The sequence below is a fragment of the Ruegeria sp. CDSA221 genome (genome assembly GCF_059611825.1).
This window is the reverse complement of the sequence record NZ_JBXWPK010000012.1, coordinates 1-111,110: the sequence shown is the minus strand read 5'-3', so window position 1 is coordinate 111,110 and position 111,110 is coordinate 1. Positions and strand designations below refer to the sequence as shown.

The window sequence follows — 111,110 nt, the reverse complement described above, 5'->3', positions numbered from 1 at the left end:
TGCGGTCACTCGCCGTTTCGACAAGTGATGCCGCGCGGGACAGCCCCTCTTCGATCCAAGGGGACACCATGGCCGCGTCCGTATCGGTGAACCCCCGCGCAGAAGGCGCTTCGGGCATCACCTCGCCTATTGTCTGAGCCTGCACGACAGCCGACACTAACCCTATATCCATGCAGATCGCAGCCAAGCTGTTGTCAGAGCCTGAAAAGAGCAGCAATATCCAATCCTCATCCAAAGACTGTATCAGCCCACCTGGTGGCCGACAGGATTGTTTGGCGCCGATAACCGACAACGGCATCTGCAAACGATCTTCTGCCGCGCGAGCAAAAGCCAGACGCAGCGCACGTAGGATCGAGCGAGGCTTGTCACCCTTTTCCTCCTGACTGATCGAAAGCTTGCGCGCCAGAGCCGCGCTGACAGATTGCGTCATGCCTAAAACCGCTGATTGTTCCTGCATTCTCTTTCAGGTCTAACCCGGCGATAGTTACCAACCTGTTTATACAGCCGTCACTGCGCAGCCTGTCGGTAGGCCTGTGGCAGCCTGACCCGGAACGCAGCCCCACCATGGCCGGGCAAGTAGCTGATATCGCCCCCCAGTCTTTGCATAATCTCACGGCAGATCGCTAATCCCAGCCCCGCACCACCTGCCTTGTCGCCTCCGACGCGGGCAAATTTCTCAAAAACCATCTGCCGGGCATCTGGAGGAATGCCAGTGCCGTTATCAGCAAAATCAATGACGACCTGCCCCCCGACATCATGCGCGGAAATCGTCAGAACCGGTTCTTTGGCATCACAATATTTCTGAGCGTTCGAAATCAGGTTGATAAACACCTGCCCCAGACGGTCCAAATCCGTATGCAGGAGAACGCGTTCGGAGGTTTTAGACCGCCGAACGGTCAGTCTTTGGCTGTTTCCAGCCAAGGCGCTGGACACGGCACGGTCCAAGACCGACCGCAGGGTGTCACCGCTCTTGTTCAAATTGACTCGTCCACTTTCCAGAACACTCAGGTCCAGCAAGTCATCCAGCAGCCGTGTCAACCGAAGCGCCTCGTCATGGATGATGGCGGCGTAACGCGTTCTCTCTTCGCTGGTCAGACCTTCGGTATCCCGCATGATCTCGGAAAACGCCCGGATCGAGGTCATGGGCGTGCGCAATTCATGGCTGACTTGGCTGAGGAACCCGTCCTTCTGTTCCGAAATTTGCGTCAGCTTGGTGTTCGCCTCGCGCAGTTGGCGCGCCGTACGGCTGAGTTCAGCGGATTTCGCTTCCAGTTGGCTGGAGTATTCCAACATCTGCGCGGATTCGTCGGCCACGGCGAGCAAATCCTCGACCGAAACGGAGGAACCACCAACAATCTGCCCGATCATCGCATGCGCTGTCGCCGCCCCGACCGAGCCGCTGAGTTCACGTTCCAACCGCTCCAAAAACCCAGGCGTAGGTTCGGGCAGGCTGGAACGCCCACCCTGCTGTTCCGCCTGCGCCTGAAAGAACTCTTGCGCCGGACCTGCGCCCAAAATGCGCTGGGTCATGATCATCAGGTCTTCGCTTTGCGCTACCGATCCGGTCCAACCGCGCAGCGCGACCGAATGGTCGAATACGTTGACGAATTGCGCCCCTTGCAAACGTTCGAGCGGGCTTGGAAAACTCAGCAAAGAGGCCGCGCAAAATGCCAATGTGTTCAGAGAAAGCGACCATAACACCGCGTGCACCATCGGGTCCATTCCGTCGATTCCGAACAGGGCCTGCGGGCGCAACCAGCCCCATCCGAACGGCCCGTTCTGCAAGACGCTATCCGACATAATCGCGCTGCCCATTCCCGGCAACAAAAGCGTGTAGATCCACAACAAGAATCCCACAGTCAGTCCGATCAGAGCCCCTGTTCGCGTCGCCCCGCGCCAGAACAGCCCGCCAACCAGCGAAGGCAAAATCTGGGAAATCCCGGCAAAGGCCACCAGACCAATCGAAGCCAGCGCGGCCCCGCCGCCGGAAATGCGGTAATACGAGAACCCAAGCACCATGATCACGGCGATTGAAATCCGCCGGGACAGCAAAACCACATTGCGGACATCACCGGATACGGCGCCAGTGCCCTCCTGCCGGCTAAACCAGATCGGCATCACGACGTGATTTGACACCATGGTCGATAGGGCCATTGCCGTGACAATCACCATCGATGTGGCGGATGAAAAGCCGCCAATAAAGGACAGCATCGCCAGCCATTCATTGCCCTGCGACAGGGGCACCGTCAGCACGAACAGATCCGGATTCGATCCTTCGGGCAAAAGGTCCAATCCTACGACCGCGATTGGCACGACAAAGAGACTCATCAACAGCAGATACAGGGGGAAGGCCCATGCGGCTGTCCTCAGATGCCCTTCATCGGCGTTCTCCACCACCATCACCTGAAACATCCTCGGTAGACACACAAAGGCCGCAGCCGATAGAAAAATAAACGTGGTCCAGCGTCCGGCATTCACATTCCACTGCCCGATCTCAGAGGCATCGATGCGGTCCATCATCGGACTGACTCCTCCGGCTATACCCCAGACAACGAAAATGCCCACGGCCAGCAGCGCAAAAAGTTTAACGACAGATTCCAATGCGATGGCCGTGACAACGCCATGATGGCGTTCGTTGGCATCCAGATTGCGGGTACCGAACAGAATGGCGAACACCGCCAGCCCCGCCGCAACCCAGAACACACTGGACCCTTCGCGGTAAAGACCGCTTGGGTCGGCCTCGGCAAAGATTGAGAATGACAGCGTAATGGATTGAAGTTGCAGCGCAATATAGGGTGTCCCGCCCAACACGGCCAGAATTGTGACGCAAATCGCCAGAGTGTTCGACTTGCCATAGCGAGACGAAATCAGGTCAGCGATTGAGGTCACCCTCTGGCTGCGGCCAACCCGAACCAGCTTGCGCAATCCCCACCACCAACAGATCATGACCAGCGTGGGGCCCAGATAGATCGTTACGAACTCCAGCCCCGACCGGGCGGCGTTCCCTACCGCGCCATAAAAGGTCCAGGCGGTACAATAGATCGACAGCGACAGCGTGTAGATCAACGGAGATCGCAGCCACGCCCCCCTGCCCGCCGCGGCCATTCTGTCGGCGGCGAATGCGACGCTGAACAACAGCACCACATAGCCCAAACAAACCAGGATCAGCACGTTCAGCGTTGCCATCAGTCTTGACCTGGCTCGGAATCATCGCCGGTTGATATGCGTCTTGCGGCGAACCCAAAGAGAACGCTGGCAACGATCAAAACCGCCCAGCATGTGAAGATATAGAGAATCGCAGAAGACAGCGGCACCCCGTCCGCTGCATCTCCCCCACGCGGCCACAGCAACGGAATCGCTATCAGCGCGGCCCCCAATATGGGCAATAAACGGGCGGCGTCGGTCAGCCTGCGTCGGCGGTAACTTTGACGTTCAAGAAACAGCGACGGCCGCGCACCAGATGGTTGGCGGTCGTCCTGCATGCTCATGACCGCGAGGCCTGCGCGTGCAAATCGCGGACGGCGGTCAGAACTTCTGCATTGGAAAACGGCTTTGTCATGAACCGGCTGACCCCGGCATTTTCAGCCATCTCACGATCTTTCGATTGGCCACGAGCCGTTAGCATCAGAACCGGAAGATTTCGCAGTTCTTCGAGTTCGCGCAAGTCGCGCAAAATCTCCATCCCGCTTTTGCCCGGCAGCATCACATCCAGAATCACAAGATCCGGCTTCGCGCCCTGTATCACCAGCAGCGCATCCGTCCCCTCAGCATGCGTTTCAACCTGCCATCCCTCGCGGGTCAGCAAAAACCGAATGGCTTCAGCAATGTTCGGCTCATCCTCGATCAACAGAACCTTTCGGCTCATATATTTCATTCCTCCCCGAGACGGGCTGCACCACTGTCAACCTGTCCGAAACAGCTTATGCGCAGTGTCACGAAGCTGTCAAAAACCTTCGCTCAGAATCGAGGGCTCTCGGCGCGATTCACAGTCCTTATTGGGACATACACGGCAACTTGGGCCAACATGGGCAACCGCCTGACTGCCCTGAGGGCTTTCTTCGACGGATCGAACCAGCATGACCGAACGATAAACCGGCGCATCGTCATAGCCGGAAATGGATTGCGGCCAGGCATAGGCATAACAATCGAATTCCGCAGCCGTTCGCCCCAACTGGACGATCCGTTTTCGGATCGGAACCAGCGGCCGGTTCAGCGCCTGAAACAGCGGCCACAGAGGACACGCCTCGCCGAATCTGGGCATGGCAAAACCGGGCACCGATTTGCTGAACAAAATGCTGCCCGAGGCATCACAAATCACCAGCCCGGTCGGGCGCGACAAATACCCTTTAGGCAAGGCGGCCAGCCGCCTCAGTACGCTGGCAACGTCGACTGAATACTCTGCTGCCAAAAGCAAAGGATCTGTAACTCCCCGATCCAAAGCCCTTTTGAGCGCATCCAGAGGCAAAAGCCGAGCGTCGGATTCGTAAACGTCCAGAATATCCCGCGCCACTTTTCGCGCGGCAGAGGAATCAATCTCATTCAGATTAACATCTGCGCTTCCGCCTCCGGATTCGATTTCCGGGAAATGGTGATCATGCCTGTCAAAAAATGCTTCGACATCTTCCAGAGGGACCCCGCGACGATCCTCGGCCCCCTCGGAATCATCCAGATAGGCCACCAGCGATTTGGAGCTATCGGCCAGGCGTTCGGCATCCTGGTGCAGGTTCCGGTGGAATCGGTCTTGCCACTCGGGTTCAATCTCTTGCGTTTCAGCAAGAATGGCAGCGGTGGAACGAATCGCGGCGGCTGTCGAAAGGACCTCGTGCATGGATGCCGCCAGATGCGGATCGTGGGTCAAACGATCCGACAGGGTTTCAATCGTTCGCTCTAACGACACCACTCGGCTGTGCATTTGCGCCAAAACGCCCGCCCACCCTGGAAACCTACTTGCGAATTCCTCAAGCCCGTCCACTTCGGCTTTCTGGCCAACTGCATCTGCCGCAGCCTCGCGCAGCGCAGAAATCAGCGTCGCCTCGATCCCCTGGGTTAGCACCGAAGGCTCAACGGTCAGAGCCGCAGCGATATCCACCAGCAGCTTTCCTCCGATCCTGCGGCGGTTATGCTCGATCAGGTTCAGATAGGATGCCGAGATTCCAACCTGCCGTGCAAGCTGGGCCTGACGCAATCCTGCGATCTGCCGCCTTTCGCGAATACGGCTGCCTGTTAACGTGTCCCGCAAAATTTCCTCTTTTTCCGCTGGCTCCTTTGGTCAACCTCAGAAGCATTTTCAAAACTATTATTTAAATATAAGTCTTTAGCAATTAATTTTCTTGAGCAATTTACTTTCTTCACAAACGCATCCCGCAATTCCAAACACCCGGTCCGCGGTATAACCCATTTGCATATTTCGAAAATCACAGGCCTTCCCCTTCTATTTTCGGAAAAACACCTGCACCATGGACATATGAGCGACCCAGCCTTTGAATATGCGCCGATCGGATTGGTCGAGTTGGAGAACCGCGTGATCCGCCGGTGCAATCTGCAGTTCGCACGCACTTTCGGCGGTGAAGAGGCCGATTACCGCAACATGCCCCTGCTACACCTCTACCCTTCTGTCGCAGACTGGGAACGTATCGGCGCACGGAGCCTGCAAATCATGCGCGACACCGGATATTACACGGATGAGAGGGTCATGCGTCGCCGCGATAGCGACTTATTCTGGTGCCGCGCGCGTGGACGTTCGCTAACGCCTGAAGATCCATTCCGCCATGGCATCTGGAGTTTTTCGGATATTTCAGAGGAACGCCCTCTGGTCGAGCTAACCAGCCGTGAGCGCGAGGTTGCCATTCTGTCCTGCAAGGGCTTGTCGGCCAAGGAAATCGGTGCGGAACTGAACCTGAGCTATCGTACAATCGAAGCCTACCGTGCGCGGCTGCTTGAAAAATTCGGGGCACGTAAACTGCCTGAACTGGTTGCGAAACTCTCCGGAATGCCGCTGTAACGCTGTTTACCACTGGTAATCTTCAGCAAAACCCCCATCTGACAGGCCGAGACTGTGCTTTTCATGGCCGTACGCTTAGCTTATAACGCTGCGTAATCAGACCAAAGCCCGCGCGAAACAGACGGGCCAAAGGGGAACCGTCGAGGACACTCATGACAGATACCAAACACGAAGCGGATGTGGCGTTTATCAAGGCACTGGCCGAACTGCTGCGGGAAAACGACCTGACCGAGTTGCAGGTAAAGCGTGATTATGGCGAAGATGACAGCTTGAACGTACGCGTTAGCCGCATGTCACCCGTCGCCGCTCCGGTCCAGGTTGCGGTCCCGGCGGCCGCGCCAGCCGCAGCCCCGGCAGCCGCACCTGCAGCAGCTGAAGCACCCGCAGCAAGTGACGATCCAGCCAGCCATCCGGGCGCTGTGACTTCGCCCATGGTCGGCACCGTGTACATGCAGCCTGAGCCGGGTGCGCCGTCCTTCATCTCCGTCGGTGCCAGTGTTTCCGAAGGCGACACGCTGCTGATCGTCGAAGCGATGAAAACCATGAACCACATTCACGCGCCCAAATCCGGCACTATCAAGCGTATTTTGGTGGGTGATGGCGATGCTGTGGAATTCGGCACTCCTCTGGTCATTGTTGAGTAAGGCGGCCCCATGTTCGACAAGATCCTGATTGCCAACCGAGGCGAGATCGCCCTGCGCGTCATCCGCGCCGCACGCGAGATGGGGATTAAGACAGTCGCCGTCCATTCAACCGCAGACAGTGACGCGATGCATGTACGCATGGCGGACGAATCGGTCTGTATCGGCCCCCCGCCCAGCCCTCAAAGCTATCTGTCGGTGCCTGCGATCATCTCAGCCTGCGAGATCACTGGCGCTCAGGCGATCCACCCGGGCTACGGCTTTTTGTCTGAAAATGCCGAGTTTGTGCAGATCGTCGAAGATCACGACATCACCTTCATTGGCCCCACCGCTGAACATATCCGCGTGATGGGGGACAAGATCACCGCCAAGGACACGATGAAGGCCTTGGGCGTTCCCTGTGTGCCTGGTTCAGATGGTGGCGTGCCGGATCTGGCCGCAGCCAAGCGGATCGGTGAAGAATTCGGCTATCCTGTCATCATCAAGGCCACCGCCGGTGGCGGCGGACGCGGCATGAAAGTCGCGATGAGTGCGGATGAGATGGAAAGCGCCTTTATGACCGCGCGCGCCGAAGGCAAAGCCGCATTTGGTAATGACGAGGTCTATATAGAGAAATACCTGACCACACCGCGCCACATCGAGATTCAGGTCTTTGGCGATGGCAAGGGCCAAGCGGTTCATCTGGGCGAGCGCGACTGTTCCCTGCAGCGCCGCCACCAAAAGGTATTCGAAGAGGCACCCGGCCCCTGCATCACCCCCGAAGAACGCGCAAGGATCGGTAAGGTCTGTGCCGATGCGGTTGCCAAGATCAACTATATCGGTGCAGGTACGATCGAATTTCTGTACGAAAATGGCGACTTCTATTTCATCGAGATGAACACCCGCCTACAGGTCGAGCACCCGGTCACTGAGGGCATCTTTGGCGTAGATCTGGTGCGCGAACAAATCCGCGTTGCCGCTGGTCAGCCAATGTCATTCGGTCAGGATGATCTGAAAATCAATGGTCACGCCATCGAGGTTCGGATCAACGCCGAGAAATTGCCAAACTTCTCACCCTGCCCCGGAAAAATCTCGGCCTACCATGCGCCGGGCGGTCTGGGTGTGCGGATGGATTCAGCGTTGTATGACGGGTACACGATCCCGCCCTACTACGACTCACTGATCGCCAAACTGATCGTGCAGGGCCGCGACCGACCCGAAGCACTGGCCCGTCTCGAACGCGCATTGGGTGAGTTGATCGTGGACGGAATCGACACGACGGTTCCCTTGTTCCACGCGCTTCTGCAAGAAAGTGACGTCCAAAGCGGTGATTATAACATCCACTGGCTGGAGCACTGGCTTGCGGAGAATATGGCCGACTAACTCTGCTGGGTCGGAAGGTTGCCGCTTTCCGACCCTGAGGCGCCTGGCATGAGCCTTTCCCCGGAATTACTGCTCCATGGATATTCCATCGGTATCTTCCCGATGGCTGAACATCGCGATGATCCGGACCTGTTCTGGGTTGATCCTAAGTTTCGCGGCATCTTCCCTCTGGACGGATTTCACATCTCACGCAGCTTGGCCCGCAGGATTCGGAATTGTGGGTACACGGTGTCAATCAACAGGGATTTTGCCGGCGTTGTTGATGGCTGCGCTGATCGCACGGATACCTGGATCAATCAGGAACTTCGCACCCTTTACCAAAAGCTGAACCAATCCGGTCACGCCCATTCGCTGGAAATCTGGGACGGCCCGAATTTGGTTGGGGGCGTTTATGGCGTTACTCTTGGCGCTGCCTTCTTTGGCGAAAGCATGTTTTCCCGACGCAAGGATGCCTCAAAAATTGCGCTTGCTTATCTGGTCGACCGGTTGCGGTCCTGCGGGTTCAAACTGTTCGATACACAGTTTTTAACCGCGCATCTCGCCTCGCTCGGCGCGATTGAGGTGCCGCGGGCACAGTATCGGAACGCGCTGGAAGAGGCAGTGACTATTGCAGCAGATTTCTCTGCTGATCTCGATCAATCGCCGGATGGCGTGATACAGCGGATCACCCAGACGTCATAGCGCGAATGATCAAGCGCATTCAGGGCTGGCGAGGTGGCAATCATCCACCCGTCAAACAGCTGATCCGTTCCGCCTTGTTCCCAAATGGTCAGGTAGGCAAACGCGTCCCCTGTTGGGTTATCTGCAGGATAGCGGCAATCACCCAGTGCGACATCCAGCCCAAAGACTGTCTTGGATTGGCCGTTTTGCAGTTCGACATCAACGGTCTGGCCATTGACCTTATCCAGCCCTCTGAGCATTGCACCCGGTCCAGATTGAACCTTTTGCTGTGCCGCTACCCCAGAGGCTGCCAGTATTGCCGCGATCAGAGCATATCGCTTCATTCGCCGCCATCTCCGGCGACGAACTTAACCAAAAGCGAAATCAGGCTGACTGCGCCCTGTGTATCCTCGACCTGATCGCCCGGTTCAAAGTTAAAGAGCGATCCGCCTGGCATGACTTCTACAAAGTTACCACCCAGCAACCCTTCGGATGAGATCACGATAGCACTGTCATCGGGGACTAAAATTCCATCAGAAATCGCAAAAGTCGTGTCCGCCCGGTAGGTTTCCGGGTTCAGGGCCACTCCTGTCACGGTGCCGATTTTGACCCCGGCAAGCCGCACGTCCGTTCCGACGCCGACGCCTTCGAGCGAGCGGAAAGAGGCGTTAAGCTCATAACCAGAACCGCCCTGGGACAGGCCTGTCGACTGGCTCGCATAGACGCCAAACGCTATTGCCCCGGCCAGGACGGCGCCTCCGACCAAAACTTCTGAAACTTTGTAAGATGACATTGCTCGCCTCGTCTTATTCCGGGTTCCAGGCCTCATAATCCGAACGCTCGACCGGATCCGGGCGGCGCAAAGACCCCGCCGGTGCATAAGCAAGCGCGGTTCCTGTCAGGTTTTCCTGATGCGGTTTTTCCCAGGATTTATGTGCCAGAGGTTTATCGGTTGGCGGTTCGTCCCAGGTGCGGTGCAACCAACCGTGCCAATCGGGATCAACCCTGCTGGCCTCGGCCTCGCCGTTGAAGATCACCCAACGCCTGCTGTCATCCGCGGTACGATAAAATATATTGCCTTCATTATCTTCACCGACTTTCACGCCTTTGCGCGCGGTGTAAATCTGGGTGTTCAGGGTGGCCCCGTTCCACCAGGTCACGGCGCGCAAAAGACTGTTCAGGATTCCCATCGGCTGCCTCCGGCATTTTTGTCTCTGCAGATATGGACCAAAGGTCCGCCAAGGTCCAGTGCTAGGGTAACGTTGCGCATCAATCCGGCAAAACTGCGGTCACTTCAATCTCGATGCGGTCCTCTGGCGTGATCAGGTTGCATTCGGTCACTGTCGCCGCCGGCGGGTTTTCACCAAATGCCTCAACCAGCAAGGGCCAGCACAGTTCAAATTCCGACATGTCCGGAAGGTAGTAGTTTACCCGAACCACATGCGCCAAATTTGATCCAGCCTCATCCAAGGCCTTTTCAATCGCCTGCAGCGCGGATTTGCACTGTCCGATGATATCTTTGGGAATGATTTCGCCTTGTGCGCAGGTTCCGGCAACAAAGACAAAACCGTTTGCAACCACTGCCCGGCAATAGCCGACTTTGGCCTCATATTGGCCGCCCGAGGAAATTCGCCTTATCGTCATCCTGCCCTCCCAAACACAAAATGGCGCGGGATCACCGCGCCATCTGTTGCAATTCAAATTCAGTGATTACCCGGCCGAAGCCGATTCCGCCGCATCCGCATAGATGATCAGCGGCTGCTTGTCCGAGGATACAGCCTCTTCATTGACGACAACTTCGGTCACGTTCTTCATTCCAGGCAATTCGAACATTGTGTCCAGAAGGATGTCTTCAAGGATCGAGCGCAGCCCACGAGCACCGGTCTTGCGTTCAATGGCGCGTTTGGCGATTGCCTTGAGCGCATCGTCGGTAAAGCCCAACTCGGCATCTTCCAGTTCGAACAGACGCTGATACTGTTTGACCAGCGCGTTCTTGGGTTTTGTCAGAATGGTGACCAGCGCATCCTCGTCGAGATCCTCAAGCGTGGCCAGAACTGGCAGACGTCCGACAAATTCCGGGATCAGACCGAATTTCAGCAGGTCTTCAGGCTCCAGCTCTTTGAAAATCTCACCCACGCCGCGGTCATCATTGTCCCGCACATCGGCACCAAAGCCCATGGCCGAGCCTTTGCCGCGCTGTGCGATAATTCTATCCAGACCCGCAAAGGCACCACCGCAGATGAACAGGATATTCGTCGTGTCCACTTGCAGGAATTCCTGCTGCGGATGCTTGCGTCCACCTTGCGGCGGAACACTGGCGACGGTGCCTTCCATCAGCTTCAGCAGCGCTTGCTGCACGCCCTCGCCCGACACGTCGCGCGTGATCGAGGGATTCTCGGATTTGCGCGTGATCTTGTCGACCTCATCGATGTAAACGATGCCGCGCTGCGCGCGTTCGACATTGTATTCGCTGGCCTGCAACAGTTTGAGGATGATATTTTCGACATCCTCGCCCACATAACCGGCTTCGGTCAGCGTGGTCGCATCGGCCATGGTAAAGGGCACATCCAGAATGCGCGCCAGAGTTTGCGCCAACAACGTCTTGCCGCAGCCTGTCGGGCCGATCAACAGGATGTTGGATTTGGCCAGCTCGATATCGCTGCCGGCCTTCTGAGCGTGATTCAATCGTTTATAGTGGTTGTGAACCGCCACTGACAGAACCCGCTTGGCCGTAGCCTGACCGATCACATAATCGTCCAGAACTTCGCAGATGTCTTTCGGCGTCGGCACTCCGTCAGAAGATTTCAGCCCGTTGGCTTTCGTCTCTTCGCGGATGATGTCCATACACAGCTCGACGCATTCATCACAGATGAACACGGTCGGACCTGCAATCAGCTTACGCACCTCATGCTGGCTTTTGCCACAGAAGCTGCAGTAGAGCGTGTTTTTGCCGTCACCGCCTGAATTCGTCGCCATGATCTACCTTTCGGGCTCCATCCTATGCCCCTTGCGGGGCCGCGCTTGCGCCTGTTCGTGCAGCTTAGGCCAGCACTGTGGCGGCTACAATCTCAAAATACCCCCCGTATCGGCGACACGAGGGGTCTGGGCTTAGCTCTCTTCGCCGCTCATCTTGGCGCGGTTTTCAACGATCTCGTCGATGTGACCCCATTCCTTAGCCTCTTCCGGGCTCATGAAGTTGTCACGGTCCAGCGCCTTTTCAACGGCCTTTTTGGTCTGTCCAGTATGGCGTACATAGATATCATACAGGCGATCCTTCAGCTTTTGCGTCTCAGCTGCGTGGATCATGATATCACTTGCCTGACCCTGATATCCGCCACTGGGCTGGTGCACCATGATGCGGCTGTTCGGCAGGGAAAAGCGCATACCCTTCTCACCACCGGCCAGCAGAACCGACCCCATCGAGGCCGCTTGACCGATCACCAATGTGGAACATTTCGGTTTGATATACTGCATTGTGTCGTAAATCGACAAACCGCTGGTGACCACGCCACCCGGCGAGTTGATGTAGATCGAGATTTCCTTGTTCGGGTTTTCTGCCTCAAGGTGCAGCAGCTGAGCAACCACAAGATGGCTCATCCCGTCGTGGATCGGGCCGTTGATAAAGATGATCCGCTCTTTCAGAAGGCGCGAGAAGATATCATATGCGCGCTCACCCCTGCTGGTCTGCTCAACGACCATTGGGACAAGCGTGTTCATGTATGTGTCAACGGGATCGAACATAAGAAACCTGCCTGCTTTGCTATGGATCGGGACACTACCCGAAAATCTGTTACCTGAGTCTTAGTATCGCCACAGTGGGGCTGCAAGGGGTGCAGGAAACTTCATGCCCTGCAAATGCAAATAGATATTCAGCGGTGACTAAAGCGATACGCTCTTCAAAGTCGAAATCTGCGTCGAACTCTCACAAGTTCCCCTTTTCCCCTCACCTCATTTTGATTCATGCATATGAGAGTAAATGTTCATAACTAGCTGACTTGCGACCTTCTCCAGGCAGCAACACAAACAGGCGCCCAAAGTGTGGGCTGGTAAGGAAACAGAGGATGGCCCTTCCACAACTTTCACAGGAAACATCTCCGGAAAATTTCGACAAAATGGTTGAGAACGCAACGCATGCTGCAAATTTTCTCAAGGCCATCAGCCACGAAGGGCGTCTCATGATCCTATGCCACCTGGTATCGGGAGAAAAGTCAGTAACAGAACTGGAAGAGCTGCTTTCGGCGCGGCAAGCGGCTGTTTCGCAACAACTGTCGCGGTTGCGACTTGAAGGGTTGGTGACGCCTCGCCGCGAAGGCAAGGCGATCTTTTATAGACTTGCCGATGAACGGCCACGCCGGATGTTAGAGGTTGTCTACGAACTCTTTTGCAACGAAGAATAAGAGCAATCCGCTGTCCCGGCTACTTACGACTTACTTTTGGAACAGTCTTGATAGCCGGCGGACATGGCCATTAACAAACTATCATAGTGCGAAATTCCCGTGTCAAAACTCACGCCTACGGGATCCAATTCAAAGATCGTGGCCCCGGTTCCTTCGATCGCTGTCCGTACCAGCCTTGTGTCAAATTGCGGCTCGGAAAAGGCACAAACAATTCCTTCATGCTCAACTTTTTCACGCAAAGCCGCCAATCGCGCCGGCCCGGGAGAGGACGCATCGCCAAGACTGACTGCGCCGGATGACTCCAGCCCAAATCGCTTTTCGAAATACTGATAGGCATCATGAAACGTTATGAATGACAGCGTCTGCATATCTGTCAGATCTGTCATAATTTTTTCTTTCAGCTCAACCAGTTCCCGATCTGCGGTTGCAGCGTTCTGCTGATAAGTTTCGGCGTTTGAGGGGTCCGCCTGTGAGAGTGTTGCAGCAATCACTTGAACCCAGATACGCGCATTCTCGGGATCCAGCCAGGCATGAGGATCGATCCCTTTGTGATCATGGTCATGTTCGTCGTCATGATCTGCGTGGTCCGCATGGTCGTCATGATCTGCGTGGTCCGCATGGTCGTCGTGATCTGCATGGTCATCATGATCCGCACCATCGGTCGCATCGCGAAAATCATAGAGTATCGTTCCATCGGCATCCAACAAAGAGACATGCAGTGCATCCGGCGACAGCGCACCCAAGGGTTTAGCCAGCCAAGGGGTCAGCTCTTCTCCAGTCCAGAATACGATCTCGGCGGACTGCAAAGACCGCGCCTCAGAAGGCCGCATCGCGTGATCATGCGGAGACGCGCCGGGTGGAATGATCAAGCTGGGCTCACCCACGCCGTCCATCACCCGGGCGACCAGCGAATGGACAGGCGCAATATCGACGGCCACGCTTGGCGCCTCGGCGATTGCCTGGCCCGCAAACGCAAGTGAGCACGCATATAGTGTAGATCGGAACATTTTCCCTCCAAATTGATATGTTATTACATTCGTTGAGCGCTTGTTAATCCGGACGTTATTACATATCAAGTTCAAAATAATTGGAGCCCCGTCATGAGCACCGTTGGATTCAGACAACACGATCACGCCCACTGCGTTCACACTGCGCTGTCTCAGGCCGAAAACAAGTGCAGAACAAAGCGCCTGCAGTTCACCACTGTCCGACGCCGTGTTCTTGAGATCCTGTTGGAAAAGCACCGAGCAATGGGCGCATATGATATCCTGGCTGTGCTAGCTGCAGAAGGGCTCGGGTCGCAACCTCCGGTCGCGTATCGTGCACTGGATTTCCTTGTGCAAAACGGGTTCGTGCATCGTATCGAGCAACTGAATGCCTATACAGCCTGCGCCCACCCGACCCATGACCATGTCCCCGCGTTTCTGATCTGCAGGTCCTGCAAAGCAGTGGCTGAAACGGAAACCGAGCTGACACAGGGTCGATTGGGCGCTGCGGCGAACACCTCGGGGTTTCAAATCGAACGAGTAGTGGTCGAGGCCGAGGGCCTATGTCCCGAATGCGTAGGGTCGGCGGCATGAATACCCCCCTTATTTCATTGAAAAACATGTCCATTCGGATCGACGGCCGCACGATCCTTGAACATGTGAATGCGGCAGTTTCCGAAGCAGAGATCGTAACCATTGTGGGGCCCAACGGATCTGGTAAGTCGACTCTTTTACGGGCGATCATTGGGGCCATTACCCCATCAGAAGGCCAGGTAAGCCGCGCACCCGGCCTGCGCATCGGTTATGTCCCGCAAAAACTGGCTTTGGACGCCGCTTTACCGATGACCGTGCAACGTTTCCTGGGCTTACCCAAACGGATCTCGGCCCGCAAAGCGCTGGATGCACTAGAACGAGCGGGCGTCCCGGATCTGCGCAACCGGCAAATGACCCAACTTTCGGGCGGTCAATTTCAACGAGTTCTGCTGGCGCGCGCACTCCTTGATGATCCTCAGGTCTTGCTTTTGGATGAAGCGACGCAAGGCCTGGATCAACCGGGTGCAGCTGCCTTTTATCAACGCATTGAGCAGGTCAGACGCGACCTTGGTTGCGCGATCGTGATGGTCAGTCACGATCTGCACGTTGTCATGGCGGCCTCAGACCGTGTGCTATGTCTGAACGGACATATATGCTGCGAGGGGTCGCCTCATACCGTCGCGGACGCACCCGAATACCGGGCCCTATTTGGCAGCGGAACCAAGGGCATGATGGCCCTTTACCAACATCAACACAGCCATTCGCACGACCATGACCACCACCACGACCAGGAAACAACCAACTGATGTTAGACGATTTTATGGTTCGTGCGGCGCTGGCGGGTATTGGCGTTGCACTCGCGGCGGCCCCTTTGGGGTGCTTTGTGGTATGGCGCCGGATGGCCTATCTGGGCGAGGCCACAGCGCACGCGGCTGTTCTGGGTGTGGCACTGTCTCTGGCGTTTTCGCTTCCGATGCTGCCGTCGATTGTGGCGTCAGCGCTTGCCATGGGGCTTACCGTCACGCTTTTGCGTGGCAAGGGGTTGGCGATGGACACATTACTAGGCGTAATAGCGCATACAGCCCTGGCCGCAGGACTAGTCACCGTCGCCTTGTTGTCCGACGTCCGGCTGGACTTAAATGCCTTTCTGTTTGGTGATATCCTGGCTGTCACCAAAGGCGATTTGGCAACCATTTGGGGCGGCGGCGCGTTGATCCTGGCAGTCATGATCTGGCGCTGGTCAGCCCTACTTGTCGCCACGCTGAACCCGGACATGGCCTATGCATCCGGCATTGACCCAAAGCGCGAGGAGGTGTGGTTGACGCTGACCATGGCGCTGGCCGTTGCCGTGGCAATCAAAGTGGTAGGGGTTCTGTTGATTGCCGCCCTGCTCGTCATCCCGGCAGCTGGCGCGCGGTCTTTAGTGAGAACCCCTGAAAATATGGCGTTCGGGGCCGCCATCATCGGATCAGCTGCCGCCCTTGTCGGGCTGTGCGGTGCGTATCTTGCCGACACTCCGGCAGGGCCCAGCATCGTCTGCGCCGCAGCTGTGATCTTTCTGGTGACAGCAGCCATCGGGCCACTTTTTCGCAAAGAATAGAATGCCGGTTCAAAACTCTGGTTCACCATTAGCAAAACTGCTACGAAAATCGGGACTTATACAAAAGGAGAGACCTATGATCCGAGCCGCACTTATTGGACTGGCCCTTTGCACACTCGCCGCATGTGAAACTGCGAAAGGCGCCGGTAAAGATATTGAAAAAGCAGGTGACGCAATTCAGGGCGCAGCCACCGAGGTTCAGGAAAACATCTGATTCCATTCGGAATGTAGCGATCAAGATCGGGCGACATACAAGATATGGTTGCCCTCTGCACCCACACCCGCTATCCTTGCGGACACAGGTGCATAGACGCGGCATTGCATTTCTGACACGATCACGGGGTTCTTGCTTAAACGCTAGAACCCCGTTCCCGTTTTAGGGGGAATTAAATCGCTGCCTGTATGAATCCGGGGCCCGGAAAAAGGAAAAGGCGTCAGGTGCGCAGACGCGGTCTTTGCACGTGCCCAAAGGACACCCCTGACGCCTTACCGGTTCGACACGCCCGAGGGACGTCTCGATCCAGTTGCTTTGTCCCCCTAAGGGGCCACAGCCGCTGAACAGAGCCCGAGGGCCCCGCACAGCACGCATTAACCTTCTGAGAGCTTGATCACCTGTTTCAAACTTGACGCCCAAATCAGCGGATCACGCACCGGTAAGTCTTTGCAGTAGAACAAAATCCTAAGATTTCCCTTCACCGCAGCGACCCCCTTGGCCTTTGCGTCCCACCCAGGATCCTAAGAACCTCTGCGGTAACCTGACTGTTACATCGCGGTCATAAACGGGCAAGAAAATAGCACTGCAGCATAAAAAATAGTCGGGGATAAACTGTTGATATCTCGCTGGAGAGTGATGTGGATAACTCTAGATTTTACGTTCCTGCGCAGAGTTGCCATTGGACAAGTGAAATTACGTGCTCGGCCCGGGATTTTGGACTCTTTCTGCAGGCGCAAACGGGCTGCACGACCCTTCTGGGGGTTTTGGTGAGCGATTGCGCCGATCCGATCCCTGATATTTCGAATCAAACCCGCCTTGAACGGGTCGCTCTTTGGCCACGGCCTCCGAGGACCGAGGCATTTTCTGACCAATCAGGGCCACCTGCCCGCATTTTGCGCTGAAAGCCTGTTCTGAATTTGAGAAGCGCTCCGACCCGGTTGGGTTACCTACTAAGCGCTGCGGCAATTCGCAGCCAGTACCCCCTAAATTCCAACCGGACCAGAGACGCTTCAGTTCACCTGGAGACCAGAGACGAGCCCGGAACTCGTTCGATCGCGCAGGCTACGCAAATTCAAGATTACATACAGCCCAAGGATCTTGCGCCAGCCCACGCAGCCAACCTAAATGAAGGGGCATTTACCGCTTCGATAGTTGAATTTGCTGTCACTGGCTCACCTCCTGCACTGGGCCTTTCGCTGGCCTTTTATACAGATTGGGTGGCTGAGGGCCGGTTGCAACTTACCTAAAGGAAGCTTCATGAAGGCTTTAAAAAAGCCTAACCAGTTTGTCGCGCTTAGGCCCAGGCCAGCGCGGTGCCGATCACGACCAGGGAAATGCCAAACACTTCGCGATGCGAGAAGTTTTCGCCAAACAGAAAGAATGAGGCGATGGCGATCAGAACGACCTCGGCCCCCAGAATGCCAGTATAGATTATGCCCAACCGTTCGTCGCGCAGCGCGGCGAGTTCGAGCGTCGCCCCGGCCAACAGGGTCGCGACGATCAGCAGGCCAAGCCCCAGGCCGGGGATTTTCCACCAGAACTTCATCGCGACCATGGCAACGGAATAGAGACCCGCTGACCCGAGGGCAATGAAGGGGATCATGGATGTGGACATCTGCGCCTCCTGCTAGGGTTTCGCAACGTAAACTCTAGCAGGCCAGCCGGGATGCGGCTGTGAGGTTGGTCACAATGGGCCGAACAGGCCTTATCCCGCGATCTTTCGGGTCACCAGATACGAAACCGGAAACGCCGCAATAAAGCCAGCTCCGGCAGCGATCAGGATAGGGTATAGCGTCGTATACCCCATCGACAGAACCGCAATGACAGCGGACCCGGCAAAGGTGGATCCTAGGAAGATATGTACGATCAGCATCAGGGGAAGCATGGGGGCCTCATTTCAGGGATTCAACTTTCGCGGATCCTAGGAGTGAGAGCGCATGCGGTCTTTGATCTGGGTCAGAGTGAGGCCCGTCTTGGAAACGGTCTGGTGGAGTGAGAAAGCAGCCCGGAAACCATCCGGGGGATGGTTTCGCTTTCGAACGGGCGGAGCCCTTAGGGCCGAACGGGCGGAGCCCTGGGGCGCAAACGCGCTTGCGACGGTCGATCAGCAGAACGGAGGGCAGCGCCGGCCCCATGGGGGCGGATCGGCGCGCCCGGCGGTGCCGCCGGAGGTGTGTATGTCGAAATACTGTTTAGAAAGGCACCGGCTTAGATAACCAATCTTGTGCTTACTTCCACGCAAACCGCGGGAAAACGACAATAAAACTTGTAATGCAGAAGCAATTTTGATTTTTCTTACCATATTCTCAACACATTTATGTTACAGTTAGGGGGATTGGAATTTGACGAGCGATCTTGACTTGAGCTTTGGAGTGGTACGGCAACCATATAAGGTAGATCACTGGGAGGTTAATCGAGAACCGATGTCAAAGTGTTCTCTGTCCACAAGTTTCGGCAAGAAGCTAGTCGATTTTAGACAGGCCAGCGAACCTGGCTTATTCCGCCATTCGGCCAAGACAATTACATATATATGGGCAATGGATTCTGGCGGCTGTATTCACGTTTCTGTGGAAGAGCTTGCCGAAATGCCCGACGGAACCGAGATTATGGGTTACCCCCGGCGTAGAGACTTTCCAAGGCATCCGTCAGAGGAGAAGAAGCTGGGCCATCCCACCCTTCTTCAAGGCGGCTCAGCTCGAATTGGAGGAGAATTGTTCTTAGACGAAAATGGTGGAAAGCTTTGCTGGTATGTGAACGTGAACTCTGGTAGGTACTGCAGATTCGCCCCGCCATCCGAGGAACAAGTAGAGAACATCTTGGTGGAATTCAGACAGCTAATCGAAAAGGAGTTGGAGCTAGACGATCTTAAAGCGGCCTGATCCAAGGATAATCATGAAACCTGAGAGACTCACATATCATTTTCATAATTTCAGACCAAGCGATCGTGCTGCTCTTCGAAATGCTGCGCAACAATTGAATGGCTATCAAATTTATGAAGCCGCGCTTCTGATATACTTGGAAAAATGGGCGAAGGCGAATTGGTTGACCGAATATGATCTTGAACGGATCGCGGTTTGGACGGCCATGCACTTAGATCAACGAGTGGTAGAAGCCATTGAGAGAATGGCTCGGCGCGAACTCTCTTCCGCTCAAACGGATCAGGCCAAAAAAACTTTCAGCGTATTTGCTGATGCACTAGCAAAAGAACGCTGCCAGTCATCGAATACCAGTCAGACGTCCCCCGTGCAGACTTCTGCTTGACGCAGCTTGATTGGCTGGGCGATTGAAACTGGGATAACTTAGCCTACGAACACAACGTTCTGTAGCGGTTGCACGCTCTGCATTCAAAACGACCAGCTTTTAACTATCCATCTTAAGCGCAGAAATAAACGCCTCCTGCGGGATATCCACTTTCCCGAACTGGCGCATCTTCTTCTTACCCGCCTTCTGCTTGTCCAGCAGTTTGCGTTTCCGCGTGGCGTCGCCTCCGTAGCACTTCGCGGTCACGTCCTTGCGCAGCGCCGAGAGGGTCTCGCGGGCGATGACCTTGCCTCCGATGGCGGCCTGGATCGGGATTTTGAACATGTGGCGCGGGATCAGGTCCTTGAGCTTTTCGCACATCGCCCGGCCCCGCATCTCGGCCCGGTCACGGTGAACCATGGTCGACAGCGCATCAACGGGCTCGTCATTCACCAGCACCGACATCTTGACCAGCGCGTCCTCGGTATAGCCGGTCATCTGATAGTCAAACGAGGCATAGCCCTTGGTCACCGATTTCAGGCGGTCGTAGAAGTCAAAGACGACCTCGTTCAGCGGCAGGTCATAGACGACCATGGCGCGGCTGCCCGCATAGGTCAGGTCCATCTGGATGCCGCGGCGGTCCTGGCACAGTTTCAGTACGTCGCCCAGGAATTCATCCGGCACAAGGATGGTCGCCTTGATGCGCGGCTCTTCGATATGGTCGACCTTTGAGGGGTCGGGCATGTCGGCGGGGTTGTGCAGCTCGATCATTTCGCCGTCTTTCATGAAGACGTGATAGATCACCGAGGGCGCAGTCGTGATCAGCTCGATATCATATTCGCGCTCAATCCGGTCGCGAATGACCTCAAGGTGCAGCAGGCCAAGGAAGCCGCAGCGGAAGCCAAAGCCCAGCGCGGCCGAGGTTTCCATCTCAAAGCTGAAGCTGGCGTCGTTCAGCGCCAGTTTGTCAATCGCATCGCGCAGGTCCTCGAATTCGGAACTGTCGACGGGGAAGAGGCCACAGAACACCACCGGTTGCGCGGGTTTAAAGCCGTCCAGCGCGATTTCTGCGCCATTGCGGTCATTGGTGATCGTGTCACCAACGCGCGTGTCGCGGACCTGTTTGATCGAGGCGGTGAGAAAGCCGATTTCGCCGGGACCGAGGCTGTCGACCATCTCCATCTCAGGCCGGAAGACGCCGACGCGGTCGACATGGTGCAGGGTGTTGTTCGACATGAACTTGACCCGCATGCCCTTTTTCAGGGTGCCGTCCATGATGCGGACCAGAACGATGACGCCGAGATAGGCGTCGTACCAGCTATCGACCAGCATCGCCTTGAGCGGTGCATCCAGATTACCCTTGGGGGCCGGCAGATGGGTGACGATGGCCTCCAACGTCTCATGGATGCCCTGCCCGGTCTTGGCGCTGACCTGAATCGCGTCGGACGCGTCGATGCCGATCACATCCTCGATCTGTTCGGCCACGCGGTCACAATCGGACGCAGGCAGGTCGATCTTGTTCAACACCGGCACGATGTCATGATCGGCGTCGATGGCCTGATACACGTTGGCCAGCGTCTGCGCCTCGACCCCTTGGGTCGAGTCCACAACCAGCAGAGAGCCTTCGACCGCACGCATCGACCGCGAAACCTCATAGGCAAAGTCCACGTGGCCGGGGGTGTCGATCAGGTTCAGCACGTATTTCTCGCCATTGTCGGCGGTATAGTCGATGCGGACCGTGTTGGCCTTGATGGTGATGCCACGCTCCCGCTCGATATCCATGCTGTCGAGCAGCTGTTCCTTCATGTCACGATCCTTGACTGTCCCGGTCTCTTGGATGAGCCGGTCAGCAAGGGTGGATTTGCCATGGTCGATATGCGCGACGATGGAGAAATTGCGGATGTGAGCGAGGTCTGTCATGGGTTGGGGATATGCGTCGGAAATGGGCTGCGGTCAAGGTAGGACGAGACCCGACGAAACCCTTTAGTTGCTAGGCTTCGATTCGATCAGACCAGCCCATTTCTAACCAGTTCAGCATTCATCCAATGCGTCTCACTTTGCACATGACCTTCACGTACGTACTTCACGAGATGAGTGGGCATGTTTTCTTCCTCGAATGCTGCTGTTTTGCGAACGACAAACCCCTCTTGTGTGTCTAGATCTAGGGCTGCAATTACATCAGCGACGACCTGAGCTGAGAACCGTCCCCGATACAGTTCGGAAACAGGGCTGATTCCAAGTTTTGTAAAGCGTGACAGCGTCGCATCCCATGGCTGAACGATTCCAGCTTTGATCCGCGCGAATCCCAAAAAATAAGTCGGCAATTCCAAATACACGATGGAATGACGTGCGAATAGATATTCGCCAACAATGCGCTCATCCTTAGTAAGTTGCGGTGCGATACCAGCTGCGAAAGCCTTCATCCAGTCTCGCGACGGGTGATATCCGGCGTCGATACTGCGAGGGTGACAGCCTTGACTGTGGATGGTCGTATTCTCACCGTCCATCTTTTCGGTAAAGACGACTTCGTCCGCTGATGCCAACTCATCAACACTCGACATGATCTTGTCATCACTCGTAGCACCGGGAGATTGCGGCAAGTGGAATGTACGCCCGTATTTCTTCAGCATTTTGGTCTCACGATAGAGTTCTAAGCGAAGTCAGGCCAGAAAACGCGACATCAATTATGTGCGCAATCACTTTTTCGCAGCACATGATTGATCCGAAATCCACTTTGATTCATACTCCGCCGCAGACCGAGAGGGGCATCAGACCCGTCCGGGCAGGCAAAAACGAGGCAAGAGCATGAAACAGTTCCTCTTAATCGCATTCTGCGTGGCATCGCTGACGGCGTTGGCTCCGGCACCGAGCGAGGCTGCGCAGATCAAACGAGCGTGTCTGGCGTCGGACCGGTCGGCGGCGACGCGGGCGCGGTGCAGTTGCATTCAGCGCGTCGCAGATCAGGCGTTGACGCGGGGCGATCAGAAGACCGTCGCCAAGTGGTTCACCGACCCCCATCAGGCGCAGGAGTTGAAGATGTCGCAGACTTCGCGCGATGATGCGCTGTGGGATCGGTATAAGAACTTTGGCCAGATGGCGCAGGCAATCTGCAACTAAGCCGGTCACGCTGCTTGACCTGATGCGCACTGCACCTCAGAAATGGCGCAGCGAAAGGTGTATCAGATGGTAATGAAAGGGCTGACCCTGCGGGGCCTTGAGGTGTTCGAGGCTTTGGCGCGGACAGGATCGGTGGCACAGGCCGCCGAGATCACGGGGCTCAGCCAGCCTTCGGTTTCTCAGCAGTTGCGCAATCTGGAAAAGGCATTGGGCACTGATCTGGTCGATCACGGGCGACGACCAATGCGTTTAACGCAAGCCGGCCGCAGCTTTCTGGCGCGGGCCGAGGTCGTGCTGGCCGAACTGCAAATGGCCCAAAGCGAACTGACCGTGATGGATCTGGGGCATCTGACCACCCTCTCCATCGGTTTGATTGACGATTTCGACAACGATCTGACCCCGCGGCTGGCGACTTTGCTGGCCGACAGCCTGACCCGGTCGAAATTCAAACTGATCACGTTGCCCAGTCTAAACCTGTTCGCCGAGCTAGAGGCCCAAAGGCTGCATATGGCTGTATCCGCGCATTCCGGAGAGGTCCTGAAGGGTGTGATTGAATACCCTCTGGTTCAGGACCCATTCATTCTGGTGACCCCAAAGGGTGTGGGAAATTCAATACAGGACCTGCCCTTTCTGCGATACGCCCGAGATCAGCTGATCAGCCGCCAGATCGAGGCGCATCTGGCGCGCCAGCAAATGGAGTTCGAGGAACGGTTTGAAATCGGCTCGCACCTGGCGCTGATGGCAATGGTCGCTCAGGGGCTTGGCTGGGCGATCACCACACCACTGGGATATATGCGTGCGACGCGGTTTCATGACGGGATGGAGGCGCATCCGGTCCCGTTCGGTGACTTCGCCCGCACAATTTCGCTTTTCACCCGCTCTGACTGGTCAGACCAAGTACCCAAAGAGGTTGCAGACATGATCCGACGGCTGATGCGGACCCAGATTGTTGATCCGGCAGTCGCGCAGGTGCCGTGGCTGGGCGGGCAGTTGAAGGTGATGAGTTAGTGTAGGGCACCGCAGATATTGGAAGCATATTTACCAACGCGCCGTGTGTTTCTGCCACCAACTTCATACAGAACTGAACCAGGGTTAGCTTTGCAAACCAAAGCAACCGCTCGACGAATCTCTGCTACAGCAGTCGCAAACCTGTGATAGCAAAATGGAATGGCAACGATATCAACACAGACGAGACCAACTATTCCCTATCCGATTGCGGTTGCCGGCGTTCTTTTCGCCTCAATTTGTTTCGGGTTGGTTCCTTATTTTAGCCGAGGGCTGACCGAGCAAGGCGTCGCGCCTTATGCAGTCGCGTTCTATCGCTACATCGTTACGGCAATTCTGCTGCTGCCTGTTCTTTTTATACACCGAAACGCTTGGCGCGAGATTGTTTGGGGGCTTTCGGCAGGCGCGGTAATGGGCCTTGGATGGATTGGATATGTGACGGCGCTGGAGACATTACCCGCATCGACTGTGGGCGTTCTCTATATGACCTATCCGGTTTTCACGCTGATCATTGCCTGGGCTTTGTTCGCCGATACACCCACAAGGCGCGCATTGTTCGCCTCGGGCCTCATTACGTTGGCGGCACTCATTGCAGGATCGCCCGCATCTGTTCCGATACAGCACATACCAACGCTTCTGATGTCGCTGGCAGCCCCAATCGGGTTCGGCTTCGGCATATGTGTCTTGGTTCACAGGTTGTCCCGCATCGCACCGCTTGCGCGCATTGCTTCGGTTTCCTTGGGATCGGTTCTCGGGCTGTTGCCGCTGATGTTGAACGCCGATGTTGCCAAGTTGCTCCCGCAAGGGCAATCCGACTGGATTTTGATCGTCGGAATTGGCCTGGTCACAGCGCTTGTGCCACAGCTCATTTATACGATCTGCTCGCCGTTGATCGGCGCTTCTCAAACTGCGGTCGTCGGCAGCATTGAATTGCCGACAATGTTTGCTGTGGGCTTTCTTGCCTTTGGCGAAGCAATCACAACACCACAGGCCGTAGCCTGCGCTTTGGTTTTGGGTGCGATTGCGATCACCAGAAGCCGGACGACACGCACCTTATCCACTGTGATTGCGAAAGAACCAAACAGGTGAGCTTGGCCCCGATGCAGGCGTCGATTGATTTTACACCTGAATGTCGAAGACATCAGAGCATTTACAACTAAGCCCTCAGATGTGCGTCAAGACCTGCGACGGCCTTTTCGATCAAATCCAGCGTGCCCTCGAAATCACGGGTGTAATACGGATCGGGCACATGATCCGCGCCTGTCTCAGTAGCGAAATCAGTCAGCAAGCGAACCGGAGTTTTGTTGCCACGGGGACGCAAGTTTTCAATATTGGTAAGGTTCTCTGCATCCATTCCGATGATCAGGTCAAAGCGGTCAAAATCTTCGGCCACGAATTTGCGCGCGCGCAGATCGCTGATGTCGATACTACGGTCATGAGCAGCCTGCTGCATTGGGCCATAAGGCGGGTCTCCGATGTGCCAGCCAGAGGTTCCGGCGCTGTCGGTGGCATGATGCGGCGCACGGGCGCGAAAGGCACCTTCGGCGGCCGGAGACCGGCAGATATTGCCCAAACAGACGAAAAGGATACGGTGTGTCATACAACCGGGTGTAACGCGTGAGGCGGAAATGGAAAAGATCGTCATTCTGACCGGTGCCGGGATTTCCGCCGAAAGCGGGCTGGGCACATTCCGCGACGAAGGAGGTCTGTGGGCGCAGCACAGGATCGAGGATGTCGCCACGCCCGATGGCTTTGCCCGCAATCCGGCGGTGGTGCAAAAGTTCTACAACGCGCGCCGTGTGCAGGCTGCACAGGCGCAACCCAATCCGGCCCATACCGCGCTGACCCATCTGCAACGCAACTGGCCCGGCGAGGTTATCATCGTGACCCAGAATGTCGACGGCCTCCACGAAGCCGCAGGATCCGAGAATGTGATCCATATGCACGGCACCCTCGCTGGGGCCTTATGCACCACCTGCGATCACCGCTGGGTCGCCCCGCCCGAGATGTCGGTGGGTGAACCCTGCCCCGCCTGCGGTGGCCCAACCGCCCGACCCGATGTTGTATGGTTCGGTGAGATGCCCTATTTTATGGACCTGATCTACGATCACCTGGCCAATGCTGCAATCTTCGCTTCAATCGGCACCTCGGGTCAGGTCTACCCCGCCGCAGCATTTGTGCACGAGGCGACAATGTCAGGCGCACGAACCGTCGAGTTGAACCTAGATCCGTCATCCGGCGCCTCGAGTTTCGATCAGGTGATACTTGGCCCTGCATCCGAAACCGTGCCACGCTGGGTTCAAAAGCTGCTGCGCGAATCTTAGCCCGCCAGACCGGCACCAAAATTATTGATACGACAATCGAAATAAGAGGCTCCCATGACCGACCCCCACCACACGCGCGAAGAAATCCTGGACGATTCCAGTATGGAGGGCCGCGATACATTTGGCGACCAACTGGCAAATCTGTGGTGGACCTTCCTGTTGCGCGGATGTCTGGCCGGAGCATTGGGGATCGCCGCGCTGTTTTGGCCAACGGGCAGTATCTCATTGCTGTTGCGACTGGTCGGCCTGCTTTTGGTTCTAGATGGCGGCCTGACCCTACTAGGCTTTGGACGGCGCGGATTGATCGGCGGCGTCGGCATCGGGGCACTGTTGATCGGTCTTGTCCTGCTGATCTGGCCCGAGGGTGTTGCGCGGCTGACATTTTTCCTGCTGGGTGCTTGGGCGCTGATCGTCGGCATCGGTTCGTTGCTGGCATGGCGGCAGATACCCAGCAACAACCCGGATGCCGTGATGGTGCGAAACTCGGGGATCATTGCGCTGATCATTGGGTTGGTGCTGTTGTTCTGGCCCGGCAGTGGCATGGTCGCACTGGGGTGGGCCATTGCCTTTTCCGCTCTGGCTTTCGCCGCCGTGATGTTCTTTCTGGCAGCGCGCTTCAAACGGGCGCATGACCGCGTTTCGATGCGGGTTGTTAACCGTTGAAGCGATAGGCAAACAGGCCGGGCAAAGCCCGGCCTGACGCGTGGATGACGGCCGCATAGCGGCTTGAAGGATGACGTGACCTTAGTTCGAGTGGGCGCTCATGTCTTTTCGTTCCAGATCAACCGGCACGTCGATCTCAACCTCACCGGCTTTTTCAAAAACCAGCGTTACAGGCACAGTTGCACCATGTTCAAACGGAGCAACCAATCCCATGAACATCACGTGATCGCCCCCGCGCTTGAGCGCATGCGCACCACCGGCTGGGATGACGAATCCCTCTTCGACATGGGTCATCTGCGCCACGCCGTTGGCATCGATCAGATGCGTGTGCAGCTCAACCCGTGCAGCCGCCTCCGATTCCGCGCGAACAAGACGGTCATCCGCCTCGCCCGTGTTCTGAATCACCATAAAGGCCGCGCCCGCTTTCGCCGTTTTGCCGGCGGAGCGCGCATAGGCATCTTCTAGTGTGATGGTTTCCTGCGCCATTGCAGTGGTGGCAAATGCGGCCGCAGCCAGGGTTGCCAAAAGTTTGGAAGTGAGGGACATTGCGCCTCTCCTATGTCAAGTGTCTGAAAAAGTTAAATTTAATCAGGCTCTTGCAGGTGGCGCGCGGGCGGGCTGAAACGGAACGGGCGCTGCTATTAGGCTCCTGTCGCCGCGCTCTAAAAATGGCCCGGCATAACTTGGTGCATCGGGCAGCACATGTGAAACGACAGCAATAGCACCCAGCAACGTCAGCGCATAGTCGGGGCAGAAATGCGGGGGCTTTGCCGGTTGCCCCTCGGCATCCATATAGATCACAACAGGACCAACACCAGTACACAGCACCATCTGCCCGACTGCGGTATCAACGCCACGCGACGCAGCCACCCCTTGACCGGTCAGAATGACCAGCAGAGACAGGGCAAATGATAGAAATCTGTTCCGAAAGTGTTTCATCCTGCCTTCGGTATACGCCCGAGACAAAAAGGGCTTCAAGCACAATCGAATGCGCCAGAAGCCCTCGGGTCATTTTGGTCAGTACGAGGTCAGTTGTCCAATCCAGGACGTTTGACAGACCCTTTGGTCAGGCTGGTATGCAACCTGTTCACCTGACGCTGCATCCGCACACATGTCCCAAACGTCTTGCCAAAAAAGGCCGCCAACAGGGAGAGGGAATCAAAGGATTTGAAAGACATGAGATCGAACTCCGCCAATAGAATATGAACAAACATATTCAAACATCAGAACACTGTATGTGAACAAGATCACGCTCTGACGGCGAAATCGTCTAAACTCAATCAGACAAAAGAAAAGACCCTGCACCGTTCGGGTACAGGGTCGAAATCTTTGATGAAAAAGAACGTTTAGACCGCAGCTTGAGCCTTGGCGATTTCTTTTTTCACTTTCAGTGCGTTGGTGGACAGCTCGTCATCCTTGGCTTTGGCCAGGAACGCATCCAGACCACCACGGTGGTCAACTGAACGCAGGGCAGCGGCCGAGATACGCAGCTTGACGCCACGACCCAGAGTTTCCGACTGCAGGGTTACGTCGTTCAGGTTGGGCAGAAAACGACGACGAGTTCTGTTTTTGGCGTGGCTGACATTGTTGCCAGTCATCGGGCCTTTTCCGGTCAGTTCGCAACGGCGCGACATGGTTTCTTCCTTTGTATCTGCGGGCTGGGTACAGGACCCGTGGCCAAATCACAAGGGGCGCAACCCGAAGTCGCGCCCGAAAACTGGTTGGATGCGTTTAGTGGGAATCACAGGAAGGGTCAAGACGGGCCGTGCGAAATCTTTGCACCCATCTTAAACTCTATAAGACCTAGGCGCCATTGCGTTGAAGCAAGGGTTTGTTGTTCTTCAAATGCCGCTGGATCAGGTGGGACTGTTGGCGTCCACATGGTATGAACCGGGCCGGGTTTTCACCATGATTTTCGATCAGTTCCGGAAAGATCTCGAAAATTTCTTGCCGCGCCTCCGATCCGAGGGATTTCAGGGCCTCGACTCCGGTGAACAGGCTTTCGGTTGGGGCATCTTCGGCAAAGATGACATGATGGCGATCAAATAGCAGGTGAAAATACTCAACCGATTGCACGGCCTCATCGATATAGATTCCCGGCAGTGCGGTCAGTTTGATCGCCGGAATCAGAACTTCGGTGGTGCCGAACATGCGTTCCGCGATTCTGGACTGCACCAGCATCCTGTGCTGGCGTGAGACCAGAAGATCGCGATGCGGCAAACCCTCGCCCAGCGCACCTGCAAGGATTCGTACCGGCAAGAGCCTGGGATTTACCAGCAAGGCGGCGCGGTCAAACTGTCGACGACCGATCCAGCGTATAGGCTGAGGGTCGCACCCCATGGTCGGGACCATGTCCCCGATCCGCAGCGCTTGGATTGCTTTCATGCCGTCATGCGTCAGGATGTGCGTGTCACGGGTAAAACAAGGAACGCCACTTCCGTTCTCAAAGGCAGAATATGTGACCGTGATACCGGATGGTAGGGTGAACGTCCCGCTGGACAGGGTATAGCCTACGCCATCTACGACATTAATGACGCCAAAATTGGTATCGGTGATGACGGTACCCACCGGCAAGTTCAACGTGTCGGTCCCGCCACCACCCCGCAAATCGCCACTAACGCTGGTGCTGGTGAAATTCAGGGTATCGTTGCCGCTCCCCAGCCGGATGTTTCCAATACTCGAGCCACTGATATCGACAGTGTCGTCATCCGACCCGCTGGCAATCCTGCCACCAATGGTGCTGCTGGTGACGGTGATCGTGTCGGAGCCGGCATTGCCGATGACATTCCCGGTAATCGTGCTGTTATTGATATCGACGTCGTCGTCGCCACCCCGGCCGCGGATATTATCAATCGGAGTTCCAGCCGGTGAACCGTTCAGGGTCCCCGTGTCATTGTTAACGTCGATATCGTCGTTGCCGTTGGTCCCAGTAATATCGGGCATAGCTGACGGTTCCCGCATATCCGGCCTGGCGACTGATGCGCGGCCTTAACCTGAGTTTGCATCAAGTTTGGGTCAACTTGCAACCTATGGGCGATAACCCACCGATCCGAAATCAGAAAGAGAATGAGATCAAAGGCTTGAATAAGGCCTTAGCCAGCGACTAAAGCAGACAACATATGTTCCGCCGCAACCGACGGACTGAGCTGACCAGTGCTGACCTGCGAGCCCAGACGCTCCATTTCCGAGCGCGCTTGTGGAGTCGTCAGACGTGCCAGAAGGGCAGACCGAACCTCTTGTTCGAACCAATATTGTGCTTGCGTGGCGCGGTTGACCTCCCAGTGGCCATTTTCACGGCGCCATTTACTGAGGGACTGCATCTCCTCCCAGGCTTGAGCCAGCCCATGTTCCTCGACCGCTGAGACAGTCATCGCCTTGGGAAATCCTTCCGGGTCCTGGGGTCGTTTACGCAAAAGACGCAGCGCCCCGGAATAGTCGGCGCAGGTGCGAGTGGCGGCAGATTTCAAGTCACCATCCGCCTTGTTGACCAAGATCATGTCGGCCATTTCCATGATACCGCGCTTGACGCCCTGCAGTTCGTCACCGCCCGCCGGGGCAAGCAACAGCATAAACAGATCCGACAACTCGGAGACAACCGTCTCCGATTGCCCGACACCAACCGTTTCGATCAAAACAACATCGAACCCAGCGGCCTCACATAAAGCGATGGCCTCACGTGTGCGGCGGGCAACGCCGCCCAGGTGCGACTGGCTGGGTGATGGACGGATAAAGGCGTTTTTCTCGCGGCTCAGGCGTTCCATCCGGGTCTTGTCCCCCAGAATGGACCCGCCCGACCGAGTTGAGCTGGGATCTACTGCAAGAACTGCAACACGCAGCCCCTGCCCTGTCAGCATCATACCAAAGCTTTCGATGAACGTGGACTTGCCGACGCCGGGCGTTCCTGACAATCCGATCCGCAGGGCCTGGCGGCCCTCTTTGGTCAATCTGGTCAGCAGTTCCGTCGCCTGCGCACGATGATCGGCGCGACCGCTTTCCACCAGCGTGATACCACGGGCCAGCGCGCGCCGGTCTCCGTTCAAAATCCTGTCACTCAGGCTGTCCAGTTCCATTTCGCCCCCAATCAGTTGCGGCAGTTCTAGTTGCCGTCCCAATGAGGGGTTTGTCCAGACCAGAGCGCACAAGAATTTACCTCTGGGATATGCGCTCTCCGGGCATAAGAGACGGAACTGGACCTTGTCGTACCGTTGGCGGATAAAGCCCGCATGATACGCCTGCCCATCGACGACGCCATTCCTGACCTTCTTGCCGCCCTAAAGGCTTCGGGCCGCGCAGTGCTGCAGGCACCTCCGGGCGCGGGGAAAACAACACGAGTGCCGCTGGCGATATTCGAGGCGGGGCTATGCGATGGCAAGATCGTGATGCTGGAACCCCGCCGCTTGGCGGCCCGGGCTGCTGCTGAGCGCATGGCCGATACGCTGGGACAGCGCGTGGGCGACACAGTTGGTTATCGCGTGCGGGGCGAGGCGAAGGTATCGAAATCGACCCGGATCGAGGTCGTCACCGAAGGTATCCTGACCCGGATGCTGCAAGTCAAACCCGATCTGCCCGGCATTAGTGCGGTGATTTTCGATGAATTCCATGAACGGTCTCTGAACGCGGATCTCGGCCTGGCCTTGTGCCTTGAGGTCGCCGGGGCATTGCGGGACGATCTGATCCTGCTGGCAATGTCGGCAACGCTAGACGCTGAGCCTGTGGGACGGTTGATGGAGGCTCCCGTTGTTACGTCCCAAGGGCGCAGTTACCCGGTCGAAACACGTTGGCTGGACCGACCGCTAGGACAACAGGCGCGAAAGCTGGACGCATTGGTCGATCTTGTAGTTCAGGCCGAGCGCGAAACAGAAGGTGGGATGTTGGTGTTCCTGCCCGGAGAAGGCGAAATCCGCCGGGCAGAGGCCGCCTTGGCTGGCCGGCTATCCAGCAAAGCTACGGTGCGACCACTATTCGGCGCGATGCCTTTTGCTGCCCAGCGCCAAGCGATTGCACCGGTCGAAACCGGTCGCAAAGTGGTTTTGGCTACGTCCATTGCCGAAACCTCGTTGACCATTCCAGACATTCGCGTGGTCTTGGACATGGGACAGGCTCGGCGGGCGCGTTTCGATCCGGGTTCGGGTATGTCCAGACTAGTGACCGAGCGGGTGACGCGCGCCGAGGCAACGCAGCGCGCTGGCCGCGCTGGTCGTGTCGCCGAAGGCAAGTGCTATCGCTTATGGTCGAAGGGCGAAGAAGGCGCGCTGGCCGCCTATCCCCCGGCCGAGATCGAGGCAACCGACCTGACCGGGCTGGCGCTGGAACTGGCACTTTGGGGGGCGGACCCCGAAGAACTGTCTTTCCTGACCCCTCCACCCGAGGGCACGATGACAGAGGCACGCACGTTGCTGATGATGCTGGACGCGCTGGATGGGAAGGGACGGATCACCGACCACGGGCGGTCACTAGCGGCGCTACCTCTGCACCCGCGATTGGGACATATGCTGGAACAGGTCGGCCCCGCCGCCGCACCTTTGGCCGCTCTCATGGCCGAGCGCGATCCCTTACGGGGTGCTCCGGTGGATATGTTGCTTAGGCTCGAAGCCATGCGAGATATGCGCGCCTTTCAACGCAACCGTGTCTGGCAGGTCAACATTGGTGCGTTAGAACGGATAAAAACCGAGACCAAGCGGCTGCAAACCAAAGGCAACCTGTCCGACTTCAGCCCAGCGGCAACAGCCGCACTCGCCTATCCCGATCGCATTGGACAACGGCGCAAAGGGGATGAGCCGCGTTATGTGTTGTCAGGAGGGAAGGGTGTTGTGCTGGATGGCAGCGATACGCTGGCTGCCGCGCCTTATCTGGTTGTGACCGATACCGATGGCAACCCCCGCGAAGCAAAGGTGCGCATGGCCGCACAGATCTCGGAAAAGGAAATTCGTGACTTGTTCGAGGATCAGATCACCTGGATCGAGGTCTGCGACTGGTCAAAACGTGACCGCCGTGTCGTTGCGCGCAAACAAGAACGGCTAGGCGCAATCACGTTGAGTGATCGTGTTTGGAAAGAGGTTCCGGACGAAGCAGTTGCATTGGCGATGCTGGATGGCGTCCGTGATCTTGGCCTGCGACTGAACGGGGCCGCTGCGCGATTGGCGGCACGGGTGGAACTGGTCCGGACCGAAGGCGCAGAGCTGCCTGATTTCTCGATCGAGGGGTTGACCGACACGCTGCAAGACTGGCTGTTGCCGATGCTTTCCGGCGTCCACAATGCTGAAGACTGGAAACGGTTCGACCTGTTGCCAGCGTTGCGCGCCCGACTGGACTGGGCCCAGACGCAGGAACTGGACCGGCGCGTTCCAGGGTCGTTTGAAACTCCTCTCGGGCGAAAGGTGCCGATAGACTATGGCGGTGCAGTACCGGAAATCTCGGTGCGGCTGCAGGAACTGTTTGGCGTAACGCGCCATCCGGTCATTGGCGGTGAGGCCCTCAAGATCACGCTTCTTTCACCGGCCCAACGACCCATCCAGATCACGCGCGACCTGCCCGGTTTCTGGGCTGGGTCATACGCGGATGTGCGCAAAGATATGCGCGCGCAATATCCCAGACACCCTTGGCCCGAAGATCCGACCAAGGCCGACCCCACCCTGCGCGCAAAACGTCGAAATTAGGCGGGCGTCGGGAATTTTCGTCGAAAATTCTTGGCGTGAAGATGCGGAAAGCATGGCGATTCCGGGCGTTCATTGAAGATTATCTGTTTCATTGCTATGTGGGCTGCTCAGGTAAAACCCGGGTTCGCGAACGACAAACATGACAAAATGGCTGCGAAATATTTGGGAAGAGGTCGCCCGGCCTCTGTTCCTGCGCCCCCATCGGGTGCAGTTTGGCGCCTTGTGCACCCGCGAAACACAGGATGGGCTGCAGGTTCTTTTGATCACCAGCCGGGACACCGGACGCTGGATCATCCCCAAAGGTTGGCCGATTGATGGCCTGGATGGCGCCGAGGCTGCCCGGCAAGAGGCCTGGGAAGAAGCCGGCGTGCGCGCCCAATCCCTATCCAAAGACCCAGTTGGGCAATATACTTATGACAAGATCCTGAAAGACGGGGCCAGCCAGACTGTGGTGACCAATGTCTATCGGATCGAAGTGCAGGAACTGGCCGATATCTACCCCGAGGCCGAGGAAAGGACCCGCGAGTGGGTTTCGCCCGTGATAGCGGCCGAACGTGTTCAGGAACCCGAACTGCGCGCTTTGCTGCTGCAGCTGTGACACCTCCACAAAAAGTGATGACGCCACGGTTGCTCGTCTGAGCGAAACCGTATAGCCGCGGGTGTTCTTTTGGAAACCGCCCGCAATAGCCTGATGTCGAACCCAAGCTCCAAACTCCGTTGGCAATCGCTGGACAGCGATCTGGCGCGCATCTCGCGCGTTGAGTATGCCAATGCCCATGTGGCACGCCCCATGCTGGCGCCGGGTATCGCCTTCGCCTTTATTGCGCTGGCCGGGCTGACGGCCGCAGTGGTTTTTGGGCGGGCTGATGGCGGGTTGATCGTTGTCGCGGCAGCGGGTTTTGGGGCCTATATGGCCATCAATATCGGCGCAAATGACGTTGCCAATAACATGGGCCCCGCTGTCGGGGCCAACGCGCTGACCATGACCGGCGCAATCGTCATCGCCGCCATCGCAGAAAGCGCGGGGGCCTTGCTGGCAGGTGGGGATGTCGTGTCGACGATTTCGAAAGGGATTATAGACCCGGCATCGGTTCACGACAGCACCGTCTTTATCTGGGCGATGATGGCGGCTCTGATATCTTCAGCCATGTGGGTCAACTTGGCCACTTGGGTCGGCGCACCGGTGTCGACCACACACTCTGTCGTGGGGGGCGTCATGGGGGCGGGCATCGCAGCAGCTGGCCTAAGCGCGGTCAGTTGGACCACGATGAGCGCCATTGCCGCCAGTTGGATCATCTCTCCTGTGCTAGGTGGAACTATTGCCGCTGGCTTTCTGGCTTTGATCAATGCCAAAATTCAGTATCAGGACGACAAGATCGCCGCTGCCCGCCGTTGGGTGCCGATACTCGTTGCTGTCATGGCTGGTGCCTTTACCACCTATTTGGCCGTCAAAGGCCTGAACAAGCTGGTCAAAGTTGAGCTTGAAGTCGCTTTGCTGTTCGGTCTGGCCACCGGATTTCTGACATGGCTGGTGACAGTCCCTTGGGTGCATCGCAGATCAGAAGGACTAGAAAACAGAACGAAGTCTCTGAAAACGCTGTTTGGGCTACCACTTATTATTTCAGCAACATTTCTTAGCTTTGCCCACGGCGCCAACGACGTGGCAAATGCGGTTGGTCCGTTGGCGGCAATCGTGCATACGGCGCAGTTCGGGGATTTCGCTGCACAAGTCGCAATTCCAACCTGGGTGATGGTGATCGGAGCGCTGGGAATTTCCTTTGGGCTGTTCCTGTTTGGCCCAAAATTGATCAGGATGGTCGGCAGTCAGATCACCAAGCTCAACCCAATGCGTGCATTCTGTGTCGCCCTTTCTGCGGCGATCACTGTGATCCTGGCCAGTTGGCTGGGCCTGCCCGTCAGTTCCACCCATATCGCAGTGGGCGCGGTCTTCGGAGTGGGCTTCTATCGCGAATGGCATGCCGAGCGGCGCAGAAAGAACGCGAACCACCAACGACTGCCCGAGCGGCGCCAAGCACAGGAAGAGAAAAAACGCCGGAAACTCGTCCGTCGCTCGCATTTCATGACGATCGTGGCTGCCTGGATCATAACGGTCCCCGCTACCGCAGTGTTATCAGCCGCTATCTTCTGGACACTGACGGCTTTTCTCTAACCCATCAGCTTCGGATTTGCTCGGGAGTAAGCGGGGATTTTGGGTTCTGTGCAATCTTTTCGCGAACCTGCGCGCAGATTGGGGTCGCAATGCCTTGCTGCTCGCCCAAACGGATGATCTCGCCTTGCAGACTGTCGATTTCCGTTGGGCGCCCTGCCATCAGGTCATAGGCCATAGAGGTGCGCGCCGAGGGGTCAATGCTCAGCATCCGGGAGGCAACCCGCAAAAACAAGGGCGTCGGCAGGCGCAGGATATACGGTGTCATCCATGCGGGCAGCGGCGTCATTGACACAATCGGTTGACCGGCGGAGTGTAGCACGGTCAGAGCCTCGGACATCTGATCTGCCATCAGTTGGCGCCAGTTGCGGTCCAGCAACTGCTGTTTCAACGTCAACCCGGACAGCGCATTCAGCGCGTTATTGAGATTGATCACCAGCTTGCCCCATTGGACGGCTTCGATCTGGTCACTCTCTGACACCGGTAGGTCGGGGCCAGTCAGCTTTGCTCCCAAATCGCCGAGGCCGGATTGGATAACGATTTCACCAGAAGTCGCGCGATGAAATCCGCCGGTATCTGTCGGTACGACGTTGAACGGCACCATACCGGCGCGGACATCGTGGTGCGGAAGCATCGTACGTAAGGTGCCTGCGTTTTCCAGTCCATTTTGCCAGGAGAGGATCACAGCGTCTGGAGCGTGTTTCCCGATATCCTTCGCCATCTCTTCCGTCGCGCCGGTCTTTACCGTGACAATGACTATTTCAGCATCACTCAGTTCCGCCGGATCTTCGGTCAGGGACAGGTTGGTCACATGACACCGCAGGCCTGAAAAATCTGTGACCATCAGCCCCTTATCCCGGATCGGGTCGAGGATTCGTGCCCGCCCCAACAGGGTGACATCGTGACCGGATCGGGCCAGCAAAGCCCCGCAGTAACATCCAATGCTGCCCGCCCCCGCGATTGCGATCCTCATGACGCCCCTCCCCTTCGGCCAAAGATTGCCGCGATCCGCCTGTCAGACAAGGCCAACTGACGCCAGGTCAGCGCGCGCGCCTCGGACGGGTGCGTTCAAGGTCTTCTGAAATCGGGATGAAGTCTTGATCGTCCCCCGGAGGCAGTTGAAAAGCCCCTTTGGCCCAGTCCGCCGTTTTCCATTCGCGGGTGGCTGCTTCTATCTTTTCCTTTGAGGACGACACGAAGTTCCACCAGATATAACGATCCTCGTTCAACGTCGCACCTCCAAGCAACATTAGCCGCGCACCCTGCGGCCCTGCCTGAACGGAAAGGCGATCCCTTGGCCGAAACACCATCATACGACCTTGGGTGAACTGATCGCCGGCAATCTCAACCGTTCCTTCCGTCACATAAACACCGCGGTCCTCCTGATCATCAGGCAAAGGAAAAGAGGCCCCGGGGGCAAGCTGCACGTCCAGATAGAAGGTTTCAGACAGTGTCGTGACCGGGCTGCTTTCACCATAAGCCGAGCCAAGGATGAGACGAGCGCTGACCCCAGCATCCTGAATATGGGGCAGCGCAGATTGTTTGTGATGTTCGAAGTCCGGTGCAATATCTTCCTGGTCCTCTGGCAGCGCGATCCAGGTCTGAATGCCAAAAAGACTGTGTCTTTTGCTGCGCGTTTCCTTGCTGGTGCGTTCAGAATGGGTCACGCCACGTCCTGCAATCATCCAGTTGACCTCACCGGGATAGATCATCTGATGGGTACCCAAGCTGTCACGATGCTCAAATTCCCCTTTATACAGGTAGGTGACCGTGCCCAACCCGATATGAGGGTGTGGCCGAACGTCTATACCGCCTTCTGTGATGAATTCTGCAGGGCCGACCTGGTCAAAGAAAATGAACGGGCCAACAAGCTGTCGTTTGACCGAGGGTAGCGCACGGCGCACCTCGAACCCACCCAGATCACGTGCGCGAGGAATGATCAGTGCCTCTAAAGACGGGTTCTCAGTCAAACGATCGGGGTTGTGAGACGGGTTCCAGCTCATTCCAGTTTCTCCCTTTTTCGGCAGGTAACGGTTCGCCCCTGCAAGATGCAGGCCGCTGCACCTGAAAGAAACCTCAATAATTGCACAACTCCGGTGGATTTTTGTCCGTTATGACATATCATTAATGTTATTACATAACAATTCTAACAGAAATTCCACCTGAGAAAAGAACCATCCAAACAGCTCGCTACCCGATCACCTGTTTGACAGGGAATGCAGGGCATTTTTGCTGCCCTGCAAAGGAATGTTGCTTACGACTAAAGAAGGTGTCAGTCGCCGTGCTTCAGATAAACAAATTGCCAAACACAATCACGCCAGGCGTTTGGCATAAGACGCACGGTTCAGTTCGACCTCTTGCACCGTGATGCTGCCAACCTCGGGCATGGCAACAGTCAGAACATCCAAAACGGTAGCGTTCAGTTCAGCTCGCGTGGCCTCATCCCGGCCCTGCATCAATAAAAGCGTCGCATGGACAAAGGTCTGCGGTTCGGTCCCGATCCGAAAATAGGTGACCGGATTGGCACGGATCTTAAGGGCCGGTGCATCAAACTCAGCATGTTCAGAAAGCACCGCAAACAACTTCTCGCAGACCGCATGGAAATCATGTTTCTCTTCAAGGCCCTGAGAGAATTCGAGGACTATATGGGGCATTGTGCACTCCGGAAATCATGAGAGAGCACGCGGCTCTCTCTTGCCATTTTCATGTGTTCAGACACCCAGGCACCAACGCATAACGGCCTTCTGGGCGTGCAGTCGGTTTTCGGCCTCGTCAAAAATGACCGAGTTCGGCCCATCCATGACATCGGATGTCGCTTCTTCTTCGCGGTGCGCAGGAAGGCAATGCATGAACAGCGCATCGGGTTTGGCATGGGCCATCAATTCGGCGTTTACCTGATAAGGACGCAGCAGGTTGTGGCGCCGTTCTTTCGCGGATTGAGAGTCGTGCATCGAAACCCAGGTATCGGCGACAACCAGATCGGCCCCATCTACAGCCTTGTAGGGGTCCCGTTCCACAACAATCTTGGACCCTTTTTGACGGGCAAAACCCATGAAATCCTCTTCGGGGTCGAATTGCGCCGGGCCCGTAAAAGTCAGATCAAACCCGAACTGGCCCGCCGCGTGAAGGAACGAGGCACACACATTGTTACCATCGCCAGTCCAAACGACTTTCTTCCCGGCGATCGGGCCACGGTGCTCTTCGAACGTCAGAACATCGGCCATGATTTGACAAGGATGGGTGCGATCGGTCAGGCCGTTGATCACCGGCACGTCCGAGTATTCCGCCATTTCGGTTAGGATGGTTTCGTCAAATGTCCGGATCATGATCATATCGACATAGCGCGACAGCACGCGGGCGGTGTCTGCGATGGTTTCGCCGTGGCCCAACTGCATGTCCTTGCCCGAAAGGACCATCGTCTGACCACCCATCTGGCGCACGCCCACATCAAAAGACACGCGCGTCCGGGTTGACGGTTTTTCAAAGATCAGGGCGACCATGCGGTCTTTGAGTGCCAATTCGTCATCCGGTGCCGCCTTTGGCTGCCCCAGACGCGCCTGCTTCATGGCAGCAGCCTGGTCGATCATGCCCCGCAAAGCGGCGGCATTGGTTTTGTGAATGTCGAGGAAGTGCTTCATGTCGTTTCGCTTTTCTAATCGGGTGGGCTCAGGCAGACGCCAGATTGCTTTCGACCTGCGCGGCCGTTTTCTCCAGACGAATAACCGCCTGTGCAATGTCGTCCTCTGTCAGGGTCAAAGGCGGCAATAGGCGGATCACATTGTCAGCGGCGGGAACGGTGATGAGGCCGTTATCATATCCCGCATTCACCACGTCCAAGTTGGTCGCCTTGCATTTCAGACCCAGCATGAGCCCTGCGCCGCGCACCTCTTCGAACACCTCCGGATGATTTGCAATCAATCCTTCGAGCTTCTGGCGCAACATGCCCGCCTTGCGATTGACCCCGTCCAGAAAGGCGTGGGTTGCAACCTGGTCGATCACCGCGCAGCCCACCGCGCAACCGAGAGGGTTGCCGCCATAGGTCGACCCGTGCGTACCTGCCGTCATGCCGCTGGCCGCGTCTTCGGTGGCCAGCACCGCACCCAGAGGGAACCCTCCACCGATGCCCTTGGCGACCATCATGATGTCAGGCGTGATGCCCGCCCATTCATGGGCAAAAAGTTTACCGGTACGCCCAACGCCGCATTGGACCTCGTCGAGGATCAGCAACAGGCCATTGTCGTCGCAGATCTGACGCAGCGCTTTGAGCTCGGCATCGGGGACGGGGCGAATACCGCCCTCGCCCTGAATGGGTTCGATCAAGATCGCCGCGGTCTTGTCCGAGATCGCATTGGTGACTCCGTCAAGATCACCAAATGTCAGGTGTACAAAGCCGGGCAGCAGCGGGCCAAAGCCTTTGGTCATCTTCTCGGACCCCGCAGCGGCAATGCCTGCCGAGGACCGACCGTGAAACGAACCGTCAAAGGTAATGATGTCGACCCGATCGGGCTGATCTTTATCGTAGAAATATTTGCGTGCCATTTTCACAGCCAGCTCGCAGGCTTCCGTGCCTGAATTGGTAAAGAACACCGTGTCGGCAAAGGTATGTTCAACCAGCTTATCAGCCAGCGCCTGCTGCTGAGGGATGTTATAAAGGTTCGACACATGCCACAGCGCGTGGGCCTGTTCCGTCAGCGCGTTCACCAGCGCAGGATGCGCATGGCCCAGTGCATTCACAGCAATCCCCGCGCCCATATCCAGAAAACGTCGGCCATCCGCCTCGGTCAGCCAAGCGCCTTCGCCCTTCACAAAGGTCAGGGGCGCACGATTATAGGTCGGCAGAACGGACGGGATCATCGGATCATCCTTTTCGATATGTTGAGCCCCGTGAGTGATACACGAGAGCCATGTTCGTCAACTGATTTGGTGGGAGATGCGCCGATTTGGACGGCGCAAAAGGATCAAACGGGCCGGTTACGCGGAAAAGCGTCGGCGTCGAAGTCGCAGGATATCAGCGTGTTTGATCATGGGTGCCGTATAGCGGCGATGCTTTGTGATGAAAAGCGTTTTGTTTCTTTGGTCAGAAGGGCTGGTTTTCAGGCGTCGCTCCACCGGTCCAGCTTGCCCATGCCGCGCGTAAAAGCCCAGGCCAGAATACGGGGCATGCCCTTGTTCACCAGCGCATCCAGACAATGGGACTGAAATTCCTCGAACGAGGCATCGGGATGTCGAAACGCACCGTCCGCATAACAGAGTGAACAATACCGCGTGCTGCGGGTTCCGTCCGCTTCGCTGCCGCCCCCTTCGGTATCCTTGCTAAGAGGCATGCCGCAGCTTTGACATTTGAATCCCATCATCTTTCCCCTTGCAGGCTTTGACCACGAGCCATAAGATCAAAACCATAGAGTATAGTCAATGGTTTTACATATGCGTATCGGAGAACTGTCCCGCCGAAGCGGGCTGCCCCGCGACACATTGCGGTTTTACGAGCGGCACGGATTGATTGCCTCGCGCCCCGGGCCAGAAGCGACAAACAGCTATCGCGACTATCCGGATGACACGCTGATCACGCTGGAACAGATCGGCGATGCACAGGCGGCGGGGATCAGTATCGCGCAACTTGCAACCCTGCTGGGGCAACTTGGTGCGGCTGATCCCGAAACCTTTGACGGCATAGCATTTCTTCAGGAACGGATCGAAGAGGTTGAGGCGCGGATCGAACGCGCAAATCGTTTTCTGGACAGCTTGCGACAGGCCAAACAGGCTCTTGCAACACCGTCGGGACAGCCCTGACCGTTTTACCTCTTGCCTTTCGTCCACCCGTACATCACCGCTTACGCATGTTCGTTCCCAAAGCGCATAACCCGCCCCTTGCGGCACTGTTGATTTTTGTCGCCAGTGCATTCCTTGCGGCAACCACCCTGCTGGCCAAAGCTTTGGGGACAGATACGCTAGGTGCTCCTTTGCATCCAATGCAGATCAGCCACGGGCGGTTTCTATTCGCCTTCCTGGTCATCGTTTCGGCAGTGGGCATCATGCGCCCTACCCTGCGGCGGCCCCATTGGGGGCTGCATATCGGTAGGACAAGCTTTGGCTGGCTGGGAATCACGCTGATGTTTGCATCGGTCGCGTTCATACCGATGGCGGATGCGACGGCGATTTCGTTCTTGAACCCGGTCTTTGCGATGGTTCTGGCCATTCCCTTGCTGAAAGAAGGCGTCGGTCCCTGGCGCTGGCTGGCGGCGGCGGTGGCCCTGATCGGGGCAATGGTTCTGCTGCGCCCGACACCTGCGAGCTTCCAACCTGCGGCGTTACTGGCGCTGGCGGCGGCTGTCGTCATCGGGATGGAGCTGATCTTTATCAAAAAGCTGTCAGGGCGAGAGAGCCCGATCCAAATTCTATTGGTGAACAACGCGATGGGCCTGACCATCGCATCAGTCGCGGTGAGTTTCGTGTTTCAGATGCCCAACCCGGCGCAATGGGCGGCCCTTGCGGGGATCGGCGCATTGATGGCTTGCGCACAGGCCTGTTTCGTTAACGGCATGGCGCGGGCAGATGCGTCTTTCGTAGCGCCGATAAGCTATGCGACACTGCTGTTCGCTGCGCTATATGATTTTGCGATATTCGATGTGGTCCCCGACGCGGTCAGCCTGATTGGATCTGCCATCATCTTGGCCGGAGGGCTGATTCTTGTGTGGCGCGAGGCGCGGCACCGTCAGGCCTTGAGCCGATAGCCCGTTCGCAGCATCTGCCAGGTCAGTGCACCGACCACCAGTGTTGCAGCCGTGCAGATCAACATCCCAAGGTAGGGCGAGCTGTCCGAAACCCCAATCATACCATAGCGCAGCCCGTCGATCAGATAGAAAACCGGGTTGGCGTGGCTTAGCCGGTACAAAACCGGCGGCAATGCCTCGACCGAGTAAAAGGTTCCAGAAAGAAACGCCAAAGGCGTGACGATGAAGTTGGTAATCGCAGCCATCTGGTCGAACTTATTGGCGAATATCCCGGCAAAAAGGCCCAGCGCGCCCATAAAGGCCCCTCCCAGCACTACAAAGATCATGGCGATCAGTGGGTTCTGCGGGACAATACCCAGCACCAGCGCCAGCGCGGTTGCTACGACAACAGCGATCAGAAAGCCACGGGCAATGCCGCCCGCAAGGTATCCCAGCAGAATCTCTAACGGCGAAAGCGGCGGCATAAGGGTATCGACGATGTTGCCCTGTACTTTCGAGATCACCATCGAGGACGAAGTATTGGCAAACGCATTCTGGATCACCGTCATCATCATGATGCCCGGCGCCAGAAAGGTCAAAAATGGCACGCCCATCACATCAGACCGGCTGGGCCCGATAGCGATGTTGAAGATCAGCAGAAACAGCCCCGCAGTCACCAGCGGTGCCAAAAGTGTCTGCGTCCACACCGCCATAAACCGCAAAGTTTCCCGCCGGGCCAGCGTATAGAGACCCATCCAGTTCACCGCACCAAAGCGGCGTGCCTCCTGATCCATGAGATTCTGCATGATCTGCCCTCTACCTGATTCGAAGACCGCTTGTAACTCGGACCGCAGTGTTTAAAATAGGGGGCTGAGACGAATTCCCAAGGCGGCCCGAATCCGGGGCCGCTTTCCGCTTTTGAAAGGCAAATGATGTCCTGGACTGACGAGCGTGTAGAGCTGCTTAAAAAGATGTGGGGCGAGGGCCAGTCGGCCAGCCAGATCGCCAAGGAACTGGGCGGTGTGACCCGCAATGCGGTTATCGGCAAAGTCCACCGGCTGGGCCTGTCGAATCGCGCAACCGGCGCGACCCCCGCCAAGGCTGAGCCAAAGGAAAAACCAGCGCCCGCGCCCAAGGCCGAGGCCAAGCCCAAACCCACGCCCAAGACGGAACCGGCACGTCCAGCCGCAGCCCCTGCAGCCGAGACCAAGCCCGCTGTTCCGGCCCGCCGTCAGATCATCCCGGCCGGTCAACCGCTGCCGCCGCAACCTTCAGCGAACGAGATCAGCCCCGAGGCGCTGGCCAAGGTCAACGAGGTTGAGAAGAAAGCCAAAAAGCTGACGCTGATGGAACTGACCGAGAAGACCTGCAAATGGCCCGTCGGCGACCCCGCGACCGAGGATTTCTGGTTTTGCGGTCTGCCCGTTGAGGCAGGCAAACCTTATTGCGAAGCGCATGTGGGTGTGGCGTTCCAGCCTATGAGCTCACGTCGCGACCGGCGGCGGTAAGGCTTTGACGACGGCAGGCACCTAGCAACAGAACGCGGTGCCCGCAGCAGGCCGGAATGTAGGCAATACACCTGTTTTGGCTCTGCGTCATCTAAGAGCGATCACACTGGAATCGAAGAAGAGTCGTAATCTGCCAAAAGCGGCCGCCGGTTCCGTGCATGCCGAGCGATCAATCGCTTTTGCCGCCCCCCCTCTGGGATTTTGTAGTTGGTCTTTTGCATCGGGGTTTCGACAAGATCGGGGAACAGCGTAAAAAGCTCTTCCATGGCTGCTGCCGGTAGAGATTTCAGTGCTTCATCGCCAAGCAAAAGGCTCTCGGTCGGGGCGCCATCTGCATAAATTACCTCATGTTCAGAAAACACCAGGTGGAAATAAGTAACTTCTGTAATTCTGTCGTCGACGTATATCCCCGGAAGCTCGACCAACTTTATAGCTGAGACCAGAACCTCGGGGCGCTCAAACATGCGCTTAACGATCGCCGAGGATATCAGCATCCGGTGCTGACGGGACACGAGCAGGTCGCGTCTGGGCAGGCCCTGCCCTAGCGCGCCAGCGCAAATGCGTACTGGGTAAAGCTTTGGATTGCGGCGCAAATCCCGCGCGCTGACATGTCGCCGAATGATTTGTGACAAAGGCTGCGTGCAACCATGATCCGTCAAGACACGATCACCTTGCTTCAAACTCTCGATCAGGACAGGGCCCTGATCGGTCGCAATCAACGTTCCTGCCGTAAGGCACGGTATGGTGCCCGGTGTCGGAGTGGTGTTCACCGTATAGGTTCCACCATTGTCGGTGGAAATAAGTGAATCTCCCGCCCCGGCCTCGCCGATAACCGTCGAGCTCATCCCATTGGCGGGGCCAGCTGTCGCCGTTATCGGGCCGGGGCTGGGGGGATCGCTGAAAGAGCTGAACTGATAAACCGTTGACCCGTCGGATAAAGAGATACCATTGGTTTTACCGAGCCCGGTAAAGGTGGCGGAACTGGCTGAGTCAATTACATAGACGTCCCGGCCTGCGACTGTCGTCGGGGTGATCCCATCAAGCGTGTTAGTGCTGCGGATAGATCCGTCAGAGTTGTAGATCGTAACAACAAGCCCAGAAACATCCGCACCCGCGTCAACAGCGACCTCGATAAAGTCCTGTGGTGGACCTCCTAGGTACTTGAGTTCGGAAAAATATGGGTCTGCCATATGTCAATTCGCCTTTGTGTTCGGCGTGAGTATGATGATCCGATACTTGTTTCAATATATGAGTATTAGGGTCTCACTAACCAGTAAATGTTCCCAGTGATTTTTGTTCGCAGCTGGAACCGAATTACTGCGCTGGATGCGATGGCAAATCCAGCATCGGCACCCAACCGGGCAGTTCGTTTGGCGAAACCGAGACATGCAGCCGCTCGGATCGGTCGCGGCCTACTTTGCGGTGCTTGCGCAGTAGGAAAATCTTACCCCAACCGCGCCATGTGCCGACCGAACGCGCATGAGGGTCGATCACAAAGCGGTCTCTCCATCCCTCCGGCAATGGCAGGCCGTGCAGCTCTGCCTTGTCCAGCATCCAAACCAGCGAGATGTTGCTAAGAGGACGGGCTTCTTCAAACCCGTTCAACTGGCCACCCACATCGCCATGGGTGCCTCGGAACCAGACTTGCTCGATATGGCCTTTAAAATCGGGGGTACATTTCCACAGGACCGGCTCGAATACCTCGCGCGTTTCATCCAGCGCCATCGCGTGGTAGCCGTGGCGCGTAGCGGGACCAAGCTGATGGTTGTGGAAGGCGTGGCGATCCTCGGCCCAACGCCAAAGCAGCGGTAGACGCAAGCCCAGCGCTTTTACTGTATCCCACACGCCGATCATTTCGATTGCAACATCTTCATGGCAGAACTGCCGGCGAAACACAGCAGCAGCGCTACCATTGGCATTGCATTCATAGTGGCGGTAGGCCTGTTTGATATTCCTTACGGTCGCATGCTCGGCCTTGAGCAGGCCAATCATATCGATCACACCCGCAAGGCTGCGCACACCGTAGGCCCCACGTGAGTAGCCGATGAAATAGATACGGTCGCCGGGCTTATACCGCGAGGCCAGATAGCCATAGGCCCGGCGTATCTGGCGATTGATCCCCCGCCCCATCATCACATCCAACGAGGACTTCCAGCTTTCCCATTGCACGCCGGCCTCATAGAAGACGGATACCTTGCTTCCCATCTCGCAGCACAGCCGCAGCGCCTGCCCCGCATGAGTTTCATATCCGGGCTCAAGCGTCGACATGGTGCCGTCTAGAATGATGACATGGCTGACAGGTTCACGATGGCGCGTTTCGGCCGAATGCTCGGATCGCAGCGGCCGTCCAAGCCACCCCAGTACCTTTCTACTCAGCCGCGACAGTTGCATCGTTCAGCAGTTCCCATACTTTGTGCGGCGTAAAAGGCATATCGGCCTGCCGCACCCCGTGATCCCAGAGCGCATCCTGAACCGCATTTGCCACTGCAGCCAGCGCGCCCACGGTGCCGGCCTCTCCGCATCCTTTCATTCCCAACGGGTTAGAGGTTGACGGTACCGGCGCCGAGGTAAACTTAATCATGGGTATCTCGGCTGCGCGGGGCAAGGCGTAATCCATCAACGATGCCGTGAGCAGTTGCCCCTGCGCATCATGGACAACATGTTCGGACAGCGCCTGACCGATGCCTTGTGCGACACCACCATGAACTTGCCCCTCGGCCAGCATCGGATTGATAAGATTACCGAAATCATCGACCACAGTATAGCGGTCTACCCATGTTTCGCCGGTACAAGGGTCAATCACGATTTCGGCAACATGTGCCCCGTTGGGATAGCTACGGTCATCCAGCGTGATGCTTGCCTGATGCTGCAACAAATCAACGCGCCCGTCGGCACGGGCCATATCCGCGGCCTCGGTCAAAGTGGGCGTCAGGTTTGATCCCGGCGCGCGGAAGGTTTCAAAATCAAAGCGCACGTCGCTTTCCTCCACCCCCATCTTATCTGCGAGATAGGGCGTGAATGCGGCAACCATGACGTCGATCGTGGCAAGCGTCGCTGTACTTTGCACCGTAACTGATCGCGATCCCCCGGTTCCCCCACCATTCGGAAGCTGGTCGCTGTCACCTTGAACTACGGTGATGCAATCCAGGGGAACCCCGGTTTGGTCAGACAGGAACTGAGCATAGACCGTTTCGTGCCCCTGCCCGTTGGATTGGGTTCCGACAAAAAGTTTCAAGGTGCCATCCTCAACGAACTCGATCTTTGCGTTCTCGGAAGGGTCGCCCAAAATGCTTTCGATATAGTAACAAATCCCCTGCCCCCGGAACAAACCGCGTTCAGCATCGGCGATCTTGCGGGCGGCAAAGCCGCTGGACTGTCTTTGGCTTTGGGACAGAACCATGTCGAAATCGCCGACATCATACGTTTCGCCGGTCGCGGTCTTGTAAGGAAATGCCTCAGGCCGGATGAAATTCTTGCGCCTCAACTCCCAGGGATCCACGCCCAGTTCTCGGGCCGCGCGGTCGATAGCGCGTTCAAGGACATATATGGCCTCGGGTCGCCCTGCGCCGCGATAGGCGTCAACCTGCGTTGTATTGGTAAAGAACCCTTCGACCCGCAGAAAGGTGGTTTGTACATCATAGGCGCCCATCAACACTTTGCTGAAGAGATTGGTTTGTATCGCCTGCCCGAAATGGCTGTTATAAGCGCCGAGATTCACCTTGCTGTGCACCCGATAGGCGATGATCCGGTGATCGCTGTCAAATGCCAGCTCTGCCAGCGAAGACAGGTCGCGGCCATGGTGATCGGACAACATTGCCTCGGACCGGTCAGACATCCAGTGAACCGGCTGGCCCAACTTCATCGCAGCTACGGCCACACAGAAATATTCGGGATAGGGCATGACCTTCATGCCGAACCCGCCACCGACATCCGGGGTCGTGACGCGGATATCTTCGGGGTTGAGTCGCAACTTTTGCGCCAGCTGACCACGCATGGCCCAAACCCCCTGCCCGCCATAGGAAAAGTGCAACCGCCCATCAACCCAATGCGCCTGACAGCCCCGCGGTTCAATCGACGTGATGATCACTCGATTGCCTTCCACATTCAGTGCAACGGTATAGGCCGCCTGCTGAAACGCAGCAATAGTTGCCGCCTCATCGCCCAGCGCCCAGTCGAATGCCCGATTATCCGGAGTTTCCGCGTGCAGCGTTTCTCCGCCCGCACACACGTCCAGTTTTACGGGCAAGTCTGAGGTTTCGACCCAGATCAGCTCGGCCGCATCGCGGGCCTGTAAGGCGGTGTCGGCAATGACTACAGCGACGGGTTCTCCGACAAACCGTATGCGATCCGCGGCCAGCATATGCCGGTCCGGCGCAACGGCTTTCGAACCGTCTCGGTTATTCAGGATGGCCGCATTCATACACGTGTCGATCCCGGCGGCCTTCAGGTCGTCCAGCGTCATGATGAGCCGCACCCCTTCGGCCGCGTGCGCGTCATCCAGATCCAGCGCCCCAATCACCCCATGTGCCACCTGGGATCGCACGAATACCGCATGCAAAGCCCCGTGCGGCAGGACATCGTCCATAAAATGCCCCTGCCCGGTCAGAAACCGCTGGTCCTCGGTCCGTTTGACGGGCTGGCTTTTGCCAAACTTTTCCACCGCGCGCTCCTGTCTCTGCCTCTAGGCGACATTAGGCTGCGATGCATCATTGTCCATAGCCCCGGCGCTTGGCCCTTTCCCTTTTGCTATCCTTTCGATATTGCAAGCGCTAACCCGAATTTGTTGACGCAGGACGCATCCAATGGCGATGGAAAAGACATTCAACGCGGCCGAGGCCGAGGCCCGCATTTACGAGGCCTGGGAACAGGCCGGAGCCTTCAAGGCGGGCGCGAACAGATCGCGCGATGAAAGCTTTACCATCATGATCCCGCCACCCAACGTGACGGGGGCGCTGCATGTGGGACACGCGTTCAATAACACGCTGCAGGATATCCTGACCCGCTGGCACCGGATGCGCGGCTTCGACACGCTTTGGCAACCCGGTCAGGACCACGCAGGCATCGCCACGCAGATGCAGGTTGAAAAGATGCTGGCGGCGCAGGGCAACGAAGGGCGGCGTGAACTCGGGCGCGAGAAGTTCCTTGAGAAAGTCTGGGAATGGAAGGGTGAATACGGCGGCACGATCATTGAACAGCTCAAGCGTCTTGGCGCCAGCTGCGATTGGTCGCGCAACGCGTTTACCATGGCAGGTGCACCGGGTGACCCGCGCACAGGGCATGAGAATTCTGCAAATTTCCACGATGCCGTCATCAAGGTCTTCGTAGAAATGTACGAAAAGGGCCTGATCTATCGCGGCAAGCGTCTGGTCAACTGGGACCCGCATTTTGAGACCGCAATCTCGGATCTTGAGGTCGAGAATATCGAAGTCGCGGGCCATATGTGGCACTTCAAGTACCCGCTGGCGGGTGGTGAGACCTATACGTATGTCGAAAAGGATGAGGACGGGAATATCGTGCTTGAGGAACAGCGCGACTATATCTCAATCGCCACGACACGGCCCGAAACAATGCTGGGCGACGGCGCGGTTGCGGTTCATCCGTCAGATGAGCGCTACGCGCCAATCATCGGCAAACTCTGTGAAATTCCTGTTGGACCAAAGGAACATCGTCGCCAGATTCCGATCATTACTGATGACTATCCCGATCCCGATTTCGGCTCGGGCGCGGTGAAGATCACCGGCGCGCATGATTTCAACGACAACATGGTCGCCAAGCGTGGCGGTATTCCGATGTACCGTCTGATGGACACGCGTGGCGCAATGCGGGCCGATGGAGTGCCTTACGCCGAGGAGGCGGGCAAAGCGCAGGAATACGCACGCGGCAAAGCATTCACCGAGAATGAGATCGACGCGATCAACCTGATCCCCGACCACCTGCGCGGGCTCGACCGGTTCGAGGCGCGCGCCAAGGTTGTCGAAGAGATCACCGCCGACGGTCTGGCCGTCATGACCCGCGCCGATAATCCGATTCTGGGCACAAAGCTGGGTGAGGACGACGACCCGGCTGCACTCGTCCCGCTGGTCGAGAGCAAACCGATCATGCAGCCCTTTGGCGACCGCTCGAAGGTCGTGATCGAACCGATGTTCACTGACCAGTGGTTCGTGGATGCCGAAAAAGTCGTCGGCCCCGCGCTGGACGCGGTCAAGGACGGCACGGTCAAGATCATCCCGGAATCGGGCGAGAAGACCTATTACCACTGGCTGGAAAACATCGAGCCCTGGTGCATCTCGCGCCAGTTGTGGTGGGGGCATCAGATTCCGGTTTGGTATGGTCTCGACCTGTCGGCCGAAAACTTCAAAGATGACGAAAACGACGGCAACCTTGATCTGGTCGAATTGGGTCGTTTGCTGAACGAAGGTGGTATGTTGCATCGTGGCAATGTCATGGAATGCGCGTCGAGTCTGGAGGCAGTGACTGAAAAATTCCTGGACGATAATGCAAACATTCCCAGCCCGCTAAGCCACGCAACTGTAATCGAAGTTGCCGATAAGCAAGAAGCGATCCATCAATTCGCCGAAAGCCTTGCTCAGTATGCAGTTGAACAAGACCCGACGAAGCTGGTTTATCCGGTTTGGCGTGACCCCGACGTTCTCGACACCTGGTTTTCCTCCGGCCTCTGGCCCATCGGCACGCTGGGCTGGCCCGAGCAGACCGAGGAGCTGGAACGCTACTTCCCCACGGACGTTCTGATCACCGGCTTTGACATCCTGTTCTTCTGGGTCGCCCGGATGATGATGATGCAACTGGCGGTGGTCGATCAGATCCCGTTCCACACCGTCTACCTGCACCAGCTCGTCCGCGACGAGAAGGGCAAGAAGATGTCCAAGACCACCGGCAACGTCATCGACCCGCTGGAGATCGTGGACGAATTCGGCGCCGACGCGCTGCGCTTTACCAATGCCTCGATGGCGGCGATTGGCGGCGTGTTGAAACTGTCTCGCGAACGCATCACCGGCTATCGCAACTTTGGTACAAAACTTTGGAACGCTGTTCGCTTTGCCGAGATGAACGAGGTCTTCACCGACGCCGTACCGCAACTAGACGTCGCCGATCTGAAACCCAAGGCCGCCGTAAACCGTTGGATCATAGGCGAAACTGCCCGCGTACGGGCCGAGGTCGACGCCGCACTGGAAAGCTATCGTTTCAACGATGCGGCCAACGGGCTTTACACCTTTGTCTGGGGTAAGGTCTGCGACTGGTACGTTGAACTCTCCAAACCGCTGCTGCAGGGTGACGATGCCGAAGCACAGGCCGAGACCCGCGCTACCATGCGCTGGGTTCTGGACCAGTGCTTGGTCTTACTGCACCCAATCATGCCCTTCGTTACCGAGGAACTGTGGGGCCTGACAGGCACGCGCGCCAAGATGGTCGTGCACGCCGACTGGCCGACTTACGGCACCGAACTGGTCGACCCAGAGGCGGATCGCGAAATGAACTGGGTGATCTCGGTGATCGAGAACACGCGCTCAGCTCGTTCGCAGATGCGGGTGCCAGCGGGGCTGTATGTGCCAATGCTGGTGACAGAGATTGACGCGCATGGCCAAGCTGCATGGGACCGTAACGAGGCATTGATCAAGCGGCTGGCGCGGATCGACAGCCTGACCAAAGTAGACGCATTTCCCAAGGGGACGATCTCGATTGCCGCGCCGGGTGCGACGTTCGGTTTGCCGCTGGCGGATATCATCGATATCGGCGCCGAAAAGGAACGACTGGAGAAAGCCAAGGGCAAACTTGCCAAGGAATTGGGTGGTTTGCGCGGTCGTCTGAACAATCCGAAATTTGTGGCCTCGGCCCCGGAAGAGGTTGTCGCCGAAGCCAAAGCCAACCTCGCCGCCCGTGAAGAGGAAGAGGTGAAACTGAACGAGGCGCTAGCCCGTCTGACCGAAATCGCCTGATCTTCGTCTACTCCAAGCCGTTCTAGATACCAGACCCCGCCACGCCCGCGTTGGCGGGGGTTTCGTTCCCCGGCCCGGATTTAGCCCTGTTCACCTCCGCTTACGATTGCTAGCAAGTGCGGGTTGATAACGCTGAGGGCAGGATGACACGCGCATTTCCACCAATGCAGACCATCTCAACCGGATTGGTTGTGGCCATCGTCGGCTTTTTCAGCTCATTCCCCATTGTACTGCAGGGGCTGGATGCGATGGGTGCGTCACCGGAGGAGGCCGCATCGGGCCTGATGACCGCCGCCATCGCCATGGGGCTGGCCGCCATCGTGCTGAGCTTGCGCTACAAGTTGCCGATCAGTGTCGCCTGGTCCACGCCGGGTGTCGCGCTGTTGGCTGTATCCGCTACACCTGTCGAGGGGTTCTCAGGAGCTATCGGTGCGTTCCTGTGCGCTGGCGCTTTGACGGTTGTGGCTGGGTTGTGGAAACCGCTGGGAAGGTTGGCAGCTGCAATCCCGACCACGTTAGCGCAGGCAATGCTTGCCGGGGTTCTGATGCCGCTATGTATCCTCCCGTTCAAAGCGGCCGTCGAGATTCCGTGGCAGGCGCTACCCGTAATCCTGACATGGTTCATCGCGGGGCGGTTCAACCGGCTGTTTGCGGTTCCCGCGGCAGTGATCGCAGCAGCCGTTGTAGTCATCCTGAACGCCGGGGATACAACGATCATGCCCGAGCGTCTGGTTGCGGCACCGATCTGGGCCATGCCTACATTCTCGCTGGCCTCGGCCATAGGGATCGGAATGCCGCTGTTCATCGTCACTATGGCGACACAGAACATCCCCGGCATCGCGGTGATGCGCAGCTTTGGCTTTGCGCCCGTGCCGGGCAAATTGTTCTCGGCCGTCGGAGGGGCCAGCCTGCTGTCCGCCCCGTTCGGAGCCCCCGCCACCTGCCTTGCCGCCATCACTGCCGCGATGTGTTCAAATCAGGATAGTCATCCCGATCCTGCGCTGCGCTATTGGTCGGCCATCATGGGTGGCGTATTCTATTGCCTGTTTGGTATTTTTGCCGTGGCCATCACCGGATTTGCCGCCCATGCCGATCCGTTGCTGATGGGGACGCTGGCCGGGGTCGCACTGATCGGCGTGCTGGCAAATGCGATCCACGCTGCGCTGGAGGTTGTGGCCGAGCGTGAGGCGGCGATCCTGACTTTTGCTATCACTGCGTCCGGTATCACAGTCTTCGGGCTGGGGGCTGCGGTCTGGGGTTTGCTGGCTGGTGGCATTGCCTATCTGGTGACTAACCGGCTGCGATAGCCGCTTTGCCCTGAGGCCACAGCCAAAGTAAAACCGGCCAAAATTTGGATCATTGGGAACTCTGGTGGTACGCCGGATCAAGAAAGCACAGACCTAGGTCCAACCCAGAGAATTCGTTTCAAGTAACGCTGGATCAGATGCGCAAAGCCTACACCCCACTGCCTGACGCGCAGGTCCGCGATGCGCATCGGGATTCATGTGGTGACTACTTGAACTTGGGCTTACGGCCCTGCATCTGCGCCATGACAACCTCCATCTGATCGGGTTTGCCGATCAGCTCCACCTGTTCGGCAGATTCGGCCAGCAGAACGTCGGCTCGCGTACGGGTTTCGGCCACGTCGATCAGGCGCTTGGCGGCACGGATGGCTGAAGGGCTTTGGCCTGCGATGTCTTCAGCCAGAGCCAGCGCCTCGGTCAGAGGATCGTCCGAGAGTTTCGTGACCAGCCCCCAATCAGCCGCCTGCGGCGCGCCTATTGGACGTGCAGTATACGTCAGCAAGCGCAGCACGTCCGAGCGCACAAGCTCGGGCAGCAGAACCATGCCGCCCATGTCGGGAATGATACCCCATTTCATCTCCATCACCGCCAATTTCGCCTCGGGGTGGGCAATGCGGATATCCGCGCCCAGTGCGATTTGCAGACCACCACCATAGGCCACACCCTGAATGGCACAGATGACTGGAACGGGGACACGGCGCCAGATCAAGGCAAGCTCCTGCATTTCGTTGGCGTCGTCATGGCTGCGGTTCATCAGCCATTCGGTTGGGTCCTTGTGGGCCATGCTGGCGAAACTGGCCATGTCGAGACCGGCGCAGAAGCTTTTACCCTCACCCGACAGCACCACGGCGCGGGCGTCGGAAACCGCCACCTCTTGCCCGGCAGACAGGATCGCCTTGATCATGGCTTCGTCCAGCGCGTTCATCTTGTCGCCACGGGTTAGCGTGACATGGGCGATATGGTCTTTGTATTCGATGGAAACGCGAGACATTGGTCCCTCCGGAAATCAGTGTTGCGTCAACCATGCCAGCAAGATGAGGACAGTGCCACCACGACGTCAGGGCAAATCAGCGACGGGCATTCGGCCATACCACGGCGAATCCAGCGTCATGACATAGAACAGGTCACCAACGACCTGACCCGCCGTGGTGATGCCCAGCCGCCCGCCGGGGTCCTGCAAGGTTTGCAGGATTGTGCCATCCCCGTCGAATTGGACGATCATGCCGCGATGAATCGGGGCCGGTCGCACCAAAGGACCCAGCCGCCAAATCACCTTGCGCAAAAAGGGATAGGGCATCAAAGCTTCACTCGGCACCCGCGGGCTGGCGAAGGCCATCCAATAAGTGCCGTCGCCCTGCGCCGTTAGGTTATCGGGGTATCCCGGCAGGTTTTCCATCAACACCTCGCGCTGCCCAGCACTCGGCCCAGTTAGCCAGAGCTTGTGCACCCGCGCACGGCCAGTTTCGGCGATCAGCAGAAAATCCGTCTGCGGGGAAAGCGCTACACCATTGGTATAGACAAAGCCCTCGGCCACCTTTTTTGTTGTGCCATCAGGGGAATAGCGGGCCACGTATCCCGTATCCGACTGCTCCCAGATGGTCAGGACCGAGGTGGCTTTGGTACCGCCCATGGTTTCGGGATCGAACCGATCAGACGAGTTCGAGAAATAGACCGTACCGTCCGGAGCCACGTCCAACTGATTGGCATAGACCACCGGAGACCCGCCAATCTCGGACACAAGGGATACCAGCGTGCCGGGCCCGGTCCAGCGCATCAGCCCCCGGTAGCTATCTGCGATATATAGCGCGCCGTCCGGCCCAGCTTGCAGACCCAAAGGGCGCCCACCCAGGTCGTCGATCTTGACCGGGCTGTCGCCGTCGATCCGATAAAGCGCGCCGGACATGGATGTCGTGTAGATCGTGCCATCCGGCATGATCGCGATGTCTTCCGGGCCTTCCTCCCCATCCGGCAAAGAGATCAGTTCGAGGCTGTCCAAAGCGTTGTTCTCGGCAAACACGCCGGTAAAGCCCGGAGCTTCGGGCGGCTCCCAGGCCACTGGGTCCACGCCAACAGGCCAAAATATCAAATAGGCAAGCCCCACTAAAGCCAAACCAATCGCGATGCGCATGGACACTCCTTTGTTTTTGTTGATGCCAGACTGTGGGCACTGTGCAGGCAAAGCAAGGTTGCCTGTCGGATGACCTTGCGTTTATCTGTCTGCATGACCAATCCACGCTATACCCCGCTTGCCCAATCTCTTCCTGCTTCTGTGCCTTTTGTCGGCCCTGAAACACAGGAACGACAGCGCGGTGCACCATTTGTGGCCCGTCTGGGTGCGAATGAGAATGTCTTTGGCCCTTCGCCGCGCGCTATTGAGGCCATGCGGCAGGCAACTGGCGATATCTGGATGTATGCTGATCCAGAAAACCACAACCTGCGCCACGCCCTGGCTGAGTACCACTCCGTCTCACCCGAAAATATCGTGGTTGGCGAAGGCATTGATGGGTTGCTGGGCTATCTGGTGCGCCTGCTGGTTGGGCAAGGAGATACGGTTGTGACCTCGGACGGGGCCTATCCGACCTTCAACTATCACGTCGCCGGGTTTGGCGGGGTGATACACACGGTTCCTTATCGCGACGATCACGAAGACCCTCAGGCACTCTTTACCAAGGCCGCAGAGGTCGAGGCTAAGCTGGTCTATCTGGCCAATCCTGACAACCCTATGGGCAGCTGGCATTCGGGCACTGATATCGTGGCTGTATTGGATGCGCTGCCCGATGGCTGTTTGCTGGTTCTGGACGAGGCATATGTGGAATGCGCCCCCGACGGGACTGCAGCGCCGGTTGCCGCAGATGACCCGCGTGTGATCCGGATGCGCACGTTTTCCAAAGTGTACGGAATGGCCGGCGCGCGTGTCGGCTATGCCATTGGGGCGCCAGGCCTGATCTCGGCGTTCAACAAGGTGCGCAACCATTTCGGTATGAACAAGGCTGCACAAGCAGGCGCGTTGGCTGCGCTGCAGGATGAAGTTTGGCTGTTACAAATCCGTGCCCGCATCTCAGATGCGCGCGAGAGGATCAACGCGATAGCGTTGGAGAACGGGCTGCACCCTTTACCCTCAGCCACCAATTTCGTGGCCATTGATTGCGGTCAGGATGGGGTGTTTGCCAAGGCTGTTCTGGAGTCGCTGGTGGCGCAGGGGGTTTTCGTTCGGATGCCCTTTGCCGCGCCTCAGAACAGGTGCATTCGAGTGAGCTGCGGCGATGCCTCCAATCTAGGGGCTTTTGCCGCCTCTTTGCCAAAAGCGCTTGCTGACGCCCGGGCGCTGAACGTCTGAAGCTCTCGCTTATGGCCATCGGGACGGGGGGGCTGTCTGCCCCCATCGCGCCGTTTGCGCGATTCCCCCCGAAAGTATTTTGAGTCAGATGAAGATACAGATTAGCACTGAGATCGGGAGCTGGTCTCAGGTCACAAGCGCGGTGGCGGCGGCTTCTAACGCACCCGTGCCGCGCGGAATATCAAGGGCGGCCATGGCAGTTTCCACGCCGCCAAGCATCGCCATGACCATCTGTGCATTGATGTGTCCCATATGGCCCAGGCGAAAACAGCCGTCCCAATCTTCCATCCCGAGGCCTATTCCCAAAGTCAGGCCCAGCGATTGTTCGGTATAGGACCGCAATGGGGTTCCGAGCCCTCCACTCAGGCGCAGCGCGGTGACCGCATGACTTCGGTCTGCGCGGTCAGCTACGTTCAACGACAGCGCACCGCCCTGTGCCCAGATTTCGCAGGCGGTCCAGATTGCCTGAGCGAGGCGTAGATGGCGCGCCCAGACATTTTCGATCCCTTCCGCGTGGATCAGGTCGAGCGCGGCCCGCAGCCCATAGAGATGATGGGTCGGCGCGGTACCATCGAAGTATTGGTAGAATAGCTCGGGATTGGCTCGTGGCTGCCAGTCCCAATACCGGGAAACGCGCGGCATTGCGGCCCGTTTTGCCTGCGCCTTGTCGTTGAAAAATACAAACCCCACGCCCGGTGGGGTCATCAGCCCTTTTTGACAGGCGGCAACAGTCACATCGATACCCCAGGCATCCATCTCGAATTGCTCACATCCCAGCGAGGCGATGCAGTCCGCCATCACCAGCGCCGGGTGATCCAGATCATCCAGCAACGCGCGCAGCGCCGGGAGGTTGTTGCGAATTGAGCTCGAGGTATCCACGTGAACTGCAAGTATAGCCTTGATATCATGCGATGAATCAGCACGTAGCACCTCGGCAATGCGATCGAAATCCCAGACCGAGCTGGTTCCGAAATCAATCACATCCGCCTTAGCGCCGATCCCTTCGGCCATTTCGGCCCATCCATGGGTAAACCGCCCCGATGCGGGGGCAAGCACTGTCTCACCTGGCGCGATGGTGTTCGACAGTGCCGCCTCCCACGTGCCATGGCCGTTGGCAATGTAGATGGCCACGTTATGGGCCGTGCGGGCAACGCGACGCAGATCGCGGATCAGATCGGGCATCATCTCGATCAATTCGCCGTCGTAGATATTAGGTGACGGTCGGTGCATCGCCTGCAGCACTGCGTCAGGCATGACCGAGGGGCCTGGAATAGCCAGATACTCGCGCCCACGCGCGAGGGAGATTGGATGTGTCATGGGATCAACCTGTTTGAATTGGCCCTACCCTAACGTGGCCAATTTCGGCGTCAATCCATCAGCTTGGCGGCATCCCGGGCAAGCGTTTCGATCCCGGACCAGTTGCCTTCTGCGACCATCTGTTTGGGTGCTACCCAGCTGCCGCCCGCACAGATCACGTTGGACAGAGACAGGTAATCTCGGGCATTTGAAGGCGATACACCGCCCGTTGGACAGAAGGTGATTTGCGGCAAGGGCGCGCCGATAGCCTTGAGCGCAGGCGCCCCGCCCGAGGCCTCAGCCGGGAAGAATTTCAGCATGTCATAGCCTTTTTCCAGCAGGGCCATCGCCTCGGTGGCGGTTGCGGCGCCGGGCAGCAGAGGCAGGTCTTGGGCTTCGCATGCGGCGATCAGGGCGTCAGTGGCACCGGGCGAGACGCCAAACTGCGCACCAGCCTCTTTCGCGGCGCGCACGTCATCAGGCGTGATCAATGTACCCGCCCCGACGACGCCACCGGGAACCTGCGCCATCGCCCGGATCGCATCGAGCGCTGCCGGTGTGCGCAAGGTGACTTCGAGCGCAGGAAGACCGCCCGCGACCAGAGCTTCGGCCAAAGGTCGTGCGCTGGCGGCGTCGTCAATTACAAGAACCGGGACAATCGGGGCAAGGGCACAGATTTCACGGGTGCGTTGTGTCTTGGACATAGGTCTTACACTCCGAAGATGCTGGCGCCGGTATCCGCGGTGCCGACAGCGTTGCGAAACGCGCCGAACAGATCGCGCCCGACACCATGTTGGTTGGCAGAAAGGTCAGCCGTGGCCGGAGTGCGATCTAGCACACCTGGGGTGAGAATTTCGAGCGCGCCGTTTACGGCGTCCACGCGCAGAATGTCGCCATCCTGCAAATAGGCGATCGCGCCGCCATCCAGAGCCTCGGGGCAGATATGAATGGCAGCGGGAACCTTGCCGGATGCGCCGGACATACGGCCATCGGTCACCAGCGCCACCTTTTGCCCCCGGCCCTGAAGGATCGACAGCATCGGCGTCAATGAATGCAATTCGGGCATGCCATTCGCTTTGGGTCCCTGAAAGCGCACAACGACGATGACGTCATCCGTGAACTCTCCGGCTTTGAACGCCGCCTTGACCGCATCCTGAGTTTGGAACACCCGCACCGGGGCCTCGACCACCTGATGCTCGGGGGCAACCGCCGAAACCTTCATCACTCCGGTACCCAGATTGCCGCTGAGCCGCGAGAGACCTCCTGTAGGTTGGAACGGGTCTTTGGCGGGGCGCAATATCTTGTCATTCAGGCTTTGGCCTGCGCCGTCCTCCCAGGTCAGGTCGCCGTCTTTCAGCTTGGGTTCTTTGGTATAATTGTGCAACCCCTGCCCCGCGACGGTCAGCGTGTCGGGGTGCAGCAACCCGTCTTCGAGCAGCGTGCCAATGCAATAGCCCAGCCCGCCCGCGGCGTGGAAATGGTTCACATCGGCCAGTCCGTTGGGATAGACTCGCGCGACCAGTGGCACCACGGCGGAGATTTCGGAAAAATCCTGCCAATCCAGCACGATACCGCCCGCGCGCGCCATCGCGATCAGGTGGATCAGCAGGTTTGTCGACCCGCCAGTGGCCATCAGACCAACGATGCCGTTCACAAAGGCACGTTCGTCAAGTATCTGGCAGACCGGCGCATAGTTGTTGCCCAGCGCACTGAGCGACAGAGCACGGCGCGCACCTTCTTCAGTCAGCGCATCGCGCAGCGGTGTGTTTGGATTGACAAAACTGGATCCCGGAAGGTGCAGGCCCATGAACTCCATCAGCATCTGGTTGGTATTAGCGGTGCCATAAAAGGTGCAGGTGCCGGGGCCATGATAGGCGGCCATCTCGGCGGCCATGAGCTCGGCGCGGTTGATCTCTCCGGCGGCGAATTTCTGGCGGATCTTGGCCTTTTCGTCATTTGGCAAACCGCTGGTCATCGGGCCTGCGGGCAGAAATACAGCTGGCAGATGGCCGAACGCCTGCGCGCCGATCACAAGGCCGGGCACGATCTTGTCGCAGACCCCCAGAAACACGGCAGCGTCATAAGTGTTGTGGCTCAGCGCCACGCCTGTAGCCAATGCGATCACATCGCGCGAGAACAGCGACAGTTCCATCCCCGCCTCGCCCTGCGTGACGCCGTCACACATTGCCGGTACGCCACCTGCCACTTGCGCGGTTCCACCTGCGGTGCGGATCGCATCGCGGATCAGGCCGGGATAGCGCTCGAACGGCTGATGGGCTGACAGCATGTCGTTATAGGCGGTGACGATGCCCAGATTGCCCGCCGTACCAGTGGCCATCGATTGTTGGTCATCGCCTGCGCCGGCATAGGCGTGGGCCTGACCGCTGCAGGACAGATGCGCCCGCGCCGGGCCTTTGGACCGGGCCTGTTCCATCCGCTCAAGATGCGGGCCGCGCAAATCGGCGCTGCGCGCTATAATCCGTTGCGTGACGTCGGTGATAACTAAATTAACCATGTCTAACCTCCGATCTGACGCCAGCGGCGCCCGTCGCGATGCATCAGCATCAGAGCTTCTTCGGGCCCGGAACTGCCCTGATCATATTTCGATGGCCGGTCGCCCCGGTTTTCCCAACCTTGAATAATAGGGTCAACCCAAGCCCAGGCGGCTTCGGCCTCGTCGCCACGCATGAACAGGGTCTGGTCGCCGCGGATCACATCCATCACCAGCCGTTCATAAGCGTCCTGAGCCCGCGCATCTGCGCCCAGCGCCTCGGCAAAACTCATATCCAGCGACACATCCGACAGCCGGAATCCGCCCGGACCGGGATCTTTGATGGTGGTGCGCAGGGTGATCCCTTCGTCCGGTTGCAGACGGATCACCAGCACATTTCCATGCAATGGCCCTACATTGGGGAAGATAGTGTGTGGAGGATCCTTGAAGTAGACGGCGATTTCCGACTCGCGCGCACGCAAACGTTTTCCGGTGCGCAGATAAAAAGGCACCCCAGCCCAACGCCAGTTACCCAAATGAACCTTTAGCGCAATATAGCTTTCTGTCCGGCTTGCAGGGTTGCCGACATGGTCCAGATACCCGTCACCGCCCTCGCCCGTGCGGTATTGACCGCGGGCGATATCCGCAGGCATCACCGGCTCAAGCGCCTCGATCACTTTGACCTTTTCATCGCGAACCGCGTTGGGAGAGAACTTGGACGGCGGCTCCATCGCTGTCAGGCACAGCAGCTGTACCAAGTGGTTCTGGATCATATCCCGCATTGCACCCGACTGATCGTAATAGGCCCCACGCCCCTCGACGCCGACGGTTTCAGCCACGGTGATCTGGACGTGGTCGACATGTGTTGCGTTCCACAACGGCTCGAACAGGGAATTGGCAAAGCGCAGGGCCATCAGGTTCTGCACGGTCTCTTTGCCCAAATAGTGGTCGATCCTATAGATCTGATGTTCTTCGAAACAGGCGCGCAGCCCTTCGTTCAGCGCCTTGGCCGAGGCCAGATCATGACCAAACGGCTTTTCCACAACGATACGACTGTCAGGCGTTGCAAGATCGTGATCGTTCAGCCGTTTCGCAATGCCCGAGAACAAGCTTGGGCCGACAGAAAGGTAAAACGCTCGCACAACGTCTGGGCGCAATGACTTGGCCAGATTGTCCCAGCCCGCATCACCCAAGGCATCAACCTGTACATATTCCACGCGTGACAGAAAGCGGTCCAGAACGTCTTTTTTGAATTCCGGCGCGAACTCTTTCATCGAGGCGCGTATCTGATCCCGAAACGCGTCGCTATCAATGGCGGATCGGGCAGACCCGATAATCCGGGCTTCGTCTGGCATCTGGCCGACTTCGAAACGATGACACAAACCCGGCAGGATTTTTCGCTGCGCCAGATCACCGGTCGCGCCAAACAGCACCAGATCGAACGGGTTAACGGGAATTACGCGTGAAACCATCGTCGGGCTCCTTCAATCCTCTGCTGAACCACAATAGCACTTAAAGCTGACAGCGCCGGTGAATAGAAAATGTTATCGCTAACATTCACCATTTCCTTAGGCAAAGCGAGAAAAGAAAGCAAGGGTGGATTTGACGCACTACCCCTGGCTGCGTAACCATTCCATCACAGCCGGTCGCACGGATTGCTCTCCGCGATGACGAGCGTCCGATATGATCTTGCGCACTGCTAGCAGATCTGCCCGCAACAATACGCTTTTGACCGGCCCAATCGACGCCGGGCGCATCGACAACGTCCGGATTCCCATCGCGGCCAGACACAGTGCCTCGACCGGGCGTCCTGCGTCTTCACCGCAGAAGCTGAGTGGCGTATCCGAGATGTTGCAGCGTTCTACGATCCGTTCGATAAAAGTCAGGAAACTGACATTCAGCGAGTCATAGCGGCGGCGGACCAACTCGTTTTCACGGTCGGCAGCAAAGAAGAACTGTTTCAGATCATTGCCACCAATCGAAATGAAATCGACTTCGTCAAAAAACTTCTGCGGTGCAAAAGCGAGCGAGGGTGTTTCCAACATCGCTCCGACTTCAATACTTTCAGGCAGGGCATGGCCCAGACGTTTCTCGCGGTCGATGGTCTTATTCACTTCCCATCGCGCTTCATAATACTCTTCCGCTTGTGCCACGAATGGGAACATGACCGTCAACGGACGACCATTGGCGGCCCGGATCAGAGCCTGCAGCTGCATCCGCATCACGCCGCGTTTATCCAGGCCAACCCGAATTGCGCGCCAGCCTAAGGCCGGGTTCGGCTCCTCGATATGTTTCATGTAGGGCAGAACTTTGTCGGACCCGATATCCAGCGTGCGAAATACCACACGCTTTTTATCGGCCGCATCCAGAACCCGCTGATATTGCGTCACAAGCTCGGAACGCTTGGGCATCTTATTGCGGATCAGGAACTGCAGCTCGGTACGAAACAGGCCCACGCCTTCGGCACCGGAATTGTTCAGCGAAGGCAGGTCCGCCATCAGACCCGCGTTCATCACCAGATTGATCCGCTCTCCATCCCGCGTCACCGTTGGCGTTTCGCGGATTGAGGCATAGCGTTCCTGCGCCTTGGCCTGCATCGCGACCTTATCGCGGAACGCGCTGACCACGGTATCTTCTGGTCTGAGCTGCACAGTGCCCTGATCGCCATCAACCAGGATATGGTCTCCGTTCAGGGCCTCGGTCGTAATGCGCCCAACATGGACCACCAGTGGTATGGCCAAAGCACGGGCAACAATGGTGGCATGGCTTCCGACCGAGCCCTCTTCGAGCACGATGCCTTTCAAGGACCGGCCATATTCCAGCAGGTCACCTGGACCGATATTCCGGGCAACCAGGATTGGGTCCGGTGGCAGGTCGGCACTGTTTGTCTGCCCTTGCCCGGTCAAAATGCGCAGCAGACGGTTGCTGAGATCGTCCAAATCCGCCAATCGCTCGCGCAGATAGGGGTCGGAGACTTGGCTCATGCGCGCGCGCGCCTGGGATTGTTCCTTTTCCACCGCAGCTTCGGCGCTAAGCCCAAGTGCAATGTCCTCTTCCATTCGGCGCATCCAGCCCTTGGAGTTGGCGAACATGCGATAGGCTTCCAGAACCTGAAGCTGTTCCTTGTCGCCGTTCTTGGATATCTCGAGCATCTTGTCGACACCGACGCGCAATTCTTCGACCGCCTCGGTCAGACGCTCCTGTTCGCGGTGCGGGTCATCGGCAATCGGGTTGGTAACAACAACGCGCGGTTCGTGCAGCCAGACATGGCCTTCGGCCGAGCCCTCTTGTGCAGGGCCGCCTGTAAACTGAACCGGTTGCTGGTGGCGTGGCGACAGGGCCGCGCCCTCGCCAACGAATGCTCCCAGTTCAGCCATTTCGGCCAGAACCATTGCAACCACTTCCAGCGCATAAACTTCATCCGCAGAATATTCGCGCGCGTTGCGGGACTGAACAACCAGAACGCCAAGCTTTTCACCCAGCCGCTGAATCGGCACACCCAGAAAAGACGAGAAACGCTCCTCACCCGTTTCCGGCATATAGCGAAAGCCCTTGGCTGACGGCGCATCGGGCGTATTCACGATTTTGCCGGATTTCGCGACGCGCCCCACCAGTCCTTCGCCCATGCGCATACGGGTCTTATGAACAGCCTCGGGCGACAGCCCTTCGGTCGCACAAAGTTCCAGGGTTTCTTCGTCGCGGAACAGATAGATCGAGCAGACCTCGGCCCGGATACTGTCTGCGATCAGGTGAGTGATCCGGTCAAGACGTTCCTGGCCGGCAGCTTCGCTCGCCATCTCTTCACGCAGCCGCACCAGCAGCTTACGGGATTCTGTTTCAGTGCCGTCTGCCATAGCCCAACCAGTCTAAGGTTTCAGGCGTGACCCTTGGCTGAATTGCTCAGGCCGCCTTGTCCAATTCAAAGGCATCATGCAGTGCCTGAACCGCAAGTTCCATGTATTTCCTGTCCACCAAGACAGAAATTTTTATCTCAGAGGTTGTAATGACCTTGATGTTGATACCCTCATCCGAGAGTATCTTGAACATTTTTGCCGCAACACCCGATTGCGAACGCATTCCAATCCCGACCACAGAAACCTTGCAGACATCATTATCTGCGACGAGGTCGGCATAGTTCAGCTCTCCTCGGTCTTTCACAGCCAACAGCGCCTTTTCGGCGCGCGTCACCTGATCCGTGGGGCAGGAAAAGGTCATATCCGTGCGCCCTTCGTCCGAGATGTTCTGAACGATCATATCCACATTCACGCCCGCGTCGCTAAGCGCCGTGAAGATGATCGAGGCGATACCGGGGCGGTCCGCCACGGAAACGACGGTCATCTTGGCCTCGTCACGAGAATAGGCCACACCGGCCACAACATTGGATTCCATGATATCCTCCTCGTCGCAGACCAGCGTACCGGCCTCGTCGGATTGTTCTTCAAAACTTGAGAGAACGCGCAATTTCACTTTATATCGCATCGCCAGCTCAACCGAGCGGGTTTGCAGCACCTTAGCCCCAAGCGAGGCCAGTTCCAGCATTTCTTCGAATGAGATCCGATCCAGCTTACGCGCTTTTTGGCAGATGCGCGGGTCGGTCGTGTAAACGCCGTCTACATCGGTATAGATGTCGCAGCGCTCGGCCCCGAATGCAGCAGCAAAGGCCACGGCAGTGGTATCCGACCCGCCACGGCCCAGTGTCGTGATACGGCCTTCGGGGCTGAGACCCTGGAAACCCGCGACAACGGCCACTTTCATACCCTCGCCGAATTTCTGGTTCAGGTTGTCGGTCGGGATATCCTCGATCCGGGCCTGGCTGTGGGCGCTGGTGGTCAGCAACGGCACCTGCCAGCCCTGCCAACTGCGGGCTGGTATGTCCATCTCTTGCAATGTCAGCGCCATAAGGCCGGCGGTGACGTTTTCCCCCGAAGACACCACGGCGTCATATTCGCGCGCATCAAACAGTGGCGAGGTTTCGTTGACCCAGCCCACCAGCTCGTTGGTCTTGCCCGACATGGCCGAGACGATGACGATCACGTCATAACCCTTGGCCACCTCAACGCCGATGCGCTTTGCAGCACGGCGGATACGGTCCAGATTTGCGACGGATGTGCCGCCGAATTTCATCACGAGTACGGGCATGGGGGCTGATGTCTCCGCGCCTTGGAATTCAGATCCCGTGCGTCTTATGCGAGGGGGGCCGCAAGAGCAAGAGTGCAATACCGCATCAGTCGGGGCCTAGCATCGCTTTACAACCGCGTATGACGGTGTAAGCCTGACGCATCAAATTCACTACGAGGTATTCAATGCACCGTCTTGCCCTTGTCCTTGCCCTATTTTCCACACCTGCGGCGGCGCAAGTCGCCTCGCTGACCGGCACCGACGGTCAAAACGCCTTGGGGAAGGTGCCCTGTGCGACCAGCCCAGGCGAGGCGATGCGCACTTGCAACGCCGAAATGCGGCGCCGTGACGACGGCAGCTCTACGCTTGCGGTTGCGATGGGAAATGGCGAAGTCCGCAACATCTATTTCACCGATGGCATCCCGGATTCAACAAATTCGGCAGCTAAGATCACCTATGAAAACCGAGGCGATGTTATGGTGATTTTCGTTGATCCCGGTGAGGTATATGAGATCCCTAAAGTCGCTCTTGCCCGTCAGTAAGGGTGCGACTGGCCTTCATAGGTTTCAAAGCACCCAGTACTTTCAAGTGACAGAGTATCGAAACGGTTGATCAGGCCCTGAACAGCCTTATCAACCGTGATATCAGCCCCGGTCCCACCCATATCCGTCTGAACCCAGCCGGGATGGTAAATGCCTACTGAAATGCCGTCGCCGCGCAGGTCCACAGCCAGATTGCGCCCCAGATTCAGAACAGCAGCCTTGGACGAGCGGTAGATATAGCTGCCACCAGGCGCCCGCCTGTGCGAGGCCATCTGCGAGGATAAAATCGCAATCTTGCCCTGCGCTACGCGCAGATTGGGCAACAAGGCCTGAACTGTCAGAAAGACCCCGGTCACATTGGCAGCGAAACTCTGCGCCCACATTTCGGCGGGGTAGCCATCGATGGTTTGGGATTTATCCAGATATACACCGGCATTGCAGACCAGCAGATCAACAGGGCGCATTGCCAGTTTTTCCGCCATCGCTTGATGTTGTTTCGGGTCTGTTACATCCAGCGCCACCTCCGCGCTGCCATCCCGAGCCGTGCCCGTTACGTCGCATCCTTGCGCACGATACCTGTCCGCCAGAACCTTTCCGATCCCCCGCCCAGCACCGGTGATAACAACATGCATCGGCTAGTTCGTCTTGCGCGAAGGTACGAAAGGCAGCGGCGCAACAGGTACGCCGTCATCGATCAATGCCCTGGCTTCTTCTGGCTTGGCCTCGCCATAGATCGCACGTTCCGGCGCGTCGCCCAAATGAATCTTACGGGCCTCTTTGGCAAAATCCTTGCCAACGTAATCCGAGTTGTCCTCGACTTTGCGCCGCAGCTCGGAAAGGGCTTTCTCGACATCAACGCTTGGCGTTGCCATGTTGACGACCTCATCCCGAGATGCCGGGACCGTGGTACGAGATTCGACCGTACGTCCGGGGCGGACACGCGGGGTCATGATTGCTTTTTCAACTTGCGGATCACCGCACACAGCGCATGTCACCATGCCCGCGGCGGCAAGTTTGTCGTAAGCGGCGGCTGATTGAAACCAACTGTCAAAGCTGTGACCGCTATTACATTTCAACGCATATTGAATCATGTTCTGTCCAAATGTCGGATGCCAAATAGATACCAACCACTATTGCAATGGCAAGCCCCTGAGGGGGACATCAGTGATACAAATGCTCTACATTGCGTAACAATGATGCAAGATCGGGCGAATTAACCCGAGAGGCGGCATGTCCCAGCGAAAACCACCTGCGCTTGCGCTCTTGCCATTCAGGGTATCGCGCGGCCAGGGATTTGACCACCAGCGGATAGACATCGACCAGATAAACCGCTGATCCTTTCTTGTGCCGCCGCTTGTAGTGCAGGAACTGCCCAAAGGCATTTGGGGTACATGTACCGGTCACACCAGCCTCTTCCCAGGCCTCTTGACTGGCCGCACCGGAGGGCGAAAGGCCATCAATCAAATTCCCCTTGGGTATGATCCAGCGACCGGAACCACGCGTCGTAATAAGCAACACCTCTGGCGTGCCGCTTTGGACACGATAGCACAGAGCCGCCGATTGCCGTACGACTCGTACAGTGCCCGCTTGATGCAGGTTGAGTTGCCTTTGCTCGATCACGTCCTGCTGCCTCTTCAGGGAACGTTGTATATGCCCGCCCGATGCGCTTTTGCGCTTATTTAGCGGGCCCGCATCTGAAGAATGCCATATGAAGTGTTATTTTTCAATCCCTTGCATCCGCGCCTCAAGTTTGCGGACCAGAACCTCATGCGGGATATCGGCATCTACCGACAGCCGCCTGAGGCCAAAGTGGACGCGGGCAATCTGTTGGTAATAGCGGGTATAGACGTAATTCGTCCCGCCACCGGCAATGGCGCCCAACACAGGCACGGATTGCGCAGCCAGTTTTTGCCCCAAAACCACCGCCAGTTTCGGGGCAACGGCAGATATCAGCTTTTGCAAAGCTGGGCCTGTCAGGGTCAGACGCGCCGAAAAGAAACCCAGATCCGCGCCGTCATCGAAAGACATCGGACCAGCGGCTGACAATACCCGGACACAGTCGAATTTGACACCAACCTCTGAAGGGTCAAACCCTTCGCGCGCCGCAGCGCCCTGAATTGAACGCAGCAGCATGGTCGTGGTTGCCGGTAACTCCATCAATGCGGTCGGAACGCCACCGATACCGCCTGCAGCTCCCATGGCTGTCGTCAGGGCCGTATTGACCCATGGCAACTGATCGGGCACCGCCCTACGCGACCCTTCAGCCGCGTTCATCGCAATCCAAAGCGCCTTTTCTGTCGCCCCGGTTAGGGCTTCGCGCACAGATGGCGGCAGCTGTTCAAGCAATGACTCTGCCGAGCCACCGACACTGTTCAACAACTTGACGCCCGGCCCTCCGGCGGATTGGTAATATCCGGCCAAACGGTCCAGTTCCGCTTCGGCATTGAGTTTTCCGACAAGAACCAAGTCCTGCATAAGTACCCTCCTGCCCCTAGAACATCGGCACTTACCGCAGCGGTTTCAATAGCTCAGCGGCTCCAGCGAGTTACCAGACCAGTTATTCCGTCCCATCCGCCGGGTATCAGGTCTACGCCCAGAACCCGATCCGGGTTGGTTGGCGGGGGCATCTCGACCCCGGTCAGACGGGTGAATCCAAACCGAGCATAATAGGGTGCATCCCCGACCAACATGACCCTGTCCCAACCCTTGGTTCGCCCGGCCCGCAATCCTTCGTGGATCAAAAATCCACCCAGTCCTTCACCTTGATGGGTCGGGTGGACGGCCACAGGGCCCAAAAGCAGCGCGTCCTGATCGCCAACATGCACGGGCCAGAATCTTATTGCACCGGCCAGGATATCCTGCCCGTCCCGCACCACTTGTGACAAGCCTGACATTGGCGGAACATCATCGCGCAGGCGATACGAAGACAGCGCTTCGCGCCCGGGCGCAAAACACAAATCGTACAAAGCCTCGACTTCCCACCAATCGTCCGGCTCCTCCGGCCTGATCACGAATTGCTGCACCCTGCCCTCTTTTCCTAGCTGGAATTCGCCCTAGCACTTCGTTACGCCTTGGGCAAACGCTTGGAGACCTTATGTTCTATCGCCCAGAAGACGGCCACGGCCTGCCACACAATCCGTTCAACGCCATTATCACCCCGCGCCCGATCGGCTGGATATCAACCCGTGGCGCGGATGGGACCAACAACCTCGCGCCCTATTCGTTCTTTAATGGTGTGGCCTACACACCCCCGCAGGTCATGTTTGCCTCGACCGGAACCAAGGCCGATCAGGACGGTGGAAAGGACAGCATCGCCAATATCGAGGCAACAGGCGTATTCTGCGTGAACGTTGTCGCCCACGCCCACCGCGACGCAATGAACGCCAGTTCAGCCGCGCTGCCCAAACATGTCGACGAGTTCAAACACGCCGGCCTTACCGCAATCGAATGCGAGACCATCCCCTGCGCCCGTGTCGAAGGTGCCCCAGCCGCATTGGAATGCAAGCTCACGCAGATCGTGACCCTGCCCGGAAAGGCGAACCGGGTTGTGTTCGGCGAAGTGACAGGAGTGCATCTGCACGACGACCATATGCGGGATGGCAAATTCGATGTGACGTCTTTCAAACCACTGGCACGGCTTGGCTACCGGGATTATTCGGTCGCGTCCGAGCTGTTCAGCCTTTCAAGACCGGATGACTAATGCCTTTACCTGACGCATCGCGCCGATACCCAATCACATTGCCTGACGGCTCGGACCACCCGGGTACGGTCTTCCTGTCTCAGGCTATCGACCACCCCAGAATAGAAGCCGGTGAATATAGCTATGCGTCGGATTTCGACGCACCAGAGGATTGGGCGCAACGCCTTGCCCCTTATCTATTCCCGTTTTCCCGCGAAAAACTTGTCTTGGGTAGATTCTGTCAAATCGCCCACGGCGTCCGGTTCATCACTTCATCGGCCAATCACGCCATGAGCGGGGCGACATGCTATCCTTTTCCCGTTTTCGATCCCGAAAAGCTGTTGGAATATCAACCTGACAGGCGCGATACCGTGATCGGAAATGACGTTTGGATCGCATACGGTGCCTTGATCATGCCTGGCGCTAAAATCGGAGATGGCGCCATTATCGGTGCAGGATCCGTCGTGCGCGGAACAGTACCGCCTTATGCAATCGTGACAGGCAATCCTGCAGAGGTACGACGGTATCGGTTTGAGGCCGGTACAATCGACCGGCTGCTTGCTTTGAAGTGGTGGGATTGGCCAACTGATCTGATTACCGAATCCGAAAGCGCTCTGCTGTCCGGAAACGTCGATATGCTGGAGCGTTTAGCCCCCTAAAAAAGGCAGCCTATTTGGCCGCCTTTCACAATCAGTGCCCACCCAGAATGCCGGTGCGAACAGAATAATCGACCGCCAGCGCGTAATCGGGGTCATCGTCGCTGTCGACCATCAAATGGCCTGCCTTGTTCAGCAGTTTGTGACAGTCACGGCTGAGGTGGCGGAGCATGACGCGCTTTCCTGCGGCTTCATACTTCGAAGCGATGTTCTCGATGGCCTGCAATGCCGACTGATCCACCACACGGCTTTCGGCAAAATCGACAATCACGGTTTCCGGGTCGTTTGAAACGTCGAATATCTCAACAAATCCCTCGGACGAACCAAAGAACAGCGGCCCTTGAATCTCGTAGACCTTTGCGCCTTTTTCCGTCAGTGAATCGCGGGTGATTGCATGGATACGCTTGGCGTTGTTCCAAGCATAAGCCAGGGCCGAGACGATCACACCAACAACAACCGCTACCGCCAGGTCCTCCATCACGGTCACGACAGTCACCAGCACGATGACAAACGCGTCCATCAAGGGCACTTTGCGCATGATCTTGAACGAGTTCCAGGCGAAGGTCCCGATCACCACCATGAACATGACCCCGACCAAAGCGGCCAATGGAATCTGCTCAATCAGCGGGGAGGCGAACAGGATGAATACCAACAGGAACAGCGCCGCTGCGATACCGGCAATGCGCGTGCGCCCACCTGATTTCACGTTGATCATGGACTGACCTATCATGGCACAGCCGCCCATGCCTCCGAAAAAGCCAGTGGCCACATTGGCAAACCCTTGGGCGATACATTCTTGCGAGGCACCACCACGTTTGCCGGTGATTTCGCCAACAAGGTTCAGCGTCAGAAGCGACTCGATCAGGCCGATCGCTGCCAATATGACGGCGTATGGCAGGATGATCTCAAACGTCTCCCAGTTCAGCGGCACCATCGGGATGTGGAACGGCGGCAAGCCACCTTCGATCGAGGCAAGATCGCCCACCCGTGGGACGTCCAGTCCAAAACCAATCACCAATGCTGCGACGACCATGATCCCTGCCAAAGGCGCCGGGACAATGCGTGTAATGCGCGGCACGATAAGGATCACCGCCATAGTCAGGCCGACCAGACCCAACATAGTAAAAAGCTGAATACCGGAAAGCCATTCGCCACCGCTCATGCCATGGCCCGTGTTTTCCATGCTGCCGGGAACTTTGAACTGGCCCATCTGGGCCAGAAAAATCACGATGGCCAATCCGTTCACAAACCCCAGCATCACTGGATGTGGTACCAGCCTGATAAAACGCCCCCAGTGCATCGCCCCTGCGATCAGCTGCAGTATTCCCATCAAAACCACTGTAGCGAAGAGGTATTCGACCCCATGTTCTGCCACCAAGGCAACCATCACCACGGCCAGCGCCCCGGTTGCGCCCGAAATCATACCCGGACGGCCACCAATCAGTGCAGTGATCAGCCCCACCATGAACGCAGCATACAAACCAACCAGAGGATGCACGCCCGCGACAAACGCAAAGGCCACCGCCTCAGGGACCAAAGCAAGTGCAACCGTCAGGCCGGACAGCAGCTCGATCCGAAGGCGCGAGACGGTCAGGCCCTCATCCGGAACCCAACGAAGATCAGGTTTGGCGATACGATTGGCAAAGCTTGCCAGCATAGCTCGGGGCATAGGGCGTCCTGTTGGTTTATGGGTTCGCGCGAAAAAGGGACTTCTATCTGTGAACCGGTTTTTGAGCCACCGCATCAGGCGGGAGGCTGATATGCGCAGCACGCATAGCACATATCTCGCGAATAGGTGAATTGATGTCGGTTCGTTGCCGTCACACCTTGGCTTGATGCTCTGCCTGGCTCGGATAGCAACGACCCGAATCCCTGCGAAAAAAGTGATAGAACCACCGGGCGATCACCCTTGTCAAACCATGCAGCGCAGCGCACAAATCGCTGAACAGGCGCCAAAATCGGAGAAAACCAGTGACCCAGACCAAGATTGCCGTCATCGGCGGATCAGGCATTTACGACATCGACGGATTGGAGAATGCGCAATGGGTCTCGGTTGAAACGCCTTGGGGTAGGCCTTCGGACCAAATACTGACCGGCGCGCTGAACGAGATCGAGATGGCGTTCCTGCCTCGCCACGGGCGTGGCCACATTCATTCGCCGACGGACGTGCCCTATCGCGCCAATATTGACGCGCTGAAACGTCTGGGGATCACGGATGTGATCTCGATCTCGGCCTGCGGATCATTCCGCGAGCATATGGCGCCCGGAGATTTTGTTGTCGTCGACCAGTTCATCGATCGCACCTTTGCGCGGGACAAAAGCTTTTTCAGCTCCGGCTGCGTGGCCCATGTCAGCGTCGCCCACCCGACCTGCCCACGTTTGTCAGATGCTTGCGAGACGGCTGGCAAGGCCGCCGGCATCACCATTCATCGCGGCGGCACCTATCTGGCGATGGAGGGGCCGCAGTTCTCGACACTGGCGGAATCCAAAATGTACCGCGAGCATTGGGGCTGCGATGTGATCGGAATGACCAACATGCCCGAGGCTAAACTCGCCCGAGAAGCCGAGCTTTGTTATGCTTCGATCGCGATGGTCACCGACTATGACAGTTGGCACCCGGACCATGGCGAGGTCGACGTGACCGCCATTATCGCCACCCTGACCGGGAACGCCGAAAAAGGCCGAGCGCTGGTCAAGGGCTTGCCAGAGTTGCTGGGAGCAGCGCGCCTGCCCTGCCCGCACGGGTGTGACCGGGCGCTGGAATACGCGATCCTGACCGCGCCAGAAAAACGTGATCCGGCGCTGCTGGCGAAACTGGACGCAGTCGCGGGGCGGGTGCTCTAGCGATTGGTATCAACCCTATTCCGGTCGGCCGCATCAGTACTTAACCGAAAGGCAGCCTTTTAAGTTCGGTACGGGCGGCAGGGAACGAAGAGGATAGGAATGAAACGGCTCGAGGCCCTGGACGCCGCACGCTTTCTGGCATTTTGCGGCATGGTGCTGGTGAACTTTCGCATCGCGGCGCAGGTCAAACCGACAGATGACTGGGCATCGGCGCTTGTCGATGCACTGGAAGGTCGTGCTGCTGCATTGTATGTCATTCTGGCCGGGATCGGTATTGGCCTGTCCAGCCCTTCTGCTGGAATTCTGTTACGACGGGCTGCATTTCTGTTCGTACTTGGCCTGATCAACATGACCATGTTTGAGGCCGATATCCTGCATTTCTATGCATTGTATTTTGTTGTCGGCGCGGCGTTTCTGTCCTCGTCCATCTTTGGTTTGTGGCTTGGCGCATGCAGTGTCGTTGTCCTGGCCGTTCTCGCCAATCTTATCTTTGACTATGATCAGGGATGGGACTGGGTTTCCCTGACCCATACCGACCTGTGGACGATACCGGGCTTTGTACGAAACTTGCTGTTCAATGGTTGGCACCCCGTTCTACCTTGGGCAGCGTTCTTGCTGATCGGTATAGCGATTGGGCGATCGCAACTGCAGACGGTCTGTGTTCAGCACCGGTTGATCATGTGGGGATTTGGCGCAGCGGTTCTGGCCCTGTTTCCGCAAAAGCTGGCAACCGATCCCGATCTGGTGGCCTATCTGGGCACTCAATCCATCCCTCCCGGGCCGTTTTACATTTTGGCCGGGGCTGGATCCGCCTGCGTGGTGATCGGCCTGTTGCTAAAGCTCTGGCCGCGGATTCAGGAGCTGGGCGTCGCACCGGCACTGACTGCGCCGGGGCGGCAGGCCTTGACGCTGTATCTGGCACATATCGTGATTGGGATGGGCATTCTGGAAGAGGCCGGCCTGCTGGACGGATCGCTCAGCGCGCCACAGATCGTTGGCTACGCCTTGGGTTTCTGCGTGCTGTCCTCAGGATTTGCTCTGCTATGGTTCCTGCGCTTCAGACGCGGACCACTTGAGGCGTTGATGCACCGTGTGACGCGCCCATCGGGGGCTTGACGTTTGCCCGTCACCAAAGCTTGATACCCGCGTATCATAATCGGAGATCACATGCCCTTTGACCTCTGGCTGGCCTTTGTGGCCGCATCCACCGCTTTGCTGCTGATCCCCGGCCCCACTGTGCTGCTGGTGCTCAGCTATGCGCTGTCCAAAGGCCGCAGCGTTGCCGTAGCCTCGGCCACCGGGGTGGCGGTTGGCGATTTGGTGGCCATGACGGCCTCATTGCTGGGATTGGGGGCATTGGTTCTGGCCTCAGCTACGTTGTTTTCCGTATTGAAGTGGATCGGCGCGGCCTATCTGGTGTGGCTGGGTATCAAGTTACTCCGCAGCGCCCCATCGGCGGGGCTGCAAGCGGTTGAACCCGGCGCAGATATCTCTGCGCGAGGCGTCTTTGGTCACGCCGCCGCTGTAACCGCCCTGAACCCCAAATCGATTGCGTTCTTTATCGCCTTCGTGCCGCAATTCCTGCGCCCTACCGAACCTTTAGGCCCTCAATTCGCGATCCTGATAGGCACTTTCGTTGGGCTGGCCTGGTTGAACGCATTGGCCTATGCCCTTTTGGCAGATCGGCTGCGCCATATGATCGGCCGCGCAAGCACCATTCGCGCATTGACGCGTTTCGGGGGGCTGACCCTGATCGGTATGGGGATCGCCACATCAATCCTGCGTCGCCCGGCCTGAGGGCCTATTCTGCAGCGTGATCATTCATAAATCCGCGGATAAACCGCCTGATTTCCCGCGCCGCCGACGTGTCGAGTTCCCTGCACAGCTCTACAAAAGCATCGCGCTCGCCACGATCCAGCCGCAGAACCAACTGGCTGTCCTTTTTGACTGAAACCTTACGATCTGTCCCTGACATGCACTTTGTCTCCAAAAGACTTCAGAAGGAATGAAACGTATATACTAAGTATATAGAAAACATATGATGGGCAGCTAACAACCTTGCGGAATCTTTGCAAGTAGCCTGTGTTCAATTCAGGTAATTCTTTTTCGGAACCAACGCATTGGCTAAAAAAGACGACGTCTTGGGAAACCTATCTGGTTTTTTCGGTGAGATAGGCAATCGCACGTTCTAGGAAGATTGCAAGCCAGCACATTCATTCTGTTCTTGCATGACCGTCCCCGATGGGCCAAACAACCCAGCGTGTTTTGACGCCAGAAGGGGATGGTCATGTCAAGAAACAAGTCGGTCAAGGATTACATCCGAACCATCGTCGACTTTCCGCACGAAGGGATCATGTTTCGGGATGTCACCACCTTGTTTGCGGACCCGCGCGGGTTTCGTATGGCGATTGACCAAATGTTGCACCCCTATGCTGGCGAACAGATCGACAAGGTCGTGGGACTTGAGGCGCGCGGTTTCATATTGGGCGGCGCCATCGCACATCAGCTGAGCGTCGGTTTCGTCCCCATCCGCAAAAAGGGCAAGCTGCCCGGCACAACAATCAGCCAGGATTACACGCTGGAATACGGCGAGGCCATTGTCGAGATTCACGATGATGCCATCCAACCGGGTGAGAAAATTCTCGTCGTGGATGACCTGCTGGCCACCGGAGGCACCGCCGCCGCCGGGATCAAACTGATCGAACGGCTGGGCGGCGAGATCGTGTCATGTTCCTTCATCATCGACCTGCCAGAACTGGGCGGGCGCAAGGTTCTGGAAGAGATGGGCATGGATGTTCATGTCCTGTGCGAATTCGAAGGACTCTGATCGATCCCACAGTTACAGCCGCAGGACCGCGCCGGGGTTCATGATCCCTTTGGGGTCCAACGCCGATTTGATCGCCCGCATCGCGCTCAATTTGACCGGATCGCCATATCGCTCCAGATCTTCGGTCTTCAATCGCCCGATACCGTGCTCTGCGCTGACGGATCCCTGAAACTCATGCACAAGGTCATGAACGGCCCTTTTTACCTTCGCACTTTCGGCGTCATACTCTGACCGGGAATGCCCGTTTGGCGGAAACACATTGTAATGTAGGTTCCCGTCGCCCAGATGCCCAAAACAGTTCACCCGATACGGACCAAGCGTGGCCACAACATCTGCACCACGCCGGATAAATTCTGGGATGGCCGAGATCGGCACCGAGATATCGTGGCTTGAGACCGACCCGATCAGCCGGTTTGCATCCGGAATACGCTCGCGCACGGCCCAAATGTCCTGCCGCTGCGCCTCGCTTTGTGCAATCACCGCATCGGTGACCAGCCCACGTGCGTCAGCGGCCTCGTACAGCACCTCAAACGCGGTTTCAGGTGATTGTCCCATCGACAAGCCAATCTCGATCAGTACAGACCATTCGGGCGGCTCGGCAAAAGCCTGCCGCGTCTCTGGCAGAACCTCACTCAGGAACAAAAGCCCCTGTTGGTGAATCAGTTCAAATGCGCTGACGCTGTCGCCCATGAGGTCCCGCGCCAGCGCCAGCAAATCAACCGCCGCTTCGGCAGAGGTGACCTGAACCATGGCCGTTCCAACCGCCTCAGGACGGGGAAACAGCTTGAGTGCCGCCGCAGTGATGATCCCTAGCGTCCCTTCGGCTCCGATCAAAAGATTGCGCAGATCATACCCGGTATTGTCCTTTCGCAACCGGCTGAGCCCATGCCAGATTTCGCCACTTGGTAGAACCGCCTCAAGGCCCAGACACAGGTCACGGGCGTTTCCATAGCGCAACACGTTAACCCCCCCTGCATTTGTCGACAGGTTCCCTCCGATCCTACATGACCCCTGTGAGGCAAGGGAAAGTGGAAATAACCGGTTCGCGCCTTCGGCAGCCGCCTGCACATCTGCAAGGATCACACCACCTTCTGTAATCATCACATTCTCTGTCGGATAGACAGCCCGGATCGCTGTCATCCGCTCTAGCGAGATTAGCAAAGGCGCAGGCCCGTCCGACGTCACCTGACCGCCAACAACACCGGTGCCGCCCCCATATGGCACCACCGGGACCGATGCCTCGGCAGCCAATCGGATCAGAACCGCCACCTCCTCGGCCGTTCTGGGCACCGCAAGCACCCCCGCCTGCCCGGAAATCCGACGGCGCGGCTCCTCGAGATATCGCGCGGTGACCGGTCGCAGCACTTCATCCGGCAAGGCGGCGCGAATTGATTGGGCGAATTGATCGTCTGCGGGATTCAGGGTCATGCCCATTCCTTGCCCAAGGCAACGGGTCCCGACAAGCCCTATTCCAACTCGATCAGGTATTGCGGCTCTAACACAACCACCGTTGGCCGGTCCGGAAGTGAGCGCAGGGATACGGTGATTTCCGACACGCCATCGCGCTCAACCGGGAAATCGCCCCTGACATCCGCCAGAAACCGATCCAGCGAATAGTCCGAAAACCAATGCATCGGAATAATGACCGAGCTTTTCAATCGTTTCAGAACAGAGATCATTTCGGGCAGCGGCATGGTCGTCCCGCCATCAACGGCGGCCATGACAACATCTAACCGCCCAAGGGCCGCAAATTGCGCGTCCGATGGGACGTGGTGCAGATGACCCAGATGCCCGATACACAAGCCCGCCACCTCAAACACAAAGATCGAATTGCCACGTTCTTCGACCCCGCCATAAACAGAACGGATATCGGTCGAGACATTGCGCACCAGCATCTCGTCCAGATCCAGATGATGTTCGATCCCCTCCCCGAACACGCCCCACCCCTCCAGCACATGCGGAATGGCGGGATCGGGGTATTCGGTCCAATGCGTGCCATGGGCGTGGTTCATCGTCACCACATCGGGAATCAGACTGGCCCCGCCGATGAACCCGGTGAAATCCGTCACGGCGTTCAACCCGCCCTGCGTCTGGATCAGAAAAGACGCATGGGCGATATAGTTGATCCGGACGGAATACTCCGGTACCGGATCCTGCCAGGCTGCTTTATGCAGGTATTCGATCCCCGGTGACGCATCCGCAACGGCGATGCAATGGCTTGGCCGCCGCTCCTGTGCCACAGCCCCGCCCGAGATCACCAAAAATGCCAAAACCACCCAGCGCATGACGTGATTGTAGCGCAGAGCACGGTTGAATCGCGACCGCAAAGTGAAATTGAACTTTCCGCGGGTTGAAGTGCCTCAAACCACGATGCACTTACGTAGCCTGAACGGGCGTGAGACCTTCGCCGCACGCAAGGCCTGTGCCAATGCGTCGCTCACAAAAAACGCGTCGCGCATTTGTGTGTCGATCCAGATGTCGGGCCCATCCAACGCAGACACGCTCACGGCGATGTCCTTGTCTTGCATTGCGCCGGGCGGCTCCCAGATGTTGTGGTTTTCATATGGCTTATCTATACGCGGTGATTGATCGGTCAGCACGGCCGTTTTTTGCGCCCCAAAGTTCAAGCAGAAATACTCGCCCTCAACCGGTGTGGTGCGATCGTGTTGAAACAGTTTGACTGGATAGAGATTTCCGTCACCAAGGTCGAATTGGCGTAGAACAGCGGCGCATGCTGCAGAAACCGTCCATAGCCCTCCAGCCATAAAGAAGTCCGGCTGCTTCTTTTCCTTTTTGTCTTTGTATTTCGCGTACACTTCTTTGGGGAAGCAATCTTCGGGCTGCGGTTCGCCAAGTCTGTTCCGCTTCATTGCTTCAACGGCTCGCTCCCTGTCGTTCAAGACAACGTCTGCCTCAAACCCTTTGATGCTAGAGGTGCTTACCATCGCACGGCTGATCCAAATCATTGGCTGTTTCGCCCGCGCCATGGTCCTACCCCGCTTCTGTCTTCCCGCGCCGGTCCGACCGCAGACAGGCATATAACACATGCGTTCGCCAGCGCCCGTCAATCTGCAGATAGGACTGCGCCACGCCTTCGTATTTAAAGCCCGAGCTTTCCAGCAATCCGCGCGAGGGTTTGTTTTCGGGCAGGCAGGCCGCCTCGATCCGGCTCAGGTCTAAACGCGTGAAGGCATGATGGACCACCGCGCCAATAGCCTCGCGCATATACCCGTTGCGGGCAAAAGCCTGACCGGTCCAATAGCCCAAGGTCCCAGCCTGTGCCGGGCCACGGCGCACATTGTCCAGGGTGATCGCACCGACCAGCAGGTCATCAGATCGCCGGAACAGAAATAACGGAATCGCCGTCCCACTCGCAACCGAGCGCTGCGCCCAGTAGACACGGTTAGTAAAGGATTTCCGGCTCAAGTGGTCCGAGGCCCAGATCGGCTCCCACTGGGTCAGAAAGTCTTTGGACGAGCGTCGCAGCGCCGCCCAGTCGTTAAAATCGGAGTGCACGGGCGGGCGCAAGCTGAGCCGCTCGGTTTCAAGTTTCAGCTTGCGTCTGCCCAGAAGCATCACGCCGCGCGCCTCTCCTGCAAGTCCGCGAGTGTGGGTGCACCTGATACCGGACCATACAGCGCCAGCGCCGCTGGCGCTTGTGCTGCTATCTGTTCGGCAAAGCTGCGGACATCTTCGGTGCTGACCGCGTCAATCTTGGCGACTGTATCCTCAAGCGACGGCACCCGTCCCCAGATCTGCACCAGACGCGCCAGACGCTCGGCCCGGTTCGAGGGGCTTTCCAGCCCCATCAGCATTCCGGCCTTCATTTGCGCACGAGCACGGGCGACCTCTTCGGGGCTCATATCCTCGGCGGCACGCTTCATTTCGTCAATGGTGATCGTCGCCAACTCACCGATCTGATCCGCAGATGTGCCCGCGTAGATCGTGGTAGTGCCCGTGTCGGCATAGGCGCCGGCCTGGGCAAAGATCGTATAGCAAAGCCCGCGTGTTTCCCGAACTTCCTGAAACAAGCGCGAAGACATACCCCCGCCCAGCGCGGTCGAATAAATCTGCGCGGTATAGATCGCGTCGTCGCGATAGCCGGGGCTTTCCAGCGCCAAAGCGAAATGAGCTTGCTCCAGTTCTTTTTCCTGCCGCGCCTCACCACCGGTAAATCGAGCCACTTCAGGGATCAAACCCTTGCGTGGTTGCAGGTGACCAAACATCACTTCGGCCGTTTTCATCAGTGCATCATGATCAACCGCACCAGCAGCGGATAGGATCATCTGTTCAGGGCCATAATGCTCGGCGACGAAACCCGACAGATCCTCGCGCGAGAATGCGCTGACGCGTTCAGTGGGGCCAAGTATGGTCCGGCCCAAGGGCTGATCGTGATAGCTTTGCTCTTGCAGCCAGTCAAAGATTACATCGTCGGGCGTGTCATAGGCCTGACCGATTTCCTGTAGGATCACACCGCGTTCGACCTCAATCTCGCGCGGATCGAAGATCGGGTTCAGGACGATGTCACCGATGACATCCATCGCCAGCGCCACATCGTCTTTTAGAACGCGCGCATAATAGGCCGTCACCTCGCGCGAAGTATAGGCGTTGATATACCCGCCCACATCCTCGATCGCTTCGGCAATTTGCAGCGCGGATCGCCGTTTGGTTCCCTTGAACGCCATATGCTCAAGGAAATGGGCTATGCCATTCTGTTCGATCCGCTCATTGCGCGCACCGGCGGTTACCCAGATGCCTATGGCCGCAGATTGCAGCCCCGGCATATGTTCACTGACGATACGGAAGCCGTTCTTCAGTTGGTCTTGTCTGACAGTCACTCGGCGATATGCCCTTTGATATGATCCTCAAGGGCGCCCAGATCATTGGCGATGCGGGTCACCCGTTCCGGACGTTCATACAGATCAGACATGCGAGAGGGAAGAGGCGGATGTACGCCACTCGCCTTCTCGACCGCAGCCGGGAACTTGGCCGGGTGTGCGGTCGCCAAAGTGATCATCGGGACGTTCGTCCCACGGTGCTGTTCCGCGACTTTGATCCCCACTGCGGAATGCGGACAAACCAGTTCCGCGCTATGGGCCAGCGTGTGCTTGATCGTATCGAGCGTTTCGTCTTCGGACACTCTCCCTGAGTCGAAGTTTTCACGAAGCGTTTCCATCGCCCCTTGACTGACATTGAAGCCGCCGGTTTTCAGCTCATCCATCAACTGTGCGACCGCATTGCCATCCTCACCATAGGCATAGAACAGCGCGCGTTCAAAGTTCGAGCTGACCTGAATATCCATCGACGGGCTAATCGACGGGATGGTTTCGCCTTTAAAATACCCCTCACCCGACAGGCAGCGATGCAGGATGTCGTTTTGATTGGTCGCCACGACCAGGCGGTCGATGGGCAGGCCCATGCGTTTCGCCAGATAGCCCGCAAAAATGTCGCCGAAATTGCCTGTCGGCACGGTAAAGCTGACCTTGCGATGCGGTGCGCCAAGGCTGACCGCGGCCGAGAAGTAATAGACGATCTGCGCCAGAACCCGGGCGAAGTTGATCGAATTCACACCCGCCAGTTTGACCCCATCGCGGAACTCGAAATCGTTGAACATATCCTTCAGCGCGGCCTGACAGTCGTCAAAGTCCCCGTCGACGGCCAGAGCATGCACATTGCCGTCCGCAGGTGTGGTCATCTGACGACGCTGCACCTCAGATACACGGCCATGCGGATACAGGATAAACACGTCTACCGCATCCAGCCCCCGGAACGCCTCAATCGCGGCAGAACCGGTATCACCGCTGGTCGCGCCCACGATAGTCACCCGATCCCCGCGACGCTTCAGCGCTACCTGGAACAACTGACCGATTAGCTGCATGGCGAAGTCTTTGAAGGCCAGTGTCGGGCCGTGAAACAACTCCAGCAGGAAGTGGTTCTCGTTCAACTGCTTCAACGGTGCGCGGGCGTCATGGCCGAACCCTTTATAGGCGCGGGCAATGATCTGTTTGAACTCATCTTCCCCAAATGATCCGCTGACATAGGGCCACATCACACGAAAGGCGATCTCCTCATAGGACAGGCCGGCCAAAGCAGCGATGTCATCCTGGCTCATCACCGGGATCTCGGCGGGCAGATACAGGCCGCCGTCGCGGGCCAGCCCGGTCAGCATCGCCTCTTCAAAACTCAGTTCGGGCGCCTGCCCGCGGGTTGAGACATATTTCATTGCGCTTCACTTTCTGATGGGGCGCGACCGCGCCACAGGAAATAACCAGTCATTGCAGCCCAGACCAAAGCCAGGCCAAACCATGTGATCGCGTATCCCAGATGATCATTCGGGATGCCCGCAGTGTCCACTGGCAGAGGGGTCACATTCGGATCGGTTTGGGACCGTGCGATCAGCAGAACCGGGTCGGTTCCCAGAGCTGCGGCAAGAGCGGGAACATCGCGGGCAAACCAGATATTAGCAGACAAATCGGGTTCGGGCGTATAGCTGTCGATCTCATCCGGCCAGTGCAGATTGCCCGTCAGTTCGATCTGTCCGGTTTGTCTTTCAACCTGTTTGGCAGTGGTTGGGATAAAACCGCGATCGACCAGAATAGTCCGGTCGCCAGTATCGAAAGCTTGGATAACTCGATAGCCAGCGCCTACTTGTTTCACCGAAACCAGAACATGGATTTCACCCGGCTGCATCTCACCCTGGACGAAAACCGGTAAGTACTTGTCCCGTGTCTCGGAAGGCTGCTGCGGCAGGGAAACAGGTTCGGCGGAGATCCGGTCGTTAATCTCGGCCAACACGTCTTGTTTCCACCCAAGCCGCTGTACCTGCCAGACGCCCAGCGACACAAGTACGCCCAGACCGGCGAGCCCGAAGATCAGCAGGAAAGTTATGCGGCGCATGGCGGGGTCAAACCTTGTTGCAGAAACCGGCGTCTTGTTAAGGGCGGTGTGAACTGAATTGCAACCACCCATTTGTATCGGGTGCAATCTTGCACCCTGATAGAGAAAAAGCCGCCCTTGGGGGCGGCTTTTGCAATTTTGTTACCGGTCCGGCGTCAGATCAAAGGGGCTTGTCCCCAGATATAGACTGCGAAGAACAGGAACAGCCAGACAACGTCAACAAAGTGCCAGTACCAGGCCGCGGCCTCGAAACCGACGTGCTTTTCCGGCGTGAAATCACCCTTCAGTGCCCGGATCAAACAGACCGACAAGAAGATGGTGCCGATAATCACGTGGAAGCCGTGAAAGCCGGTTGCCATGAAGAAGTTCGAATAGAACTGATCACCACCGAATTTCCAGCCCTCATGGGCCAGCAATTCGTAGTACTCAAAGCCCTGCAGAGCGGTAAAGGCGATGCCCAAAACGATACCAATAGCGAGGCCGTTGATCAGCGCCTTGCGGTCATTGTCATGCACCAGCGCGTGGTGCGCCCAGGTGATGGCACAGCCCGAAAGCAGCAGGACCAGCGTGTTGATCAGCGGCAAGTGGAACGGGTCAACCGCGTGGATATCCGGCTGGATGTATTCGGTGCCCGCATAGTCGTACATCGGGTACATGCGGTGTTTGAAGAACGACCAGAACCAGGCGAAGAAGAACATCACCTCGGACATCACGAATAGGATGAACCCATAGCGCAGGCCAATGCGCACGACCGGCGTGTGATCGCCTACACGGCTTTCGGCCACCACTTCGGACCACCAGGCGAACATGGTGTAAAGAACCGCGACAAGACCGGCCCAGAACATGTAGGAGGTGACGCCGTGCATCCAGAGGACGGCTCCGAACAACATCACAAAGCCGCCCGCAGCGCCGATCAGTGGCCAGATCGAAGGGGTCAGAATGTGGTAATCATGATTTTTTGCGTGTGCCATCAGCGTCCCTCACCTACAGGCGTTAGTTCTTGTTTGTATCACCCTGAACATCAAGGGCGGCATAGCCCTCGGGCAGGTCAATTTCGTAGAATGTATACGACAGAGTGATCGTATGCACATATTTGGCTTCCAGATCCTCGACCATTTCGGGATCGACGAAAAAGCTCACCGGCATCTGAACCCGTTCTCCGGGTTGCAACACCTGTTCTTCAAAACAGAAACAGGCGATCTTCTGGAAATACCCACCGGCCGAATAAGGCGCAACGTTGTAAGACGCCTGACCGGCAATTGGGCGGTCCGTGGGGTTATATGCCTCATAGAAGGCCAGGCCCGTTTCGCCGATGCGGATTTCCATCTGGCGCTCGACCGGCTTAAATTCCCAGGCCATGTCTTTCGCCTTTGAGGCGTCAAAGCGAACGGTAACAGTGCGCTCAAGGATGTCCTCTGGCGCGGCTTCAGCCACTCCGGTTGTGCCGCCATACCCGGTGACCCGGCAAAACCAGTCGTAAAACGGCACCGAAGCCCAGGCGAGGCTGCCCATCAGAACAACAACGCCGACGGTTTGCACGACGGTTTTTTGCGGCCCCGTTAACGCCATCAGTTCTGCACCTCTTGCATGGCCCTGTTAAAATCGGTCCCTGAGACTTTGACGATCGTCAGCCCAAAGATCAGCACGATGAATGCAGCAAGCGTCAGGCCAACCCCCAGATTTCGGCTGAACCGACGTTGATGCAACTCATGGCTTTTGCGCAGGCTCATGCCCAGCCTCCCAGCCCGTAAGGCTTCAGCAGTGCTTCGGCAAGGATCGCGCCGAAATGCAGGAAAAGATACAGCAGCGAGAGCTTGAAAAAGCCACGCTCAACTTTGAAGTTATCAGCCTCGGAGTCATCCTCGGTCCGACGCGAGATTGCCCATGCTCCGCGCAGGAACAACGCGTTCAGTACAATAGCGACGGTCAGATAGACCGGACCGCCGATTGCCGAAAAGCCGGTTCCAATCGCAAGCGCTGCCAGCAGAACGGTGTAGACCAGAATATGCCAGCGCGTCGCCCGCCGACCATGGGTTACCGTCAACATTGGCACACCCGCATCGTCGTAATCCGACCGCATAAACAGGGCCAGCGCCCAGAAATGCGGCGGCGTCCACATGAAGGTGAGGGCAAACATCAGCCAAGGTTCGACGGACATGGATCCGGTTGCAGCGACCCAGCCGATAACCGGCGGGAAAGCCCCAGCTGCGCCGCCAATCACGATGTTCTGTGGCGTCGAGCGCTTGAGCCACATCGTGTAGACAACGACATAGAAGAAGATGGTGAAGCCCAGAAAGGCTCCGGCGAACCAGTTGGTTGCAAGACCCAACATGATCACCGACAGGCCGGACAGTGCCAGGCCCAAGGCCATCGCTTCGCCCTCTTGTACCTTGCCCGACGGTATGGGGCGACCTTTGGTGCGCTTCATAACGCGGTCGATATCTGCATCCCACCACATGTTCAGCGCGCCGGATGCGCCACCTCCGATGGCAATGAACAATATCGCGCAGAACCCAACGAACGGATGTACCGGTACCGGCGCTGCCAGCAGACCAACAAGCGCCGTGAATACAACCAGCGACATCACGCGCGGCTTCAGCAGGGCGAAGTAATCGCCAAAGCTGGCCTCATTCGCATACGCTTGGGCGGTCGTTTGGCTTGCATTGATGCTTGCGTCGCTCATCTCGGGTCCTTTTGGGGCGAAGGCTGTGCGATCTCTCGCACAGCCTGCATCTTGTAGCAGGCGGGACGCATCCCGCCCTTACTGAAATCAGTTCGAAGCGACCTGATAGTTCTGCGGCAGGCCCGCATACTCGTCGATCGCACCTTTCAGCCACGCGTCATACGCCTCTTGGCTGACAACTTTGACAGTGATCGGCATATAGGCATGGTCTTTGCCGCACAGTTCCGAACACTGGCCGAAATAGATGCCTTCCTTTTCGGCCTCAAACCACAGCTCAGCCAGGCGTCCGGGTACACCGTCCTGCTTCACACCGAAGGACGGAATGGTCCAGGAATGGATCACGTCGGACGCAGTAACTTGCATCACGATGACCTTTCCAACCGGGACAACTACCGCTGTGTCGGTGGCCAGCAGCCACTCATCGTCGCTATACCCTGCGTCTGCCAGCTTGGCCCGCATCGCGTCATCCAGGACAAACGCCGTCACGTCCGCATCGGCGGGGCGGGTACCTTCGTCCAACGTGGCCGGATGGCCAAGCAGATAGCTGTCGAATGCAAAATCGTGATCGACATACTCATATGTCCAATACCACTGGTTGCCGACAACCTTGATAACGACATCACCTTCGGGAATTTCCTGCTGCTTGAACAGAACCGGCAGAGAGAAAGCACCGATGAATACTAGAATCAGAATCGGACCCAACGTCCAGACGATCTCGACCGGAGTATAGTGCGAGAATCGCGCCGGGGTCGGGTTGACGCGTTGGTTATAACGCATGATGCAGTAAATCAGCAGGCCCGCAACGAATATGCAGATCGCGGTAATAATCACCAGAATCATATTATCCAGGCGATGAATCCCCTCGGCAAGGCTTGTGGCTGCGGGCTGGAATCCTATGCCGCCGTCAACCGGCTGACCGATAATCTCAAGCTCCTGAGCCATGGCGGGAAGGCTGGAGAGGGCTGTCATAAGCCCCGAAAGCTTCAAAGCGTTCTTCATTTTCTGTCCTGATCGTTTGATCTTTGCGTCCCTGGCGAAAAGGTGTGAATCGGCCACACCTCACCCGTTGTCTTTGGCCGCGTTAAAAACCATATTCCTGCGGGTAGATAAAGCAAAATGCTTGCGTCAAACAGACGCTATTTTTGATCTGGATCAAACTCGAAAGGTCCCAAGAGATGCCCAACGACCCGTTTCGCCCGTTTGAAAGCGCTCTTCCACATGACGAAGCGCTTGCAGTACTGCAATCCGCCACCGCCGGGGCCGAGGACGGAGAACTGTACGTTGAACGCCGGAAATCCGAGTCTCTGGTCTTTGATGACGGGCGCTTGCGCACCGCTTCTTATGACGCGTCCGAAGGTTTCGGCCTGCGCGCCGTACAGGGCGAAGTGGCAGGCTATGCGCATTCAACGGACGTCTCGATTCCTGCCCTGAAACGGGCCGCCGAGACCGCGCGGCTGGCGGTCGGTGATGGTGGCGGAACGCTAGCTGATGCCCCCCGGGCCACCAACAAGCGCCTCTATACAGACGAAGACCCGATCGAATCTGCCAGTTTTCCCGTCAAGATCGAAACATTGCGCGAGATTGACGCCTTTGCCCGTGATCTTGATCCGCGTGTAGTACAGGTCAGTGCTACTATTGCTGCTGCGGTGCAGGAGGTTGAGATTCTTCGCCCTGACGGCATTCTGGTCCGCGATGTCCGCCCCATGACCCGGTTGAATATCTCGGTCATCGTAGAACAGAACGGCCGTCGTGAGAGCGGCTCGACCGGTGGAGGTGGCCGGATCGGCCTGGACGGGCTGATCGATCCAACCGACTGGCAGGATAAAGCCCGCGAGGCCCTTCGCATCGCCATGGTCAACCTCGAGGCTGTTCCCGCCCCTGCTGGCGTGATGGAGGTCGCACTGGGCCCTGGCTGGCCCGGCATCTTGCTGCACGAAGCGATTGGCCACGGCCTTGAAGGGGATTTCAATCGCAAGGGCAGTTCCGCCTTTGCCGGGCTGATGGGTCAACAGATCGCGTCCAAAGGTGTTACGGTCGTTGATGACGGCACAATCGCAGACCGGCGCGGGTCAATCAGCGTCGATGATGAGGGCACACCCAGTTCGCGCACTGTGCTGATCGAAGACGGCATCCTGACCGGATATATGCAGGATCGCCAGAACGCCCGTCTGATGGGTGTTGCGCCAACCGGGAATGGGCGGCGTCAAAGCTATGCCCATAAACCAATGCCACGGATGACAAATACAATCATGCTGGGTGGCGATGCCGATCCCGCCGCTTTGGTAGCCGATATAAAGGATGGCATCTGGGCCGTAGGCTTTGGCGGCGGTCAGGTGGATATCACCAACGGCAAATTTGTGTTTTCCTGTACCGAGGCATACCGGGTTGAAAACGGCAAAATCGGCGCGCCGGTCAAAGGGGCAACATTGATTGGCGATGGCCCCTCTGCCCTCAAACGCGTTCGCGGGTTGGGCAACGACATGGCCTTGGATCCGGGAATGGGCACGTGTGGCAAGGATGGCCAATGGGTGCCCGTGGGCGTCGGTCAACCTACGGTCCTGATGGATGGGCTGACGATTGGAGGATCGGCGGCCTAAGTAGAATCGGTCACTGCTTCCAAAGCGCAGGGTTAACGCCCCGCTTTGGATATGCATTGATACTTTGCGGAGAGGCGTTTTCCGACTTCCGACTCGGCTGTATTTTTTGCCGTTGTTTTTCAACAACCTACGCAACTGAGACAACCGAGACTCGAAATATATCCGGAAAATTTGACGGGATTCACACGCTGTTAACCCTGGCAGCCGTAAACCAGTTCTGCAATCAGACGGAGCAACGGATGACCGAAGAGCAGCTTTCTTCCAATCACCCCACACTCCCACCCACCACGGAAGAGGATCGGTTTTCCTGGCTTCGTCTGTTGCGTTCTCGCAAAGTGGGCCCGGCGACGTTTCGGCGGCTGCTTCGCGAACATGGCTCGGCGCAGAATGCGCTGGCCGCGCTGCCGGAAATGGCACGCGCTGCCGGAATAGAAGGGTATAAAATCTGCCCGCCCGGCGTGATTGAGGCGGAACTCAAGGCCGCAAAAGCTGCCAATGCGCGGCTTTTGTGCCTAGGGTCCGCCGATTTCCCATCCGCTTTACATGATCTGAATGATGCTCCGCCAATGTTGTGGGCAATCGGTGACACCTCTCTTTTACAGCGCCCCTCGGTCGCTATGGTCGGTGCCCGCAACTGCTCATCTCTGGGCGCGCGAATGGCGCGCGGATTGGCGACCGATCTGGGAAAACAGGGTTATGTGATCGTTTCTGGCCTGGCCCGCGGGATTGATACCGCGGCGCACCTAGCCACGGTTGAAACAGGCACCATCGCCGTTGTGGCGGGGGGGGTCGACGTGGTTTACCCTGCTGAAAATACCGATCTTGCCGCTGAAATCGCAGGTTCCGGGCTGCGCGTCTCGGAGCAACCCATGGGCGTCACGCCACAGGCGCGCCATTTCCCGCGTCGCAACCGGATCATCTCGGGCCTGGCAAAGGCCGTTATTGTGGTCGAAGCCGCCGCCAAATCCGGCAGCCTGATTACAGCGCGCGACGCCTTGGACCAGGGGCGCGATGTTCTGGCTGTGCCCGGACACCCGTTTGACGCGCGTGCGGCTGGCTGCAACCTGCTGATCCGCGACGGTGCTACTTTGATAAGGTCTGCAGAAGATGTGATCGAAGCGCTACCGCAGCAAGCGAACCTATTCGAACCCCAGCAAATGCTCCAAAAGAATTTACCCCGCACACCATGCTCAACCAATGACCTGGAACGCCTAATTCTGACCCGGCTCGGCCCCTCTCCTATCGCCGAAGACCAGTTGATCCGCGATGTTGAGGCAACGGCGGGTGAAATTGCCCCGGTTTTGGTCGATCTGGAACTGGACGGACGTATTCAACGCCAACCCGGGGGTCTTCTGTCATTGACCGCCTGAGTGTTGGATATCCAATCTTACACATGTATCCCATTGTAATCGCGTATAAATCCTTGCCTTCAAAGGAACGCATTGACAATTCGCTCTTGCCCTACACATCTTGCACACTCATAGAAGGCGCCAATTCCGTCGAGCGAGGTTTCCCCTTAAATGCCTGTAGTTGTTGTAGAATCCCCTGCCAAGGCCAAAACAATCAATAAATATCTTGGCCCGGACTACACGGTTCTGGCGTCTTACGGCCATGTTAGAGATCTGCCGCCCAAAGATGGCTCGGTCGATACCGAGGATGAGTTTGCGATGAAATGGGAGGTCGGGAACGACAGCCGCAAACATGTCAAAGCCATCGCCGACGCGCTGAAAGAAGACAACGCCCTGATCCTCGCCACCGACCCCGATCGTGAGGGTGAAGCGATCAGTTGGCATTTGCAGGAAGCACTGACCAAACGCCGGTCGATCAAAAAGGATACGCCTGTCAGCCGGGTGACCTTCAACGCCATCACTAAGGACGCAGTGACCGAGGCAATGCGAAACCCCCGTCAGGTGGACATGCCACTTGTCGAGGCCTATCTGGCCCGCCGTGCGCTGGATTATCTTGTGGGGTTCAACCTGTCGCCCGTCTTGTGGCGCAAACTGCCTGGTGCAAAATCCGCAGGCCGCGTGCAGTCTGTCTGCCTGCGCCTGATCGTCGAGAGAGAGATGGAAATCGAGGCGTTCAAACCGGTGGAATACTGGTCGGTGCGCGCCCTGTTCGAAACACCCCGTGGTCAGACCTATGAGGCACGCCTGGTCACACTAGCCGGTAAAAAGCTGGACAAGCACGATCTGTCCAACTCAACCCAGGCCGAACTGGCGGTGCAGGCGATCACCAGCCGCGCGCTCAGTGTCACTTCGGTCGAGGCGAAACCCGCCGCTCGAAATCCCAGCGCACCCTTCATGACCTCGACCCTGCAGCAAGAGGCCAGCCGCAAGTTCGGCATGGGTGCGCGTCACGCGATGCAAGTGGCACAGCGCTTGTATGAGGCCGGCTACATTACCTATATGCGAACCGATGGCATCGACATGGCCCCCGAGGCCGTGGCGGCTACGCGCGAGACCATCGCCGACCGCTATGGCGCGGAATATGTGCCGGACAGCCCTCGCATCTATAAGAACAAGGCAAAGAACGCGCAGGAAGCCCACGAATGCATCCGGCCTACGGATATGACCCGCGATGCCAAAGCGCTGAAGGTAACGGACGACGATCAGCGCAAGCTCTATGACCTGATCTGGAAACGCACCATTGCCTGCCAGATGGCCGCTGCCCGGCTGGAACGCACAACTGTCGAAATCGGAAGCGAAGATGGGCAGGTTGGCCTGCGCGCGACCGGTCAGGTGGTGATGTTTGACGGGTTCATGCGTGTCTATGAAGAAGGCCGCGATGATGTCGCCGATGAGGATGACAAACGCCTGCCCCAGATCATGCAGGGCGACCCTGCACGGTTCTCTAAAACCACGTTGCGGGATCAGTTCACCAAAGCGACAAGCGATGGCACGGACCGGGCCGCGAAAGAGGCCATTCTGTCAGACAATGAATCAGTTCTGGCACTGCAACATCACACTCAACCGCCGCCGCGCTATACCGAGGCGACGTTGGTCAAGCGGATGGAAGAGTTGGGGATCGGGCGACCGTCGACCTATGCCTCGATTGTCACAACGATTCAGGACCGGGAATATGTACGCAAGGACAAGAACCGGCTGATCCCCGAAGAAAAGGGGCGGATCGTCACGATTTTTCTGCTGAACTTCTTCCGTCAGTATGTCGGTTATGAATTCACCGCCAATCTGGAAGAACAGCTGGACGATGTGAGTGCAGGTGATCGGGACTATAAGGATCTGTTGGGCAAATTCTGGCGCGACTTCTCGGCCGCGATTGGCGAGACATCGGAACTGCGCATTTCCGAAGTGCTGGACAAACTGGACGAAGCACTGGCACCGCAGCTCTATCCGCCACGCGAGGATGGATCTGACCCGCGTGTCTGTCCGAAATGCGGCGCAGGCCAGTTGCACCTGAAAACTTCACGCACTGGCGGGTTCGTCGGCTGCGGCAACTATCCCGAATGCACCTATACCCGTCCTATCGCCGGTGAAGGTGCCGAGGGTGAAGAGCGCCTGCTGGGTGAAGATTCGGGTGATGATATCTGGCTGAAGACCGGCCGGTTCGGACCTTATGTTCAACGTGGAGAGCCAACGCCCGAGAACAAGAAACCTCCGCGCGCCTCGCTGCCACGTGGCTGGAGCAAGGATGATATGGATCTGGACAAGGCGCTGACATTGCTATCCCTGCCCCGCCAGATTGGTGAGCACCCCGAGGGCGGTATGATCAGCTCGAATTTCGGGCGGTTCGGACCATATCTGATGCACCAGCTGGCGGATGAGGCCAAACCGGTTTATGCAAACCTCAAAGACCCCAATGACGTGTTCGAGATCGGCATGAACCGCGCGGTCGAATTGCTTGCTGAAAAGCGCTCCAATCCGGGACGCGGACGCCGGGCTGCGGCCAAAGCGCTGAAAGAACTGGGGGAACATCCCGATGGTGGCGCAATGCAGGTTCTGGATGGGCGCTATGGTCCATATGTGAAGTGGGAAAAGGTCAACGCGACCATTCCCAAGGACATCAAACCCGAGGACGTAACGCAGGAAATGGCCATCGAACTGGTCAATGAGCGCGCGGCCCTGAAAGGGACCAAGAAAAAGACGGCGCCCAAGAAAAAAGCCGCCAAGAAGACAACCAAGAAGGCCGGTTAGGTAGAAATACCACCCTTCGCCCGGTTTCATTGACTTCCCCGTGACGTGACGGCACAACCTGCCCAACACCATCTCATTGGGGGAGTTTTCCATGAAGAAAATCTATGCCAATGCCAACGAAGCGCTCGATGGCGTGCTTTCGGATGGCATGTTGATCGCCGCTGGCGGGTTTGGCCTGTGCGGGATTCCCGAGCTGCTGCTTGAGGCGATCAAGACCTCGGGTGCCAAAGACCTGACCTTTGCCTCGAACAATGCGGGCGTGGACGATTTCGGTATCGGTATCCTGCTGCAAACGAAGCAGGTCAAAAAGATGATCAGTTCATATGTGGGCGAAAACGCCGAATTCATGCGTCAGTACCTCAGCGGTGAGCTTGAACTGGAATTCAACCCTCAAGGCACCCTGGCCGAACGGATGCGCGCAGGTGGCGCCGGGATCCCGGGCTTCTATACAAAAACGGGCGTAGGCACTGTTATTGCCGATGGCAAAGAACACAAAGACTTCAACGGCGAGACCTATATTCTCGAAGAAGGTATTTTTGCAGATCTGGCGATTATCAAGGCGTGGAAAGCCGACGACACCGGCAATCTGGTGTTCCGCAAGACCGCCCGAAACTTCAACGTGCCCGCCGCCACTTGCGGTAAGATCTGTGTGGTCGAAGTTGAAGAGATCGTGCCGCGCGGATCTTTGGATCCGGACACAATCCACCTACCTGGAATTTACGTGCATCGCATCATTCAGGGCAATCACGAAAAGCGCATCGAACAGCGCACCACCCGCAAGAAGGAGGACGCATAATGCCCTGGGACCGGAATCAGATGGCCGCCCGCGCGGCGCAAGAGCTGGAAGACGGCATGTATGTAAACCTCGGCATCGGTATCCCGACGCTGGTGGCAAATTATGTTGGCGACAAGGATATCACCCTGCAATCCGAAAACGGAATGCTTGGTATGGGTCCCTTTCCTTTCGAGGGTGACGAAGACCCGGACCTGATCAACGCAGGCAAGCAGACGATCACCGAACTGTCTCGGACTGCTTATTTCGACAGCGCTACGTCTTTCGCCATGATCCGGGGCGGCAAAATCGCTGCGGCAATCCTGGGTGCCATGGAAGTGGATGAAAAAGGCGATCTGGCCAACTGGATGATTCCCGGCAAGCTGGTCAAAGGCATGGGCGGCGCCATGGATCTGGTGGCCGGCGTTGGCCGTGTGATCGTGGTTATGGATCACACCAACAAACACGGTGAATCGAAAGTGCTGAAAGAGTGCACCCTGCCGCTGACCGGCAAGGGTGTTGTGGATCGCATCATCACCAATTTTGGAGTTCTGGATGTGGTCGATGGCGGCCTGAAGATCGTGGAACTGGCAGACGGTGTCAGCGAGGATGAGATGCGCGCTGCGACACAAGCGATGATTGTCGACTGATCAATTCACCTAATGGCAAGGCCCACTTCAGTGTGGGCCTTGGTCAATTAAGAGCCTGAAACACGCACCCGTCAGAAATCAACTCGGGCGGTGTCGAACACAGCGCTCGCGCCACCTGAAAAGCCGCGAGAACCTTGGGCACATAATCCCGTGTTTCCGCATAAGGCGGTACACCACCATGTTTACGAACCGCACCCTCGCCCGCATTATATCCGGCCAGGACCAGGATCGGGTCGTTTCCAAACTCTTCCATCAGCCAGTTCAGGTATTTCACTCCGCCCGAGATGTTCTGCCCCGGGTGAAGGCTGTCCTCGACCCCAAATCGTTTCGCGGTCGCGGGCATAAGCTGCATCAATCCCTGCGCCCCAGCCGAGCTTTCCACCGTTTCGCGGCCCGCCGATTCAACCGAGATGACGGCCAGCACCAACGCAGGCGACACATTTGTCCCTACGGTCGAGCGTAAAATGTCGATCCCCTGCCGTTGAGCAATATTCTGAAGCGTCTGCAATCGGGGCGAGGCTACGTTTATGGCGGCAAGCGCATTTATCGAGTCCTGCAAACGACCCGAACTGGCCTCATCTATCCCGGGTGAGATCCTGTCCCAGAACGCTTTATAAGACCCGACAGGTTTGTTTTGCGGCGTAATTCCCGGAAGCCCCGGAGGCGTAACACGTGTCCTCGCGATAATCTCAGGAACTACGATCTCAGCCCCTGTGCTGGGCGCCGAAGGTGCTGAGGCATGTTCTGTAGGCGATATCTGAACCGTTATGCGCGGGCGCTGACCGGGCTTGGCTGCTTTGATCCGTTTATATACGCCACGCGGCTCGACTTCTTCGGCGGGGGCAGACACAGGTGCCGACACCACTGCCAGCGCCAAGCCGGCGCAAGTTATTGCGTTCCGGAGATTCATTTGCCTGCCTCACGTTCTCTTTTGCGTCAATTTGAACCCCGAATCTGTCTGTAAGGCCAGAAAAACAATGTGAATTGGGGCAATTTCGCCTCATTTGGCGCCATTTTGCATCGGGTTTTATCTGTACTCGTACGAAGGGATTATTTTTATTTCTTTAATTTCAATTAGTTAATCGGAAAGCTACCAAAAAGTTAAGCTGGGGCACAAAAATTTGGGGTTTGGCCCAATTCCTGCCACGCCCAACAGGCAAACATAATGCCATACCGAGACGATCGGGAGCGGACTGAGAGACGAAGCTCTGGAAGACGCCGAGGTTCATTAGACTTTTAGATCCTTTAGGAGGGACGTAACATGATCAAGTTCATCAAGAATTTCACCACCGACGAAGACGGCGCCGTAACTGTAGACTGGGTCGTTCTGACCGCAGCCGTTGTTGGCCTGGCCGCTGTTGCTTGGACACAGGTTCAAAGCGGTGTCGACGATCTGGCCAGCGACATTGATGTCGCTTTGACCGGCGTACAAGTTGATGCACCTGACGCGGGCCCAACCCCGTAATAATTTAGATAGAATTTCGAAGGGGGCTGCGCTCGTCAGATCGCGGCCCCCTTTTTTATAGAAAATACGAGGTCCTGCGATGAAGGGTATTTCTAAATTCTTATCCGGGGAACATGGCGCGATCACCGTTGATTGGGTGGTGCTTACTGCTGCGCTGGTCGGCCTTGGACTTGTCACGGTATTCAACTTGACGGGCGGGGTACAACACGTCGATACCGAGACGGGTAACGCACTTCGCGGTGTAGAGGTCTATTCTGCGAATCAGGAACAGGCATCGGAATCAGATTGATCAATCTGGCACTAAGGACACGGGCGTCAAAAAAATACTTCATTGTCCCCCTTTTCGACACAATTCTCCTGTAACCAATAGTCAGTTGAAGTCGTATTCCCTATGACGACTGACATCGCATACAAATAAACGAGGGAACGCGCATGCGTGCAGTATTTGGACTTGTCCTGATTGTTGGGGTGGCTCTGGCAGGAGGAGCCGTTTATATGGCGCGGGACTATATTTCTCAGTATCAGGCGGAATTGGCCAGAGAACGTTTGGCGGCTCAGGAAGCATTGGCAAATGTTAAATCCGTCCCGACGGTGGACGTTCTGGTTTCGAACCGTGCTCTTAAATATGGTGAGCGTCTGGCCACCGAAGATGTGCGGATCGTGAAATGGCCTGAGGATGCAATTCCCGAAGGAAGCTTCCTTGAAATGGCCGTCCTGTTTCCAGAGGACGCCAGTGGCGACCGCTTCGTTCTGAGGACCATGGAAAAAGACGAAGCCCTGATGGAGATCAAAGTAACCAAACCAGGCGAGGCAGCGGGCCTGACATCACGAATCGCGAAAGGTAAGCGCGCATTTGCAATCAGCGTGGACGTTGCCTCGGGCGTATCCGGCTTCCTTCGCCCTGGTGACAGTATCGATGTTTATTGGACCGGTTCATATGGTGGCGGAATCGATGGGTCGCGCGGCGAAATCACCCGCCTGATTCAAACCAGCATTGAGTTGATCGCTGTTGACCAGAGCGCCGGGTCCGATCTGACCGGAGCCACGATCGCGCGGACCGTTACGGTCGCTGCTACTCCGGAACAAATCGCGGCACTGGCTCAGGCTCAGAACACCGGCCGCCTGTCTTTGGCGCTGGTTGGCGTGCAAGACGACACAATCGCAAGCGCGGTCGAAGTTGACCAAAGAAAACTTCTGGGCATTAAAGATGTCGTCCCCGTGGCACCCAAAATCGCGGAAGAGGTCTGTACGGTCAAGACGCGCCGCGGTGCCGAGATCGTCGACACGGGAATAGTAACACCCTGCACAAATTAACAGAAAATCAGTGCGTTACATGACCGGGGCCGCGCGAATTGCGCGGCCCTAATTTGTTCGCATGTTGCGCATTGTCCACATAAGGAAAATTCCAGAAACCATTGATTATTGCAATAAATTCTCAATTCGCGCAGTGTTATCAGACATAAGGCAGTAGCCGCAAAAAACGAGGCGTGATCGGAGAGGCAGGTCACATGAAAAGAAGTTCCTGGATAAGTGCAGCCCTATTGGGCTTGGCGCTCGTAGTTGGCCCAGTCGGCAATGCTGCCTGGGCTGAAACACTTCGCGTGGTAAAGAAGGGTACAGCGGAAACGCTTGATGTGCCAATGAACCGCGCAATAGTTGTGGAAAGTGAGCAACCGTTTGCCGAACTCAGCATCGCCAATGCAGGCATCGCTGATATTTCGTCGCTTTCGGATCGTACTATCTATGTTTTGGGTAAGGCTCCTGGCCTGACGACCCTGACATTGTTCGACGGCGCAGGTAATCTACTTGCTAATGTTCGGGTCCGTGTGGCACCGGATGTTACCGAGTTTAAAGAACGTCTGCGCCAGATTTTGCCAGCCGAGCCTATCGAAGTTCGCACCGCCAATGACGGTATCGTTCTTTCTGGCACAATTTCTAGCGCAGCCAAGTTGGCGCGGGCATTGGAGCTGGCAGAGCGCTATGCACCGGAGCGCGTATCGAACCTCATGTCGGTTGGCGGCGTTCAGCAGGTCATGCTGAAAGTGCGCTTTGCCGAGATGAATCGGTCGGTGGCTAAAAGCCTGACTGCGTCGCTTGGTTTCGGCGGCAGTGATGTGACTGGCGGTATCAACACGCTGAACAATGCTGGTGCTTTGGCAAATGCCCTGAACAACAACATTCCGGCGGTACAGACGAATACCGGCGCAATTCTGTTCGGCTTTGGCGCAGGCTCCACACAGGTTCGTCTACTGCTGGAGGCACTCGAGTCCAAAGGACTGGCGCGCAGCCTAGCAGAGCCTAACCTATCCGCACTTTCGGGTCAGGAAGCGACGTTCCTTGCAGGTGGTGAAGTTCCTATTCCGGTACCGCAGGACGACGGCGTAATTGCGATTGAATACAAAGCCTTCGGTGTTGAAATCGACTTTATCCCCCGCGTTGTGGATGGTGATCTGATCAACCTTGAAATGGCTGCTGCCGTGTCAGCTATCGATGGTTCGTCGAACTTCACCATTCAGGGTGATAATGTTCCATCTTTCATCACACGCCAGACCAGCACAACGGTTGAGCTGCGCGATGGTGAAAGCTTTGCGATCGCCGGCTTGATCCAGGATGATTTCACCGACCTGAACAGCCAGATTCCTTGGTTGGGTGACGTCCCGGTTCTTGGCGCCCTCTTCCGCAGCGCGGAATATCAGCGTCAGCAAAGTGAACTGGTGATCATCATCACAGCCCACCTTGTGTCGCCGACTCGTGGCGAGGCACTGGCTCTGCCTACGGATCGGGTCAAACCGCCCAGCGAATTTGATCTGTTCGTCAATGGCAAAGTCGGTCGGACTGAACGTCTGGGTGCCGGTGCAGCTTCGGAAGTCGCGAATCAGGACTTCGGTAGCTCGTACGGCTACGTCCTGGATTGATTAGGAGGATAGGACCAATGCAGAAGTGGATCATCACACTGGGTCTTTCGGTCGCTGTCGCCGCATGTACGCGTGAGGCCGGATACGAAGCCGATCAGGGCGCGTTCGGGAATGCGACACTGAACAACATTCAAGTAATGAATGGCGAACTGACATATGCCCAGATCCTGGGCCAACGGTTCGCAGCCGAAGTGCCGACCCAGATCAACTTTGATTTCAACAGCGCTCAACTGGACGAAACAGCTCAGCGAGTACTCTTGCGTCAGGCGAACTGGATCAAACAGTTCCCCGAGGCACGGTTCCGGGTCTATGGCCATACGGATGCTGTTGGATCAACGGCATATAACCAAAGCCTGGGCCAGCGGCGCGCGAATGCGGCTGTTGCGTTCCTTACGCGGCAGGGTATCTCTCGCTCGCGGTTGGAGGCGGTTGTTTCATTCGGTAAGTCTCGACCTCTCGTGGCTACGCCGGATCGAGACCGTCGCAACAGGCGCACCGTAACCGAAGTATCAGGCTTCGTTGATCGTGCACCCCAGCTACTCGATGGCAAATACGCCGCCATCGTCAATCGTGAGTACGTGGAAAGCGCGGTTTATCAATCCCAGCTGCGCCGCGAGACCGCTATTGGCGATACAAGCGAACAATAAACTGTGATTGGGCGACATCGTCGCCCAATTCCCTACAATTGGTTCTTTTGCGCCTAATTCTTGCCTAAGTTCCAAGCCACATTTTCAACAATTGGGTGACCTGCGTCCGAAAATGGCCGCAATAGGGTGACAGCAAGCCAATCCTGTCCTCTGGGCCAGGATGGTTCGCCTACCCTTCGACGAGGATTGTGTTAATGACAAGCGCCACGCCGCAAAACGAAGAGACCGCAATTCTGGCCTGCACGATCAGTCGTGATGTCCAGAATTTCGATCTGCTTATAGAAGATATGGAAGGCGCTTTGGGTGAGCGTTGGGGCGATCTCGGTTTTGCCGAAGCCCTGACATTTTTCAACCAACCCGAAGCCAATTCACTGCAATTTGTCGCGTTGGCCATTGATGGCGAGGATGAAGACAACCTGTCACTGATGGGTGAAATCATCACACAGGCCAAAGACAAAAATATCAAAATAGTTCTGATCGCCGAGGACGTGACCCCGGCTTCGCTCCATCAGTTGTTGCGCAAGGGCGCGGACGAATTCGTCCCCTACCCTCTTCCAGAAGGTGAATTGCAAGAAGCAATCGACCGGATGAACAAACCCGAACCCGTCGCCATTGCCCCCGGATCAGATGCCGCACGTGCAGCTGGCGACTCTAAAGAGGGTGCTTTGTTTGTGATTCAGGGACTTGCCGGTGGGGTCGGGTCGACGACTATAGCCGTCAACCTAGCTTGGGAACTGGCAACGGTCTCTGACAAAGAGGCCCCTTCGGTTTGTTTGATTGACCTGGACCTGCAATACGGAACGGTTTCGACCTATCTGGATCTTCCCCGTCGAGAAACTGTATTCGAGATGCTGTCTGATACGGCGGCAATGGATGATGACGTCTTCAACCAGGCGCTTCAGTCCTATGAGGACAAGCTGCAGGTGCTAACCGCGCCGTCGGATATGGTGCCTTTGGATCTGATTACGCAAGAAGATATCGAACGGGTGATCGAAAAGGCGCGAAAACACTTCGATTATGTGATCGTCGACATGCCAACGACATTGGTTCACTGGTCGGAAACTGTCCTGCAGGCCGCCCATGTTTACTTTGCCCTGATAGAACTGGACATGCGTTCGGCTCAGAACGCATTGCGCCTCAAGCGCGCTTTACAGGCCGAGGAACTACCCTTCAATAAGTTGCGTTTCGCTCTCAATCGCGCCCCGAAATTTACCGATCTGAATGGTAAGGGCCGGGTCAAGCGCATGGGTGAAAGCCTGGGTATCTCTATTGATCTTCAACTGCCGGATGGCGGCAAACCGGTGATGCAAAGCGGTGATCACGGTCTGCCATTGGCCAACGCTGCGGCCAAGAACCCACTGCGCAAGGAAATCGCAAAGCTTGCGAAGTCGCTGCACAGCCTGGGCAGCAGTAGTGCCGAAGCCGCATAACACAATCCCACAGGGAGAGCCGCCGTGTTTTCAAGATATAAAAAACCAGAAGCACAACCGGTCCAGGCACCGGCTAAATCGCCCGAGGCCACACCTGCACCTGCAGCGGAGCAAGCATCAACCGCTACTGCAGTTGCCCGGCGACCCACCCCCAAAAAGGCGGCCGAGGTTGTAGGGGCGGACAAGGAACGCAAGCGCAAAGAGCGTCTGGGCGAAATCAAGATCGAACTCCACCGCGAGCTTCTTGAAAACCTGAACCTAGCGGCCCTTGAGAAAGCTGGAGAATCCGAGCTGCGCTCGGAAATCAGTGCGATTGCCAGTGAGGTTCTGGAATCCCGCAACATCGTTCTGAACCGCGACGACCGGCAGCAGCTGAACAAAGAACTGTATGACGAAGTAACCGGTCTTGGCCCTCTCGAGACCTTGCTTCAGGACGACTCTGTCAGCGATATTCTGGTCAACGGCCCGCAGCAAATTTTCGTTGAACGGTTCGGTAAGCTAGAAATTAGCGACGTTACATTTAAAGACGAAAAGCACCTGATGCGGATCATCGACAAGATCGTATCCGCCGTGGGCCGCCGTGTTGACGAATCCAACCCCTATGTGGACGCCCGTCTGGCGGATGGCTCGCGTTTCAACGCCATGGTGCCACCGATTGCCGTTGACGGCTCGCTGGTATCCATTCGTAAGTTCAAAAAAGATAAGCTGGCCATTGATGACCTGGTGAATTTTGGTGCCTTCACCGAAGAAATGGCCGCCTATCTGCAGGCTGCTGTATCTACACGCCTGAATGTGATCGTTTCGGGCGGTACCGGTTCCGGTAAAACAACCACGCTAAACGCTTTGTCCAGCTTTATCGACGACGCCGAGCGTATTCTGACCATCGAGGATACAGCGGAACTCCAGCTGCAACAGTCTCATGTTGGCCGGATGGAAAGCCGCCCGCCCAACGTCGAAGGTAAGGGTGAAGTCAGCCCCCGCGACTGTCTGAAAAACGCCCTTCGTATGCGTCCCGACCGTATCATCGTGGGTGAGACACGGGGCTCGGAAGTTATCGACATGCTACAGGCCATGAACACTGGCCATGATGGCTCGATGACAACGATCCACGCGAACTCGGCCCGAGACGGGATTTCGCGTCTTGAAAACATGATCGCGATGGCCGGGATCGAAATGCCGATCAAGGCCGTCCGTAGCCAGATCTCCAGTGCTGTGAACCTGATCGTTCAGGCAAGCCGCCTGCAGGACGGCTCGCGGCGCATGACTTCGATCACCGAAATCACTGGTATGGAAGGCGATGTGATTTCCATGCAGGAAATCTTTCGTTTTCAACGCGTTGGGTTAACACCCGACAACAAGATCATTGGCCATTTTACCGCGACAGGCGTTCGCAGCCACTACTCCGAACGCTTCCGTCTGTGGGGTTATGATCTGCCCCCTTCGATTTACGAACCAACGACTATGTAGGAGATCTTGAAATGCAACTGCCTATGGAGGCACTGATCTACGTCGCGATCTTCGTAGGCGTACTTGCGTTGGTGGAAGGAATCTATCTGGTTGCCTTCGGAAAATCCATCAGTCTGAACAGCCGCGTGAACCGCCGTCTGGACATGCTGGATAAAGGCGTCGGGCGCGAACAAGTTCTGGAACAGCTGCGCAAGGAAATGCAGCAGCATATGAAGTCCCAGAGCATTCCGCTCTATTCCCTGTTGGCGGACAAGGCTCAGAAGGCCGCCATCGCCTTCACACCCCGTCAGTTGATCCTGATTATGGTGTTGGTGACAGGCTTTGCCTTTATGGGGCTCAGTATTGCAACGGGAACGGAAACCATAATGCGGGCCGCTATTTCGGTCGCAATCGGTGTTGGCGGTGTCTATGCGTGGGTAAACAACAAGGCCAAAAAGCGTATGGCAATGCTGGAAGAACAGTTGCCAGATGCTGTGGAATTGATGGTTCGGTCGCTTCGCGTCGGGAACCCTTTTGTGTCCACCATTCAAATCGTCGCAAATGAAGTCCAGGATCCACTCGCCACTGAATTCGGGGTTATCGCTGATGAATGTGCCTATGGCCGTGACGTCGGTGAATCTCTCAAAGATCTCGCACAACGACTTGATATGCAGGATCTACGGTTTTTGGCAGTGGCCGTCGGCATCCAACAGCAATCCGGTGGTAACCTGGCCGAAATTTTGGCCGGTCTGGCCAAGGTGATCCGGGCCCGTTTTCGACTTTTCCGGCGCGTCAACGCCATCACAGCCGAGGCAAAATGGTCAGGAAAATTCCTATCTGGATTTCCACTGTTCTGCCTGGGATTCATTTTGGTGAACGACCCCGGGTACTATGACGAAGTTATGGATCACCCATGGTTCATTCCTGCCTGTTTCTTTGTCGGCATCATGCTGACACTGAACCTGATCGTCATGCGCATTCTAACCGACATCAAGGTCTGAGGACACCACCATGGAAATCCTGACCCGAATAAACGACTTTCTAACCGAGCTCCTTGGCCCCTTCGGTCCACTGATCGTGGTTGGTGTACTTGGACTGTTCATGATCTTGATCACAGTCCCCTTGATCCTGAGCCAGCCAGAAGATCCCCTGAAGAAACTGCAGCGTTCTAATGCAGCCCCTCGACAGGATAAGAAGGTCAAAAAGGACAAGCTCAGAACCAGCGGGCGAAACGAGCAGCTTGAGAAATTTGCCAACTTCCTTGAGCCACAGAATAAGGAAGAACTGTCTGCCATGCAGCTGAAACTGCGGCAGGCGGGGTACCAATCAAAGGACGCAGTTCGGTTCTTCCACTTCGCTCAATTTTCCTTGGGCATCATCGGAATTGTGATTGGTGTTTTGCTAGTCACTGTCCTTTCCGACGGTCAGGAATTTACCGCGCAGCAGATGATAATACGAGTTCTTGTCCCTTCGGCCGCCGGGTATTTTCTGCCGCGCTATTGGATCACCCGAAGGGTCGCAGAACGGCAAGAAGCGATCACCGCAGGCTTTCCCGATACTCTTGACCTGATGCTGGTCTGTGTCGAAGCTGGCCAGTCGCTGGACCAGGCCATCGTTCGCGTAGCACGCGAAATGAAAGCCTCCTACCCTGAGATTTCGCTTGAATTTGAAGTCGTCGCCCACGAATTGAAGGCCGGTAAGGACAAGGATACGGTTCTTCGCGATTTTGGTACGCGCTGTGGCGTTCAGGATGTTAACTCATTTGTGACGGTGATGATCCAATCGGCAACATTCGGTACATCCATCGCCGAAGCCTTGCGGGTTTACGCTGGCGAGATGCGAGATAAGCGCGTGATGCGCGCCGAAGAGGCCGCTAACAAGTTGCCAACCAAAATGACACTCGCCACTATGATGCTGACGGTGCCACCGTTGCTGGTCATTCTGGTTGGACCCTCGGCCAAAGGCATCGCTGAATTCGGCGGAGGCTAATAGCCTATGAAATTGAAACCCAGGTGCATCCAAACGGGGATACGCCGCGTGTTACAGGCCACCGTGGTTCTTGCCACGGTGGCTTCTTGCACGGAAACGGGGTCCTCCGGGGATCTGGATGCACCTGGCATTGATCGTAAAGCCCCGGCCGAGGATCAGATTGCAGTCGGCAACCGGCTGATGGCTTCGGGTGAATACGAGCTTGCGTTGGATGCCTTTATCCGCGCAGCGCTCAATCAGGGAATGACAACGCAGATCCTGACCTCGATGGGGACGGCAAATCTGGGCCTTCGGAGGCTTGGACAGGCGGAAACACTGCTGCGCCGTGCGGTTGAAGATGACCCCGAATGGTCTGTCGCCTGGAACAATCTGGGTGTGTTGCTGATGGAAATCGGAGAATATCCCGAGGCCGCTCAGGTCTTTCGCCGGGCCTATGCTCTCGATAATGGCGAAAGTGACGCAATCCGGGACAATCTGCGGTTAGCTCTCGCAAAAATGGAAAATACTGATAATAATACCCCTCAAGAACAAGAATACACACTGGAGCAGCAAGGCGACGGGCAATTCATGCTGCGCAAGCTCCCGTAACATAGGCAAGAGCAGTAAGGGACGCAAAAATGCGCCAACAATTCTTGATTCCGTCTATCGCAATCTGCGGGCTGATCCTCTCAGCCTGTGAAAAAGAGTCCGAAGAAGAAAAGGTCGAGCGTACATTTCAGGAGGTGAACGTCATTGACGAAACCAACCTGAACGACGTTCTTCTGTCGGCCGCCGATCCGAACGAAGCCGTTACCTATTTCCAGGGTGCCGCCGCCAAGAACCCGGGTCGTATAGACCTGCAACGTGGACTGGCGATTTCACTGGCGCGCGCTAAACGGACGACCGAGGCAACCGCCGCTTGGAAAAAAGTCACTACGATGAGCGGTGCGACCAATGTAGACAAGATCGAATACGCAGACTCTCTGGTACGTTCCGGGAACTGGTCACAGGCCAAATCGACATTGGATTCGATCCCGCCGACTTTTGAATCTTTCAAACGCTACCGCCTGGAAGCCGTCGTCGCGGATTCGCAAAAAGACTGGAAACGCGCGGATCATTTCTATGAAACCGCCGTGGGTCTGACGACCCGCCCCGGTGGTGTGATGAACAACTGGGGATATTCCAAACTGACACGCGGCCAGTACGACGAAGCCGAACGGTTGTTCACCGAGGCCATTCGACAGGATAACTCTCTATTCACGGCAAAGAACAATCTGGTCCTCGCCCGGGCTGCACAGGGCAATTACAGCATGCCTGTCGTTCCCATGTCTCAGGTCGAACGAGCGATGTTGTTGAACACAATGGCCATCTCGGCGGTGAAACGCGGTGATGTGGCGACGGCCAAGAACCTGTTCCGTGAAGCGATCGCCACCCATCCGCAACATTACGACGAAGCCGTTCGATCCCTGCGCGCGCTTGAGGAAGCCTGATACATGCATATTCCAGCGGGTGCTGCGGCCTGGTTTTTGCCGTTCGTACTGCCGATCTGCTATTACGTGGCCTTCACCGACCTGCGTGACATGCTCATCAAGAATCACGCCGTAGTAGCACTGGCTTCGGTATTTGCGGTCATCGGTTTGTTTGTCCTGCCGCCCTGGTCGGATGGTTGGATTACCGGCCCGTTTTCTGTGTCCCTCCCACCCTATTTGTGGCAGCTGTTACATATAGTTGTAATGCTGGTCATCGGCATTCTGCTCAACGCAGCCGGCATTATGGGAGCCGGAGACGCAAAGTTCATAGCCGCGGCCTCAGCCTTTGTTTGGTTGGGCGATTTCACATTGGTATTGTTGATCCTGATGTCGACCACCTTGGCGGCCTTTGTCACGCATCGGTTGGCCAAACATACCGCCCTCAGAGCTATTGCCCCAGATTGGGAAAGCTGGCGTCGGGACAAACAATTTCCAATGGGTTTTGCGCTTGGTGCAACCCTGGCCATCTACCTGATACTTGGAACTGTTTACGGCTCGTAAACTATCATCAGTCCGCCTTGTCCCCGCCTTGGAACTGACACAAAGCCCGGCCAAATTTTCGTCAAAGGGCCCTTTTCAGGGCTATTGGCGTGAATACTGAATTAGACGGGCAACGCTCATGAATATGCAGACAACCTCGGTAATGGCCCCCCCTACCCCAAAGGGGTTGGGCGATATGCAGCTTCCTATTGTTATGATGCGGGATATCCTGCTGAAAACTATCTTTCGTAAAACCGTAGATACAGTTTCCGAAGTTGCCCAAGCGATCTGCTTGCCGGGTTCTGTCACACAGGAATTGATCGACCTTGCCCGCGAACAAAAGCTGCTGGAAGCAACCGGTACTTTGAACGCCAACAGCGGCAATGAGATGGGGTATCAATTGACCGATGCGGGCAAAGCGCGTGCATTGGATGCGCTGAGCCAGTCCGAATATTTCGGCGCCATGCCCGTCCCGCTGGATGTGTACCGCGAGCAGGTAAAACGCCAGTCGATCCGGAATATCCAGGTTTCCCGCGACCAGTTGACCGGGGCAATGGGCCATCTGGTTCTGCCTGACAGCCTGCTGGACCACCTTGGACCCGCGGTCAGTGCAGGCCGATCAATCCTGATGTATGGACCTCCGGGTAATGGTAAATCCTCTATCTCGAACGGTATTCGGGATGCTTTGGGCGATAGTGTCTATGTCCCATATGCCATCGAATACGCTGGTCAGGTGATCACGGTGTATGACCCGATTGTACACACAGCCATCGAACAAGAAGCAGATGATCCCAATAGCTTGCGCCGCCGCAAGCGGTTTGATTCGCGCTATGTCCAATGTGAAAGACCAACTGTTGTGACTGGCGGTGAACTGTCACTCAGCATGCTCGATCTGGTTTATAACCCTACGGCGCGGACCTATCAGGCCCCGCTGCAGCTGAAATCGACGGGCGGCATCTTTATCGTTGACGACCTTGGCCGTCAGCAGGAACCACCACAGGCCCTGATCAACCGCTGGATTGTTCCACTGGAAGAGAACAAGGATATCCTTGGCCTGCAATCGGGTGAAAAATTCGAAGTGCCCTTTGACACGCTGGTCATCTTTTCGACCAACTTTCACCCCAACGAGATCTTTGACCAAGCCGCTCTGCGCCGAATCTTCTTCAAGATCAAGATTGACGGTCCGAACCAAGAGAACTTCCTGAAAATCTTCGCCATGGTGGCCCGCAAACGCGGGATGCCTCTGGACGAGGCCGCATTGGTCCATCTGCTAAAGGTCAAATACCCGACCATCGACAACATCTATGCGAACTATCAGCCGATATTCCTGATTGATCAGATGATCTCGATCTGCGAATTCGAGGGCATCCCCTATCAGATGAGCCCCGATCTGATTGAACGCGCTTGGGCCAACATGTTCGTCAAAGATGAGAAAATCGTCAAATAACCTAATGCCATTTCGCTGACGGGCCGGGTAATCTGCCTTTATGACGCAGATTCCCGCCCGGATTACTGACTGGTTTGAAGACAAAGGTTGGTCCATCCACCCGCATCAGCAGGACATGTACGACCGGGCCCTTGAACCGGCGACGTTGCTGATAGCCCCCACCGGCGGGGGCAAGACAATGGCCGGATTTCTGCCCACGCTGGCCGATCTGGCAAAGCGGGACCATGATGGCCTGCATACAATCTACGTCTCCCCACTCAAGGCGCTGGCGGCAGATATCCGGCGAAACCTGCGTGGCCCAGCCGAGGAAATGGGCCTGGCCGTCCGGATTGAGGACCGCACCGGAGATACCTCAGCCACACAGAAAAAGCGTCAGCGGGTTGACCCACCGCAGATCCTTTTGACCACACCTGAAAGCCTAGCCCTGCTGACCTCTTACGAAGACGCCGGGCGGATGTTTCAGGGCGTGCAACGGGTGGTTGTCGATGAAATCCACGCCCTGGCCGAGAGCAAGCGTGGCGACCAGCTGATGCTGGCGCTGGCCCGTCTGCAGGGGCTCTGCCCGGACCTGCGCAGGGTGGGCCTGTCTGCAACGGTCGAAGACCCCAATGCGATTGCCCGATTTCTGGCACGTCACCCTGATCCCTGCCGGATCGTTGAGGCCGATCCTGGGCCTGACCCCGATATCCAAATGTTGGAAACGCCGGAAATGCCTCCGTGGTCGGGCGGTGGAGCGGCCTATTCCATCCCTGCCGTTCTGGACCAGATCCGGAAGCATAAGACGACGCTTATCTTTCACAACACCCGCGCACAGGCCGAGATTTTCTTTCACAACCTCTGGCTTGCCAACGAAGACGGGCTGCCGATTGGCATTCATCACGGCAGTCTGGACAGGCAGCAACGCGAACGTGTCGAGGCCGCAATGGTTCGCGGTGAGCTGCGCGCAATCGTCTGCACAGGCAGTCTGGATCTTGGTATTGATTGGGGCGATGTCGACCTGGTCATTCAGATCGGGGCGCCCAAAAACGTCAAAAGGCTGGTTCAGCGCATCGGGCGCGCAAATCACAGATACAACGCCCCCTCCAAAGCATTGTTAGTGCCCGCAAACCGCTTCGAAGTTGTGGAATGCATAGCGGCACTTGAGGCTGTGAAAGCTCATGATCTGGACGGTGATCCCCGCGGCGCAGGTCCACGCGATGTGTTGTGTCAACATATCCTGATTGCCGCAGCATCCGGGCCATTCTTGGCCGATGACCTGTTCCGGCAAATGACCGCAGCGGGCCCCTATGCCGGGTTGACCCGAGCAGAGTTCGACGCCTGTTTGGACTTTTGTGCAACCGGGGGCTATGCGCTGCGCGCCTATGATCGGTGGCAAAGGCTGCAGCTACGGCCAGATGGTCAATGGCAGCTACGTGACCCCCGTGCTGCGCAGCGTATCCGCATGAACCTTGGCACGATTCAGGACACCGATACGTTGAAAGTCCGCCTGAAACGCAATCGAGGGGGCAAACCTCTGGGAGAGGTCGAAGAAGCCTTTGCTGCCTCGCTGACCCACGGAGATACCTTTCTGATCGGCGGCCAGATCGTGCGCTATGAGGGATTGCGCGAGATGACGGTCGAAGTCAGCCGCCGAGCGGATAAGAAGCCCAAGATCGCAACGTTTTCAGGCACCAAATTTGCGACCTCGACGCAGCTGAGCGACCGTATCCTGCGGCTGTTTGCACAGCCCGATTGGCCCCAGTTACCCGCGCATACCGCGGATTGGCTGGCCTTGCAGCGCGATATCTCGCGCCTGCCTCAGCGTGACAGGTTACTGATCGAAAGTTTCCCCAACGATGGGCGCGAAAACCTGTGTGTCTATGGTTTTGCGGGTCGCAACGCCCAGCAGACGCTGGGGCTGTTGCTGACCAAACGGATGGAAGAAACGGACCTTGCACCGCTGGGCTTTGTTGCCACCGACTATGCAACCTTGATCTGGGGGTTGGACGCGGTGATAGACCCGCGTCCGCTATTTCAGCCCGACGAGCTGCGCAACGGCTTGGAAACCTGGCTGGCGGGCAATGCCGTAATGAAGCGCACCTTTCGTGCCTCGGCCACGATTGCAGGGCTGATCGAACGGAACATGGCCGGTCAGCGCAAAAGTGGTCGGCAGGCCACGTTTTCCTCAGATATCCTCTACGATACTTTGCTGAAATACGATCCCGATCACCTTTTAATGCAGATCACCCGAGAAGAGGCCATGCGCGGTCTCGTCGATTTCGGGCGGATCGATGCACTGATCGAGCGGATCGGGGGACGTATAGATCTGATGCGATTGGATCGGGTTTCACCTCTGGCTGCACCACTGTTTCTTGAGGTTGGCAAGGTACCCGTCAAAGGTGCTGCTGAAGAACGCCTGCTGGCGGAAGAAAGCGCGCGCCTATTGCAAGAGGCTGGGCTGAAATCCTGCTAAAATCTCTTGCGCGCGGTAGCGGAACGTCGCAAAGAACGTAACATGAACGAAGTTTCGATCTGTTTAGCCGGGCAAAATCTGCTGGCGCTTGGGTCTGGTGCCATTTGGTGGCCCGACAAAAGCGTGCTTTGCGTGTCCGATCTGCATCTGGGTAAATCCGAGCGTTTGGCGCGCCGGGGCGGCACGACATTACCCCCCTATGACAGCCAGGACACCCTGGCCCGATTGGCCGCAGATATCGAGCGCACGCAGCCTGACATCGTTATTTGCCTTGGGGATAGTTTTGATGATCTTGATGCCCTAAACGCCTTGAGTGTGCCCGACAGGCTGCAGATTACGGCGATGCAGGCCGGTCGCCGCTGGGTCTGGATCGAAGGAAACCATGACCCCGGCCCGGTAGATCTGGGCGGAAGCCATCTGGCCGAATATGCGGTTGACCCTCTGGTCTTTCGTCATATTGCGCAACCCAAGGGCAAGGCTGAGGTTTCGGGACACTACCACCCCAAGGCGCGCGTGCGGGTTCGCGGTCGTTCCATCACCCGCCCCGCCTTCCTGATGGATCAGGCGCGTCTGATCCTGCCTGCCTATGGGACTTATACTGGTGGGCTCTTTAGCTCGGATCACGTTCTGGACGCCTTGATGAGCGATCAGGCAATGGCGATCTTGACAGGGAAAGTCCCGCAAATGATCCCAATGCCCAGATAGGGCGTCTCAGATCAAGCCATCTTCTTCTAGGAACGGACGGTATTTCCTGCTGACCGGAACAAGCTCGTCGTTCTTCAGGCGCAACATGGTCTTGCCACCCTTACGTTCGACCCCAGCAATGGCGTCATCGACAACCCAATGCGATCGGTGCGTGCAATGGCCCGGTATAGGTTCCATTTCCTCTATGGCGTCGGTAAAACGCGACCGGATCGTAAACGTGCCCTCAGAAGTCACCACATCCACATAGTGGTCTTGGACCGTCAGGCGATAGACCCGACCCTGAAAGGATCCCGGCAACCGCTTGTACATGCGCGGCAGCGGAATTTCAGCATATTCGGATTGAGGTTTCGATGCCTCACGCCGCACCAGGATCAAGCCGACCGACAGCAAGGCGCCATAAGATGTTACAGATAACATATCCGGGCACGGCAGTCCGTTGGCCGAAAACAGCAACCAGACCATCAACCAAAGGCTTGGAACAAAAAGGACGAAAACCAAAGATATCAGCACAAGGTCGCGCCCAGAAAACTCGGTCTCAGCGAACAACCTACGCAACAATCTTCTTGCGACGCAGGTCACTCCTAGCGCCAGCCCCATCACCCCGATCCAGAAGGCCAAGCGCCAAGGAAAGGTTACTTCGATGGCATGAAATGGTTGGAATACGAAGGACAATAGCAGAAGGAAAACCAGTCCGGCAACCAACCGGTACCCTACTAATTCGGCGAAAACTGGGCGCAGTTTCGTGAACATAAACACTCGACAACAACTCTCCGGGTCCAGCCAATACTACCGGGGACTTGCCATATTACAACGTAACCGGCTGGAATAGAAAGTTTATCACCAATACAGGCACATTCAATGCCCGTAATCTCACACTTAGTTTACATATTAACAAATTTTAGGCCGGGGAGTACCCCGGCCCTGAAAATCTACATGCACGACTGTCCGCTATGGGTTACACAGTCAGGCCTTCTGGTTCTGGGAGTTTGTTTGCGCGGCATGCGGCGGTCAGGGTGTTGGCCAGCAGGCATGCGATTGT

At 57.1% G+C, this 111,110-nt stretch carries 113 protein-coding genes (1 of these 113 running past the window's edge); 52 read left to right on the top strand and 61 right to left on the bottom strand.

What is annotated here, in order from left to right; genetic code table 11:
- From AC2FJ5_RS16725 to AC2FJ5_RS16705, 5 genes are all read right to left on the bottom strand, one after another.
- Positions 1-430, bottom strand: partial view of a FliM/FliN family flagellar motor C-terminal domain-containing protein gene (locus AC2FJ5_RS16725; RefSeq protein ID WP_496794084.1) — the beginning only. Its footprint begins 662 nt before the window's first position; the window shows 430 of its 1,092 coding nt (coding positions 1-430); it begins with the start codon at positions 428-430; its stop codon lies beyond the left edge, outside the window.
- A gap of 77 nt (positions 431-507) precedes the next feature.
- The gene (locus AC2FJ5_RS16720) at positions 508-3,186 is read right to left on the bottom strand and encodes an ATP-binding protein (protein WP_496794082.1); all 2,679 of its coding nucleotides are present in this window, start codon (positions 3,184-3,186) and stop codon (positions 508-510) included.
- Complete coding sequence (locus AC2FJ5_RS16715; RefSeq protein ID WP_281973229.1) at positions 3,186-3,488, bottom strand: hypothetical protein; 303 nt, start codon at positions 3,486-3,488, stop codon at positions 3,186-3,188. The genes AC2FJ5_RS16720 and AC2FJ5_RS16715 overlap by 1 nt, the downstream gene beginning before the upstream one ends.
- Positions 3,485-3,865, bottom strand: a complete 381-nt coding sequence (locus tag AC2FJ5_RS16710) for a response regulator transcription factor (RefSeq protein WP_142638139.1) — start codon at positions 3,863-3,865, stop codon at positions 3,485-3,487. The genes AC2FJ5_RS16715 and AC2FJ5_RS16710 overlap by 4 nt, the downstream gene beginning before the upstream one ends.
- Before the next feature lie 78 nt (positions 3,866-3,943).
- On the bottom strand, positions 3,944-5,242 hold the full coding sequence (locus AC2FJ5_RS16705) for a helix-turn-helix domain-containing protein (RefSeq protein WP_496794089.1): 1,299 nt from the start codon (positions 5,240-5,242) through the stop codon (positions 3,944-3,946).
- A gap of 222 nt (positions 5,243-5,464) precedes the next feature.
- On the opposite strand from AC2FJ5_RS16705, the gene AC2FJ5_RS16700 reads away from it, so the two are divergent.
- From AC2FJ5_RS16700 to aat, 4 genes are all read left to right on the top strand, one after another.
- Positions 5,465-6,001 carry a helix-turn-helix domain-containing protein gene (locus tag AC2FJ5_RS16700; protein WP_142638135.1) on the top strand — a complete coding sequence of 179 codons (537 nt, stop codon included), beginning with the start codon at positions 5,465-5,467 and terminating at the stop codon, positions 5,999-6,001.
- A gap of 152 nt (positions 6,002-6,153) precedes the next feature.
- Entirely contained in the window at positions 6,154-6,645 is a 492-nt protein-coding gene (accB, locus tag AC2FJ5_RS16695) for an acetyl-CoA carboxylase biotin carboxyl carrier protein (RefSeq protein ID WP_281995796.1), read from the top strand.
- Between the two features lie 9 nt (positions 6,646-6,654).
- The gene (gene accC / locus AC2FJ5_RS16690) at positions 6,655-8,004 is read left to right on the top strand and encodes an acetyl-CoA carboxylase biotin carboxylase subunit (protein WP_271950374.1); all 1,350 of its coding nucleotides are present in this window, start codon (positions 6,655-6,657) and stop codon (positions 8,002-8,004) included.
- Between the two features lie 48 nt (positions 8,005-8,052).
- Positions 8,053-8,685, top strand: a complete 633-nt coding sequence (gene aat / locus AC2FJ5_RS16685; protein WP_496703390.1) for a leucyl/phenylalanyl-tRNA--protein transferase — start codon at positions 8,053-8,055, stop codon at positions 8,683-8,685.
- Here the strand turns inward: aat and AC2FJ5_RS16680 are convergent.
- The 6 genes from AC2FJ5_RS16680 to AC2FJ5_RS16655 form a co-directional block, all read right to left on the bottom strand.
- The gene (locus tag AC2FJ5_RS16680) at positions 8,640-9,008 is read right to left on the bottom strand and encodes a DUF2155 domain-containing protein (RefSeq protein WP_142638127.1); all 369 of its coding nucleotides are present in this window, start codon (positions 9,006-9,008) and stop codon (positions 8,640-8,642) included. The two genes, aat and AC2FJ5_RS16680, sit on opposite strands and share 46 nt — an antisense overlap.
- A complete protein-coding gene (gene mlaD / locus AC2FJ5_RS16675; RefSeq protein WP_496703388.1) occupies positions 9,005-9,457 on the bottom strand; it encodes an outer membrane lipid asymmetry maintenance protein MlaD in 453 nt (150 codons plus the stop codon). Before mlaD ends, AC2FJ5_RS16680 begins: the two co-directional genes overlap by 4 nt.
- A gap of 13 nt (positions 9,458-9,470) precedes the next feature.
- The gene (locus AC2FJ5_RS16670; protein ID WP_142638122.1) at positions 9,471-9,854 is read right to left on the bottom strand and encodes an NADH:ubiquinone oxidoreductase subunit NDUFA12; all 384 of its coding nucleotides are present in this window, start codon (positions 9,852-9,854) and stop codon (positions 9,471-9,473) included.
- Positions 9,855-9,933: 79 nt separating this feature from the next.
- The gene (locus tag AC2FJ5_RS16665) at positions 9,934-10,308 is read right to left on the bottom strand and encodes a Rid family hydrolase (protein ID WP_496794081.1); all 375 of its coding nucleotides are present in this window, start codon (positions 10,306-10,308) and stop codon (positions 9,934-9,936) included.
- A 66-nt stretch (positions 10,309-10,374) separates the two neighbouring features.
- On the bottom strand, positions 10,375-11,640 hold the full coding sequence (gene clpX / locus AC2FJ5_RS16660) for an ATP-dependent Clp protease ATP-binding subunit ClpX (protein ID WP_142638118.1): 1,266 nt from the start codon (positions 11,638-11,640) through the stop codon (positions 10,375-10,377).
- Positions 11,641-11,772: 132 nt separating this feature from the next.
- On the bottom strand, positions 11,773-12,405 hold the full coding sequence (locus AC2FJ5_RS16655) for an ATP-dependent Clp protease proteolytic subunit (RefSeq protein WP_271950384.1): 633 nt from the start codon (positions 12,403-12,405) through the stop codon (positions 11,773-11,775).
- Between the two features lie 320 nt (positions 12,406-12,725).
- On the opposite strand from AC2FJ5_RS16655, the gene AC2FJ5_RS16650 reads away from it, so the two are divergent.
- Positions 12,726-13,061, top strand: a complete 336-nt coding sequence (locus AC2FJ5_RS16650; protein ID WP_142638116.1) for an ArsR/SmtB family transcription factor — start codon at positions 12,726-12,728, stop codon at positions 13,059-13,061.
- A 23-nt stretch (positions 13,062-13,084) separates the two neighbouring features.
- On the opposite strand, the gene AC2FJ5_RS16645 is transcribed toward AC2FJ5_RS16650, so the two are convergent.
- The gene (locus tag AC2FJ5_RS16645) at positions 13,085-14,068 is read right to left on the bottom strand and encodes a zinc ABC transporter substrate-binding protein (RefSeq protein ID WP_496794080.1); all 984 of its coding nucleotides are present in this window, start codon (positions 14,066-14,068) and stop codon (positions 13,085-13,087) included.
- A gap of 93 nt (positions 14,069-14,161) precedes the next feature.
- On the opposite strand from AC2FJ5_RS16645, the gene AC2FJ5_RS16640 reads away from it, so the two are divergent.
- The 4 genes from AC2FJ5_RS16640 (at position 14,162) to AC2FJ5_RS16625 (ending at position 16,395) form a co-directional block, all read left to right on the top strand.
- Entirely contained in the window at positions 14,162-14,641 is a 480-nt protein-coding gene (locus tag AC2FJ5_RS16640) for a Fur family transcriptional regulator (RefSeq protein ID WP_142638114.1), read from the top strand.
- A complete protein-coding gene (locus AC2FJ5_RS16635; RefSeq protein ID WP_496690139.1) occupies positions 14,638-15,387 on the top strand; it encodes a metal ABC transporter ATP-binding protein in 750 nt (249 codons plus the stop codon). The genes AC2FJ5_RS16640 and AC2FJ5_RS16635 overlap by 4 nt, the downstream gene beginning before the upstream one ends.
- Positions 15,387-16,181 (top strand): metal ABC transporter permease, encoded by a 795-nt coding sequence (locus AC2FJ5_RS16630; RefSeq protein WP_271950389.1) that lies wholly within the window; start codon positions 15,387-15,389, stop codon positions 16,179-16,181. Before AC2FJ5_RS16635 ends, AC2FJ5_RS16630 begins: the two co-directional genes overlap by 1 nt.
- 76 nt (positions 16,182-16,257) lie before the next feature.
- Positions 16,258-16,395 (top strand): entericidin A/B family lipoprotein, encoded by a 138-nt coding sequence (locus AC2FJ5_RS16625; protein ID WP_142638111.1) that lies wholly within the window; start codon positions 16,258-16,260, stop codon positions 16,393-16,395.
- 1,294 nt (positions 16,396-17,689) lie between these two features.
- On the opposite strand, the gene AC2FJ5_RS16620 is transcribed toward AC2FJ5_RS16625, so the two are convergent.
- Positions 17,690-18,010, bottom strand: coding sequence for a hypothetical protein (locus AC2FJ5_RS16620; RefSeq protein WP_142638110.1), 321 nt, complete (start codon positions 18,008-18,010; stop codon positions 17,690-17,692).
- 90 nt (positions 18,011-18,100) lie between these two features.
- Positions 18,101-18,280, bottom strand: coding sequence for a CTP synthetase (locus AC2FJ5_RS16615; RefSeq protein WP_142638109.1), 180 nt, complete (start codon positions 18,278-18,280; stop codon positions 18,101-18,103).
- A 457-nt stretch (positions 18,281-18,737) separates the two neighbouring features.
- Here AC2FJ5_RS16615 and AC2FJ5_RS16610 point away from each other — a divergent pair, with 457 nt between their 5' ends.
- Complete coding sequence (locus AC2FJ5_RS16610; protein ID WP_496794078.1) at positions 18,738-19,274, top strand: hypothetical protein; 537 nt, start codon at positions 18,738-18,740, stop codon at positions 19,272-19,274.
- Positions 19,275-19,287: 13 nt separating this feature from the next.
- Complete coding sequence (locus tag AC2FJ5_RS16605; protein WP_496794077.1) at positions 19,288-19,656, top strand: hypothetical protein; 369 nt, start codon at positions 19,288-19,290, stop codon at positions 19,654-19,656.
- Between the two features lie 99 nt (positions 19,657-19,755).
- On the opposite strand, the gene lepA is transcribed toward AC2FJ5_RS16605, so the two are convergent.
- The gene (gene lepA / locus AC2FJ5_RS16600) at positions 19,756-21,555 is read right to left on the bottom strand and encodes a translation elongation factor 4 (RefSeq protein WP_496794076.1); all 1,800 of its coding nucleotides are present in this window, start codon (positions 21,553-21,555) and stop codon (positions 19,756-19,758) included.
- A gap of 86 nt (positions 21,556-21,641) precedes the next feature.
- Positions 21,642-22,265, bottom strand: a complete 624-nt coding sequence (locus tag AC2FJ5_RS16595; RefSeq protein WP_496794074.1) for an RNA ligase family protein — start codon at positions 22,263-22,265, stop codon at positions 21,642-21,644.
- Positions 22,266-22,440: 175 nt separating this feature from the next.
- Here AC2FJ5_RS16595 and AC2FJ5_RS16590 point away from each other — a divergent pair, with 175 nt between their 5' ends.
- The 3 genes from AC2FJ5_RS16590 (at position 22,441) to AC2FJ5_RS16580 (ending at position 24,846) form a co-directional block, all read left to right on the top strand.
- Entirely contained in the window at positions 22,441-22,752 is a 312-nt protein-coding gene (locus AC2FJ5_RS16590; protein WP_496794073.1) for a hypothetical protein, read from the top strand.
- A gap of 66 nt (positions 22,753-22,818) precedes the next feature.
- Positions 22,819-23,760, top strand: coding sequence for a LysR family transcriptional regulator (locus AC2FJ5_RS16585; protein ID WP_496794088.1), 942 nt, complete (start codon positions 22,819-22,821; stop codon positions 23,758-23,760).
- Between the two features lie 159 nt (positions 23,761-23,919).
- Positions 23,920-24,846, top strand: a complete 927-nt coding sequence (locus AC2FJ5_RS16580; protein ID WP_496794071.1) for a DMT family transporter — start codon at positions 23,920-23,922, stop codon at positions 24,844-24,846.
- Between the two features lie 67 nt (positions 24,847-24,913).
- On the opposite strand, the gene AC2FJ5_RS16575 is transcribed toward AC2FJ5_RS16580, so the two are convergent.
- Positions 24,914-25,357, bottom strand: a complete 444-nt coding sequence (locus AC2FJ5_RS16575; RefSeq protein WP_496707572.1) for a low molecular weight protein-tyrosine-phosphatase — start codon at positions 25,355-25,357, stop codon at positions 24,914-24,916.
- A 28-nt stretch (positions 25,358-25,385) separates the two neighbouring features.
- Between AC2FJ5_RS16575 and AC2FJ5_RS16570 the strand changes: the two genes are divergently transcribed.
- Positions 25,386-26,081, top strand: coding sequence for an NAD-dependent deacylase (locus tag AC2FJ5_RS16570; RefSeq protein ID WP_271950400.1), 696 nt, complete (start codon positions 25,386-25,388; stop codon positions 26,079-26,081).
- A 54-nt stretch (positions 26,082-26,135) separates the two neighbouring features.
- Positions 26,136-26,744, top strand: a complete 609-nt coding sequence (locus AC2FJ5_RS16565) for an HdeD family acid-resistance protein (protein ID WP_496692855.1) — start codon at positions 26,136-26,138, stop codon at positions 26,742-26,744.
- Positions 26,745-26,825: 81 nt separating this feature from the next.
- Here AC2FJ5_RS16565 and AC2FJ5_RS16560 read toward each other — a convergent pair whose 3' ends face one another.
- From AC2FJ5_RS16560 to meaB, 5 genes are all read right to left on the bottom strand, one after another.
- Positions 26,826-27,290 (bottom strand): copper chaperone PCu(A)C, encoded by a 465-nt coding sequence (locus tag AC2FJ5_RS16560; RefSeq protein WP_496794070.1) that lies wholly within the window; start codon positions 27,288-27,290, stop codon positions 26,826-26,828.
- Between the two features lie 42 nt (positions 27,291-27,332).
- On the bottom strand, positions 27,333-27,683 hold the full coding sequence (locus AC2FJ5_RS16555) for a hypothetical protein (protein ID WP_142638088.1): 351 nt from the start codon (positions 27,681-27,683) through the stop codon (positions 27,333-27,335).
- Positions 27,684-28,090: 407 nt separating this feature from the next.
- Positions 28,091-28,378 (bottom strand): 50S ribosomal protein L28, encoded by a 288-nt coding sequence (gene rpmB / locus AC2FJ5_RS16550; protein WP_142638086.1) that lies wholly within the window; start codon positions 28,376-28,378, stop codon positions 28,091-28,093.
- 169 nt (positions 28,379-28,547) lie between these two features.
- A complete protein-coding gene (locus tag AC2FJ5_RS16545) occupies positions 28,548-29,687 on the bottom strand; it encodes a Hint domain-containing protein (RefSeq protein WP_496794069.1) in 1,140 nt (379 codons plus the stop codon).
- 149 nt (positions 29,688-29,836) lie between these two features.
- Complete coding sequence (gene meaB, locus AC2FJ5_RS16540; protein ID WP_496794086.1) at positions 29,837-30,814, bottom strand: methylmalonyl Co-A mutase-associated GTPase MeaB; 978 nt, start codon at positions 30,812-30,814, stop codon at positions 29,837-29,839.
- Positions 30,815-30,967: 153 nt separating this feature from the next.
- Between meaB and hrpB the strand changes: the two genes are divergently transcribed.
- From hrpB to AC2FJ5_RS16525, 3 genes are all read left to right on the top strand, one after another.
- The gene (gene hrpB, locus AC2FJ5_RS16535; RefSeq protein WP_496794067.1) at positions 30,968-33,400 is read left to right on the top strand and encodes an ATP-dependent helicase HrpB; all 2,433 of its coding nucleotides are present in this window, start codon (positions 30,968-30,970) and stop codon (positions 33,398-33,400) included.
- A gap of 139 nt (positions 33,401-33,539) precedes the next feature.
- A complete protein-coding gene (locus AC2FJ5_RS16530; RefSeq protein WP_496790120.1) occupies positions 33,540-33,998 on the top strand; it encodes an NUDIX hydrolase in 459 nt (152 codons plus the stop codon).
- Between the two features lie 93 nt (positions 33,999-34,091).
- Positions 34,092-35,570, top strand: a complete 1,479-nt coding sequence (locus AC2FJ5_RS16525; RefSeq protein ID WP_496790122.1) for an inorganic phosphate transporter — start codon at positions 34,092-34,094, stop codon at positions 35,568-35,570.
- 4 nt (positions 35,571-35,574) lie between these two features.
- On the opposite strand, the gene AC2FJ5_RS16520 is transcribed toward AC2FJ5_RS16525, so the two are convergent.
- From AC2FJ5_RS16520 to AC2FJ5_RS16495, 6 genes are all read right to left on the bottom strand, one after another.
- Entirely contained in the window at positions 35,575-36,540 is a 966-nt protein-coding gene (locus AC2FJ5_RS16520; RefSeq protein WP_496794066.1) for a 2-dehydropantoate 2-reductase, read from the bottom strand.
- Between the two features lie 67 nt (positions 36,541-36,607).
- On the bottom strand, positions 36,608-37,570 hold the full coding sequence (locus AC2FJ5_RS16515) for a pirin family protein (RefSeq protein ID WP_282027759.1): 963 nt from the start codon (positions 37,568-37,570) through the stop codon (positions 36,608-36,610).
- 309 nt (positions 37,571-37,879) lie between these two features.
- Positions 37,880-38,221 carry a 5-carboxymethyl-2-hydroxymuconate Delta-isomerase gene (locus tag AC2FJ5_RS16510; protein WP_496692861.1) on the bottom strand — a complete coding sequence of 114 codons (342 nt, stop codon included), beginning with the start codon at positions 38,219-38,221 and terminating at the stop codon, positions 37,880-37,882.
- A gap of 57 nt (positions 38,222-38,278) precedes the next feature.
- On the bottom strand, positions 38,279-39,205 hold the full coding sequence (gene argF, locus AC2FJ5_RS16505; protein WP_271950442.1) for an ornithine carbamoyltransferase: 927 nt from the start codon (positions 39,203-39,205) through the stop codon (positions 38,279-38,281).
- 28 nt (positions 39,206-39,233) lie between these two features.
- Complete coding sequence (locus AC2FJ5_RS16500) at positions 39,234-40,421, bottom strand: aspartate aminotransferase family protein (RefSeq protein WP_496794065.1); 1,188 nt, start codon at positions 40,419-40,421, stop codon at positions 39,234-39,236.
- Between the two features lie 239 nt (positions 40,422-40,660).
- The gene (locus AC2FJ5_RS16495) at positions 40,661-40,918 is read right to left on the bottom strand and encodes a zinc ribbon domain-containing protein (protein WP_496692863.1); all 258 of its coding nucleotides are present in this window, start codon (positions 40,916-40,918) and stop codon (positions 40,661-40,663) included.
- A gap of 61 nt (positions 40,919-40,979) precedes the next feature.
- Between AC2FJ5_RS16495 and AC2FJ5_RS16490 the strand changes: the two genes are divergently transcribed.
- Positions 40,980-41,357 (top strand): MerR family transcriptional regulator, encoded by a 378-nt coding sequence (locus AC2FJ5_RS16490; protein ID WP_496729130.1) that lies wholly within the window; start codon positions 40,980-40,982, stop codon positions 41,355-41,357.
- Between the two features lie 47 nt (positions 41,358-41,404).
- Positions 41,405-42,298, top strand: coding sequence for a DMT family transporter (locus AC2FJ5_RS16485; RefSeq protein WP_281973253.1), 894 nt, complete (start codon positions 41,405-41,407; stop codon positions 42,296-42,298).
- On the opposite strand, the gene AC2FJ5_RS16480 is transcribed toward AC2FJ5_RS16485, so the two are convergent.
- Positions 42,280-43,083 carry an ABC transporter permease gene (locus AC2FJ5_RS16480; RefSeq protein WP_142638062.1) on the bottom strand — a complete coding sequence of 268 codons (804 nt, stop codon included), beginning with the start codon at positions 43,081-43,083 and terminating at the stop codon, positions 42,280-42,282. The genes AC2FJ5_RS16485 and AC2FJ5_RS16480 overlap by 19 nt on opposite strands.
- A 126-nt stretch (positions 43,084-43,209) precedes the next feature.
- Between AC2FJ5_RS16480 and AC2FJ5_RS16475 the strand changes: the two genes are divergently transcribed.
- Positions 43,210-43,785, top strand: coding sequence for a GcrA family cell cycle regulator (locus tag AC2FJ5_RS16475; RefSeq protein ID WP_281995779.1), 576 nt, complete (start codon positions 43,210-43,212; stop codon positions 43,783-43,785).
- Between the two features lie 101 nt (positions 43,786-43,886).
- Here AC2FJ5_RS16475 and AC2FJ5_RS16470 read toward each other — a convergent pair whose 3' ends face one another.
- From AC2FJ5_RS16470 to AC2FJ5_RS16460, 3 genes are all read right to left on the bottom strand, one after another.
- Positions 43,887-44,975, bottom strand: a complete 1,089-nt coding sequence (locus tag AC2FJ5_RS16470; protein WP_281973255.1) for a Hint domain-containing protein — start codon at positions 44,973-44,975, stop codon at positions 43,887-43,889.
- Between the two features lie 124 nt (positions 44,976-45,099).
- A complete protein-coding gene (locus AC2FJ5_RS16465) occupies positions 45,100-46,176 on the bottom strand; it encodes a T6SS phospholipase effector Tle1-like catalytic domain-containing protein (protein WP_496791213.1) in 1,077 nt (358 codons plus the stop codon).
- Positions 46,154-48,445: a xanthine dehydrogenase family protein molybdopterin-binding subunit gene (locus AC2FJ5_RS16460; RefSeq protein WP_496794064.1), complete on the bottom strand. Its 2,292-nt coding sequence runs from the start codon at positions 48,443-48,445 to the stop codon at positions 46,154-46,156. The genes AC2FJ5_RS16465 and AC2FJ5_RS16460 overlap by 23 nt, the downstream gene beginning before the upstream one ends.
- A gap of 142 nt (positions 48,446-48,587) precedes the next feature.
- Here AC2FJ5_RS16460 and AC2FJ5_RS16455 point away from each other — a divergent pair, with 142 nt between their 5' ends.
- Complete coding sequence (locus AC2FJ5_RS16455) at positions 48,588-51,740, top strand: valine--tRNA ligase (RefSeq protein ID WP_496794062.1); 3,153 nt, start codon at positions 48,588-48,590, stop codon at positions 51,738-51,740.
- A gap of 143 nt (positions 51,741-51,883) precedes the next feature.
- The gene (locus tag AC2FJ5_RS16450) at positions 51,884-53,047 is read left to right on the top strand and encodes a benzoate/H(+) symporter BenE family transporter (protein WP_496704011.1); all 1,164 of its coding nucleotides are present in this window, start codon (positions 51,884-51,886) and stop codon (positions 53,045-53,047) included.
- Between the two features lie 205 nt (positions 53,048-53,252).
- Here AC2FJ5_RS16450 and AC2FJ5_RS16445 read toward each other — a convergent pair whose 3' ends face one another.
- Both AC2FJ5_RS16445 and AC2FJ5_RS16440 read right to left on the bottom strand, forming a co-directional pair.
- Positions 53,253-54,035, bottom strand: coding sequence for a crotonase/enoyl-CoA hydratase family protein (locus tag AC2FJ5_RS16445; protein WP_496692870.1), 783 nt, complete (start codon positions 54,033-54,035; stop codon positions 53,253-53,255).
- Between the two features lie 66 nt (positions 54,036-54,101).
- Positions 54,102-55,172, bottom strand: coding sequence for an SMP-30/gluconolactonase/LRE family protein (locus AC2FJ5_RS16440; protein ID WP_496692871.1), 1,071 nt, complete (start codon positions 55,170-55,172; stop codon positions 54,102-54,104).
- A gap of 93 nt (positions 55,173-55,265) precedes the next feature.
- Between AC2FJ5_RS16440 and AC2FJ5_RS16435 the strand changes: the two genes are divergently transcribed.
- A complete protein-coding gene (locus AC2FJ5_RS16435; RefSeq protein WP_496692872.1) occupies positions 55,266-56,381 on the top strand; it encodes a pyridoxal phosphate-dependent aminotransferase in 1,116 nt (371 codons plus the stop codon).
- Positions 56,382-56,507: 126 nt separating this feature from the next.
- On the opposite strand, the gene AC2FJ5_RS16430 is transcribed toward AC2FJ5_RS16435, so the two are convergent.
- The 6 genes from AC2FJ5_RS16430 to AC2FJ5_RS16405 all read right to left on the bottom strand — a co-directional run bounded on the left by AC2FJ5_RS16430 (position 56,508) and on the right by AC2FJ5_RS16405 (position 65,307).
- Complete coding sequence (locus AC2FJ5_RS16430) at positions 56,508-57,698, bottom strand: pyridoxal-phosphate-dependent aminotransferase family protein (protein WP_496794061.1); 1,191 nt, start codon at positions 57,696-57,698, stop codon at positions 56,508-56,510.
- A 50-nt stretch (positions 57,699-57,748) separates the two neighbouring features.
- Positions 57,749-58,381: a bifunctional 4-hydroxy-2-oxoglutarate aldolase/2-dehydro-3-deoxy-phosphogluconate aldolase gene (locus AC2FJ5_RS16425; RefSeq protein WP_142638043.1), complete on the bottom strand. Its 633-nt coding sequence runs from the start codon at positions 58,379-58,381 to the stop codon at positions 57,749-57,751.
- A 5-nt stretch (positions 58,382-58,386) separates the two neighbouring features.
- The gene (gene edd, locus AC2FJ5_RS16420) at positions 58,387-60,192 is read right to left on the bottom strand and encodes a phosphogluconate dehydratase (RefSeq protein WP_496794060.1); all 1,806 of its coding nucleotides are present in this window, start codon (positions 60,190-60,192) and stop codon (positions 58,387-58,389) included.
- Between the two features lie 2 nt (positions 60,193-60,194).
- The gene (gene zwf / locus AC2FJ5_RS16415) at positions 60,195-61,640 is read right to left on the bottom strand and encodes a glucose-6-phosphate dehydrogenase (protein WP_142638040.1); all 1,446 of its coding nucleotides are present in this window, start codon (positions 61,638-61,640) and stop codon (positions 60,195-60,197) included.
- A gap of 138 nt (positions 61,641-61,778) precedes the next feature.
- Complete coding sequence (gene ptsP, locus AC2FJ5_RS16410; protein WP_496794059.1) at positions 61,779-64,022, bottom strand: phosphoenolpyruvate--protein phosphotransferase; 2,244 nt, start codon at positions 64,020-64,022, stop codon at positions 61,779-61,781.
- A gap of 46 nt (positions 64,023-64,068) precedes the next feature.
- Positions 64,069-65,307: an aspartate kinase gene (locus AC2FJ5_RS16405; protein WP_496703335.1), complete on the bottom strand. Its 1,239-nt coding sequence runs from the start codon at positions 65,305-65,307 to the stop codon at positions 64,069-64,071.
- A 164-nt stretch (positions 65,308-65,471) separates the two neighbouring features.
- Between AC2FJ5_RS16405 and AC2FJ5_RS16400 the strand changes: the two genes are divergently transcribed.
- Positions 65,472-65,828: a hypothetical protein gene (locus AC2FJ5_RS16400; protein ID WP_142638033.1), complete on the top strand. Its 357-nt coding sequence runs from the start codon at positions 65,472-65,474 to the stop codon at positions 65,826-65,828.
- On the opposite strand, the gene AC2FJ5_RS16395 is transcribed toward AC2FJ5_RS16400, so the two are convergent.
- The 5 genes from AC2FJ5_RS16395 to AC2FJ5_RS16375 form a co-directional block, all read right to left on the bottom strand.
- Positions 65,822-66,460, bottom strand: a complete 639-nt coding sequence (locus AC2FJ5_RS16395) for an SDR family NAD(P)-dependent oxidoreductase (RefSeq protein WP_496794057.1) — start codon at positions 66,458-66,460, stop codon at positions 65,822-65,824. The two genes, AC2FJ5_RS16400 and AC2FJ5_RS16395, sit on opposite strands and share 7 nt — an antisense overlap.
- Before the next feature lie 3 nt (positions 66,461-66,463).
- Positions 66,464-66,919, bottom strand: a complete 456-nt coding sequence (locus AC2FJ5_RS16390; RefSeq protein ID WP_271950473.1) for a DUF1178 family protein — start codon at positions 66,917-66,919, stop codon at positions 66,464-66,466.
- A gap of 70 nt (positions 66,920-66,989) precedes the next feature.
- Positions 66,990-67,448, bottom strand: coding sequence for an NUDIX hydrolase (locus AC2FJ5_RS16385; RefSeq protein WP_496703331.1), 459 nt, complete (start codon positions 67,446-67,448; stop codon positions 66,990-66,992).
- Positions 67,449-67,544: 96 nt separating this feature from the next.
- Positions 67,545-68,303, bottom strand: coding sequence for an EcsC family protein (locus AC2FJ5_RS16380; protein ID WP_496703329.1), 759 nt, complete (start codon positions 68,301-68,303; stop codon positions 67,545-67,547).
- Positions 68,304-68,356: 53 nt separating this feature from the next.
- The gene (locus tag AC2FJ5_RS16375; RefSeq protein WP_271950478.1) at positions 68,357-68,851 is read right to left on the bottom strand and encodes a GNAT family N-acetyltransferase; all 495 of its coding nucleotides are present in this window, start codon (positions 68,849-68,851) and stop codon (positions 68,357-68,359) included.
- A 71-nt stretch (positions 68,852-68,922) separates the two neighbouring features.
- Between AC2FJ5_RS16375 and AC2FJ5_RS16370 the strand changes: the two genes are divergently transcribed.
- Both AC2FJ5_RS16370 and AC2FJ5_RS16365 read left to right on the top strand, forming a co-directional pair.
- Positions 68,923-69,528, top strand: coding sequence for a flavin reductase family protein (locus AC2FJ5_RS16370; RefSeq protein ID WP_496703327.1), 606 nt, complete (start codon positions 68,923-68,925; stop codon positions 69,526-69,528).
- Complete coding sequence (locus tag AC2FJ5_RS16365; protein ID WP_496794056.1) at positions 69,528-70,166, top strand: CatB-related O-acetyltransferase; 639 nt, start codon at positions 69,528-69,530, stop codon at positions 70,164-70,166. Before AC2FJ5_RS16370 ends, AC2FJ5_RS16365 begins: the two co-directional genes overlap by 1 nt.
- A 31-nt stretch (positions 70,167-70,197) precedes the next feature.
- On the opposite strand, the gene AC2FJ5_RS16360 is transcribed toward AC2FJ5_RS16365, so the two are convergent.
- Positions 70,198-71,832 (bottom strand): SulP family inorganic anion transporter, encoded by a 1,635-nt coding sequence (locus AC2FJ5_RS16360; RefSeq protein ID WP_142638018.1) that lies wholly within the window; start codon positions 71,830-71,832, stop codon positions 70,198-70,200.
- A 302-nt stretch (positions 71,833-72,134) separates the two neighbouring features.
- Here AC2FJ5_RS16360 and AC2FJ5_RS16355 point away from each other — a divergent pair, with 302 nt between their 5' ends.
- The 3 genes from AC2FJ5_RS16355 to AC2FJ5_RS16345 all read left to right on the top strand — a co-directional run bounded on the left by AC2FJ5_RS16355 (position 72,135) and on the right by AC2FJ5_RS16345 (position 74,804).
- Positions 72,135-73,007, top strand: a complete 873-nt coding sequence (locus AC2FJ5_RS16355) for an S-methyl-5'-thioadenosine phosphorylase (RefSeq protein ID WP_496794055.1) — start codon at positions 72,135-72,137, stop codon at positions 73,005-73,007.
- Positions 73,008-73,106: 99 nt separating this feature from the next.
- Positions 73,107-74,123 carry a DUF418 domain-containing protein gene (locus AC2FJ5_RS16350; protein ID WP_496794053.1) on the top strand — a complete coding sequence of 339 codons (1,017 nt, stop codon included), beginning with the start codon at positions 73,107-73,109 and terminating at the stop codon, positions 74,121-74,123.
- Between the two features lie 51 nt (positions 74,124-74,174).
- The gene (locus AC2FJ5_RS16345) at positions 74,175-74,804 is read left to right on the top strand and encodes a LysE family translocator (protein WP_496794052.1); all 630 of its coding nucleotides are present in this window, start codon (positions 74,175-74,177) and stop codon (positions 74,802-74,804) included.
- Positions 74,805-74,808: 4 nt separating this feature from the next.
- Here AC2FJ5_RS16345 and AC2FJ5_RS16340 read toward each other — a convergent pair whose 3' ends face one another.
- Complete coding sequence (locus tag AC2FJ5_RS16340; protein ID WP_496794051.1) at positions 74,809-74,982, bottom strand: hypothetical protein; 174 nt, start codon at positions 74,980-74,982, stop codon at positions 74,809-74,811.
- A gap of 312 nt (positions 74,983-75,294) precedes the next feature.
- On the opposite strand from AC2FJ5_RS16340, the gene AC2FJ5_RS16335 reads away from it, so the two are divergent.
- On the top strand, positions 75,295-75,834 hold the full coding sequence (locus AC2FJ5_RS16335) for an adenine phosphoribosyltransferase (RefSeq protein WP_142638010.1): 540 nt from the start codon (positions 75,295-75,297) through the stop codon (positions 75,832-75,834).
- Positions 75,835-75,846: 12 nt separating this feature from the next.
- Here AC2FJ5_RS16335 and AC2FJ5_RS16330 read toward each other — a convergent pair whose 3' ends face one another.
- From AC2FJ5_RS16330 to coxB, 12 genes are all read right to left on the bottom strand, one after another.
- Positions 75,847-77,262 (bottom strand): FAD-binding oxidoreductase, encoded by a 1,416-nt coding sequence (locus tag AC2FJ5_RS16330; protein WP_496794050.1) that lies wholly within the window; start codon positions 77,260-77,262, stop codon positions 75,847-75,849.
- A 38-nt stretch (positions 77,263-77,300) separates the two neighbouring features.
- Positions 77,301-78,119 carry an MBL fold metallo-hydrolase gene (locus AC2FJ5_RS16325; protein WP_496794048.1) on the bottom strand — a complete coding sequence of 273 codons (819 nt, stop codon included), beginning with the start codon at positions 78,117-78,119 and terminating at the stop codon, positions 77,301-77,303.
- Positions 78,120-78,194: 75 nt separating this feature from the next.
- Positions 78,195-78,704 carry an imm11 family protein gene (locus tag AC2FJ5_RS16320; RefSeq protein ID WP_496794047.1) on the bottom strand — a complete coding sequence of 170 codons (510 nt, stop codon included), beginning with the start codon at positions 78,702-78,704 and terminating at the stop codon, positions 78,195-78,197.
- Between the two features lie 121 nt (positions 78,705-78,825).
- On the bottom strand, positions 78,826-79,410 hold the full coding sequence (locus AC2FJ5_RS16315) for a GNAT family N-acetyltransferase (RefSeq protein WP_496678290.1): 585 nt from the start codon (positions 79,408-79,410) through the stop codon (positions 78,826-78,828).
- Positions 79,410-80,672, bottom strand: a complete 1,263-nt coding sequence (locus AC2FJ5_RS16310) for a M16 family metallopeptidase (RefSeq protein WP_496692887.1) — start codon at positions 80,670-80,672, stop codon at positions 79,410-79,412. The genes AC2FJ5_RS16315 and AC2FJ5_RS16310 overlap by 1 nt, the downstream gene beginning before the upstream one ends.
- A complete protein-coding gene (thrC, locus tag AC2FJ5_RS16305; RefSeq protein ID WP_496794046.1) occupies positions 80,669-82,057 on the bottom strand; it encodes a threonine synthase in 1,389 nt (462 codons plus the stop codon). The genes AC2FJ5_RS16310 and thrC overlap by 4 nt, the downstream gene beginning before the upstream one ends.
- Positions 82,054-82,731 (bottom strand): SURF1 family protein, encoded by a 678-nt coding sequence (locus tag AC2FJ5_RS16300; protein ID WP_496794044.1) that lies wholly within the window; start codon positions 82,729-82,731, stop codon positions 82,054-82,056. The genes thrC and AC2FJ5_RS16300 overlap by 4 nt, the downstream gene beginning before the upstream one ends.
- Positions 82,732-82,886: 155 nt before the next feature.
- Complete coding sequence (locus AC2FJ5_RS16295; RefSeq protein WP_142637996.1) at positions 82,887-83,702, bottom strand: cytochrome c oxidase subunit 3; 816 nt, start codon at positions 83,700-83,702, stop codon at positions 82,887-82,889.
- A gap of 22 nt (positions 83,703-83,724) precedes the next feature.
- The gene (locus tag AC2FJ5_RS16290) at positions 83,725-84,300 is read right to left on the bottom strand and encodes a cytochrome c oxidase assembly protein (protein WP_496703997.1); all 576 of its coding nucleotides are present in this window, start codon (positions 84,298-84,300) and stop codon (positions 83,725-83,727) included.
- The gene (locus tag AC2FJ5_RS16285) at positions 84,300-84,461 is read right to left on the bottom strand and encodes a cytochrome c oxidase system small membrane protein (RefSeq protein ID WP_185956706.1); all 162 of its coding nucleotides are present in this window, start codon (positions 84,459-84,461) and stop codon (positions 84,300-84,302) included. The genes AC2FJ5_RS16290 and AC2FJ5_RS16285 overlap by 1 nt, the downstream gene beginning before the upstream one ends.
- Positions 84,458-85,414, bottom strand: coding sequence for a heme o synthase (cyoE, locus tag AC2FJ5_RS16280; protein WP_496790149.1), 957 nt, complete (start codon positions 85,412-85,414; stop codon positions 84,458-84,460). Before cyoE ends, AC2FJ5_RS16285 begins: the two co-directional genes overlap by 4 nt.
- 87 nt (positions 85,415-85,501) lie before the next feature.
- Complete coding sequence (coxB, locus tag AC2FJ5_RS16275; protein ID WP_496790150.1) at positions 85,502-86,413, bottom strand: cytochrome c oxidase subunit II; 912 nt, start codon at positions 86,411-86,413, stop codon at positions 85,502-85,504.
- 176 nt (positions 86,414-86,589) lie between these two features.
- Here coxB and tldD point away from each other — a divergent pair, with 176 nt between their 5' ends.
- From tldD to AC2FJ5_RS16250, 5 genes are all read left to right on the top strand, one after another.
- Positions 86,590-88,011 carry a metalloprotease TldD gene (tldD, locus tag AC2FJ5_RS16270; RefSeq protein ID WP_142637988.1) on the top strand — a complete coding sequence of 474 codons (1,422 nt, stop codon included), beginning with the start codon at positions 86,590-86,592 and terminating at the stop codon, positions 88,009-88,011.
- Positions 88,012-88,250: 239 nt separating this feature from the next.
- Complete coding sequence (gene dprA / locus AC2FJ5_RS16265; protein ID WP_496794043.1) at positions 88,251-89,381, top strand: DNA-processing protein DprA; 1,131 nt, start codon at positions 88,251-88,253, stop codon at positions 89,379-89,381.
- 150 nt (positions 89,382-89,531) lie between these two features.
- On the top strand, positions 89,532-92,165 hold the full coding sequence (topA, locus tag AC2FJ5_RS16260; protein WP_496794041.1) for a type I DNA topoisomerase: 2,634 nt from the start codon (positions 89,532-89,534) through the stop codon (positions 92,163-92,165).
- 91 nt (positions 92,166-92,256) lie between these two features.
- Positions 92,257-92,961 carry a CoA transferase subunit A gene (locus tag AC2FJ5_RS16255; RefSeq protein ID WP_496794040.1) on the top strand — a complete coding sequence of 235 codons (705 nt, stop codon included), beginning with the start codon at positions 92,257-92,259 and terminating at the stop codon, positions 92,959-92,961.
- Complete coding sequence (locus AC2FJ5_RS16250; protein ID WP_496794039.1) at positions 92,961-93,587, top strand: 3-oxoacid CoA-transferase subunit B; 627 nt, start codon at positions 92,961-92,963, stop codon at positions 93,585-93,587. The genes AC2FJ5_RS16255 and AC2FJ5_RS16250 overlap by 1 nt, the downstream gene beginning before the upstream one ends.
- Before the next feature lie 43 nt (positions 93,588-93,630).
- On the opposite strand, the gene AC2FJ5_RS16245 is transcribed toward AC2FJ5_RS16250, so the two are convergent.
- Positions 93,631-94,497, bottom strand: coding sequence for a lytic transglycosylase domain-containing protein (locus tag AC2FJ5_RS16245; RefSeq protein ID WP_496794037.1), 867 nt, complete (start codon positions 94,495-94,497; stop codon positions 93,631-93,633).
- 351 nt (positions 94,498-94,848) lie between these two features.
- Between AC2FJ5_RS16245 and AC2FJ5_RS16240 the strand changes: the two genes are divergently transcribed.
- The 15 genes from AC2FJ5_RS16240 to pdeM all read left to right on the top strand — a co-directional run bounded on the left by AC2FJ5_RS16240 (position 94,849) and on the right by pdeM (position 110,071).
- Positions 94,849-95,052: a hypothetical protein gene (locus AC2FJ5_RS16240; protein ID WP_496794036.1), complete on the top strand. Its 204-nt coding sequence runs from the start codon at positions 94,849-94,851 to the stop codon at positions 95,050-95,052.
- Positions 95,053-95,131: 79 nt separating this feature from the next.
- Positions 95,132-95,341: a hypothetical protein gene (locus AC2FJ5_RS16235; protein ID WP_282027745.1), complete on the top strand. Its 210-nt coding sequence runs from the start codon at positions 95,132-95,134 to the stop codon at positions 95,339-95,341.
- A 143-nt stretch (positions 95,342-95,484) separates the two neighbouring features.
- Positions 95,485-96,366: a Flp pilus assembly protein CpaB gene (cpaB, locus tag AC2FJ5_RS16230; protein ID WP_496750773.1), complete on the top strand. Its 882-nt coding sequence runs from the start codon at positions 95,485-95,487 to the stop codon at positions 96,364-96,366.
- Between the two features lie 194 nt (positions 96,367-96,560).
- Positions 96,561-97,967 (top strand): type II and III secretion system protein family protein, encoded by a 1,407-nt coding sequence (locus tag AC2FJ5_RS16225; RefSeq protein WP_496794034.1) that lies wholly within the window; start codon positions 96,561-96,563, stop codon positions 97,965-97,967.
- Between the two features lie 17 nt (positions 97,968-97,984).
- Positions 97,985-98,614 (top strand): OmpA family protein, encoded by a 630-nt coding sequence (locus AC2FJ5_RS16220; RefSeq protein WP_496794033.1) that lies wholly within the window; start codon positions 97,985-97,987, stop codon positions 98,612-98,614.
- 194 nt (positions 98,615-98,808) lie between these two features.
- Positions 98,809-100,044, top strand: coding sequence for a CpaE/TadZ family protein (locus tag AC2FJ5_RS16215; protein ID WP_496794031.1), 1,236 nt, complete (start codon positions 98,809-98,811; stop codon positions 100,042-100,044).
- A gap of 24 nt (positions 100,045-100,068) precedes the next feature.
- Positions 100,069-101,511: a TadA family conjugal transfer-associated ATPase gene (locus tag AC2FJ5_RS16210; RefSeq protein ID WP_282022130.1), complete on the top strand. Its 1,443-nt coding sequence runs from the start codon at positions 100,069-100,071 to the stop codon at positions 101,509-101,511.
- Between the two features lie 11 nt (positions 101,512-101,522).
- A complete protein-coding gene (locus AC2FJ5_RS16205; protein WP_142637962.1) occupies positions 101,523-102,491 on the top strand; it encodes a type II secretion system F family protein in 969 nt (322 codons plus the stop codon).
- A gap of 10 nt (positions 102,492-102,501) precedes the next feature.
- Positions 102,502-103,479, top strand: a complete 978-nt coding sequence (locus AC2FJ5_RS16200) for a type II secretion system F family protein (protein ID WP_282022131.1) — start codon at positions 102,502-102,504, stop codon at positions 103,477-103,479.
- Positions 103,480-103,485: 6 nt separating this feature from the next.
- Positions 103,486-104,067, top strand: coding sequence for a tetratricopeptide repeat protein (locus AC2FJ5_RS16195; RefSeq protein ID WP_185956705.1), 582 nt, complete (start codon positions 103,486-103,488; stop codon positions 104,065-104,067).
- Between the two features lie 29 nt (positions 104,068-104,096).
- Positions 104,097-104,948, top strand: a complete 852-nt coding sequence (locus tag AC2FJ5_RS16190; protein WP_496692898.1) for a tetratricopeptide repeat protein — start codon at positions 104,097-104,099, stop codon at positions 104,946-104,948.
- A gap of 3 nt (positions 104,949-104,951) precedes the next feature.
- Positions 104,952-105,488 (top strand): prepilin peptidase, encoded by a 537-nt coding sequence (locus AC2FJ5_RS16185; RefSeq protein ID WP_496794030.1) that lies wholly within the window; start codon positions 104,952-104,954, stop codon positions 105,486-105,488.
- Positions 105,489-105,606: 118 nt separating this feature from the next.
- Positions 105,607-106,914 (top strand): DUF8689 domain-containing protein, encoded by a 1,308-nt coding sequence (locus AC2FJ5_RS16180; RefSeq protein ID WP_496697987.1) that lies wholly within the window; start codon positions 105,607-105,609, stop codon positions 106,912-106,914.
- A gap of 40 nt (positions 106,915-106,954) precedes the next feature.
- Complete coding sequence (locus tag AC2FJ5_RS16175) at positions 106,955-109,366, top strand: ligase-associated DNA damage response DEXH box helicase (RefSeq protein WP_496794028.1); 2,412 nt, start codon at positions 106,955-106,957, stop codon at positions 109,364-109,366.
- 42 nt (positions 109,367-109,408) lie between these two features.
- Entirely contained in the window at positions 109,409-110,071 is a 663-nt protein-coding gene (pdeM, locus tag AC2FJ5_RS16170) for a ligase-associated DNA damage response endonuclease PdeM (RefSeq protein ID WP_496703300.1), read from the top strand.
- 6 nt (positions 110,072-110,077) lie between these two features.
- On the opposite strand, the gene AC2FJ5_RS16165 is transcribed toward pdeM, so the two are convergent.
- Positions 110,078-110,821: a LytTR family DNA-binding domain-containing protein gene (locus tag AC2FJ5_RS16165; protein WP_496794027.1), complete on the bottom strand. Its 744-nt coding sequence runs from the start codon at positions 110,819-110,821 to the stop codon at positions 110,078-110,080.
- Positions 110,822-111,110: the final 289 nt, after the last annotated feature.

Coding starts and splice junctions, on each gene's coding strand:
- topA (WP_496794041.1), top strand. CDS start 89,532: ATGCCTGTAGTTGTTGTAGAATCCCCTGCCAAGGCCAAAACAATCAAT.
- AC2FJ5_RS16665 (WP_496794081.1), bottom strand. CDS start 10,308: ATGACGATAAGGCGAATTTCCTCGGGCGGCCAATATGAGGCCAAAGTC.
- AC2FJ5_RS16645 (WP_496794080.1), bottom strand. CDS start 14,068: ATGTTCCGATCTACACTATATGCGTGCTCACTTGCGTTTGCGGGCCAG.
- AC2FJ5_RS16585 (WP_496794088.1), top strand. CDS start 22,819: ATGGTAATGAAAGGGCTGACCCTGCGGGGCCTTGAGGTGTTCGAGGCT.
- AC2FJ5_RS16200 (WP_282022131.1), top strand. CDS start 102,502: ATGGAAATCCTGACCCGAATAAACGACTTTCTAACCGAGCTCCTTGGC.
- AC2FJ5_RS16390 (WP_271950473.1), bottom strand. CDS start 66,919: ATGATTCAATATGCGTTGAAATGTAATAGCGGTCACAGCTTTGACAGT.
- AC2FJ5_RS16605 (WP_496794077.1), top strand. CDS start 19,288: ATGAAACCTGAGAGACTCACATATCATTTTCATAATTTCAGACCAAGC.
- AC2FJ5_RS16235 (WP_282027745.1), top strand. CDS start 95,132: ATGAAGGGTATTTCTAAATTCTTATCCGGGGAACATGGCGCGATCACC.
- AC2FJ5_RS16255 (WP_496794040.1), top strand. CDS start 92,257: ATGAAGAAAATCTATGCCAATGCCAACGAAGCGCTCGATGGCGTGCTT.
- AC2FJ5_RS16515 (WP_282027759.1), bottom strand. CDS start 37,570: ATGAGCTGGAACCCGTCTCACAACCCCGATCGTTTGACTGAGAACCCG.
- AC2FJ5_RS16435 (WP_496692872.1), top strand. CDS start 55,266: ATGACCAATCCACGCTATACCCCGCTTGCCCAATCTCTTCCTGCTTCT.
- AC2FJ5_RS16370 (WP_496703327.1), top strand. CDS start 68,923: ATGTTCTATCGCCCAGAAGACGGCCACGGCCTGCCACACAATCCGTTC.
- AC2FJ5_RS16400 (WP_142638033.1), top strand. CDS start 65,472: ATGCACCGTCTTGCCCTTGTCCTTGCCCTATTTTCCACACCTGCGGCG.
- AC2FJ5_RS16180 (WP_496697987.1), top strand. CDS start 105,607: ATGAATATGCAGACAACCTCGGTAATGGCCCCCCCTACCCCAAAGGGG.
- dprA (WP_496794043.1), top strand. CDS start 88,251: ATGACCGAAGAGCAGCTTTCTTCCAATCACCCCACACTCCCACCCACC.
- AC2FJ5_RS16330 (WP_496794050.1), bottom strand. CDS start 77,262: ATGACCCTGAATCCCGCAGACGATCAATTCGCCCAATCAATTCGCGCC.
- AC2FJ5_RS16190 (WP_496692898.1), top strand. CDS start 104,097: ATGCGCCAACAATTCTTGATTCCGTCTATCGCAATCTGCGGGCTGATC.
- clpX (WP_142638118.1), bottom strand. CDS start 11,640: ATGGCGACGAATTCAGGCGGTGACGGCAAAAACACGCTCTACTGCAGC.
- AC2FJ5_RS16205 (WP_142637962.1), top strand. CDS start 101,523: ATGCAACTGCCTATGGAGGCACTGATCTACGTCGCGATCTTCGTAGGC.
- AC2FJ5_RS16245 (WP_496794037.1), bottom strand. CDS start 94,497: ATGAATCTCCGGAACGCAATAACTTGCGCCGGCTTGGCGCTGGCAGTG.
- accB (WP_281995796.1), top strand. CDS start 6,154: ATGACAGATACCAAACACGAAGCGGATGTGGCGTTTATCAAGGCACTG.
- AC2FJ5_RS16590 (WP_496794073.1), top strand. CDS start 22,441: ATGAAACAGTTCCTCTTAATCGCATTCTGCGTGGCATCGCTGACGGCG.
- AC2FJ5_RS16570 (WP_271950400.1), top strand. CDS start 25,386: ATGGAAAAGATCGTCATTCTGACCGGTGCCGGGATTTCCGCCGAAAGC.
- AC2FJ5_RS16405 (WP_496703335.1), bottom strand. CDS start 65,307: ATGCCCGTACTCGTGATGAAATTCGGCGGCACATCCGTCGCAAATCTG.
- AC2FJ5_RS16525 (WP_496790122.1), top strand. CDS start 34,092: ATGTCGAACCCAAGCTCCAAACTCCGTTGGCAATCGCTGGACAGCGAT.
- AC2FJ5_RS16530 (WP_496790120.1), top strand. CDS start 33,540: ATGACAAAATGGCTGCGAAATATTTGGGAAGAGGTCGCCCGGCCTCTG.
- AC2FJ5_RS16300 (WP_496794044.1), bottom strand. CDS start 82,731: ATGCGCCGCATAACTTTCCTGCTGATCTTCGGGCTCGCCGGTCTGGGC.
- AC2FJ5_RS16325 (WP_496794048.1), bottom strand. CDS start 78,119: ATGCGCTGGGTGGTTTTGGCATTTTTGGTGATCTCGGGCGGGGCTGTG.
- edd (WP_496794060.1), bottom strand. CDS start 60,192: ATGGTTAATTTAGTTATCACCGACGTCACGCAACGGATTATAGCGCGC.
- zwf (WP_142638040.1), bottom strand. CDS start 61,640: ATGGTTTCACGCGTAATTCCCGTTAACCCGTTCGATCTGGTGCTGTTT.
- accC (WP_271950374.1), top strand. CDS start 6,655: ATGTTCGACAAGATCCTGATTGCCAACCGAGGCGAGATCGCCCTGCGC.
- AC2FJ5_RS16290 (WP_496703997.1), bottom strand. CDS start 84,300: ATGGCGTTAACGGGGCCGCAAAAAACCGTCGTGCAAACCGTCGGCGTT.
- pdeM (WP_496703300.1), top strand. CDS start 109,409: ATGAACGAAGTTTCGATCTGTTTAGCCGGGCAAAATCTGCTGGCGCTT.
- AC2FJ5_RS16485 (WP_281973253.1), top strand. CDS start 41,405: ATGTTCGTTCCCAAAGCGCATAACCCGCCCCTTGCGGCACTGTTGATT.
- AC2FJ5_RS16380 (WP_496703329.1), bottom strand. CDS start 68,303: ATGCAGGACTTGGTTCTTGTCGGAAAACTCAATGCCGAAGCGGAACTG.
- AC2FJ5_RS16560 (WP_496794070.1), bottom strand. CDS start 27,290: ATGTCCCTCACTTCCAAACTTTTGGCAACCCTGGCTGCGGCCGCATTT.
- mlaD (WP_496703388.1), bottom strand. CDS start 9,457: ATGTCATCTTACAAAGTTTCAGAAGTTTTGGTCGGAGGCGCCGTCCTG.
- AC2FJ5_RS16295 (WP_142637996.1), bottom strand. CDS start 83,702: ATGGCACACGCAAAAAATCATGATTACCACATTCTGACCCCTTCGATC.
- AC2FJ5_RS16165 (WP_496794027.1), bottom strand. CDS start 110,821: ATGTTCACGAAACTGCGCCCAGTTTTCGCCGAATTAGTAGGGTACCGG.
- AC2FJ5_RS16220 (WP_496794033.1), top strand. CDS start 97,985: ATGCAGAAGTGGATCATCACACTGGGTCTTTCGGTCGCTGTCGCCGCA.
- AC2FJ5_RS16495 (WP_496692863.1), bottom strand. CDS start 40,918: ATGGGATTCAAATGTCAAAGCTGCGGCATGCCTCTTAGCAAGGATACC.
- AC2FJ5_RS16445 (WP_496692870.1), bottom strand. CDS start 54,035: ATGTCTCGCGTTTCCATCGAATACAAAGACCATATCGCCCATGTCACG.
- AC2FJ5_RS16715 (WP_281973229.1), bottom strand. CDS start 3,488: ATGAGCATGCAGGACGACCGCCAACCATCTGGTGCGCGGCCGTCGCTG.
- AC2FJ5_RS16430 (WP_496794061.1), bottom strand. CDS start 57,698: ATGACACATCCAATCTCCCTCGCGCGTGGGCGCGAGTATCTGGCTATT.
- AC2FJ5_RS16620 (WP_142638110.1), bottom strand. CDS start 18,010: ATGTCCACATCCATGATCCCCTTCATTGCCCTCGGGTCAGCGGGTCTC.
- AC2FJ5_RS16565 (WP_496692855.1), top strand. CDS start 26,136: ATGACCGACCCCCACCACACGCGCGAAGAAATCCTGGACGATTCCAGT.
- AC2FJ5_RS16225 (WP_496794034.1), top strand. CDS start 96,561: ATGAAAAGAAGTTCCTGGATAAGTGCAGCCCTATTGGGCTTGGCGCTC.
- AC2FJ5_RS16475 (WP_281995779.1), top strand. CDS start 43,210: ATGTCCTGGACTGACGAGCGTGTAGAGCTGCTTAAAAAGATGTGGGGC.
- lepA (WP_496794076.1), bottom strand. CDS start 21,555: ATGACAGACCTCGCTCACATCCGCAATTTCTCCATCGTCGCGCATATC.
- AC2FJ5_RS16625 (WP_142638111.1), top strand. CDS start 16,258: ATGATCCGAGCCGCACTTATTGGACTGGCCCTTTGCACACTCGCCGCA.
- hrpB (WP_496794067.1), top strand. CDS start 30,968: ATGATACGCCTGCCCATCGACGACGCCATTCCTGACCTTCTTGCCGCC.
- AC2FJ5_RS16185 (WP_496794030.1), top strand. CDS start 104,952: ATGCATATTCCAGCGGGTGCTGCGGCCTGGTTTTTGCCGTTCGTACTG.
- thrC (WP_496794046.1), bottom strand. CDS start 82,057: ATGAAATATGTCTCAACCCGCGGGCAGGCGCCCGAACTGAGTTTTGAA.
- AC2FJ5_RS16710 (WP_142638139.1), bottom strand. CDS start 3,865: ATGAGCCGAAAGGTTCTGTTGATCGAGGATGAGCCGAACATTGCTGAA.
- AC2FJ5_RS16360 (WP_142638018.1), bottom strand. CDS start 71,832: ATGCCCCGAGCTATGCTGGCAAGCTTTGCCAATCGTATCGCCAAACCT.
- AC2FJ5_RS16315 (WP_496678290.1), bottom strand. CDS start 79,410: ATGCTTCTGGGCAGACGCAAGCTGAAACTTGAAACCGAGCGGCTCAGC.
- AC2FJ5_RS16575 (WP_496707572.1), bottom strand. CDS start 25,357: ATGACACACCGTATCCTTTTCGTCTGTTTGGGCAATATCTGCCGGTCT.
- cpaB (WP_496750773.1), top strand. CDS start 95,485: ATGCGTGCAGTATTTGGACTTGTCCTGATTGTTGGGGTGGCTCTGGCA.
- AC2FJ5_RS16480 (WP_142638062.1), bottom strand. CDS start 43,083: ATGCAGAATCTCATGGATCAGGAGGCACGCCGCTTTGGTGCGGTGAAC.
- AC2FJ5_RS16250 (WP_496794039.1), top strand. CDS start 92,961: ATGCCCTGGGACCGGAATCAGATGGCCGCCCGCGCGGCGCAAGAGCTG.
- AC2FJ5_RS16500 (WP_496794065.1), bottom strand. CDS start 40,421: ATGATCCCGTCCGTTCTGCCGACCTATAATCGTGCGCCCCTGACCTTT.
- AC2FJ5_RS16455 (WP_496794062.1), top strand. CDS start 48,588: ATGGCGATGGAAAAGACATTCAACGCGGCCGAGGCCGAGGCCCGCATT.
- AC2FJ5_RS16630 (WP_271950389.1), top strand. CDS start 15,387: ATGTTAGACGATTTTATGGTTCGTGCGGCGCTGGCGGGTATTGGCGTT.
- argF (WP_271950442.1), bottom strand. CDS start 39,205: ATGAAGCACTTCCTCGACATTCACAAAACCAATGCCGCCGCTTTGCGG.
- AC2FJ5_RS16650 (WP_142638116.1), top strand. CDS start 12,726: ATGGCCCTTCCACAACTTTCACAGGAAACATCTCCGGAAAATTTCGAC.
- AC2FJ5_RS16395 (WP_496794057.1), bottom strand. CDS start 66,460: ATGCATGTTGTTATCACCGGTGCTGGGCGGGGGATCGGAAAGGTTCTG.
- AC2FJ5_RS16440 (WP_496692871.1), bottom strand. CDS start 55,172: ATGCGCATCGCGATTGGTTTGGCTTTAGTGGGGCTTGCCTATTTGATA.
- AC2FJ5_RS16425 (WP_142638043.1), bottom strand. CDS start 58,381: ATGTCCAAGACACAACGCACCCGTGAAATCTGTGCCCTTGCCCCGATT.
- AC2FJ5_RS16470 (WP_281973255.1), bottom strand. CDS start 44,975: ATGGCAGACCCATATTTTTCCGAACTCAAGTACCTAGGAGGTCCACCA.
- AC2FJ5_RS16320 (WP_496794047.1), bottom strand. CDS start 78,704: ATGAAGCGGAACAGACTTGGCGAACCGCAGCCCGAAGATTGCTTCCCC.
- AC2FJ5_RS16215 (WP_496794031.1), top strand. CDS start 98,809: ATGACAAGCGCCACGCCGCAAAACGAAGAGACCGCAATTCTGGCCTGC.
- AC2FJ5_RS16350 (WP_496794053.1), top strand. CDS start 73,107: ATGAAACGGCTCGAGGCCCTGGACGCCGCACGCTTTCTGGCATTTTGC.
- tldD (WP_142637988.1), top strand. CDS start 86,590: ATGCCCAACGACCCGTTTCGCCCGTTTGAAAGCGCTCTTCCACATGAC.
- AC2FJ5_RS16490 (WP_496729130.1), top strand. CDS start 40,980: ATGGTTTTACATATGCGTATCGGAGAACTGTCCCGCCGAAGCGGGCTG.
- meaB (WP_496794086.1), bottom strand. CDS start 30,814: ATGGAACTGGACAGCCTGAGTGACAGGATTTTGAACGGAGACCGGCGC.
- AC2FJ5_RS16635 (WP_496690139.1), top strand. CDS start 14,638: ATGAATACCCCCCTTATTTCATTGAAAAACATGTCCATTCGGATCGAC.
- AC2FJ5_RS16640 (WP_142638114.1), top strand. CDS start 14,162: ATGAGCACCGTTGGATTCAGACAACACGATCACGCCCACTGCGTTCAC.
- AC2FJ5_RS16580 (WP_496794071.1), top strand. CDS start 23,920: ATGGCAACGATATCAACACAGACGAGACCAACTATTCCCTATCCGATT.
- AC2FJ5_RS16285 (WP_185956706.1), bottom strand. CDS start 84,461: ATGAGCCTGCGCAAAAGCCATGAGTTGCATCAACGTCGGTTCAGCCGA.
- AC2FJ5_RS16615 (WP_142638109.1), bottom strand. CDS start 18,280: ATGCTTCCCCTGATGCTGATCGTACATATCTTCCTAGGATCCACCTTT.
- coxB (WP_496790150.1), bottom strand. CDS start 86,413: ATGAAGAACGCTTTGAAGCTTTCGGGGCTTATGACAGCCCTCTCCAGC.
- AC2FJ5_RS16465 (WP_496791213.1), bottom strand. CDS start 46,176: ATGCAACTGTCGCGGCTGAGTAGAAAGGTACTGGGGTGGCTTGGACGG.
- AC2FJ5_RS16340 (WP_496794051.1), bottom strand. CDS start 74,982: ATGTCAGGGACAGATCGTAAGGTTTCAGTCAAAAAGGACAGCCAGTTG.
- AC2FJ5_RS16720 (WP_496794082.1), bottom strand. CDS start 3,186: ATGGCAACGCTGAACGTGCTGATCCTGGTTTGTTTGGGCTATGTGGTG.
- AC2FJ5_RS16175 (WP_496794028.1), top strand. CDS start 106,955: ATGACGCAGATTCCCGCCCGGATTACTGACTGGTTTGAAGACAAAGGT.
- AC2FJ5_RS16520 (WP_496794066.1), bottom strand. CDS start 36,540: ATGAGGATCGCAATCGCGGGGGCGGGCAGCATTGGATGTTACTGCGGG.
- AC2FJ5_RS16655 (WP_271950384.1), bottom strand. CDS start 12,405: ATGTTCGATCCCGTTGACACATACATGAACACGCTTGTCCCAATGGTC.
- AC2FJ5_RS16195 (WP_185956705.1), top strand. CDS start 103,486: ATGAAATTGAAACCCAGGTGCATCCAAACGGGGATACGCCGCGTGTTA.
- AC2FJ5_RS16240 (WP_496794036.1), top strand. CDS start 94,849: ATGATCAAGTTCATCAAGAATTTCACCACCGACGAAGACGGCGCCGTA.
- AC2FJ5_RS16335 (WP_142638010.1), top strand. CDS start 75,295: ATGTCAAGAAACAAGTCGGTCAAGGATTACATCCGAACCATCGTCGAC.
- AC2FJ5_RS16545 (WP_496794069.1), bottom strand. CDS start 29,687: ATGCCCGATATTACTGGGACCAACGGCAACGACGATATCGACGTTAAC.
- rpmB (WP_142638086.1), bottom strand. CDS start 28,378: ATGTCGCGCCGTTGCGAACTGACCGGAAAAGGCCCGATGACTGGCAAC.
- AC2FJ5_RS16700 (WP_142638135.1), top strand. CDS start 5,465: ATGAGCGACCCAGCCTTTGAATATGCGCCGATCGGATTGGTCGAGTTG.
- AC2FJ5_RS16680 (WP_142638127.1), bottom strand. CDS start 9,008: ATGAAGCGATATGCTCTGATCGCGGCAATACTGGCAGCCTCTGGGGTA.
- AC2FJ5_RS16595 (WP_496794074.1), bottom strand. CDS start 22,265: ATGCTGAAGAAATACGGGCGTACATTCCACTTGCCGCAATCTCCCGGT.
- AC2FJ5_RS16510 (WP_496692861.1), bottom strand. CDS start 38,221: ATGCCCCATATAGTCCTCGAATTCTCTCAGGGCCTTGAAGAGAAACAT.
- AC2FJ5_RS16670 (WP_142638122.1), bottom strand. CDS start 9,854: ATGGGAATCCTGAACAGTCTTTTGCGCGCCGTGACCTGGTGGAACGGG.
- aat (WP_496703390.1), top strand. CDS start 8,053: ATGAGCCTTTCCCCGGAATTACTGCTCCATGGATATTCCATCGGTATC.
- AC2FJ5_RS16450 (WP_496704011.1), top strand. CDS start 51,884: ATGACACGCGCATTTCCACCAATGCAGACCATCTCAACCGGATTGGTT.
- cyoE (WP_496790149.1), bottom strand. CDS start 85,414: ATGAGCGACGCAAGCATCAATGCAAGCCAAACGACCGCCCAAGCGTAT.
- AC2FJ5_RS16345 (WP_496794052.1), top strand. CDS start 74,175: ATGCCCTTTGACCTCTGGCTGGCCTTTGTGGCCGCATCCACCGCTTTG.
- AC2FJ5_RS16365 (WP_496794056.1), top strand. CDS start 69,528: ATGCCTTTACCTGACGCATCGCGCCGATACCCAATCACATTGCCTGAC.
- ptsP (WP_496794059.1), bottom strand. CDS start 64,022: ATGGCAGACGGCACTGAAACAGAATCCCGTAAGCTGCTGGTGCGGCTG.
- AC2FJ5_RS16555 (WP_142638088.1), bottom strand. CDS start 27,683: ATGAAACACTTTCGGAACAGATTTCTATCATTTGCCCTGTCTCTGCTG.